Origin of the sequence: Limimaricola sp. G21655-S1 (genome assembly GCF_027213785.1) — a bacterium.
Classification (GTDB): domain Bacteria; phylum Pseudomonadota; class Alphaproteobacteria; order Rhodobacterales; family Rhodobacteraceae; genus Limimaricola.
Genome location: NZ_JAPWGO010000010.1, coordinates 53,970 through 141,720, shown reverse-complemented (window position 1 = coordinate 141,720; position 87,751 = coordinate 53,970). Strand labels below are relative to the sequence as shown.

82 protein-coding genes, 1 tRNA gene and 2 riboswitches are annotated in these 87,751 nt (G+C 69.3%); of the genes, 53 read left to right on the top strand and 30 right to left on the bottom strand.

Translation table 11 applies throughout. The features are described from left to right. On the top strand, positions 1-238 hold a 238-nt coding region (locus tag O4G76_RS11905), incomplete at its 5' end, for a hypothetical protein (RefSeq protein ID WP_269397528.1). An 84-nt stretch (positions 239-322) separates the two neighbouring features. On the opposite strand, the gene msrQ is transcribed toward O4G76_RS11905, so the two are convergent. The 4 genes from msrQ to O4G76_RS11885 form a co-directional block, all read right to left on the bottom strand. Beyond that, complete coding sequence (msrQ, locus tag O4G76_RS11900) at positions 323-952, bottom strand: protein-methionine-sulfoxide reductase heme-binding subunit MsrQ (protein ID WP_269397527.1); 630 nt, start codon at positions 950-952, stop codon at positions 323-325. Beyond that, positions 952-1,851 (bottom strand): protein-methionine-sulfoxide reductase catalytic subunit MsrP, encoded by a 900-nt coding sequence (gene msrP, locus O4G76_RS11895; protein ID WP_269397526.1) that lies wholly within the window; start codon positions 1,849-1,851, stop codon positions 952-954. The genes msrQ and msrP overlap by 1 nt, the downstream gene beginning before the upstream one ends. Positions 1,852-2,052: 201 nt before the next feature. Next, complete coding sequence (clpB, locus tag O4G76_RS11890; protein ID WP_269397525.1) at positions 2,053-4,668, bottom strand: ATP-dependent chaperone ClpB; 2,616 nt, start codon at positions 4,666-4,668, stop codon at positions 2,053-2,055. Positions 4,669-4,840: 172 nt separating this feature from the next. Continuing rightward, positions 4,841-5,203, bottom strand: a complete 363-nt coding sequence (locus O4G76_RS11885; protein ID WP_269397524.1) for a hypothetical protein — start codon at positions 5,201-5,203, stop codon at positions 4,841-4,843. 146 nt (positions 5,204-5,349) lie between these two features. Between O4G76_RS11885 and pyrF the strand changes: the two genes are divergently transcribed. Continuing rightward, on the top strand, positions 5,350-6,081 hold the full coding sequence (gene pyrF / locus O4G76_RS11880; RefSeq protein WP_269397523.1) for an orotidine-5'-phosphate decarboxylase: 732 nt from the start codon (positions 5,350-5,352) through the stop codon (positions 6,079-6,081). A 112-nt stretch (positions 6,082-6,193) separates the two neighbouring features. Beyond that, the gene (locus O4G76_RS11875; RefSeq protein ID WP_085895433.1) at positions 6,194-6,406 is read left to right on the top strand and encodes an orotidine 5'-phosphate decarboxylase; all 213 of its coding nucleotides are present in this window, start codon (positions 6,194-6,196) and stop codon (positions 6,404-6,406) included. A gap of 69 nt (positions 6,407-6,475) precedes the next feature. Here the strand turns inward: O4G76_RS11875 and O4G76_RS11870 are convergent, their stop codons facing one another. Further along, a complete protein-coding gene (locus O4G76_RS11870) occupies positions 6,476-7,717 on the bottom strand; it encodes a D-amino acid dehydrogenase (RefSeq protein WP_269397522.1) in 1,242 nt (413 codons plus the stop codon). A 119-nt stretch (positions 7,718-7,836) separates the two neighbouring features. After that, a riboswitch (glycine riboswitch) is annotated at positions 7,837-7,928 on the bottom strand. 186 nt (positions 7,929-8,114) lie between these two features. Between O4G76_RS11870 and O4G76_RS11865 the strand changes: the two genes are divergently transcribed. Continuing rightward, positions 8,115-8,879 (top strand): aldolase/citrate lyase family protein, encoded by a 765-nt coding sequence (locus tag O4G76_RS11865; RefSeq protein ID WP_269397521.1) that lies wholly within the window; start codon positions 8,115-8,117, stop codon positions 8,877-8,879. Here O4G76_RS11865 and O4G76_RS11860 read toward each other — a convergent pair. Beyond that, positions 8,876-9,313: an NUDIX hydrolase gene (locus O4G76_RS11860; RefSeq protein WP_269397520.1), complete on the bottom strand. Its 438-nt coding sequence runs from the start codon at positions 9,311-9,313 to the stop codon at positions 8,876-8,878. The genes O4G76_RS11865 and O4G76_RS11860 overlap by 4 nt on opposite strands. Here O4G76_RS11860 and O4G76_RS11855 point away from each other — a divergent pair. Next, on the top strand, positions 9,312-10,568 hold the full coding sequence (locus O4G76_RS11855; RefSeq protein ID WP_269397519.1) for a DNA polymerase IV: 1,257 nt from the start codon (positions 9,312-9,314) through the stop codon (positions 10,566-10,568). The two genes, O4G76_RS11860 and O4G76_RS11855, sit on opposite strands and share 2 nt — an antisense overlap. On the opposite strand, the gene O4G76_RS11850 is transcribed toward O4G76_RS11855, so the two are convergent. The 3 genes from O4G76_RS11850 to O4G76_RS11840 all read right to left on the bottom strand — a co-directional run bounded on the left by O4G76_RS11850 (position 10,565) and on the right by O4G76_RS11840 (position 14,240). Next, positions 10,565-11,452: a lytic transglycosylase domain-containing protein gene (locus O4G76_RS11850; protein WP_269397518.1), complete on the bottom strand. Its 888-nt coding sequence runs from the start codon at positions 11,450-11,452 to the stop codon at positions 10,565-10,567. The two genes, O4G76_RS11855 and O4G76_RS11850, sit on opposite strands and share 4 nt — an antisense overlap. 50 nt (positions 11,453-11,502) lie before the next feature. Further along, positions 11,503-13,296: an SLC13 family permease gene (locus O4G76_RS11845; protein ID WP_269397517.1), complete on the bottom strand. Its 1,794-nt coding sequence runs from the start codon at positions 13,294-13,296 to the stop codon at positions 11,503-11,505. 80 nt (positions 13,297-13,376) lie between these two features. Further along, positions 13,377-14,240 (bottom strand): N-formylglutamate amidohydrolase, encoded by an 864-nt coding sequence (locus O4G76_RS11840; RefSeq protein ID WP_269397516.1) that lies wholly within the window; start codon positions 14,238-14,240, stop codon positions 13,377-13,379. A gap of 144 nt (positions 14,241-14,384) precedes the next feature. Here O4G76_RS11840 and O4G76_RS11835 point away from each other — a divergent pair. Both O4G76_RS11835 and ykgO read left to right on the top strand, forming a co-directional pair. Continuing rightward, positions 14,385-14,459: transfer RNA gene (locus O4G76_RS11835), tRNA-Val, on the top strand. 82 nt (positions 14,460-14,541) lie between these two features. Continuing rightward, entirely contained in the window at positions 14,542-14,667 is a 126-nt protein-coding gene (ykgO, locus tag O4G76_RS11830; protein ID WP_008884645.1) for a type B 50S ribosomal protein L36, read from the top strand. Positions 14,668-14,846: 179 nt separating this feature from the next. Here the strand turns inward: ykgO and O4G76_RS11825 are convergent, their stop codons facing one another. The 3 genes from O4G76_RS11825 to O4G76_RS11815 all read right to left on the bottom strand — a co-directional run bounded on the left by O4G76_RS11825 (position 14,847) and on the right by O4G76_RS11815 (position 18,529). Further along, a complete protein-coding gene (locus O4G76_RS11825) occupies positions 14,847-16,508 on the bottom strand; it encodes a peptidoglycan-binding domain-containing protein (RefSeq protein ID WP_269397515.1) in 1,662 nt (553 codons plus the stop codon). Between the two features lie 159 nt (positions 16,509-16,667). After that, a complete protein-coding gene (locus O4G76_RS11820) occupies positions 16,668-17,516 on the bottom strand; it encodes a YdiY family protein (RefSeq protein WP_269397514.1) in 849 nt (282 codons plus the stop codon). Positions 17,517-17,791: 275 nt separating this feature from the next. Next, positions 17,792-18,529, bottom strand: a complete 738-nt coding sequence (locus O4G76_RS11815; protein ID WP_269397513.1) for an SDR family NAD(P)-dependent oxidoreductase — start codon at positions 18,527-18,529, stop codon at positions 17,792-17,794. 177 nt (positions 18,530-18,706) lie between these two features. Between O4G76_RS11815 and O4G76_RS11810 the strand changes: the two genes are divergently transcribed. The 6 genes from O4G76_RS11810 to O4G76_RS11785 all read left to right on the top strand — a co-directional run bounded on the left by O4G76_RS11810 (position 18,707) and on the right by O4G76_RS11785 (position 24,100). Next, positions 18,707-19,705 (top strand): glutathione S-transferase family protein, encoded by a 999-nt coding sequence (locus tag O4G76_RS11810; RefSeq protein WP_269397512.1) that lies wholly within the window; start codon positions 18,707-18,709, stop codon positions 19,703-19,705. Positions 19,706-19,784: 79 nt separating this feature from the next. Beyond that, positions 19,785-20,168 carry a DUF1636 domain-containing protein gene (locus tag O4G76_RS11805; RefSeq protein WP_269397511.1) on the top strand — a complete coding sequence of 128 codons (384 nt, stop codon included), beginning with the start codon at positions 19,785-19,787 and terminating at the stop codon, positions 20,166-20,168. After that, a complete protein-coding gene (locus O4G76_RS11800; protein ID WP_269397510.1) occupies positions 20,165-21,112 on the top strand; it encodes a threonine-phosphate decarboxylase in 948 nt (315 codons plus the stop codon). Before O4G76_RS11805 ends, O4G76_RS11800 begins: the two co-directional genes overlap by 4 nt. Before the next feature lie 20 nt (positions 21,113-21,132). Further along, complete coding sequence (cbiB, locus tag O4G76_RS11795; RefSeq protein ID WP_269397535.1) at positions 21,133-22,014, top strand: adenosylcobinamide-phosphate synthase CbiB; 882 nt, start codon at positions 21,133-21,135, stop codon at positions 22,012-22,014. 64 nt (positions 22,015-22,078) lie between these two features. Beyond that, entirely contained in the window at positions 22,079-23,281 is a 1,203-nt protein-coding gene (locus O4G76_RS11790; RefSeq protein WP_269397509.1) for a lytic murein transglycosylase, read from the top strand. A gap of 81 nt (positions 23,282-23,362) precedes the next feature. Then, on the top strand, positions 23,363-24,100 hold the full coding sequence (locus O4G76_RS11785) for a MauE/DoxX family redox-associated membrane protein (protein ID WP_269397508.1): 738 nt from the start codon (positions 23,363-23,365) through the stop codon (positions 24,098-24,100). A gap of 340 nt (positions 24,101-24,440) precedes the next feature. Here the strand turns inward: O4G76_RS11785 and O4G76_RS11780 are convergent, their stop codons facing one another. Beyond that, on the bottom strand, positions 24,441-27,896 hold the full coding sequence (locus O4G76_RS11780) for a chromosome segregation SMC family protein (protein WP_269397507.1): 3,456 nt from the start codon (positions 27,894-27,896) through the stop codon (positions 24,441-24,443). A 163-nt stretch (positions 27,897-28,059) separates the two neighbouring features. Continuing rightward, a riboswitch (cobalamin riboswitch) is annotated at positions 28,060-28,283 on the top strand. 34 nt (positions 28,284-28,317) lie between these two features. On the opposite strand from O4G76_RS11780, the gene O4G76_RS11775 reads away from it, so the two are divergent. Both O4G76_RS11775 and O4G76_RS11770 read left to right on the top strand, forming a co-directional pair. Further along, a complete protein-coding gene (locus tag O4G76_RS11775) occupies positions 28,318-28,488 on the top strand; it encodes a CbtB domain-containing protein (protein WP_269397506.1) in 171 nt (56 codons plus the stop codon). Between the two features lie 10 nt (positions 28,489-28,498). Next, positions 28,499-29,176 (top strand): CbtA family protein, encoded by a 678-nt coding sequence (locus O4G76_RS11770; RefSeq protein WP_269397505.1) that lies wholly within the window; start codon positions 28,499-28,501, stop codon positions 29,174-29,176. Here the strand turns inward: O4G76_RS11770 and O4G76_RS11765 are convergent. Further along, positions 29,173-29,502, bottom strand: a complete 330-nt coding sequence (locus tag O4G76_RS11765; protein WP_269397504.1) for a DUF1636 family protein — start codon at positions 29,500-29,502, stop codon at positions 29,173-29,175. The genes O4G76_RS11770 and O4G76_RS11765 overlap by 4 nt on opposite strands. Before the next feature lie 45 nt (positions 29,503-29,547). Here O4G76_RS11765 and cobW point away from each other — a divergent pair, with 45 nt between their 5' ends. Further along, positions 29,548-30,603 carry a cobalamin biosynthesis protein CobW gene (gene cobW / locus O4G76_RS11760; protein WP_269397503.1) on the top strand — a complete coding sequence of 352 codons (1,056 nt, stop codon included), beginning with the start codon at positions 29,548-29,550 and terminating at the stop codon, positions 30,601-30,603. 8 nt (positions 30,604-30,611) lie between these two features. Continuing rightward, a complete protein-coding gene (locus O4G76_RS11755) occupies positions 30,612-31,052 on the top strand; it encodes a GNAT family N-acetyltransferase (protein WP_269397502.1) in 441 nt (146 codons plus the stop codon). Positions 31,053-31,054: 2 nt separating this feature from the next. Here O4G76_RS11755 and O4G76_RS11750 read toward each other — a convergent pair whose 3' ends face one another. Continuing rightward, the gene (locus tag O4G76_RS11750) at positions 31,055-31,237 is read right to left on the bottom strand and encodes a hypothetical protein (protein WP_269397501.1); all 183 of its coding nucleotides are present in this window, start codon (positions 31,235-31,237) and stop codon (positions 31,055-31,057) included. Positions 31,238-31,315: 78 nt separating this feature from the next. Between O4G76_RS11750 and cobN the strand changes: the two genes are divergently transcribed. From cobN to cobO, 5 genes are read left to right on the top strand one after another with little or no spacing between them, the layout of a single operon-like run. Next, positions 31,316-35,011, top strand: coding sequence for a cobaltochelatase subunit CobN (gene cobN / locus O4G76_RS11745; protein WP_269397500.1), 3,696 nt, complete (start codon positions 31,316-31,318; stop codon positions 35,009-35,011). Continuing rightward, positions 35,008-35,652, top strand: coding sequence for a nucleotidyltransferase family protein (locus O4G76_RS11740; protein WP_269397499.1), 645 nt, complete (start codon positions 35,008-35,010; stop codon positions 35,650-35,652). The genes cobN and O4G76_RS11740 overlap by 4 nt, the downstream gene beginning before the upstream one ends. Next, positions 35,649-35,999, top strand: a complete 351-nt coding sequence (locus tag O4G76_RS11735) for a CidA/LrgA family protein (protein WP_269397498.1) — start codon at positions 35,649-35,651, stop codon at positions 35,997-35,999. The genes O4G76_RS11740 and O4G76_RS11735 overlap by 4 nt, the downstream gene beginning before the upstream one ends. Then, positions 35,996-36,733 carry an LrgB family protein gene (locus O4G76_RS11730; protein ID WP_269397497.1) on the top strand — a complete coding sequence of 246 codons (738 nt, stop codon included), beginning with the start codon at positions 35,996-35,998 and terminating at the stop codon, positions 36,731-36,733. Before O4G76_RS11735 ends, O4G76_RS11730 begins: the two co-directional genes overlap by 4 nt. 57 nt (positions 36,734-36,790) lie before the next feature. Next, entirely contained in the window at positions 36,791-37,399 is a 609-nt protein-coding gene (cobO, locus tag O4G76_RS11725; RefSeq protein WP_269397496.1) for a cob(I)yrinic acid a,c-diamide adenosyltransferase, read from the top strand. On the opposite strand, the gene O4G76_RS11720 is transcribed toward cobO, so the two are convergent. The 3 genes from O4G76_RS11720 to O4G76_RS11710 all read right to left on the bottom strand — a co-directional run bounded on the left by O4G76_RS11720 (position 37,396) and on the right by O4G76_RS11710 (position 41,646). Further along, positions 37,396-38,781 (bottom strand): HWE histidine kinase domain-containing protein, encoded by a 1,386-nt coding sequence (locus O4G76_RS11720; protein WP_269397495.1) that lies wholly within the window; start codon positions 38,779-38,781, stop codon positions 37,396-37,398. The genes cobO and O4G76_RS11720 overlap by 4 nt on opposite strands. Before the next feature lie 119 nt (positions 38,782-38,900). Further along, positions 38,901-40,526: a thiamine pyrophosphate-binding protein gene (locus O4G76_RS11715; protein ID WP_269397534.1), complete on the bottom strand. Its 1,626-nt coding sequence runs from the start codon at positions 40,524-40,526 to the stop codon at positions 38,901-38,903. A gap of 73 nt (positions 40,527-40,599) precedes the next feature. Then, on the bottom strand, positions 40,600-41,646 hold the full coding sequence (locus tag O4G76_RS11710) for an FAD-binding oxidoreductase (protein WP_269397494.1): 1,047 nt from the start codon (positions 41,644-41,646) through the stop codon (positions 40,600-40,602). Positions 41,647-41,694: 48 nt separating this feature from the next. Between O4G76_RS11710 and mnmD the strand changes: the two genes are divergently transcribed. Both mnmD and O4G76_RS11700 read left to right on the top strand, forming a co-directional pair. Further along, a complete protein-coding gene (gene mnmD, locus O4G76_RS11705) occupies positions 41,695-42,372 on the top strand; it encodes a tRNA (5-methylaminomethyl-2-thiouridine)(34)-methyltransferase MnmD (RefSeq protein ID WP_269397493.1) in 678 nt (225 codons plus the stop codon). Continuing rightward, positions 42,372-43,238 carry a DMT family transporter gene (locus O4G76_RS11700; RefSeq protein WP_269397492.1) on the top strand — a complete coding sequence of 289 codons (867 nt, stop codon included), beginning with the start codon at positions 42,372-42,374 and terminating at the stop codon, positions 43,236-43,238. The genes mnmD and O4G76_RS11700 overlap by 1 nt, the downstream gene beginning before the upstream one ends. 1 nt (position 43,239) lies before the next feature. Here the strand turns inward: O4G76_RS11700 and O4G76_RS11695 are convergent, their stop codons facing one another. Next, positions 43,240-45,351 carry a transglycosylase SLT domain-containing protein gene (locus tag O4G76_RS11695; RefSeq protein WP_269397491.1) on the bottom strand — a complete coding sequence of 704 codons (2,112 nt, stop codon included), beginning with the start codon at positions 45,349-45,351 and terminating at the stop codon, positions 43,240-43,242. Positions 45,352-45,498: 147 nt separating this feature from the next. Here O4G76_RS11695 and dapA point away from each other — a divergent pair, with 147 nt between their 5' ends. The 7 genes from dapA to O4G76_RS11660 all read left to right on the top strand — a co-directional run bounded on the left by dapA (position 45,499) and on the right by O4G76_RS11660 (position 51,673). Then, positions 45,499-46,374: a 4-hydroxy-tetrahydrodipicolinate synthase gene (dapA, locus tag O4G76_RS11690; RefSeq protein WP_269397490.1), complete on the top strand. Its 876-nt coding sequence runs from the start codon at positions 45,499-45,501 to the stop codon at positions 46,372-46,374. Positions 46,375-46,482: 108 nt separating this feature from the next. Next, entirely contained in the window at positions 46,483-46,959 is a 477-nt protein-coding gene (gene smpB / locus O4G76_RS11685; RefSeq protein ID WP_269397489.1) for an SsrA-binding protein SmpB, read from the top strand. Between the two features lie 65 nt (positions 46,960-47,024). Next, on the top strand, positions 47,025-47,906 hold the full coding sequence (gene sseA / locus O4G76_RS11680; RefSeq protein ID WP_269397488.1) for a 3-mercaptopyruvate sulfurtransferase: 882 nt from the start codon (positions 47,025-47,027) through the stop codon (positions 47,904-47,906). Positions 47,907-47,908: 2 nt separating this feature from the next. Continuing rightward, complete coding sequence (locus tag O4G76_RS11675) at positions 47,909-49,093, top strand: amino acid aminotransferase (RefSeq protein ID WP_269397487.1); 1,185 nt, start codon at positions 47,909-47,911, stop codon at positions 49,091-49,093. 204 nt (positions 49,094-49,297) lie between these two features. Continuing rightward, positions 49,298-50,146 carry a hypothetical protein gene (locus O4G76_RS11670; RefSeq protein WP_269397486.1) on the top strand — a complete coding sequence of 283 codons (849 nt, stop codon included), beginning with the start codon at positions 49,298-49,300 and terminating at the stop codon, positions 50,144-50,146. Next, on the top strand, positions 50,143-50,577 hold the full coding sequence (locus tag O4G76_RS11665; protein WP_269397485.1) for a phage holin family protein: 435 nt from the start codon (positions 50,143-50,145) through the stop codon (positions 50,575-50,577). Before O4G76_RS11670 ends, O4G76_RS11665 begins: the two co-directional genes overlap by 4 nt. After that, on the top strand, positions 50,570-51,673 hold the full coding sequence (locus O4G76_RS11660) for a DUF3618 domain-containing protein (RefSeq protein ID WP_269397484.1): 1,104 nt from the start codon (positions 50,570-50,572) through the stop codon (positions 51,671-51,673). Before O4G76_RS11665 ends, O4G76_RS11660 begins: the two co-directional genes overlap by 8 nt. A gap of 124 nt (positions 51,674-51,797) precedes the next feature. Here O4G76_RS11660 and O4G76_RS11655 read toward each other — a convergent pair whose 3' ends face one another. Continuing rightward, entirely contained in the window at positions 51,798-53,177 is a 1,380-nt protein-coding gene (locus O4G76_RS11655) for an ammonium transporter (protein ID WP_269397483.1), read from the bottom strand. A gap of 25 nt (positions 53,178-53,202) precedes the next feature. Beyond that, positions 53,203-53,541, bottom strand: coding sequence for a P-II family nitrogen regulator (locus O4G76_RS11650; protein WP_085895393.1), 339 nt, complete (start codon positions 53,539-53,541; stop codon positions 53,203-53,205). A gap of 245 nt (positions 53,542-53,786) precedes the next feature. On the opposite strand from O4G76_RS11650, the gene O4G76_RS11645 reads away from it, so the two are divergent. Next, entirely contained in the window at positions 53,787-56,111 is a 2,325-nt protein-coding gene (locus tag O4G76_RS11645) for a transglycosylase domain-containing protein (RefSeq protein WP_269397482.1), read from the top strand. 1 nt (position 56,112) lies between these two features. Here O4G76_RS11645 and O4G76_RS11640 read toward each other — a convergent pair whose 3' ends face one another. After that, positions 56,113-56,790 carry a hypothetical protein gene (locus tag O4G76_RS11640; RefSeq protein ID WP_269397481.1) on the bottom strand — a complete coding sequence of 226 codons (678 nt, stop codon included), beginning with the start codon at positions 56,788-56,790 and terminating at the stop codon, positions 56,113-56,115. A gap of 160 nt (positions 56,791-56,950) precedes the next feature. Between O4G76_RS11640 and O4G76_RS11635 the strand changes: the two genes are divergently transcribed. The 6 genes from O4G76_RS11635 (at position 56,951) to O4G76_RS11610 (ending at position 62,836) form a co-directional block, all read left to right on the top strand. After that, a complete protein-coding gene (locus tag O4G76_RS11635) occupies positions 56,951-58,690 on the top strand; it encodes a type I secretion system permease/ATPase (protein ID WP_269397480.1) in 1,740 nt (579 codons plus the stop codon). Continuing rightward, positions 58,687-60,009 carry an HlyD family type I secretion periplasmic adaptor subunit gene (locus O4G76_RS11630; RefSeq protein WP_269397479.1) on the top strand — a complete coding sequence of 441 codons (1,323 nt, stop codon included), beginning with the start codon at positions 58,687-58,689 and terminating at the stop codon, positions 60,007-60,009. Before O4G76_RS11635 ends, O4G76_RS11630 begins: the two co-directional genes overlap by 4 nt. Positions 60,010-60,074: 65 nt before the next feature. Further along, entirely contained in the window at positions 60,075-60,545 is a 471-nt protein-coding gene (locus O4G76_RS11625) for a RidA family protein (protein WP_269397478.1), read from the top strand. After that, positions 60,542-61,318 carry a glycerophosphodiester phosphodiesterase family protein gene (locus O4G76_RS11620; protein ID WP_269397477.1) on the top strand — a complete coding sequence of 259 codons (777 nt, stop codon included), beginning with the start codon at positions 60,542-60,544 and terminating at the stop codon, positions 61,316-61,318. Before O4G76_RS11625 ends, O4G76_RS11620 begins: the two co-directional genes overlap by 4 nt. Before the next feature lie 31 nt (positions 61,319-61,349). Further along, a complete protein-coding gene (locus O4G76_RS11615) occupies positions 61,350-62,552 on the top strand; it encodes a GNAT family N-acetyltransferase (protein WP_269397476.1) in 1,203 nt (400 codons plus the stop codon). Then, positions 62,549-62,836: a 4a-hydroxytetrahydrobiopterin dehydratase gene (locus O4G76_RS11610; RefSeq protein WP_085895386.1), complete on the top strand. Its 288-nt coding sequence runs from the start codon at positions 62,549-62,551 to the stop codon at positions 62,834-62,836. Before O4G76_RS11615 ends, O4G76_RS11610 begins: the two co-directional genes overlap by 4 nt. 134 nt (positions 62,837-62,970) lie before the next feature. Here the strand turns inward: O4G76_RS11610 and O4G76_RS11605 are convergent, their stop codons facing one another. Beyond that, positions 62,971-63,459 carry a peroxiredoxin gene (locus tag O4G76_RS11605; RefSeq protein WP_269397475.1) on the bottom strand — a complete coding sequence of 163 codons (489 nt, stop codon included), beginning with the start codon at positions 63,457-63,459 and terminating at the stop codon, positions 62,971-62,973. Positions 63,460-63,537: 78 nt separating this feature from the next. On the opposite strand from O4G76_RS11605, the gene O4G76_RS11600 reads away from it, so the two are divergent. After that, entirely contained in the window at positions 63,538-64,749 is a 1,212-nt protein-coding gene (locus O4G76_RS11600; RefSeq protein ID WP_269397474.1) for an NAD(P)/FAD-dependent oxidoreductase, read from the top strand. After that, positions 64,746-65,303: a 16S rRNA (guanine(966)-N(2))-methyltransferase RsmD gene (rsmD, locus tag O4G76_RS11595; RefSeq protein ID WP_269397473.1), complete on the top strand. Its 558-nt coding sequence runs from the start codon at positions 64,746-64,748 to the stop codon at positions 65,301-65,303. Before O4G76_RS11600 ends, rsmD begins: the two co-directional genes overlap by 4 nt. On the opposite strand, the gene map is transcribed toward rsmD, so the two are convergent. Then, complete coding sequence (map, locus tag O4G76_RS11590; RefSeq protein ID WP_085895382.1) at positions 65,300-66,127, bottom strand: type I methionyl aminopeptidase; 828 nt, start codon at positions 66,125-66,127, stop codon at positions 65,300-65,302. The two genes, rsmD and map, sit on opposite strands and share 4 nt — an antisense overlap. A 119-nt stretch (positions 66,128-66,246) precedes the next feature. Here map and O4G76_RS11585 point away from each other — a divergent pair, with 119 nt between their 5' ends. Genes O4G76_RS11585 through O4G76_RS11570 form a run of 4 tightly spaced genes read left to right on the top strand, consistent with a single transcriptional unit; the run spans position 66,247 to position 69,566 of the window. Further along, a complete protein-coding gene (locus tag O4G76_RS11585; protein ID WP_269397472.1) occupies positions 66,247-66,981 on the top strand; it encodes a molybdopterin-binding protein in 735 nt (244 codons plus the stop codon). Then, positions 66,978-67,664 carry a GNAT family N-acetyltransferase gene (locus O4G76_RS11580; RefSeq protein WP_269397471.1) on the top strand — a complete coding sequence of 229 codons (687 nt, stop codon included), beginning with the start codon at positions 66,978-66,980 and terminating at the stop codon, positions 67,662-67,664. Before O4G76_RS11585 ends, O4G76_RS11580 begins: the two co-directional genes overlap by 4 nt. Next, positions 67,661-68,578 carry an OmpA family protein gene (locus O4G76_RS11575; RefSeq protein ID WP_269397470.1) on the top strand — a complete coding sequence of 306 codons (918 nt, stop codon included), beginning with the start codon at positions 67,661-67,663 and terminating at the stop codon, positions 68,576-68,578. The genes O4G76_RS11580 and O4G76_RS11575 overlap by 4 nt, the downstream gene beginning before the upstream one ends. Positions 68,579-68,624: 46 nt before the next feature. Next, positions 68,625-69,566, top strand: a complete 942-nt coding sequence (locus tag O4G76_RS11570; RefSeq protein WP_269397469.1) for a cation diffusion facilitator family transporter — start codon at positions 68,625-68,627, stop codon at positions 69,564-69,566. A gap of 61 nt (positions 69,567-69,627) precedes the next feature. Here O4G76_RS11570 and O4G76_RS11565 read toward each other — a convergent pair whose 3' ends face one another. From O4G76_RS11565 to ilvD, 4 genes are all read right to left on the bottom strand, one after another. Then, positions 69,628-70,533: a LysR family transcriptional regulator gene (locus O4G76_RS11565; protein ID WP_085895377.1), complete on the bottom strand. Its 906-nt coding sequence runs from the start codon at positions 70,531-70,533 to the stop codon at positions 69,628-69,630. Positions 70,534-70,654: 121 nt separating this feature from the next. Next, the gene (locus tag O4G76_RS11560; RefSeq protein WP_269397468.1) at positions 70,655-72,670 is read right to left on the bottom strand and encodes an NADPH-dependent 2,4-dienoyl-CoA reductase; all 2,016 of its coding nucleotides are present in this window, start codon (positions 72,668-72,670) and stop codon (positions 70,655-70,657) included. A 77-nt stretch (positions 72,671-72,747) separates the two neighbouring features. After that, positions 72,748-73,377 carry a DUF6478 family protein gene (locus tag O4G76_RS11555; protein WP_269397467.1) on the bottom strand — a complete coding sequence of 210 codons (630 nt, stop codon included), beginning with the start codon at positions 73,375-73,377 and terminating at the stop codon, positions 72,748-72,750. Then, the gene (ilvD, locus tag O4G76_RS11550; protein ID WP_269397466.1) at positions 73,374-75,107 is read right to left on the bottom strand and encodes a dihydroxy-acid dehydratase; all 1,734 of its coding nucleotides are present in this window, start codon (positions 75,105-75,107) and stop codon (positions 73,374-73,376) included. Before ilvD ends, O4G76_RS11555 begins: the two co-directional genes overlap by 4 nt. Before the next feature lie 280 nt (positions 75,108-75,387). On the opposite strand from ilvD, the gene accD reads away from it, so the two are divergent. The 3 genes from accD to O4G76_RS11535 are packed head-to-tail and all read left to right on the top strand — an operon-like array spanning position 75,388 to position 78,175. After that, the gene (accD, locus tag O4G76_RS11545) at positions 75,388-76,380 is read left to right on the top strand and encodes an acetyl-CoA carboxylase, carboxyltransferase subunit beta (RefSeq protein ID WP_269397465.1); all 993 of its coding nucleotides are present in this window, start codon (positions 75,388-75,390) and stop codon (positions 76,378-76,380) included. After that, a complete protein-coding gene (locus O4G76_RS11540; RefSeq protein ID WP_269397464.1) occupies positions 76,377-77,654 on the top strand; it encodes a folylpolyglutamate synthase/dihydrofolate synthase family protein in 1,278 nt (425 codons plus the stop codon). The genes accD and O4G76_RS11540 overlap by 4 nt, the downstream gene beginning before the upstream one ends. Then, positions 77,651-78,175, top strand: coding sequence for a hypothetical protein (locus tag O4G76_RS11535; RefSeq protein ID WP_269397463.1), 525 nt, complete (start codon positions 77,651-77,653; stop codon positions 78,173-78,175). Before O4G76_RS11540 ends, O4G76_RS11535 begins: the two co-directional genes overlap by 4 nt. Positions 78,176-78,426: 251 nt before the next feature. On the opposite strand, the gene zapE is transcribed toward O4G76_RS11535, so the two are convergent. Further along, positions 78,427-79,500: a cell division protein ZapE gene (gene zapE, locus O4G76_RS11530; RefSeq protein WP_269397462.1), complete on the bottom strand. Its 1,074-nt coding sequence runs from the start codon at positions 79,498-79,500 to the stop codon at positions 78,427-78,429. A gap of 66 nt (positions 79,501-79,566) precedes the next feature. On the opposite strand from zapE, the gene O4G76_RS11525 reads away from it, so the two are divergent. Continuing rightward, positions 79,567-80,061, top strand: a complete 495-nt coding sequence (locus tag O4G76_RS11525) for a GNAT family N-acetyltransferase (RefSeq protein WP_269397461.1) — start codon at positions 79,567-79,569, stop codon at positions 80,059-80,061. Positions 80,062-80,160: 99 nt separating this feature from the next. Beyond that, a complete protein-coding gene (locus O4G76_RS11520; RefSeq protein ID WP_269397460.1) occupies positions 80,161-81,399 on the top strand; it encodes an MFS transporter in 1,239 nt (412 codons plus the stop codon). A 28-nt stretch (positions 81,400-81,427) separates the two neighbouring features. Here O4G76_RS11520 and O4G76_RS11515 read toward each other — a convergent pair whose 3' ends face one another. Further along, entirely contained in the window at positions 81,428-82,075 is a 648-nt protein-coding gene (locus O4G76_RS11515) for a YggS family pyridoxal phosphate-dependent enzyme (protein ID WP_269397459.1), read from the bottom strand. Between the two features lie 180 nt (positions 82,076-82,255). Between O4G76_RS11515 and O4G76_RS11510 the strand changes: the two genes are divergently transcribed. From O4G76_RS11510 to holA, 4 genes are all read left to right on the top strand, one after another. Further along, on the top strand, positions 82,256-83,377 hold the full coding sequence (locus O4G76_RS11510) for a porin (protein WP_269397458.1): 1,122 nt from the start codon (positions 82,256-82,258) through the stop codon (positions 83,375-83,377). A gap of 202 nt (positions 83,378-83,579) precedes the next feature. Continuing rightward, positions 83,580-86,138, top strand: coding sequence for a leucine--tRNA ligase (leuS, locus tag O4G76_RS11505; RefSeq protein WP_269397457.1), 2,559 nt, complete (start codon positions 83,580-83,582; stop codon positions 86,136-86,138). Next, the gene (lptE, locus tag O4G76_RS11500) at positions 86,125-86,613 is read left to right on the top strand and encodes an LPS assembly lipoprotein LptE (protein WP_269397456.1); all 489 of its coding nucleotides are present in this window, start codon (positions 86,125-86,127) and stop codon (positions 86,611-86,613) included. The genes leuS and lptE overlap by 14 nt, the downstream gene beginning before the upstream one ends. Further along, positions 86,610-87,632: a DNA polymerase III subunit delta gene (holA, locus tag O4G76_RS11495; protein ID WP_269397455.1), complete on the top strand. Its 1,023-nt coding sequence runs from the start codon at positions 86,610-86,612 to the stop codon at positions 87,630-87,632. The genes lptE and holA overlap by 4 nt, the downstream gene beginning before the upstream one ends. Positions 87,633-87,751: the final 119 nt, after the last annotated feature.

Below are 87,751 nucleotides of genomic sequence, written 5' to 3'. Positions count from 1 at the left end.
CGAACTGAACCAAGCCGCCCGCATATCTCTTCAGATATCTGCGATGTCAAAGAGCGAGAAGAAAACCAAACAACCGCACCCTAACGTCCGGCGCGCCGCCCAGCCCCCTTCGGAATTTCGTGACCGTCAGTGCATCTCTGCGCCGCCGGTGAGGGGCTATTTAGGGAAAGGTTCCGGAGGCCGCAAGCGCAAATCTCAACTTTTCTGTCCCGCTCGCAAAACTGGCATGATGTTGTGAATGGAGCGTCATTTCGGGAGTGTCTGACGGTCTTCAGCCGCCATCATGCGCAATATTCGGCAATTCGACATTGCCGGTCGGCTGTCAGGCCGGGGCGCGCCGTTGCTGAAACAGCGATTTCCAGCGAATCCGAGTCGCCAGCAGTCCGAGGATCAGCCCGAGATAGACCAGCGGTTCGATCTGAAAGCCCTTTGCGAGCCAGATGTAGTGAACCGCGCCCAGAATCGCTATGCCGTAGACCAGCTGGTGCAGCCGCCGCCAATTGCGGCCCAGTCTGCGGATCGACCAGTCATTCGAAGTCAGGGCCAGCGGGATCAGCCCGAGAAAAGCGATCATGCCCACGGTCACGTAGGGCCGCTTCAGGATGTCGGCCCAGACCCGGCCAACACTCTGCACGTCCAGAAGCGCCCAGACCGAGAAATGCGCCAGCACGAAGAAGAAGCACAGCAGCCCGATCGCGCGCCGGAACTTCAGCAGGCTGACGCGGGTGTATTTCATCAAGGGGGTCACGGCGAGGCCGGCGACCAGAAGCTTCAGCGCCGTGTCGCCATACTCCCGCTCGAGCGCGTTGATCGGCTCGACCCCGAGCCGCCCGGTCAGCGCCTGCCAGAACAGGAAACCCGCCCAGATCGCGCCCAATACATAGAGAGGCCACGCCGGGACCCGACGCAGCACGCCGTTGATCCGCTGCGCGGGGGTGAGCGGGCGGGCCATCAGAACTGCGCCTTCAGATCCATGCCCTCGTAGAGGGAGGCGACCTCGTCATAGCCATTATACATCAGCGTGTCCTGCCGCGAAGAGAACAGCCCGCCGCCGATGCGCCGCTCGGTCGCCTGGCTCCAGCGCGGATGGTCGACGGTAGGGTTCACATTGGCATAGAAGCCGTATTCCGAGGGCGCGAGGCTGTTCCAGGTCGTGACGGGCTCTTCTTCCACCAGCGAGATCCGCACGATCGACTTGATCGACTTGAACCCGTATTTCCACGGCACCACGAGCCGGATCGGCGCGCCGTTCTGCTTGGGCATCGGCTGGTCATAAAGCCCGGTCGCCATGATGGTCAGCGGGTGCATCGCCTCGTCGAGCCTGAGCCCCTCCACATAGGGAAAGTCGAGCACGCCGCGGCGCACCCCGGGCATGTTGTCGGGCTGGACCGCCGTCTCGAAGGCGACGTAGCGCGCGTTCGACTGCACGCCGGCGCGGTCGAGGATGTCCTTGAGCTCGATCCCCTGCCACGGCACCACCATCGACCAGGCCTCGACGCAGCGCAGCCGGTAGATACGGTCCTCGACCGCGAGCCCGCCGATCAGCTCGGCGAGAGGATAGGTGCCCGGATTGTCGACAAACCCGTCCACGGTCACCTGCCAGTCCGTGGTGTCAAGCGCCTCGGCATTCTTGGCCGGATCGGCCTTGCCGGTACCGAACTCGTAGTAGTTGTTGTAGGTGGTGATTTCCTCGAAGCTGTTGGGCTCGAGAGCCTCCTGCGCCCCGACTGGCCCGGCAAGACCGCCAAGGCCCAGCGCCCCTGCCCCGGCCATGATCTGACGGCGATTCAGGAACAGGCCGCGCGGTGTCGCGTCGGCGCGGGTCAGGTCGTTGGTCCAGCGATAGGCCATCGGGCTCTCTCCTCGGTCGGGCAGGGTTCGACATAGACACGTTCTAGACCGCGAACATGTTTCGCAGCGTCACGATGGCGTTGAAACACCGGCGAAACCCGTAACCTGGGATGAAAACCGCGTGACCCGGCCGAGAGGCTCCGGCACGCAAAGGCCCCGGCGGATCGCTCCGCCGGGGCCTGCTCACACGGTACGCGCGGATCAGTGCAGCACCGCGCTCTCGGGCTTGGGCCGGTTGCTGCCCGATACCCGGTCTCCGACGATCAGACCGTCGGCACCGGCACTGACCTGCACCTCCTGGCCGTCGCGGATGTCGCCCGCGAGGATCATCTCGGCGAGCTGGTCCTGCAACGCCCGCTGGATCACCCGCTTGAGCGGACGCGCTCCGAAGACCGGGTCATAGCCCTCATCGGCCAGCCACTTCTTCGCGGACTCGTCGAGCGACAGCGTGATGTTGCGGTTCGCCAGACGCTTCTCAAGCCGCTTGAGCTGAATCTCGACGATGCCCGCCATGTCGTCGCGGCCGAGCCGGTCGAAGATGATCGTCTCGTCGAGCCGGTTGAGGAACTCGGGCCGGAAATGCGCCCGCACCGCGTCCATCACATCGCGCTTGGCGCGCCCCGAATCCGCCCCGTCGGGCAGCTGGCTCAGCGCCTGCGCGCCGAGGTTCGAGGTCAACACGATCAGCGTCTGCTTGAAATCGACCGTGCGGCCCTGCCCATCGGTGAGCACGCCATCGTCGAGCACCTGCAACAGCACGTTGAACACGTCCGGATGCGCCTTCTCGACCTCGTCGAACAGGATCACCTGGTAGGGCCTGCGCCGCACCGCCTCGGTCAGCACCCCGCCCTCGTCATAGCCGACATAGCCCGGCGGCGCGCCGATCAGCCGGGCCACCGCGTGCTTTTCCATGAATTCGGACATGTCGATGCGCACCATCGCCTGGTCGTCGTCGAAGAGATACTCGGCCACGGCCTTGGTGAGCTCGGTCTTGCCGACACCGGTCGGTCCGAGGAACAGGAAAGACCCCAAGGGGCGGTGCTCGTCGTTGAGACCGGCCCGCGCGCGGCGCACCGCGTTGGCCACCGCCCGCACGGCGGTGTGCTGGCCGATGACGCGGCGACCGAGCTCCTCCTCCATGCGCAGCAGCTTCTCGCGCTCGCCCTCGAGCATCTTCGAGGTCGGGATGCCGGTCCAGCGCTCCACCACCTCGGCAATCTGCTCGGGACGCACCGCCTCCTCGACCATCAGCGGGTCATCCGATTCCTCGGCCGCCTTCAGCTCCCGCTCGAGCTGCGGGATGACGCCGTAGCTGAGCTCACCCGCCTTGGCGAGGTTGCCTTCGCGCTTGGCGATGTCGAGCTCGGCGCGGGCGCGATCGAGCCGCTCCTTCAGCGTGCGCGACCCTTCGAGCCGATCCCGCTCGGCCTGCCACTTGGCGGTCATCGCATCGGCTTTCTCGGTCAGAGCGCCAAGCTCCTCCTCGATCTTCGCCAGCCGCTCCTTGGAGGCCTCGTCATCCTCGCGGCGCAGCGCCTCGGCCTCGATCTGCATCTGCAGGATCGAGCGGTCGAGCGCGTCGAGCTCCTCGGGCTTGCTGTCCACCTCCATGCGCAGACGGCTCGCCGCCTCGTCGACGAGGTCGATCGCCTTGTCGGGCAGGAAGCGGTCGGTGATGTAGCGGTGCGACAGCTGCGCCGCCGCGACAAGCGCGGAATCGGAGATCCGCACGCCGTGATGCAGCTCGTACTTCTCGCGGATGCCGCGCAGGATCGAGATCGTGTCCTCGACGGTGGGCTCCTCGACCATCAGCGGCTGGAATCGCCGGGCCAGCGCCGCGTCCTTCTCGACATATTTACGATACTCGTCGAGCGTGGTCGCGCCGATGCAGTGCAACTCACCGCGCGCCAGCGCCGGCTTGATCAGGTTCGCCGCATCCATGGCGCCGTCGGATTTGCCCGCGCCCACGAGCGTGTGCATCTCGTCGATGAAGAGGATGATCTCACCGGCGGCAGCCTCGATCTCCTTCAGGACCGCCTTCAGCCGCTCCTCGAATTCGCCGCGATACTTCGCCCCGGCGATCAGCGCGCCCATGTCGAGCGCCATCAGCCGCTTGTTGCGCAGGGATTCGGGCACGTCGCCATCGACGATGCGCAGCGCCAGCCCCTCGGCGATCGCGGTCTTGCCGACGCCCGGCTCGCCGATCAGCACCGGGTTGTTCTTGGTGCGGCGCGACAGCACCTGCATCGAGCGACGGATTTCCTCGTCGCGGCCGATGATCGGGTCGATCTTGCCCTGCTCGGCGGCCTCGGTCAGGTCGCGCGCGTATTTCTTCAGCGCGTCATAGCCTTCCTCGGCATTGGCGCTGTCGGCGGTGCGGCCCTTGCGCACGGCGTTGATCGCGGCATTCAGCGACTGCGCGCTGACCTTGCCGGCGTCGAGCGCCTCCTTGGCCTTGGACTTCACCATGGCGAGCGCCATGAGGATCCGCTCGGCCGGGACGAAGCTGTCGCCTGCCTTCTTCGCGATCTTCTCGGCCTCGTCGAGGACGCGGCCGGTGGTCTGGTCGAGATAGGTCTGCCCGGCATCGCCCGACACCTTGGGCAGCTTGGCCACGGCGGCATCTGCCGCCTCGCGCACCCGGGCCGCATCGCCGCACGCATTGCTGATCAGGTTCGCGGCCAAGCCCTGCTCGTCATCCATGAGCGCCTTCAAGAGGTGCTCCGGCGCGAGGCGCTGGTGGCTTTCGCGCATCGCGATGGTCTGCGCCGCCTGGATGAAGCCGCGCGACCGCTCGGTGAACTTTTCGAGGTTCATCTGTCTCTCCTTGTTGAAGCGCCCGGTCCCGGGCGCCCGCTCCAGCGGCGCGCCCCTGTCGGGCCTCAGGGGGAAAAATGGGAGGGGCGGCGCCGTTGCGCAAGTATCACAGTCGCAAAAAGGGCCATCGGAGCGCGCTCCGATGGCCCTGTTGTCAATGACTTGGGCTCGATCACTCCGATGGCGGGACCGGGTCGAGGCCGCCATCATCATCGACATTGTCGAAATCCGGCTCGCCGGCCTCGTCGCTGTCGGTATCGGCCACGCTCGGACGCACGTTGTCGTCGGGGGTCTGCGGCTCGGCGTCGTCGGTCAGCGCATCGTCGATGATCGCGTCGTCGGGCTCGGCATCGCCGGTTTCACCCACGCGATCGGGGGTCTCGCTCGGCACCTCGAGCGGGGCGGTGTCGAACTCCTCGGCCTCCTCGGCGCGGAACCAGCCGCCCAGCACGAGGAAGATGACGAGGAGGATGAATCCCATCGGGATCATCACGTAGATCAGGGCGCGGCGCGAGCTGCGGGGCTTGTCGGCCATGTCGGTCTCCTTGGCTTGGCCGCCCAAGCGGCCCGTTCCCAAGCGCAACGCGGCTTTGCCCTCGGCGTTCCCGACCCCGCGCTTGACCTGCCCGCCGCGCGCGCGTCAAAAGCGCGCGACCCCCCTCGGACCCCCGGAGCGCCGCCATGACCGACCAAGCCCCCGCCGATGACCGCCTGATCGTCGCCATCGACCGCCCGGACGCGCTGTCCGGACTGCAACTCGCCGAACAACTCGGCGACGCGGTCTCCTTCTACAAGATCGGGCTGGGCATGTTGACGGGTGGCGGCCTCGCGCTGGCGCGCGAGCTCAAGGACGAGCATGGCAAGCGCATCTTCCTCGACATGAAGCTGTTCGACATCGGCGCGACGGTCGAGGCGGCCGTGCGCGGGCTGGCGCAGTTCGATCTCGACTTCCTGACCGTGCATGGCGACCCGCATGTGGTGCGCGCCGCGCGCGAAGGCGCGGGTGGCAAGCAGACCCGGATCCTCGCCGTGACGATCTTGACCTCGCTCGACCGCGACGATCTCGATGCGGGGATGATGCGCGCAGGCACGGTGGCCGAGATGGTGGTCGAGCGCGCCGCCCGCGCGCTCGAGGCCGGTGCCGATGGCGTCATCGCCAGCCCGCAGGAGGCCGCGGCGATCCGCTCGCTGCCCGAAGCGCGCGGCAAGCTCATCGTGACACCCGGCGTACGACCGGTGGGCGCGGCGCTCGGTGATCAGAAGCGGGTGATGACGCCGGCGCAGGCGATCGCGGCGGGAGCCGACCATGTCGTGGTGGGCCGACCGATCTGGCAGGCGGATAACCCCCGCGCCGCCGCGCAGGCGATCCTGCAGGAAATGGTATCCGCGCAGGCACGCACCCCCAACACCTAGGGGATTCAATTTCCTCGAAAAATGAATCGAAGAGTCTTCGCGGCCACAGGGAACCGAAATCGCGTTTTGTCGGTTGACGATCCAGAAAAAGCGAGCAGCGGAGACACTTCGAATGCAGACCATCAGACTCGGCGACGTGCGTTACAACGCCCAGATCGGTGCCTTCGAGGCGCGTGTGGACGTGGACCGCAACGGCACCACCTATCGTTACCCCTGTCAGGTGGCCGGGCCGATCGACATGGATGCCGGTCATGTGCGCGCCGGGCTGACCCGTCACGCGATGCGCATGTCCGACAGCGGCGCCTCGCTCTGGTCGCATCTCTGAACGCACTGCCTCATCGCATGCGAAAAAGGCCCGCCCTTCGGCGGGCCTTTCGAGTCTGCGGCGATACCCTCAGGCCGCCTGCGGCACCGATGCCCCGAATACGCGGGGGGCATCCCCCTCGCCCACCGTTTCGCCCAGCGCCTCGGCGGTCGCCGCCGACAGCGTCCAGCCAAGATGGCCGTGACCGGTGTTGTAGAACACGCGGGGGTGCCGGCCCGCACCAACCTTCGGCATCATGTTCGGCATCATCGGTCGCAGCCCGGCCCAAGGCACGCAATGCTCGGTCGAAACGCCGGGGAACAGCCGCTCGACCCAGTCGACCAGCGGCTTTACCCGATCCGAACGGATGTCGCGGTTGTAACCGTTGAACTCGGCCGTCCCCGCCACGCGGAACCGGTCCTCACCCAGACGCGAGGTGACGATCTTCGCCTTGTCATCGAGCAGCGAGACATAGGGCGCGGCGGCCCGGCTCGCCGCATCGCGCAGGTTCACGGTGATCGAATAGCCCTTTACCGGGTAGATGTTCACCCGGTCGCCAAGCTTCGCGGCGATCGCCCGCGAGCCGACGCCGGCGCAGACCACGACGCCGTCGAAGCACTCGGGCTCGCCGGCAGTGACGGTGACGCCATCATTCCCGGCACGCACATCCGTGATCTCGGTCCCCATCCGGAACCGCACGCCCTGCCCCGCCAGCCAATCGGCGAGACCGGTGGTGAACTTGTGGATGTCGCCGGTGGAGTCGCTTTCGGTGACGAAGCCGCCGGTGAGCGGCCCGGTCAGCTGCGGCACACGTGCGCGCACCTCGTCGGGGCTCAGCTCGTCACGCCGCAGCCCGCCCTGCGCCAGAAGCTTGTTGACCCGCCGTCCATCGGCGAGGTCCTTCTCGGTCTGGTAGAAATGCACGATGGTGGCGGGCGAGAAGTCGAAATCGATCCCCGCCGTCTCGGCCATCTCACGCATCCCGGCCCGCGCCGCGATGGCGAGCTTCGTGGTCGCGATGGTATTGGCCTCGTAGTTGCGGATCTGCCCGAGGAACTCGGCCATCCAGCTCAGCTTGTGCCACGACGGCTTGGGATTCACCGATAGCGGGGCATCGGGCTTCAGCAGCCACTTCGTGCCCTTGAGCACGGTGGCCCAGCGGTTCCAGACCTCGGCGTTCGAAGCCGAAAGCTGGCCACCATTGGCAAAGCTCGTCTCCATCGCGGCATAGCGCTGCCGGTCGAAGACGGTGACCTCGTGGCCCCGTTTCCACAATGAATAGGCGGTGGTGACACCGGTGATCCCGGCGCCCAAGACGGCGTAATGCGGCATATGGCCTGCTCCAGCGCGCCCCTTCCGTCCCTGGTGCCTGAGAGCTTCGTCGCCCCCCGCATCATGCGGATCGCGACTTTCCCCTTCGGCGGGCCTCGCGGCCTCTCTCCGGATGTCATGCGGCCCGACCGGTCCTTTTGCCTGAGAGATCGCGGGGCGCGCGACTGCTCCTTCGGCGGCGGACCGTCCCGCTCTCTCCCGGCAGGACCGTTTCCTATAGGAAACATACGGCAAGCGAGATCGTTCCGCCAGAGCATACCGCACAGAATTCACTCGGGCCGCGCGAAATGCGTGACATTTCCGCCGCCGCGCTTGCAACTGCCCGGATTCACGCCGATCCTCCGAGGCGACAGGGCCGATGGGATCGGCGGCACGCCGCGCAGGGAAGGAGGGCGAGGTGGAGAATCCGAAGAACCAGTTCAAGGCAGCCCTGCGAGAGGGGCGCCAGCAGATCGGCCTGTGGAACATGATCACCGGGCCGCTGGTACCCGAGGCGCTGTCGGGGCTGGGTTACGACTGGGTGGTGATCGACACCGAGCATTCGCCCACCGATGTCTCCGACGTGCTGCCGGCGCTGCAGGCGATGGCGGCCGAGCCCGGCACCTCGGCCGTGGTCCGGCCCGCCTGGAACGACCCGGTCCTGATCAAGCGGCTTCTCGATTTCGGCGCGCAGACGCTGCTCATTCCTTACGTGCAATCGGCCGAGGAGGCGCGCGCGGCCGTCGCCGCCACCCGCTACCCGCCGGTCGGCATGCGCGGCGTCGCCGGGCTGCACCGCGCGACGCGCTATGGCCGGATCGGCGATTACATGGCCCATGCGCATGAAGAGACCTGCGTACTGGTGCAGGTCGAAACCCGAGCCGCGCTCGACCGGCTGGAGGAGATCGCCGGGGTCGAGGGCATCGACGGCGTGTTCATCGGCCCCGCCGATCTCGCGGCCAGCCTCGGCCATCCGGGGCGGCAGGACCACCCGGAGGTCGTCGAGGCGATCATGGGCGCGATCGACCGGCTCGGCGCGATGGGCGTGCCGGCGGGCATCCTGACCCTCGACGACGCCTTCGCGCGCCGCTGCATGGAGCGCGGCACCCGTTTCACCGCCGTCGGCATCGACGCCGCGCTCATGCTGACGGGCGCGCGCGATCTGCTGGCGCGGTTCCGCTAGAGCCCGCGCCAGAGCCTGAGCCGTGCCTGCAAGGCAGGCACCGCGTCGGGCGCGGCCAGGAACGCCTCGGGCGTCATCAGTGACCAGCCCTGCCCCTCGTCACCGAAGACGATCTCCGCCTCGGCCGTGGTCGCCATGCGCAGCACGTAGAACCAGACGAGGCCGGGGCGAGTGGCGCTGTCGAAGCTGCGCCGCCAGAGCATCCTGGCACGGCCCATCTCCAACCCCACCTCCTCGCGCATCTCGCGCGCCAGCGTCGCCTCCGGGCTCTCGATGCCCTCGCGCCCGCCGCCCGGGAAATCCAGCGCGCCGGGAAAGCTGATGTCGGGCCGGTCGTCGCGCCGGATCACCAGCAGGCGATCGCCCAGAAACAGCGCCGCCTTCGCGCCGTCGAAGCTTTCGCCGCCCCATGCGGGACTGTATGATGTTGCCATGCCGTCCCTCTGCCGCGCCTGTCTCACTGCCTTCGACGAGGCGGGCAAACGCTGCCCCGCCTGCCGGTCCCCACGCGTCACATCCCATCCGGAGCTGTTCACGCTGTCCATCGCGCACATGGATTGCGACGCCTTCTTCGCCAGCGTCGAGAAGCGCGACAACCCCGATCTGGTCGATAAGCCGGTGATCGTCGGCGGCGGCAGGCGTGGCGTCGTCTCGACCGCCTGCTATCTTGCCCGGATCAGGGGCGTGAAATCGGCGATGCCGATGTTCCAGGCGCTCAAGCTCTGTCCGGAGGCGGTGGTGGTGAAACCGCGATTCGAGGCCTACTCCGAGGCCTCGCGCGCGATCCGTGCGATGATGGAGGAGCTGACCCCCGCGATCGAGCCGCTCTCGCTCGATGAGGCGTTTCTCGACCTCACCGGGACCGAGCGGCTGCACGGCGCACCGCCCGCTGTGATGCTGGCGCGGCTGACGAAGCGGATGCAGGACGAGCTGGGCCTCACCGGCTCGATCGGCCTGTCGCACAACAAGTTTCTCGCCAAGATGGCCAGCGATTTCGACAAGCCGCGCGGCTTTTCGGTGATCGGCAAGGCGGAAACCCTCGACCTGCTGGCTCCCAAGCCGATCGGCCTGATCTGGGGCGTCGGGCCGCAGGCGCAGGCCAGCCTCGACGCCGTCGGCATCCGCACCTTCGAGGACGTGCTGCGCTGGGAGCTGTCGGATCTGGTGCGACGCTTCGGCGGGCTGGGCGAGCGGATCTACCACCTCGCGCGCGGCGAGGATCGCAGGCGGGTCAGCCCGCACGAGCCGGTCAAGGGCATCTCCAACGAAACCACCTTCGAGGCCGACACCAAGGACCCCGAGATCCTCGACGGGCATATCTGGCGCATGGCCGAAAAGGTGTCGTCGCGCGCCAAGGCGAAGGATCTCGTGGGCCGCGTCGTCACGCTCAAGCTCAAGCGCGCCGATCACACGCTGCTGACCCGCCGCCTCAGCCTGCGCGCACCGACCCAGATCGCCGACACGCTCTACCGCACCGCGCGCGGGCTGTTCGACGGGCGCGGCGAAAGCGGTGCCTACCGGCTCCTGGGCGTCGGGCTGTCGGAGCTGTCACCGGCGGCGACCGCGCCCTCCGAGGCGGATCTGCTCGATCCGGGTCGCGCCGCGCGGGAACGGGCCGAGCGGGCGGCGGATGCGATCCGCGCGCGCTTCGGCGCCGAGGCGATCCTCAAGGGCCGGGCGCTGCGCTAGTTCTTCAGCACCATACAGGAGGCGCCCGCCGCCCGCAGCTTCGCGCAGAGCGCCTCGGCCTGGGCCCGGCTTTCGCGACCGATCTGGGCGACATGGCGCTGCGCCGGCTGGCCCGGCAGCCGCGAGCGGGTGAATGCGACCTGCTCGGAACCGATCACCTCGCCCGCCTGCCGCCGGAGCTGCGCCACCCTTTTCTCCACCGCGCCGCGCCCCGGCGCCGCGGCGAGGATCACGCCCCATGGCAGGATCGGTACCGTGACCCGGAACTGCGCGATGCTGCGCCCCTTGGCCTGTTCCTGACAGGCATCGCGGAACGGCCGCCCCGACGCGAGCGCGAGATCGAGCTTTTCGGGCGGGGCATCGCGCCATTCCAGCGCCGCGTAGCCGGTGATCGCCTGCACATAGGCCTCGGTCTCGTTGGGCAGCCAGTCATTGCCGGCGAGGAATTTCTCGGCCCGGGCCTCGCCCGCGTTATAGGCGACGGCGGCAAGGCCAAGGCTGCCGAAACGATCGGTCAATTCCGCCAGATAGGCGGCCGAGGCGGCCAGCGCCTGAACCGGGTCGAACGGATCGGCCAAGCCGCGCAGCTTCGCGGTGCCGGGCATGAACTGCGCGATGCCCAGCGCCCCCGCCGGGCTCACCGCGCCCGCGTCGAACAGGCTCTCGCGCCACAGCAGCCGCGCGAAGAAGCCCACGTCGAGCGCGTTGCGCTCCGCGAAGGTCTCGATCGCGGCGCAGACATCGGGAATGTAGCTGTCGAGCGCGATGCAGGGGCCGCCCGGCAGGCAGCGTCGTTCGGATGCCTGCACGATCCTTTCCTGCGCCATCAGCGGCGCGGCGGACGAAACGGCCCAGAACACGAGGCAAAACAGGATACGGATCATGCGGCCCAGTCTTGCGGGATTCGCGCGCCGAGAGAAATCAACTTCGCGTCTCAGCCGGGGGTCAGTGGAAATACCAGCGGGATCACCAGCACCGCGGCCGCGCCGACGATCAGGTTCATCGGCACGCCGATTCTCAGGAAATCCGCGAACCGGTAGTCGCCGGCGCCATAGACCAGGGTATTGGTCTGGTAGCCCACCGGCGTGGCGAAGCTGGCCGAGGCCCCCATCATCACCGCGACCACCAGCGGCCGCGGGTCGATTCCCGTCTGCTGGCCCAGCGCCACGGCGATCGGCGTGACCACCACCGCAACGGCGTTGTTGGTCACCGTTTCGGTCAGGATCGAGGTCAGCGCGTAGAGCGCGGCCAAGAGCACGATCGGCGGCAGCTCTTCGAGCCAAGGCGCCAACGTCTCGACGATCAGCGCCACCGTTCCGGTCTCTTCCAGCCCGATGCCGATGATCAGCATGGCGAGAATCAGCACGATGATGCCCGCATCGATCGAGCCCCACGCCTCGTCATTGTCGATGCAGCGGCACAACAGGATCGCCGCCACCGCGCCCAGTGCCAGGAGCGCGATCGGCGCCACCTCGAAGGCCGCGAGACCGACCACCATCAACAGCGCCAGCAGCGCCAGAGGCGCTCGCCGCCGCCTGTAGGCACGGCCCGAGGGGCGGGTGACCGAAACCAGTTCGTTGCCCTGCGCCAACCGGTCGAGCCCCTCGGCCGTGCCTTCGAGCAGCAGCTTGTCGGCGGGGCGAAGCCGGGCCGAGCCCAGATCGGGGCCCGGCACGTGTCCCTGCCGATGCGCGCCGAGCACCCTGAGACCGTAGCGATAGCCGACGGAGAGTTGCGAGACGGTGTCGCGCGGGCTGCCATGGGCCGGCGTCACCATCGCCTCGGCCACGAGCAGATCCTCGTCGCCGACCCGGGCGCCGGTGCCGCGCCTGAGGCCGACCACCACCCCCGGCAGGGCCCGCAGCGTCAGGATCTCGGACGTGGTGGCCATCGCCACGAAGATGTCGCCCGACGCGACCACGTGCTCCTCAAGCCCCGAACGGCGCAGCCGCGCGCCCTCGCGCCGGGCGGTGATCCGGATGCCCGGCCGCGTCAGATCCGCGACCTCCGACAATGGCTTGCCGATGCCCGCATGGCCGTCGAGCAGGCGGATCTCGGTTAGGAACGTCGTCTCCGCCACCCCCGCATCGCCGCGCGCGCGCCGGTCGGGCAAGAGCCAAGGCCCCAGCAGTGCCAGCGCCACGCCGCCCACGGCCGCCACGGCAAGGCCCACCGGCGCGATTTCGAAGATCCGGAACGTCTCGAGCCCGTGCTCGGCCGCGACCCCCGCCACGAGGATGTTGGTCGAACTGCCGATCAGCGTCAGCGTGCCGCCCAGAACCGCCGCATAGGAAAGCGGGATCAGCAGCCGCGTCTCGGCGATACCGAGGCTGCGTGCCAGGCGGATGATGACCGGGATCAGAATCAGTACCACGGGGGTGTTGTTGACGATGCCCGAGGCCAGCAGCGTCGCCCCGAGAAACACCCCCAGCGCCACGACGGGACGGGTCTCGGCCCGGGCGATGACGAGCGCCGCAAGCGCATCGAGAAGCCCTGTGCGGACCAACGCACCGGAGATCACGAACATCGCCGCGATGGTGATCGGTGCCGGGTTCGAGAACACCTCAAGCACCCGGTCGGCCGGGGTCAGCCCCAGCATCACGAATAGGGCCGCGGCGCCGGCGGCCGTGACGTCCGGGGGATAGCGTTCGATCAGGAAGGCCACGAAGAGCAAGGCGAGCGCCAGCAGCGCCACGATGGGCTGAAGCTCCGCGGGTATGAGTGGCAATTCCGATCCTCCGGGGTCCTGGGCCGGGTCATGCCGGTGCCTGCCGGTCAACCGGCACCGCGCGAGGAGGTTCCGCGCCTCTACTCTGCCGCGAGCTGCCCGGAGTCCGTGGCTCCGATCGCCGCGATCTCGGCGATCACCCCCGACAGACGCGCCCGGAACGCCTCGAACCCCGAATGCGGCTCGATTCGCGCCTCGTCCATGTAAAGCGAGCGATCGATCTCGATCTGCACCGCGTGCTGGCGCCGCGAGGGACGGCCATAGGTCTGGGTGACATAGGCGCCGGCGAAGGGCGTGTTGCGCGCCACCCTGAGACCGGCGGCGGTGAAGGCGGCTTCGATCCGCGCCATCACCCGCGGCGCCGCGGCGGCGCCGTAGCGGTCGCCCAGCACCACATGCGGGCGCGGTCGGCCACGTGTGCCCGCCAGTTCGATCGCCTCATGCGGCATCGAGTGGCAATCGATCAGGATCGACTCGCCGAACTGCTCGAGGCTTTCGGCCAGGAGCGACTGCAGGGCGGCGTGGTAGGGGCTCCAGCCGGTATCGAGCCGCTCGCGCGCCTCGTCGAGGCCGATCTTGCCGGAATAGATCGCCCGGCCGCCGGCGACGACGCGGGGAATCACCCCCAGCCCGCTGGCGACGCGCGGGTTGTGCGCGCGTCGCACCACCCCCTCGACCAGCGCCGGGTCGAGCTCGTCGGCGGCGCGATTCAGATCGACCCAGGCGCGCGGCACCCGCGCCGCCAGAAGCGGCGCACCATGCTCCGGCGCCGCCGCGAAAAGCTGGTCGACGAAGGCATCCTCGGAGGAGCGGATCAGCCGCGCATCAAGCCCGGTACGGGCCAGAAGCGACTTGGGATAATCGCGCCCAGAATGGGGCGAGGCGAAGACGACGCAGCTGGTACGCGCCGCCGGTCGGGTCAGGTCGAAGGCGGCCATGCGCATGAACTCCGGGGGTCTCCGACGGAAAGGATAGCTTGGAAACTTCTTCGGCCAAAACCCCTTGAACCCCTCCGCCGTTCCCCGTATAGCACCGCTCACCCGACGACGAACGGTGACCCGCAAGGGTCGCGGGACGTCAGACGGCCAGGGCGGTTAGCTCAGCGGTAGAGCACTTCGTTGACATCGAAGGGGTCACAAGTTCGAACCTTGTACCGCCCACCACGGATTTCACCGGCCCCCAACTTCGGGGGCCGAATTTTGCAACCACGGCGCAATCGCCGCGCCGCGACAAGGAGAGAGCACCATGAAGGTCGCCAACTCGCTTCGTTCGCTCAAGCAGCGCCATCGCGATTGCCGCGTCGTGCGCCGCAAGGGCCGCGTCTACGTCATCAACAAGACGCAGCGCCGCTTCAAGGCCCGTCAGGGCTGAAGCCGGCGATCCGCTCCCGCAGCGGATACAGGGATCAGGGGCCGCCTCCGAAAGGAGGCGGCCCTTTCCTTTTGCCGCATTCGAAGCTCCATCGTAGCGGGGAAAACCCGGCTACGCCGCGAAGCTGAGGGGCCTCGCGGGGGAAGCGCCCCTCCCCTGCAAGAGGGAGGGGCCACGCCTCAGGGATTGACGATATCGGTGACGGAATCGGCCAGCAGCCGCACCACCGTCGCCTCGTCGAGATAGCCCGTCGCCTCGATCTCGCGCGCCCGCTGGTAGCGCCGGATCGCCCGGCGCGTGGCCTCGTCGAAGCTGCCATCCACCTCGCCGGGCTCCAGCCCCTGCGCGTCGAGCCGCTGCTCCACCAGCCGCGCCGTCAGCGCGTTGAGCCCGAGATCGCGCTCGACCTGCTCGGCCGCGGCGCGGGCGTCGCTCTGCGCCACCTTCTGGCGCAGCGCCGCGATCTTCGCCTCGGCCTCCTCCTTGAAGCTGCCCTCGGGATAGGCGCGCTGGTAATCGCGATAGGCCTCGATCGTGTCGGCCTCGCGGGCCCGGTCCCAGGCGGCGCGGTCCTCGGCCTGCGCGGCGCGGCGCTTTTCCTCCTCGATCAATGCCAGCCGGTCGGCCGCCGTCTCGGCAAAGAGCCCGTCCGGATAGCGGTCGAGATAGGCCCTGAGCCCCGGCTCGTCGCCCCGGGCGCCGGTTTCATCCCAGAAGGACCGGTCGGCGCGAGCCGCCTGCTCGCGCTGCCGTTCGGCCTCGGCCTCGAGTTCGGCGGCGCGCCGCGCGGCCTGCGCGTCGATTCGGCTGATCTGTTCCGGCGTCAGATAGGAGGTCTGGGAGAAGCCGTTCTGCTGCTGCCAGTTGCTGATCGCCTGACGGGTACCGGGACCGAAGATGCCGTCGATGCCACGGGTGTTGAAATCGAGCAGGCTCAGGCTGCGCTGGATGTCGCGGCGCTGGTCGCGGCTGAGGCCGATCGCCTCCTCGGCCAGCCGCGCATCGCGATCGGGTTCGGCGATGATCTCGGCGATGGCGGCCTCGGCGGCTTCGGCATTGGCGCCGCGCGGGTAGCGCGCGAGGTAGTCGCGATAGGCCTCGATCGTGCCCAGCGCAACCGTGCCGCGCCACAGGGCCGCCTCGGCCGCGGGATCGGCCTCCGGCGTGGCAGCCGTGGGCGTTTCGGGCCGTTCGGGCATGAAGATGCGGGCGCGCGGCAGGTAACCCTGCGCCTCCAGATCCTCGGCCTCGCGGATCGCGACACTGAGATCGCCGCGCGGCTCGGCCAGCGGGCCTTGCATGAACCGCGCCACCGCGCGGGGACTGCCGGTCAGCACCGTGACACCCTGCGGAATCTCCAGCGCGCCCAGCCCCTCGCCGACCCATGGGTCGAAGGAGTTGGAGCCGTCCGGCTCGACCGCGATCAGCAGCAGCGACCGCCCCGGCGCCTCGGCCAGCGCCCGCAACACCCCCTCGACCGGCAGCGCCGCGGCGCCGGGGTTCAAGAGCCCCGGCCCCTCGGCTTCGGCGGTGAGGAACCAGCTGCGCGCGCCATCCGTGGCGAAGCGACCCGAGAGCGCGACAACCAGCCGGTTCGCCTCCGGCACCCGTTCGAGCCAGTCGCGGGCGATCTCGGCGGTGCTTCCGGCCCGGCCATTGGGCAGCGCGAAGACCTCGAAACCCAAGCCGCGCAGCTCGTCGGCGGCCTCGATGATCTCGGTCCCGCGCGACAGCCGTCCCAGCGTCTCGTAGCGCTCGGTCCCCAGAAGCAGCGCCGCATCCTGCGCCAGCGCCGCGCCGGCCCAGAACATGAGCGCGGTGCTCGTCAACAGATGGCGCATCGGGGATCCTCCTTGTTCGTCCGCGCGGCCAGACTGGCCCGACCGGGCCGCGTCATCAAATAGCAACTTCGTGGTGGTGGGTCGGAAAGTGAGCCCGACACGGAAAAGGGAGACGGGTTTCCCCGCCTCCCTTCCCGGAATGCAACCGATCGAGGGAGATCAGTTGAACGAATAGACGATCGACACGCCGAGGGTGTTGTCGGTGTCATCGTCACCGGGCGCCGGGTCGGTGCGGTACTCGGTGAACAGGTTGGTGCGCATCGCGAGCGCGTTGTTCATCGCGACGGTGACGCCCAGATCGTTGGTGACATAGGTGTCGGCGTCGGAGGCGATCACGTCGGTGTCGTTGGTGATGAACAGGTCCGGCGAGATCCGGTTGAAGTAGTTCGACGACACGGACAGCGCGGCCTCGTCGATCTCTTCGCCCTCGGCGGTCTCGAGGTAGCGGTAGCCCGGACCGGCCTGGATCGACCACTGCACGTCGGGGGTGTTGAACACGCGGTAGCCGACGCCAACGCCGACGAAGGCGTCGGTTTCGAAGGTGTCGTCCTCGTCATAGGCGACGACAGCGGTGCCGAAACCGTAGAAGGTGTCCGAGAAGTCGCGGGTGTAGTCGTAGCCGGCGAGCAGACGGTTCAGGTCGTCCTCTTCCTCTTCGGCGTCGAAGTAGGAGTAGCTCAGCTTGACCTCGTGGCCGTTGACGCCGTCGAAGAAACCGAAGCGGGCGCCGAGGCCGAGGGTGGCGGTGTCGTCGTTGCCGCTGGTGGCGGTGCCGCGGGCCGAGATCGAGCCGGTGAAGCCGAGCTCACGGCCTTCGTTGCCGAAGGTCGGGTTTTCAACTTCGAAGTCGTCTTCGATGTCCTCGTCGAGATCCTCGAGCGTGTCGTCGAGCTGGTTCTCGGTGCTGAAGACCGGGCTGTTGACGTCGTCGAAGTTCTGGGCAGCGGCGGCGGTGCCCATCAGGCCGAGGATGGTCGAGGCCATCAGCAGTTTGTAGGTAGCAGTCATTTCATTGTCCTTTCGGTTCCAGAGGCCGGCCTGTGACCGGGTCCGTTGCGGGTTCCATGGTCGCTGAACGCGGCCTTCGCAAATCCGATCCCCTCCTGCAACCGAAGGCACACGAGAGGGGCATTTTTGCAACACGACATCGTTCCGCCCCCTTCGCTCCGGAATATGAACCGGCCCGACGCAGGGTCAAACACAATTAACGTTACGGAATGCAGCACAGCCTCGGGCGATGTGAGGCTGTTGCAAATTGGCCACTCACAGCCATCCGCATTGGGTCAGCGCTGCCCATAAAGACGGAAATAGGCCCAGTCGGGCAGGAACTGAGCGCTGCGCATCAGCAGGGAGGTGCCATAGGGGAAGTTCATCTTAAACCGGTCCGAGCTCATATGCTCGAACACCTCGCGCGCCGCACGGGCGGGCTCCATGGCGAAGGGAGAGGACGCGTCCGAACGCTCGCCCAGACGGGTGCGCATCGCGCCCGGGTTGACGAGCTGAACCTCGACACCGCTGCCCCTCAGATCGTGATGCAGCGACTCGGCCAGATGCATCACCGCCGCCTTGGAAGCGCCGTAGCCGACCGAACGGGGCAATCCACGGAACCCGCTCAGCGCCCCGGTCAGCACGACGTGGCCGCGCCCCCGCGACAGCATCCCCGGCAGCACGGCGCCGACGATCCGGGCGGGGCCCAGATAGTTGACCGCCGCCATCTCCTCGAGCCGGGCCTCGTCCCAGTCCCGCGCGCTCATCGGCCAGCGGGTTCCCACGAGGCAGGCCACCCCTTCGATCTCGCCCGCATCCGACGCGGCCGCCTGCACCGCCTTGGCATCGGTGACGTCGAGCGGCAGCACCGTGGCACGGCCCGGCAGCGCCGCCGCGAGCGTCTCAAGCCGATCGCGCCCGCGCGCGCTCAAGACAAGTTCCACGCCCGACCGGCTCAGGCAGAAGGCAAGCTCGCGCCCGAGCCCCTCGCTCGCGCCGATCAGCCAATACCGCTTGCCTTGCCAGTCCCGCACCTGCCCTGCCCTCCTATCCTATGATCGCCAAGACAACCGGGCCGCCGCATGGCGGTTCCGGCGGCCTCTGGCCCCGGTTCCGGCCCCACACCGCACATCAGCTGTTCGTGCACGAGGCTGACGCGACGCCACATTCAACCCTAGATGTGGGCGATCCGCAGCAACCGAGGAGCGATCATGGGACGCTTGCAGAACGGCGAATGGCAGGATGTCTGGTACGACACGAAATCGACCGGCGGCAAATTCGAACGCACCACCACCAAGTTCCGCAACTGGATCACGCCCGATGGCCGCCCCGGCCCCACGGGCGAGGGCGGTTTCGAAGCCGAATCCGGCCGTTATCACCTGTATGTCTCCTACGCCTGCCCCTGGGCGCATCGGGCCCTGATCTTCCGCGCCCTGAAGGGGCTCGAGGCGCATATCGACGTCAGCATCGTGCACCCCGAAATGCTGTCGGATGGCTGGGAATTCCGCACCGATTTCGACGGCGCCACCGGCGACCGCCTGTTCGGCCTGCCCTTCCTGCGCGACATCTATCTCCGTGCCGACCCGAAGATCTCCGGTCGGGTCACGGTGCCGGTGTTGTGGGACAAGCAGCGCGACACCATCGTCTCGAACGAGAGCGCCGAGATCATCCGCATGCTGAACGGTGCCTTCGACGAGATCACCGGCAATCGCGACGATTACTGGCCGGAGGCGCTGCGCGACGGCATCGAGGAGGTCAACGAGCGCGTCTATCACACGGTCAATAACGGCGTGTACAAGGCGGGCTTCGCCACCTCGCAGGAGGCCTATGACGAGGCGGTGGGCGAGCTGTTCGGCAGCCTCGACTGGCTCGAGGCGCGGCTGTCCGAGAACCGCTATCTCATGGGGGATCGGATCACCGAGGCCGATTGGCGACTGTTCACCACGCTGATCCGCTTCGACACGGTCTATCACGGGCATTTCAAGTGCAACCGCGTCAAGCTCGTCGAATACCCGAACCTGTGGGGCTACACGCGGGAACTCTACCAATGGCCCGGCGTCGCCCCGACGGTGCATTTCGACCATATCACGCATCACTACCATTACAGCCACGAGACGATTAACCCGCATCGCATCGTGCCGATCGGGCCGGATCTCGACCTGATGGCGCCGCATGGGCGCGACGAGATCGGCGCGCGCGACGCCGCCTGAGCATCGCGCCTTGGCCTCGGACCCTGCAACCGCCCCGTTCCGCTTGTGGACGGGGCGGTTTTCGGTTTGAACCACGGCCATGAGCACGCAAAGCCCCACCACCTGGATCACCATCTGCGACACCTGCAAGCGCGAGGGCTGGGACGAGACCTCCGGCGCGACCGATGGCGAACGCCTCGCCAGCCTCGTCGAGCAGGCGGCCGAGGGCCTGCCGGTGCGCACACGCCGCACCTCCTGCCTGATGGGCTGCCAGCAGGGCTGCAACGTCGCGGTGCAGGCGGCGGGCAAGCTGAACTACACGCTGGGCCGGTTCGAGGTTTCCGAAGAAGCCGCGCGCGGGATCGTCGACTGGGCGGTGCTGCATGGCGAGAGCGCGACGGGCCAGGTGCCCTACAGGACATGGCCGCAGGCGGTGAAGGGGCATTTCGTGACCCGCCACCCGCCGCTGCCGGACACCGAATGAGCGAGGCGACCCTGGCGAGCCGCGATCATGGCGGCGGCCTCGACGCGGCGATCGCTCGGCATGGCGGTACGCGCGAGGGCTGGCTCGACCTCTCGACCGGCATCAACCCGGTGCCCTACCCGGTCGGCGCCCTGCCCTTCGACGCCTGGACCGCGCTGCCGGACCGGGCCGCGCAGGACCGGCTGGTCGCCGCCGCGCGCCGGTTCTGGCGGGTGCCGGAAGGCGCCGCGATCCTTGCCGCGCCCGGGGCCTCGGCGCTGATCGCGCGGCTGCCGCGCCTCGCGCCGACCGGTGCGGTGCGCATCCCGGGTCCCACCTACAACGAGCACGAGGCGGCCTTTGCCGCCGCCGGCTGGAAGATCACCACCCGCTCGGCCAAGGCACAGGTGGCGGTGCACCCCAACAATCCCGACGGCCGGATCTGGCAGGCCTCGGAGATCACCGCCGGTTTCGCCGTGATCGACGAAAGCTTCTGCGACATCCGCCCCGACGCGTCTCTCGTCGCCCTTGCGGGGCGCCCCGGCACGGTGGTGCTCAAGAGCTTCGGCAAGTTCTGGGGTCTCGCCGGGCTGCGCCTCGGCTTCGCCATCGCCGAGCCCGGGCTGATCGAGGCGCTGGCCGAGAGCCTCGGGCCCTGGCCCGTCTCCGGACCGGCGCTGGCCATCGGGGCGCGGGCGCTCGAGGATCAGGGCTGGGCCCGGACGACACGCGAACGGCTGAGGTCGGACGCGGCGCGGCTCGACGCGATGATGACCGCCCGCGGCGCGAGCGTCGCAGGGGGCACCGACCTGTTCCGCCTCTACGAGGTGGAGGACGCGGCGGCCTGGCAGGAACGGCTGGCCCACGGCCATGTCTGGAGCCGGATCTTCCCGTGGTCGGCCACGCATCTGCGGCTCGGCCTGCCCGCCCCCGATCGCTGGGGGCAGATCGAGGCCGCGCTGTGAGCTTCTGGCTGCTGATCGCCATGGCACTCGACGCGGTATTCGGCGAACCCGAGGAGGTCTGGAGCCGGGTGCCGCACCCGGCGGTGCTGATGGGGCGGGTGGTCGGCTGGTTCGATCGCAGCCTCAACACCGGCGGCCCCGCGCGCGGGCGCGGCGCGCTGACCTGCGCGGCGCTGGTGTTCGGCGCCTATTCGCTGGGCGAGGCGCTGGCCGCCCTGCCCGGCCCCTTTGCCGAGATCCTCGTCACGGCGATCCTGCTCGCGCAGCGCAGCCTCGTCGATCACGTTCGCGCCGTGGCCACCGGCCTACGGCAATCGCTCGCCGAGGGGCGCCGCGCGGTTTCGATGATCGTCGGGCGCGACACGGCGGCGATGGACGAGGCGGCCGCCGCCCGCGCTGCGATCGAGAGCGCCGCCGAAAACCTCTCCGACGGCGTTACCGCCCCGGCCTTCTGGTTCCTGATCGGCGGGCTGCCGGGGCTGCTGATCTACAAGATCGTCAACACAGCCGATTCGATGATCGGCTACCGCACGCCGCGCCACGAGGGCTTCGGCTGGGCCTCGGCCCGGCTCGACGACGTGATGAACTGGATCCCCGCGCGCCTGACCGCGCTGCTGATCTGGCTGGTCTCGGGGCGCCCCGGCCCCTGGCGCGAGGTCGCGGCCGATGCCCGGCTGCACCGTTCGCCCAATGCCGGCTGGCCCGAGGCGGCGATGGCGCGCGCACTGGGCGTGGCGCTGTCGGGCCCGCGCGCCTATCACGGCCGGATGCAGGACTTTCCCTGGGTCCATCCGCAAGGCCTGCGCGAGATCGGCGCGGCGGCGGTCGAGGCTGCCTGCGCCATGCTGTGGAAGGCATGGGCGGCGGGACTTTGCGTGGTGATCGTGCTGGCGTGGACGTGAGTTGCCCCCGCCGGTGGCCGCTGTCACGCTCCGCCGCGACCCGCAATTGTCAGGACAAACACCCATGCGTCATACCGCCCGTCTCGCCGCCCCGCTGATCCTCGCGGCCCTGCCCGCCGTCGCGCAGGCCCAGGAGGCCACCGGCCCCAAGCCGCCCTGCGGCGGCGATTTCGGTGCTTGGGTCGAGGGGGTGAAGGCCGAGGCCGCCGCGATGGGCCATGCGCCCGATACGGTGAACACCTTCTTCTCGGGCGTGCGCCCCGACCAGTCGGTGCTGCAGGCCGACCGCGCGCAAGGCGTGTTCCAGCGCGATTTCATCGACTTCTCGCGCCGGCTGATCTCGGAGAACCGCATCGCCAATGGCCGCGCCAACGCCGAGAAATACGATTCGACCTTCGACCGGATCGAGGTCGAATACGGCGTGCCGCGTGGCGTGCTGCTGGCCTTCTGGGCCTTCGAGACCGATTACGGCGCGGTGCAGGGCGACTTCAACACGGTCAACGCGCTGGCGACGCTGGCGCATGACTGCCGCCGCCCGGAACTGTTCCGCCCGCAGCTCCTCGCCGCCGTGGAACTCTACGCGCAGGGCGGCATCGACCCCGCCTCGACCACCGGCGCCTGGGCGGGCGAGATCGGTCAGGTGCAGATGCTGCCCGAGGATATCATCGAGAACGGCATGGATGGCGACGGCGATGGCCGCGTCGATCTCAAGGGCTCGGCCCGCGACGCGCTGCTGTCGGGCGGCAAGATGCTCTCGAGCCTCGGCTGGCGCGCGGGTGAGCCTTGGCTGCAGGAGGTCACCGTACCCGAGAACCTCGACTGGAGCCAGACCGGGCTCGATACGCAGCGGCCCGTCTCGGAGTGGCAGGCGCTCGGCGTTTCGGCGCGCGATGGCGATCTCGGCGCCGCCGATCTGCCGGCCTCGGTGCTGCTGCCGATGGGCAAGGACGGGCCCGCCTTCCTCGCCTACCCGAACTTTCGGGTCTATTTCGAATGGAACCAGAGCCTCGTCTACGTCACCACCGCCGCCTATTTCGCCAACCAGCTCGAGGGCGCACCTGTCTATGACGCGGGCAACCCGGCCCCCGGCCTTTCGGGCGAGCAGATGGTCCGGTTGCAGGAAAAGCTGCAGGCGCGGGGCTACGACGTGGGCGGCGCCGACGGCATTCTGGGCGAGATGACCCGGCAGGCGGTGCAGGCCGAACAGCAGCGGCTGGGCCTGCCGGCCGATGCCTGGCCGACCCCGGCGCTGCTCGAGGCGCTCTGAGACACGAAGGACCGCCCGGGAACCTTCCAGCGCGGGAAGGGCGTTGCGGGGGCAAGTCTCCAACGAAGGGGAGCCCCCGCGATGGCCCAGGCCCAACTCTACCGCATGTCGATGCCCAAGCATCACTGCCCCTTCGGGCAGAAATCCCTGCACCTTCTGAAATCAAAGGGATACGAAGTCGAGGATCACGAACTGACCACGCGTGAGGCAACCGACGCCTTCCTGCGCGAGCACAACGTGAAGACGACGCCTCAAGCCTTCATCGATGGCGAACGCATCGGTGGCTATGACGATCTGCGTGCGCATTTCGACATGAAGCCCGCCAAGCCCGAGGGCACGACCTACCAACCGGTGATCGCGATCTTCGGCATGGGGCTGGCGCTCGCCATCGCGGTGACATGGGTGGCGCTTGGCAGCTTCTTCGCGTGGCAGACCATCGGCTGGTTCATCTCGATCTCGATGTGCCTGCTGGCGCTGCAGAAGCTGCGTGACGTGGAGAGTTTCACCAACGGGTTTCTCAATTACGACCTGCTGGCGCAGCGCTGGGTGCCCTATGCCTATGTCTATCCTTGGGCCGAGGGGATCGCAGGGGTATTGATGACGGCGCTGCTGCTGACCTGGTTCTCGGCGCCGCTGGCGCTGTTCATCGGCACGGTCGGCGCGATCTCGGTGATCAAGGCCGTCTGGATCGACAAGCGCGAGCTGAAGTGCGCCTGCGTCGGCGGCGACAGCAACGTGCCCCTGGGGTTCATCTCGCTCACCGAGAACGTGATGATGGCCGGGATGGGCCTGTGGATGCTGGTCGGGCTGCTGCTCTGAGCCTTTACAATTCCGCAGTCGATGCACATTATATCGGCCATACGGTAGCGATCGGTCGATGATGTCTCATCCCTGATCAGGGCCCCGCAGAGTTGCCGCTCTGCGGGGTTTCTCTTTGCCGGGATTACCTCCCGACCCAGAGACGGACGGCAGTCAGCACCAGCGTTGCCACTGCGACGACCACCATCCACTTACGGTAGCTGGCTTCGGTCAATGCATATCACCTCCCCTCGCCGCGAAGTGTCGCGGCAGGAGGAAGTCTTGCCAAATACGGCGAATTATCTCAAGTGTTCTCGTTTGGTTCTTCAATCACGAGTTGCTTCGTCGCCGAAGCAACCTGTCAGGCGACCATCTGCTCTGCCTTGCGCAGATCCACCGACACGAGCTGGCTCACGCCCTGCTCGCCCATGGTGACTCCGTAGAGCCGGTCCATCCGCGCCATCGTCACCGCGTGGTGGGTGATGATCAGGAAACGGGTGTCGGTGCGGCGGGTCATCTCGTCGAGCAGGTCGCAGAACCGGGTGACGTTGGCGTCGTCGAGCGGCGCGTCGACCTCGTCGAGCACGCAGATCGGTGCCGGGTTGGCGAGGAACACCGCGAAGATCAGCGCCAGCGCGGTCAAGGTCTGTTCGCCGCCCGACAGCAGCGACAGCACCGAGAGCTTCTTGCCCGGCGGCTGGCACAGGATCTCGAGCCCGGCTTCGAGCGGGTCGTCGCTCTCGACCAGGGTCAGCCGCGCCTCGCCGCCGCCGAACAGATGCGTGAACAGCGTGCCGAAGTTCTCGTTGACCTGTGAGAAGGCGGCGAGCAGCCGCTCGCGCCCCTCGCGGTTGAGGCTGCCGATGCCCTGACGCAGCGTGCGGATCGCCTCTTCGAGATCGGCCTTCTCGGCGACGAGGCCGTCATGCTCGGTGCGGATCGCCTCGGCATCCTCCTCGGCGCGCAGGTTGACCGAGCCCAGCGCGTCGCGCTGACGGCGCAGCTGCGCGACCTTGGCCTCGACCTCCTCGGTGGGCGGCGGCGCCAGCGCACCGATCTCCAGCGTTTCGAACAGCGCCTCGGGCGTGGTCTCCAGCGTCTCCTCGATCCGTTCCGCCGCCTGGGTCGCGGCGGCGCGGGCGGCCTCGGCGCGCGCCTCGGAGGCGGCGCGACGCTCGCGTGCCTCGGAGGCGGCGCGCTCGGCGGCGCGTTCGGCGGCCTGCGCATCCGAAAGCGCGCCCTCGGCCGTGCGCAGCGCCTCGGCGGCGGCGTCGCGCCGCGCCTCGGCCTCGGCAATGCCCGCATCCAGCGTGCGCCGCTCGGCAAAGATCGCCTCGGGCCGCTCGCGGGCGCGCTCCAGCTCCGCCTCGGTCTCGCTGCGGCGCGCGGTCAACTCGCCGACCCGGCCCCGCGCGGTCTCGGCGCGCTCGCGCCAGCCTTCGAGCTCGCGCGCCACCGCTTCGGCGCGCCGCGCCCGGGCCTCGCCGTTGCGGCGGATCTCGTCGGCTTCGGAGCGGCGGGTGATCATGGTGATCCGCGCCGCCTCGACCAGTTGGCGGCCCTGTTCCACGGCATCGCGCGCCGCGTCGAGATCATCGAGATCGCGCAGCCCGGCCTCGGCCTCGACCAGCGCCTCGCGTCCGGCGCGGCCCTCGGCCTCGTGCCGGCCCATCGCTTCGCTCGCGGCATCGCGGCGGGTCTGGGCACGGCCCTTCTCGCCCTCGGCGCGGCTGAGCGCGCGCGCGGCCTCGGAAAGCGCCGTCTCGGCCGCGCGGCGGGCGCCGCGGGCGCGGGCATCGACCTCCTTCGCGCGCTCCAGCGCGGCCGCCGCATCGGCATGGCGCTCGGTCAGCTCTTCCAGCTTGGCCTCGATCACCTCCAGCTCGCCGCGAAGCGCCGCGAGCCGGTTCATCTGCTCCAGCCGCAGCGCCGCCGCCGAGGGCGCGTCCTCGGCCCCGGCGCGGTAGCCGTCCCAGCGCCACAGATCGCCCTCGCGGCTGACCAGGCGCTGGCCGGGCTTCAGGCGGCCCTGCAGCGCCGCGCCCCGATCCCGCGCGACCACGCCGACCTGCGCCAGCCGGCGCCCCAACAATCCCGGTGCATGGACGAGGCCCGCCAAAGGCTCGGCGTCCTCGGGCAGCGGCTGTTCGGCGTCGTAACCGGGCAGCTCGGCCCAGCCGGTCGTGCCGCGCGCATCGACCACGGGAGCCTTCAACTCGTCGCCCAGCGCCGCGCCCAGCGCCTTTTCGAAGCCCGGTTCGACCCTCAGCAGGTCGAGAAGCTGCTGGCCCTTGTCGTCGCTGCGCTCGACCAGGCGCGCCAGACCGGCGACCTCGGCGCGCAGCGCCTTGGCCTCGCCCTCGACGCCGGCGCGGGCGGCCCGCGCCTCGGCCTCGTCGGATTGCGCCTGCGCGCGCTCCGTCTCGGCCCGGGCCAGATCGGCCTCGGCGGCCTCGGCCGCGACCTTCGCCTGCGTCTCGGCCTCGACGGCCGCGGCCAGCACGGTTTCGGCCTGTGACGCGGCGGTGCCTGCGGCGTCGAGCTGGGCCTTCGCCTGCGTCGCCGCCTCGGCGCTCTTGGCGATGCGGGTCCGGGCCTCCGCCACCAGACGCTGCGCCGATTGATGCCGCGCCGCGAGCCGGGCGGTGTCCTCGGTGCGCTGGCCTTGGGCGTGCTCTGCCTCGGACAGGATCTCGCCCGCCTCGCGGGCCACCGCCTCGACCTGCGCCAGCCGCGCCTCGTGCCCCTGCCCGGCCTGTGCCAGCTCCGCCGCCTCGGCCTCGAGCGCGCGCATCGTCTCGCCCGCGTCGCGGTCGAGCACGCTTTCGCGCTCCATGTCGCGGTCGAGCTGTTCGATCCGCGCGCCAAGGGCCCGGATCGCCCCCCGCGCCCGCTTTTCCTGATCGAGCAGCCGATCCCGCTCGGCCTCCTGGCGGTTCAGCACGGCAGCGGCGATCGTCGCCTCCTCGCGCAGGGGCGGCAACGCGGCCTCGGCGGCGGCGCGCGCCTCGACCGCGCGGGCAGCGAGCCCGTCGGCCCGGGCCGCGGCCTGCGCCATCTCGCGCAGTTCTTCCTCGGCGGCGCGGCGCATCGTTTCGGAGGCGTTCCAGCGCAGCCACAACAGCAGGCCCTCGGCCGCGCGCAGCGCCGTGCCGATCTCGCGGTAGCGCGCCGCCGTGCGGGCCTGCCGCGCCAGCGTCGCGAGCTGCGCCGCCTGGCTTTCGACCACGTCGTCGACGCGGGACAGGTTCTGCTCGGCCCCGCGCAGCTTCAGCTCGGCCTCGTGGCGGCGCTGGTACAGCCCGGAGATGCCCGCCGCCTCTTCGAGGATACGGCGACGCGCGGTCGGCTTGGCGTTGATCAGCTCGGAGATCTGGCCCTGCCGCACGAGGGCGGGCGATTGCGAGCCGGTCGAGGCGTCGGCGAAGAGCATCTGCACGTCGCGGGCGCGGACTTCCTTGCCGTTGAGCCGGTAGGCCGAGCCGAGATCGCGGGTGATGCGGCGCACGATCTCCAGCGTGTCGGAATCGTTGAAGGCCGCGGGCGCGAGCCGTTCGCCATTGTCGATGGAGAGCGTCACCTCGGCGTGGTTGCGAGCGGGACGGGTCGCGGCGCCAGCGAAGATCACGTCCTCCATGCCGCCGCCGCGCATCGCGGTGGGGCGGTTCTCGCCCATCACCCAGCGCAGCGCCTCCAGCAGGTTCGACTTGCCGCAGCCATTGGGCCCGACCACGCCGGTCAGCCCGTCATCGATCACCAGATCGGTCGGGTCGACGAAGCTCTTGAAGCCGTTCAGCCGCAGCCGGGAGAATCGCATGAAAGCCGCCCTCGTTCGCGCTCGTGGTCGCGCGCCTATGCGGGAAAGGGGGGCGCGAAGTCAACGCGCGCGGCCCTTTGCGCGCGGGGTTCCGCCGCGTTTCGCCCGCAACGGCCGAGCCGTTCGACCAAGGCTTGGCGCTTGACGCGGGGCGGTGCGACAGCGCAGAACGAAGGTGCAAGGTTCCCCGATGCGGCGCGAAGCGCCCGAGGGGAGGAAATCGGGAATGCGGAAGGGGCCGATCCAGTCAGGAGGCCCCCGGCCGCAGCCGCCCCCGCGACTGTAAGCGGTGAGCGCCCCTTCGAAACCACTGGGAGAGATCCCGGGAAGGTGGAGGGATGCCACGACCCGCGAGCCAGGAGACCGGCCCTGCGCGATGAAACCCAGGACCCCGTCGGGTGGACGGGACAGGAGAACTGACATGACGACCAAGACCATCGCCTCCTCGGGCGCGCTTTTCGAGATCGCCACCATCGCCTTCGCCGCCGTGTTCGGCCTCGGGCTGATCTTCGCCGCGGGCTTCAGCCACGCCGGCGGCATGCATGACGTGGCCCATGATTCGCGTCACGCCACCGGCTTTCCCTGCCACTGATCGCACGATCATGCTGAAACAGATCGGGGCCAGCGCATTGTTCGCCGGCCTGGCCGCAGGCGTGTTCGCCGCACTCCTGCAGCTGTGGTTCGTCGTGCCCCTCCTGATGGAAGCCGAGCTCTACGAGTCCGGCGCGCGGGCGCATTTCACGGATGGGCATATCGGCTCGGATGCCGGGGCGCCGCCGCTGGGCGACGCCATGGGGCGCCATATGGGCACGCTCGCCATCAACATCATCGGCTGGATCGGCTTCGGCTTCGTGCTGGCGGCGGGCTTCGCGCTCGCGGCCCGGCGCGGCGTCGAGGTGGATGCGCGGCGCGGGCTGTTGTGGGGGCTCGGCGGATTCGTGGCGCTGTCGCTGGCACCGGCCTTCGGGCTGCCGCCGGAACTGCCGGGCACCTTTGCCGCCGAGATCGGCGAGCGCCAGACCTGGTGGGCCTTCTGCGTGATCGCAACCGCGCTGGGCCTCGCGCTGATGGCCTTCGGTCGCGGCCCCGCCTGGCTCGCTGGCGGGGTGGCGCTCATCGCCGCGCCGCATCTGATCGGCGCGCCGCATCTCGACCGCTACTTCGGCAGCGCCGCACCGGAGCTGGCCGCCATGTTCTCGGCGCGCGCGCTCGGGGTCTCGGCCGCTGCCTGGGCGTTCCTCGGCCTCGCCGCCGGCTGGATCTGGTCGCGCGAGGCCTAGCCCGGGATGCGCCCCACCAGCCGGTGCCTGAGCCCGCCCAGCGGCCGCGCATCGGTGATGTCGCCGCCGGGCGCCTCGGCATAGAGATCGGCAAGAACACGGATCTCGGCCGCTTGCGTGGCCGGGTCCACCCCGGAGAAGAGATAGGCCGTCTTGCCCGCCCCCCGGATCGACAGGGCTACGGGCGAATGGCACAGATTGAGACAATCGACGAGGCGCAGCACGCAGCCCTCGCGCAGACCCTCGGCCACCGCCTCGGCCAGCGCCGCGCCACGTGGCGCCTGCCCCGGCGCAGCGCAGGTCGCGCAGATCGTGATGCAGTCCATTTCCACCCCCGGTGCTTTGGCACCGACCAGTAACGGATGACCCCGATGCCCGCAAAGATCCCCGCCACCGTCGTCACCGGCTTTCTCGGCGCCGGAAAGACCACGCTGATCCGTCACCTGCTCGAGAACGCGCGCGGAAAGCGCATCGCGCTCGTGATCAACGAATTCGGCGATCTCGGCGTCGATGGTGGCATCCTCAAGGGCTGCGGCATCGAGAGCTGCCGCGACGAGGACGTGGTCGAGCTGTCGAATGGCTGCATCTGCTGCACCGTGGCGGACGACTTCATCCCGACCATGGAAAAGCTCCTCGACCGCGACGAGCCGGTCGACCACATCGTGATCGAAACCTCCGGCCTCGCGCTGCCGCAGCCGCTGATCCGCGCCTTCAACTGGCCCGGCATCTCGACCCGAGTGACCGTCGACGGCGTCGTCACCGTGGTCGACGGCAAGGCGGTGGCCGAGGGCCGCTTTGCCCACGACATCGCCGCGATCGACGTCCAGCGCGCCGCCGATGACGGGCTCGACCACGAGACGCCGCTGTCGGAGCTGTTCGAGGACCAGATCGCCGCCGCCGACATGATCGTCGTCAACAAGACCGACCTCCTGGGCGCGGAGGAAGCCGAGGCGCTGGCCGCGAAGCTCAAATCCGAGGCCCGCACCGGCGTGCAGGTGGTGCGCGCGGCGATGGGCGCGCTGCCCGTCGAGGTGCTGCTCGGACAGGGGGCCGCGGCCGAGGCCGACATGGAGGCGCGCCACGAGGTGCATCACCACCATGATCACGACGACGATCACCACGACGCCGCGCACCATCACGGCCATGACGAGTTCGAGAGCTTCGTGGTGACGCGGCCCGAGGTAACCGATCCGAAGGCCTTTGCCGCGCAGGTCGCCGAGGTGATCCGCGCGCATGACATCCTGCGGCTCAAGGGTTTCGTCGCGGTGACGGGCAAGCCGATGCGGCTGACGCTGCAGGCGGTGGGTCCGCGCGTCGACACCCATTTCGACCGTCCCTTCGGTGCCGACCCCCGCGAGACCCGGCTGGTGGTGATCGGCGAGGCGGGGCTCGACCGCGCGGCGATCGAGGCCGCGCTGGCGGCGTGAGCGTCACCGTGAAACGGGCGCGCGCGACCGATCCCGGTCCGCGCGCGCTGGTCGAGGCGAGCCAGGCGCTGATGCGTTCTCTCTACCCGCCCGAGGAAAACCACTTCCTGCCGATCGAGGCGCTCGACGCCGCCGATATCCGCTTCTTCGCGGCCTACGAGGACGACGCGCCGTTGGGCTGCGGCGCGCTTCACGTGAAACCGGGCTATGGCGAGCTGAAATCGATTTTCGTGGCCGAGGCGGCGCGAGGTCGCGGCGTGGGCACCTTGCTCCTCGACCGGCTGGAGCGGACGGCGCGCGACGAGGCGCTGCCGCTCATCCGGCTTGAGACGGGCGACAGGCTGGCCGCCGCCCATCGTCTCTATGCAAGGCACGGCTTCGCCGTGCGGGGCCCGTTCGGCGATTACGCTGAGAACGGGTCGAGCGTCTTCATGGAGAAGCGGCTGTGACCTCAGCCCTTGGGCTCGGGCGCCTTCCCGGCGGCCTTCTTCGCCGCCTCCTTCATGCGCTTGAGCAGGTCGGCCTTGTCGTCGCGCTTGTCATAGGGGGTCTTCTCGGTACCGCGCTCGTTGTGCTCGCGGTGCTTGGGCGCGTTGCGGCCCTGACGAGGCCCGCCCGACTTGCTGTAATCCATCATCCGCTCCTGTAACTGGGGGGTGCCGTTCCCTGCCCCAACGCGCGGGGCTTCGCAAGCGTTCACGAAAGGGCCGCCATGCATCTTCTCGCCGCCACGCCGGGCACCGTCTCCGACGGCACCGAGGCCGTCGATCTCGGCCAGACGCCCGGCGACCTCGTCGTCATCTCCGCCGCCGACACCGAGCTCGCCGCGCTGAGCGCGGCGCGGGCCTCGATGCCCGACGCGCCCGATCTGCGGCTGGCGAGCCTGATGCATCTGCAGCACCCGATGTCGGTGGACCTGCATCTCGACGACTGCGCGACGAGATCGCGCCTCGTCGTGGCGCGCGTGCTGGGCGGCGCAGGCTACTGGAAATACGGGCTGGTGCAATACGCGGCCCGGCTGGCCGAGGCGGGCGTGCCCTTCGCCGCCCTGCCCGGCGACGACAAGCCGGACCCGGAGCTGCGCGAACTGTCGACCGTCAAGCCTGCGGATTACGACGCGCTGTGGTCCTACCTCGTCGAGGGCGGCCCCGAGAATGCGACCGCATTCCTCGCCCATGCGAAGCACATGCTCGACGGCACCGAGCCGCCACAGGCCGCCCGCCCGCTGCTGCGCGCCGGTCTCTACTGGCCCGGCCTCGGCATCGCCGATCTCGACCGGCTGCGCGAGGCCTGGGCCGTAGATGCCCCGGTCGTGCCGGTCGTATTCTACCGGGCGCTGCTGCAAGGCGCGCAGCTGGCGCCGATCGACCGGCTGGTGCGGGCCCTGCTGCGGGCCGGGCTGAACCCGATGCCGGTCTTCGTGGCATCCCTCAAGGACCCGGTCTCGCGCGACACGCTGACCGGGCTGATGGAGGCCGCGCCGCCCTCGGTGATCCTCAACGCCACCTCTTTCGCGACCGGAGGCGCGAGCGCGGGCGACGCCTCGGCCCCCAACCCGCTCGCCACCCCGGCGGCCAACGAGGCCCCGGTGTTCCAGATCGTGCTCTCGGCCAGCAGCGAGGAGGTCTGGGAAGAAGGGCTGACCGGTCTCTCGGCGCGCGACATCGCGATGAACGTGGCACTGCCGGAGGTAGACGGACGGATCCTGAGCCGCGCCATCGGCTTCAAGGGCGAGGCCTTCTTCGACGAGGCGACCCAATGCCGCGTCGCCACCTACCAGCCCCGCGCGGACCGGATCACTTTCGTGGCCGCGCTGGCAGCAGCCTGGGCAAGGCTGCGCGCCACGCCCGCCTGCGATCGCAAGGTGGCGCTGGTGCTGGCCAACTACCCCAACAAGGACGGACGGCTGGCCAACGGCGTCGGTCTCGACACCCCCGCCGCCACGGTGCATGCGCTGCGGCTGATGCAGGGGGCAGGTTATGCGGTCGAGGACACGCCCGAGGACGCGCAGGCGCTGATGGACCGGCTGATGGCGGGCCCGACCAACTGGCTGACGGACCGCGCGACGCGCGACGGCGGCGAGGTGCTGCCGCTCGAAGAGTACGAGCGCCATTTCGCGGAACTCCCCTGGGCTGCAAAGCAGCAGATCCTCGACCGTTGGGGGCCGCCGGGCGACGATCCTTTCATCTCTCCCCAAATACGCAATTCCGACGGCGGGCCCGGGCGCGGCTTCGCCCTGTCGCTGCACCGGTTCGGCAATGCGGTGGTCGGGCTGCAGCCCGCGCGGGGCTACAACATCGACCCGACCGAGACCTACCACTCGCCCGATCTCGTCCCGCCCCACCACTACCTCGCCTTCCATTTCTGGCTGCGCCATCACTGGGGCGCGGACGCGGTGGTGCATATGGGCAAGCACGGCAATCTCGAATGGCTGCCGGGCAAGGCGGTGGCGCTGTCGGAGACCTGCTGGCCCGAGATCGCGCTCGGCGCGACCCCGCACCTCTACCCGTTCATCGTCAACGATCCCGGCGAGGGCACGCAGGCCAAGCGGCGCGCGCAGGCGGTGGTGATCGATCACCTGACCCCGCCTCTGACCCGCGCCGAAAACTACGGTCCCTTGCGCGATCTCGAAGCGCTGGTGGACGAATATTACGAGGCCGCGGGCGTCGATCCGCGCCGCATCACCCATCTGCGCCGCGAGATTCTGAGCCTCGCCGAGACCACCGGCTTGGCCTCGGATGCCGGGTTCTCGGGACAGGCCGACACCGATCTCGCCAAGCTCGACGCGTGGCTGTGCGAGCTGAAGGAGGCGCAGATCCGCGACGGGCTGCACGTGTTCGGGCAAAGCCCCGAGGGACGGCAGGAACGCGACCTCGCCATCGCCTTGGCAAGGGTACCGCGCGGCACGGGCGCGGCCTCGATCCTGCGCGCGTTGGCCGATGATCTATGCTTGGGCTTCGACCCGCTCGACTGCGACATGACGGCGAGCTGGACCGGCCCGCGCCCCGACGCGCTCTCGGGCGAGGGCAAGTGGCGCAGCGCGGGCGACACGGTGGAGCGGCTGGAGGAGCTGTGCCAGCGCCTGCTCGACGGCAGGGCCCCTGCCCCCGGCCCCGCCTCCGCCGCCGTGCTGGGAGAGATCGAGACGAAGCTCCGCCCCGCCATCGCCGCCTGCGGCCCGGCCGAGGGTGCGGGCCTGCTCACCGGTCTCGATGGCCGCGCCGTGGCGCCCGGCCCGTCGGGCGCCCCGACGCGCGGGCGACCCGACGTGCTGCCGACGGGGCGCAACTTCTTCTCCGTCGACGCGCGCGCAGTTCCGACGCCCACGGCTTGGGCGCTGGGCTGGAAATCGGCGAACCTCCTGATCGAAAAACACCTGCAGGACCATGGCGACTGGCCGCGCAGCATGCTGGTCACCGCATGGGGCACCGCCAACATGCGCACGGGCGGCGACGACATCGCGCAGGCGCTGGCCCTGATGGGCGTGAAGCCGATATGGGACAGCGCCAATCGCCGCGTCACCGGCTTCGAGGTGCTGCCCGAGGGGGTGCTGGGACGGCCCCGCGTCGACGTGACCTTGCGCATCTCGGGCTTCTTCCGCGACGCCTTCCCGCAGCTGGTGGCCCTGGTCGACAGCGCAGCCCGCGCCGTGCAGGCGCTCGACGAGCCCGAGGAGACCAACCCGGCGGCAGCGAGGGTGCGCGCGGGCGGGTCCGCCGCACGGGTCTATGGATCGAAGCCCGGCGCTTACGGGGCCGGCCTTCAGGCCCTGATCGACGAGCGGATCTGGTCTGAGCGCGCCGATCTCGGCGCCGCCTATCTCGATTGGGGCGGCTATGCCTATGGCGCGGGACAGGAGGGCACGGCCGACCGCGACGGGTTCGCCGCAAGGCTCGGACAGGTCGAGGCCATCGTGCAGAACCAGGACAACCGCGAGCACGACATCCTCGATTCGGACGATTACTACCAGTTCGAGGGCGGCGCGGCGGCGGCCGTCGCGAGCCTTCAGGGCCGCGAGCGTCCGATCTATCACAATGACCATTCGCGTCCCGAGCGCCCGGTCATCCGCAGCCTCGACGAAGAGATCGCCCGCGTCGTGCGAAGCCGCGTGGTGAACCCGAAATGGATCGATGGCGTGAAGCGCCACGGCTACAAGGGTGCCTTCGAAATCGCGGCGACGGTCGACTACCTCTTCGCCTTCGCCGCCACCACGCGGGCGGTGAAGAACCACCATTTCGACCTCGTGGAGGAGGCGGTGCTGGCCGACGAGGACACGCGCGACTTCGTCGCCGAGCACAACCCGCCAGCGCTCAGGGAGATCGCCGAGCGGCTGCAGGAGGCGATCGACCGCGGGCTGTGGCAGCCGCGCTCGAACTCGGCCCGCGCCCGGATCGAGGCGCTGCGGTGAGCGAGGCGCTTCGGGAACGACTGGTCGAGATCATCCGCGCCACGCCGGAGCTCATGGCCGCATTCCGTGCGGCGCGCGCGCTCGACCTGCCCGATTGGTGGATCGTCTCTGGCGCGCTCTACGGCGCGGTGTGGAACGCGCTCACCGGGCGGCCGGCGCTGCATGGGGTCAAGGATATCGACCTGTTCTATTTCGACCCCGACACGAGCTGGGCGGCCGAGGACCGCGTGATCCGCCGCACCGCGCCGTTTTTCGCCCCCGCGCCGCCGGTCGAGATCCGCAACCAGGCACGGGTGCCGCTGTGGTACCGCGAACGCTTCGGCCATGCCTGCCCGGATTACGCGTCGAGCCGCGAAGGGATCGACCACTTCGCGACGCGCACGCATTGCGTCGGCATGCGGCTGCGCCCCGATGACGGCTTCGACATCTATGCGCCCCATGGCCTCGAAGACGTCTTCGCGATGCGGGTCGTGCCGAACCCGATCCTGCCGAACCGCGCGACGCACGAGGCCAAGGCGACACGGCAGAAGGCATGCTGGCCCGAGCTGACGATCGAGCCATGGCCGGAGACCCCGCAAGCTCGACATCCCGCATCCCCGCTCCAGACCGAGAGCCGCCCAAGCCGCCCGGAGGCCACATGATCGTCAATCTCGTCGTCCTGCTTGCCTGCCAACTCGCGGGCGAGATCGCGGCAAGGGGCCTCGGCCTGCCCGTGCCCGGCCCGGTGATCGGCATGGCGCTGCTCTTCGCGGCGCTGATCCTGCGCCCCGCTCTGGCCGAGCGGATCGCCCCGACGACCTCGGCGCTGCTCGCGCATTTGTCGCTGCTGTTCGTGCCGGCCGGTGTCGGCGTGGTCGGGCATCTCGACACGCTGGGCCGCGACGGCGTGGCGCTGATCGCGGCGCTACTGCTCTCGACCGTCGCGGCGATCCTCGCAGGCGTCTACGTGTTCCTCGCCGTGGCGCGGCTCAGCGGGGCCTCGGAATGACCCCTGCCGATCCCACCGAAATCTGGACCTATCTGCGCCAGGACCCGCTGTTGTGGCTGACCGCGACGCTGGTGGCCTATGGCTTGGGCGATCTGGCGTTCCGCCGCGCCGGGCGCAGGCCGCTGGTGAACCCGGTGCTGGTCGCAGTGGCGCTTCTGGCGCTGCTGCTGCGTGTCACCGGCACGCCCTATCAGAGCTATTTCGAGGGCGCGCAGTTCGTGCATTTCATGCTCGGCCCCGCAACCGTCGCGCTGGCCGTGCCCCTTTATGCCAATCTCAGGCTCATCCGCTCGGCCTTCTGGCCGATGCTGGCAGCACTGGCGGCGGGTTCGGTCACCGCGCTGGTCACGGCGGTGGCCATCGGCGCGGCCTTCGGGCTCAGGGGCGAGACGCTGCTTTCGCTGGCGCCGAAATCGGTGACGGCACCCGTGGCGCTCGGCGTGTCCGAGACGATCGGCGGCGCGCCGAACCTGACGGCGGTGCTGGTGATCATCACCGGCATCACCGGTGCCGTCGTCGCGACGCCGCTCTTGAACCTGTTCCGGATCCGCGACTGGCGCGCGCGCGGCCTCGCCGTGGGCGTGGCGGCGCATGGCATCGGCACCGCGCGGGCGTTCCAGGTCAACGAGACGGCGGGCGCCTTCGCGGGCATAGGCATGGGGCTGAACGCGCTGCTGACGGCGTTGATCGCGCCGCTGCTCGCGCCCTGGCTGGTCGCCTGGCTGACCGGCTGACGGGTTGCGGAGCGACCGGCTCTGGCGCAGTCTGTCGCCCCGAAGAGGAGCCATGTGATGACCGACGACACCGACCGCCACGCGATGAAGATGGCCAAGAAGAAGGCCGCGCGCGACAAGATCATGGCCACCAAGACCGACGAGAAGGGCCTGATCATCGTCCATACCGGCAAGGGCAAGGGCAAGTCTTCGGCCGCCTTCGGGATGATCTTCCGCTGCATCGCGCACGAGATGCAATGCGCCGTGGTGCAGTTCATCAAGGGCGGCATGTCCACCGGCGAGCGCGACCTGATCCTCGAGCGCTTCTCGGATGTCTGCCAGTTCCACACCATGGGCGAGGGCTTCACCTGGGAGACGCAGGACCGCACCCGCGACACCGAGATGGCGCAGGCGGCCTGGGAAAAGGCCAAGGAGCTGATCCGCGACCCGGAAAACCGCATGGTGCTGCTCGACGAGATCAACATCGCGCTGCGCTACGAATATCTCGACATCAAGGAGGTCGTGACCTTCCTGCGCGAGGAAAAGCCGCGCATGACCCATGTCGTGCTCACCGGGCGCAACGCGCATGAGGACCTGATCGAGGCCGCGGACCTGGTGACCGAGATGGAACTGGTGAAGCACCCGTTCCGCTCGGGCATCAAGGCGCAGATCGGCGTCGAGTTCTAGCGCGCCACGGAGCGGCGTTCGATCAGCCGCTTCAGCTCGGCCACCACCCGGTCCTCGCTCACCGGCTTGGACAGAACCTGGGCCTCGGGGAACTCCTGCTTGAGCTCCTCGCCATCGACATTGCCGGTGACGAACAGCAGCGGCACCCCCAGGCCCGCGAGATCGCGCGCCAGTGGCAGGCTCGATTCCGAGCCGAGCCGGACGTCGAGCACCGCCGCATCGGGCCGGCTCGACACCGCCTTTTGCGCCTCGTCAAGCCGGGTATAGGGCCCCTCGACCAGCGCCCCCTGTTCGCCCAGCGCCATTTCGAGCGAGATCGCGATCAGGAACTCGTCCTCGACCACCATCACCCGGCGACCGTCGAGCTGTCCTTCGCCATGGGTCGCCCGTTCGCTCTCGGCGACGTCGTGGCCCACCGGCAATTCGATGACGCAGACCACGCCCGTCTCGGCGAAATCGATCCGCACCTCGCCTTCCTCGGCGCGCAGGATCGAGCGCAGCAGGGTCGAACCGAACCCCCTTTGCGCCGGCGGCGAGACGCGCGGCCCGCCGGTTTCGCGCCAGACGACCTGTGCCCGCCCCGGTGCGAGCCGCGAGACATTGACCGACACCCGCCCCTCGCCGGTGCTGAGCGCGCCGTACTTGATCGCGTTGGTGGTCAGCTCATAGAGCGCCAGCGACAGGCTCTCGGCGATCTTCGGCGCCAGCGTCGCGTCGGTGGCGCCGCTGACCGAAAAACGATCCGGCTCGGGCGCGAAGGGCGAAACGGCGCTGTTGATCACGTCCCAGATCCTGAGCGCGCTTTCCGACAGCTGCACCGTCAGCGCGTGGCTGCGCGACAGCGCCTCCATCCGGCCCAGCAGGCTGCGTTCGAGATCGGCCACGCTGCTCGCGCGCCGCGCCGACATCCGCACCATGCCCTGCAGCACCGACAGCATGTTGCGGGTGCGGTGGTTCAGCTCGGAGGTAACGAGACGCAGCCGCTCCTCGGCTTCCTTGCTCTCGGTGATGTCGAGGACATGGCCGATGATCCGCTCGTGCCCGTTATGCGGATCGACCACGTGGCGGCCATGGGCGGCGATCCAGCGCAGCTTGCCGTCGGCGCGCAGGATCCGGCAGTCGAAGGACCAGTTGCGCTTTTCGGCCAGCGCCGTGCCATAGGCCTCGTCGACCCGGGCCCGGTCTTCCTCCACCACATGGGACAGGAAATCCTCGTAGCTCCAAGACGGAAGCTGCTTGTCGTAGCCGAAGATCTGATCGTGACGCAGGCTGCGCCAGGCCTTGCCGGTCGTCACGTCGAGATCCCAGACACCGATTTCGCCCACGGCCAGCACCAGCCGCAGATGATCAGCGCCAGCTGTCAGATCCGTTACGTCTTCCATTCCCGCTGTCGGTCTCTCGCTACTCATCATTCCGACCTATATGTCGGGGTATTGCAATTGAACCGCAAGTTGTTGGTGGTTCGCATTTCGTGCGCCGCCGTACCAAGCCCGAATCAGCTTCAATCCAGCACCTGCCCGGTCGAGAGCGCCGCCGGATCGACCCGCAGCTCGATCACCGCCGGACGCCTGCTCTCGCGCGCCCGCTCGAAGGCCGCCGGGAAATCGGCGTCCCGCTCCACCACTTCGCCATGCCCGCCATAGGCCCGCGCGAACTCCGCGAAATCGGGATTGGCCAGCGCCGTGCCGGAGACGCGGCCGGGGAAATGCCGCTCCTGATGCATGCGGATGGTGCCATAGCGGCCGTTGTTGACGACGATCACGACCGGCGCCGCGCCATGCTGCAGCGCCGTCGACATCTCGTTCAGCGTCATCTGGAAGCAGCCATCGCCCGCGAGGCAGACCACCGCGCGCCCCGGATGCGCCAGCGCCGCCGCGATCGCCGCCGGAAAGCCGTATCCCATCGAGCCCGACGTCGGTGCGAGCTGGGTCCGGAATCCCTTGAACCGGAAATAGCGGTGCAGCCAGCCCGCGTAGTTGCCGGCACCGTTGGTCAGGATCGCGTCCTCGGGCAGGTTCTCCGAAAGCCAGCCGATGACCCGTTCCAGCTTCACCGCGCCGGGGGTCTCCTTCGGCGCGAGCCAGCCCTCGTAATCCGCGCGCGCGTTCCGGGTCCAGCCGGACCAGTCGGCGCCGCAGGGATCGAGCGCGGCCAGCGCCGAGATCATCGCGGGCGCCGGGGCCACGGCCGCCAGACCCGGCCGCCAGACCCGGCCGATCTCGTCCGGATCGGAGTGGACATGGATCAGCGTCTTGTCGTCGCCCGCGGGGCTGAGCAGCGTATAGCCCTGCGTCTCGATATCCCCCAGTCGCGTACCGATCGCGAGAATGGCGTCGGCCGTGCGGACGCGCTCGGCGAGCCTCGGATTCACCCCGACATTCAGATCCCCGGCATAGTGGGAATGGCGGTTGTCCATGTAGTCCTGCCGCCGGAACCCCGCCGCCACGGGCAGGCCCTGGTTTTCGGCGAAGCGGGCCAGATCGGCGGCGGCGGCCTGCGACCAATGCGGCCCGCCCACCACCACGAGCGGGCGTTCGGCCCGGGCCAGTCGCGCCATGATCCGCCCCGCCGCCCCCGAGAGATCGGGCGCCAGCCGCTCCGGCGCGGGTCCGAGATCCGGTGTCTCCGCATGTCCCGAGAGCACGTCCTCGGGCAGCGCCAGCACCACCGGGCCGGGGCGGCCCGACATCGCAACTTCGAAGGCGCGACCGACATATTCGGGAATGCGCGCGGTGTCGTCGATCTCGGCCACCCATTTGGCGAGGCCGCCGAACATGGCGCGGTAATCCACCTCCTGGAACGCCTCGCGGTCGCGGTCGCTCCGCGCGATCTGCCCCACGAAGAGCACCATCGGCGTGCTGTCCTGCCGCGCCACATGCACCCCGGCAGAGGCGTTGGTGGCGCCGGGGCCGCGCGTGACGAAGGCGACGCCGGGCCGGCCAGTCAGTTTGCCATGCGCCTCGGCCATCATCGCCGCCCCGCCCTCGTGGCGGCAGACCACGTTGGCGATGGCGCCGTCATGCAGCCCGTCGAGCACGGCGAGAAAGCTTTCGCCCGGCACCGAGAACACCCGCTCGACCCCCAGCCTCGAAAGCTGCTCCACCAGAATCCGTCCGCCGTGCCGCATCATCGCCTCCCCCGTTGCGGGGCCGAACATGACCGCCCCGAGGCTGGCGGGCAAGGTGGCGCGGATCGGTCGGTCAGAGGCTCGCCTCGGGGCGGAAGCCCTCGGGAATGCGGTCGGTGCCTTCCAGCACCAGATCGGCCAGGACCTCGCCCACCAGCGGCGCGAGGCCGAAGCCGATCTTGAACCCGCCATTGGCGATGAAGGCGTTCTCGCGAAACGGATGCGGGCCCAGCATCGGCGCGCGGGAGCGGGTCCGCGGCCGGACCCCGGCCCAGCGCTCCACCACCTCGGCCTCGGCCAGCGCCGGGCAGAGCCCGCGCGCCCGCGCCACCAGCGCGTCGAGCTGCGCATCGGTGGCGGCGCCGTCGTCGTAGTCGCGCTCCGAGGTCGAGCCGATCCCTACCGTGCCATCGGCATGCGGCACCGCGTGCAGCCCGTCGGCAAAGATCTGCGGCGCGTCGCTCGCATCGAAACCACGCGGCCGCAACAGCGCCGCCTGCCCCTTCACGCCGGTCCCCGCCGCCTTGCCCGCCAGTGCCGATATCTCCTCGAGTCCGGCAACGCCGGTGGCCCAGATCACCGGCCCCTCGGGCAGACCGTCGCGCGTGATCTCGCCGCCCAGCACCTCGAGCGCGCGCGCCAGCGCCAGCGTCGCATGGCGCGGATGCAGCCGCGCGGTGAGCGTGTCATGCACCAGCCGCCCCGAGGGGCTGGCGGGCGTCCAGTCGCCCCCCGGCGCCGCGATCACGCGCCATTCCGCTCGGCCCTGCCACAGATCATCGGCGCCGCGCGCCCGCTCCTCGGCCCGCGCCACCGCCGCCGCATCGGCCAGCGGTTGCAGCCGACCGGTGCGGGCATAACCGGGATCGGCGCCGGACAGCCGGGCGATGTCGGCCCAGTAATCCTCGGCCATCAGGAGCGCCTCCAGCTGGAACGCCTTCTTCTCGTTCCATTGCTCCGGCACATGCGGGGCCAGCGCGCCGACGATGCCACCGGAGGCGCCCGCCGCCGGGCCGTGGGGATCGATCACCCGTACATGCGCGCCGCGCCGGGCGCAGGCCACCGCGACCGCGAGCCCCCAGGCCCCGGCGCCCATCACCGTCAGATCCACGCTTGCCATCGCCAACCGCCCCCGTCATCACGAGGCCGCAACCTAGGGCAGACGCGCATGAACGACCAGCGGGCGGAGATCGACTGGCGGGACGACCGGGTGCCGGTCTCGACCCGTTTCGACGATCCCTATTTCTCGATCCATGACGGGCTCGCCGAGACCCGCCACGTCTTTCTGGCGGGCAATGGCCTGCCGGAGCGCTTCGGCGGCGATTTCCGGATCATGGAGACCGGCTTCGGCACCGGGCTCAACTTCCTCACCGCATGGGAGGCGTGGGAGATGGCGGGCGGGCGCGGCACGCTGCGTTTCACCAGCTTCGAGGCCTTTCCGATGTCGCCCGCCGACACCGCCCGGGCCCTGACCGCCTTCCCGGCCCTCGAGGCGCGCGCCGATCGGCTCGTCGCGGCGCTGGAGAGCGGACCGGGTCCGCATCGCTTCGGGGAGGCGGTCACGCTCGAAATCGACGTGGGCGACGCGCGCGAGACGCTGCCGCGACACGAGGGCCGCGCCGATGCCTGGTTTCTCGACGGCTTCGCCCCCGCCAAGAACCCCGAGCTTTGGGGCGAGGCGCTCCTGGCCGAGGTGGCGTCGCATACCGCCCCGGGCGGCACGCTGGCCAGCTATACCGCCGCGGGCCATGTGCGCCGGGCGCTGGCGGCGGCCGGGCTCGAGGTCGAGCGGGCGCCGGGCTACGGGCGCAAGCGCCACATGACCATCGCCAGAAAGCCCGCCTGATGCGCAACGACAACCGCCTCGGCATCCTGCTGATGACGATCACCACCTTCGTCTTCGCGATGCAGGACGGGATCTCGCGCTATCTGGCTGAGCATTACAGCGTCTTCATGGTGGTGATGATCCGCTACTGGTTCTTCGCCGCCTTCGTCATCGCCATCGCGCGGCGGCAGAAGGGCTCGATCCGCGCTGCCGCGAGCACGTCGCAGCCGCTCCTGCAGATCGGGCGCGGGCTGCTGCTTGCGGGCGAAATCTGCGTCATGGTGATCGGTTTCGTGCATCTCGGTCTGGTCGAGAGCCACGCGATCTTCGCGGTCTACCCGCTGCTGATCGCGGCGCTGTCGGGGCCGGTGCTGGGCGAAAGCGTCGGCTGGCGGCGCTGGGCCGCCATCGGCATCGGTTTCGTCGGCGTGCTGGTGATCCTGCAGCCCGGTCTCGGGGTCTTCGCGCCGGCGGCCCTGTTCCCGCTGGTGGCGGCGGTGATGTTCGCGCTCTACGGGCTGCTCACCCGCTACGTCGCGCGGCGCGACGCGGCGGCGACGAGCTTTTTCTGGACCGGCGTGACCGGGGCCGTGCTGATGACCGTCATCGGCCTGCCCAGCTGGGAGCCGATGCAGGGCTGGGACTGGGCCGTGATGGCGCTTTTGTGCGTGACCGGCGCGGGCGGGCATTTCCTGCTGATCAAGACCTACGAGGTGGCCGAGGCCGGCGCGGTGCAGCCCTTCGCCTATCTGCAGTTGCCCTTCGCGGCGTCGCTGGGGCTCTTGGCCTTTGGCGAGACGCTTGCGCCCAACGTGGCGTTGGGCGCCGCGATCGTGGTGGGCGCGGGCGTGTTCACGCTGATCCGCACCCACCGCAAGGCGGCCTAGATCACTCCACCGGGCGCTGCGGCGGCCGCATGCCGCCGATCGACATTGGCGCGAGGATCGACAGCGACATCGACGAGGCGCGCCCTTCCGGCGTGACCTCGACGGCGGGCGGCACCGGCGCGGGTTCGGTCGCGGCGATAACCGTGTCGGCGTCGCGCGCCTGCGGCCGCACGAAGGGCGGCTTGCCGTTCAGGATGTCCGTGAAGTTCACCGGTCCGGTCTCGCCGGTCAGCCGCGCCCGGTAGACCGGGATCGATTCGCTCACCCGCATCACGTAGTTGCGGGTCTCGGTGAAGGGGATGTGCTCGATCCAGTCGACGACGTCGGCCTGCCCGATCCGCGGATCGCCGCGCTCGGCCATCCATGTGCGCGGTCGCGAGGCACCGGCATTGTAGCCGGCAGAGATCATCACCGGGCTCTGGCCGAAGGTCTCCTCGAGATAGGCGAGGTAGCGCGAGCCGAGCTTGGCGTTGTAGCGCCAGTCTGTGGTCAGCTTGGAGCGCGAATAGGGCAGGCCGAGCCAGCCCGCGACCTCTTCGGCGGTGGCGGGCATCAGCTGCATCAGCCCCAGCGCGCCCACCGGGCTGCCGACGCCGATGTTGAACTCGCTCTCGCGGCGGGCGATCGACATCGCCAGCTCGGGTGCCACCGGCAGCTCGGTCTCGGCGAGGGCGTGCAGCGGGAAATAGATCTCGGGGATGACGATCTGCCTGTAGGCCGCGGCCTTGCCCAGCGTCAGCGCCAGATGCGTCTCGTCGCGCTCCATCAGCATCCGCCCGAGCTGCGCGATGCCCTCGCGGTCGAGCGAGCGGCCCAGTTCCACGACGAAGCGCAGCGCGTCGCCATACTGCCCGGCGTCGAGCAGGAAGGCCACGGCCTGGGTGCGGTCATCCTTGAGGAACGCGCCCTGGCGCCAGTCGGCCACCGGCTCGTGACCGGTGAGCGCCGGATCGAGCGACAGGCCGAGCTTTTCGGCGGCCAGCAGCCCATAGAAGGCGGTCTGGTGCAGCGCCGCGCGCGCATAATCGAGAGCCGCCTGGTCATAGGCACCCCGGGCCTCGCGCGCCCGGCCCTGCCAGTAGCCGGCCCGAGCCAGCGAGATCGGGCTTTCGACGTCGCTCTCGAGGTGCTGGAAATGCTCCAGCGCCTTGGCGGGATCGTCGAGATAGGTCAGCGCGATATAGCCCGAAAGCCATTCGAGATCGGCGTAGAAGCTGCCCTCGGTGAGGAAGTGCTGGCTGGCGAGCTTGTAGGCCCGCTCGGCCTCGCCCTGCCGCATCAGCCAGCGCGCCAGCGTCGCGCGCCACGAGGCCCAGCGGAACGGATCGCCGAGCGCCTCCTCGCTGCCGGTATGGCGCTCGATGATCTCCAGCGCCTCGGTGTAGTCGCCCTTGTCCGCGAATCGGTTGAACCGGGCATTGGCGATGCCGGGCGTGTCGCGCAGCCGCTCGGGCACCCGGCCCAGCATCTGCGCCGCGCTGCGGTCGCGAATCAGCGCCACGCGCGCCTCGGCGACGCGTCGTTCATCGGCGGACAGCGTGTCGAACAGCCGCTGCGCATCGGTGATGCGCCAGCGCCAGAGCATCGCATCGACCCGGTCGGCGTGATGCGGCGCGAGGATGTCGCCGAAGGCCTCGACCATCGCGGCATGACCGGTACCGTCGAGCCCCAGCGTCAGCCAGCTCTCGACCAGCATCTCGCGCGCGGCATCCACCTTGCCTTGGGCCATCAGCGCCTCGGCCAGGCGCACGGCCCCCTCGCCGGTTTCGGGCGCGTTGTCGCCGAACCAGGCGATCACCTGTTCGGGCGGCAGGCCCTTGGGCATGTCGCGCTCGCCCTCGGCGCGGATCTGCTCGAGCCGCGGCCAGTCGGGATGCGCCGCGACGAAGGCGACGTAATCCTCCCAGGCGCCCTGCCCGGCCTGCAGTCGTTCCCAGGTCACAAGATCGAGCGCCACATCGCCCAGCGGCGCCGCCAGCGCCCGGGCCTGGGTCCAGTCGCGACGCTCGGCCGCATCGAGCGCGGCCTCGATATCGGCCTTGGCCGGCAGCGCGGGGGCCCAGAACGCCAGAACGGTGGCGAGGGCGGTGGAGAATCGGATGGGTGTCGTCATGCGTGGCTGCTCCGGGATTTCCGTGTCTCTCGGCATGGACCGTCAACCTAAGGGTACCGGGTTAAGGCGCAACTCACAAACTTGGCAAGCCGCGGAAAGCCGTCTAGGGTCCGCGCGATTTTACCCCCCGGACTCAGGACGCCTCACATGTTCAAGGGATCGCTCCCGGCCCTCGTCACACCCTTCGCAGATGGCCAGGTGGACCTCGAGACGCTGAAGAAACTGGTCGAATGGCACATCGCGGAGGGCAGCAACGGCCTCGTACCCGTCGGCACCACCGGCGAGAGCCCGACCCTGACCCATGAGGAGCACGACCTCGTCGTCGAGACCGTGGTCAAGACCGCCGCTGGCCGAATCCCCGTGATCGCCGGCGCCGGCTCGAACAACACGACCGAAACCGTGCGGCTGGTCGAGGCGGCCAAGGCCGCGGGCGCCGATGCCGCCCTCGTGGTCACGCCCTATTACAACAAGCCGACGCAACGCGGGCTGGTGGCGCATTTCATGGCCGCCGCCGAGTGCGGCCTGCCGATCGTCATCTACAACATCCCCGGCCGCTCGGTTGTCGACATGACGCCCACCACCATGGGCGAACTGGCCCGCCACCCGATGATCATCGGCGTCAAGGACGCGACCGGCGATCTGAGCCGGGTGCCGAAGCAACGGATCCATTGCGGCGCCGATTTCCTGCAGCTCTCGGGCGAGGACGCGACCGCGCTGGGCTTCAACGCCCATGGCGGCCGGGGCTGCATCTCGGTCACCGCCAACGTCGCGCCGCGGCTCTGCGCCGAGTTCCAGGATGCGACGCTCCGGGGCCGCTACGACACCGCGCTCGACCTCTTGGACCGGCTGATGCCGCTGCACGAGGCGATCTTCATGGAGCCGGGCGTGGCGGGCGCGAAATACGCGATGAGCGTGCTCGGCTTGTGCCGCGACGAGGTGCGCTCGCCGCTGACCACGCCGCTCGAAGGCACGCGTCTGGCGATCAAGGACGCGCTGCGCCATGCCGGGCTGATCGGGCACTGAACCGAACCGGCCCCGCGGGGGGCTGGCCGGGCGCCATGCGTAATTGAAGAAAGATGAACCGGAGGGGCGGTGCTGGACTTGCGCGCCCCGCATCCCTAGATCGGGCGCATGGCCAAGAAAGAGCAGAACAAGAACTACAAGGTGATCGCCGAGAACCGGCGGGCCCGCTACGACTACGCGATCGAGAGCGATCTCGAATGCGGGATCATGCTGATGGGGTCCGAGGTCAAGAGCCTGCGCACCGGCCAGTCCAACATCGCCGAGAGCTATGCCGCCGTCGAGGATGGCGAACTGTGGCTCACCAACGCCTATATCGCGCCCTATGACGCGGGCCGCACCTTCGGCCACGAGGAACGGCGCAAGCGCAAGCTCCTGGTCAAGCAGAAGGAGCTGGTGCGGCTGTGGAACGCCACCCAGCGCGAGGGCATGACCATCGTGCCGCTGGTGATGTATTTCAACGATCGCGGGCTGGTGAAGTTGAAGATCGCCATCGCCAAGGGCAAGAAGCTGCATGACAAGCGCGCCACCGAGGCCAAGCGCGACTGGGGTCGCCAGAAGCAACGGCTGCTGCGCGAAGGGGCCTGAGCGGCTTGCACCCGGCGGGCCGGGGGGCTACTGCTCCGCCCGAGCGCCCCGACCCGAGGTAACGCATGCCCGAGACCGCCGACGATCCCCGCACGCTCGTCTCCACCCGCTGGCTGGCCGAGCGGCTGAAGGACCCGGACCTGCGGATTCTCGACGCGTCGTGGTATCTGCCCGACACCGGGCGCGATGGCCGCGCCGAATACCGCCAGGCGCATATCCCCGGCGCCCGTTTCTTCGACATCGACGACATCTCGGACCACCGCAGCGGCCTGCCCCACATGGCGCCGCCGCCCGAGAAATTCGTCTCGAAGCTGCGCGCCATGGGCGTGGGCGACGGCCACCGGATCGTGGTCTATGACGGCGCCGGGCTGTTCTCGGCGGCGCGGGTGCGCTGGCTGTTCAGGCTGATGGGCAAGGAAGAGGTGGCGGTGCTCGATGGCGGGCTGCCGAAATGGCGCGCCGAGGGCCGGCCGCTTACCGCCGAGGCCACGCCGCTGCGCGACCGGCACCTGACGGTGAATCCGCGCCGCGACATGGTGGTCGACGCCACCGAGGTGGCCCGTGCCGTGAAGCTCGGCAGCCATGTCATCGTCGACGCCCGTGCCTCGGCCCGGTTCGAGGGCAGCGCGCCCGAGCCCCGCGCCGGGCTGCGCGCGGGTCACATCCCCGGGTCGCGCAACCTGTTCTTCCGCGAATTGCTGCGCCCCGACGGCACCATGAAGGACGAGGCGGGCATCCGCGCCGCGTTCGCGCAGGCGGGCGTCGATCTCGACCGCCCGGTGATCACCAGTTGCGGCTCCGGCGTGACGGCGGCGGTGCTGTCGCTGGCGCTCGAGCGCATCGGCAAGACCGACCACCAGCTCTATGATGGCTCCTGGTCCGAATGGGGCATGTACCCCGACCTGCCGGTGGAAACCGGCCCCGCCAAAGACAACCTCGAAGGATAGACATGTTCGAGCACCTGACCGACCAGCCGGCCGACAAGATCCTGGCGCTGATGAGCGCCTACAAGGCCGATCCGCGCGACGACAAGATCGATCTCGGCGTCGGCGTCTACAAGGACGCCGAGGGCCGCACCCCCATCATGCGCGCGGTCAAGACCGCCGAGGCGCGGCTGCTCGAGACCCAGGAGACCAAGAGCTATACCGCGCTCGCGGGCGATCCGGCCTTCGCCGACGCGATGATCGAACTGGTGCTCGGCGACACGCTGCCGCGCGACCGCGTCGCCGCCGTGGCGACCCCGGGCGGCACCGGCGCGGTGCGTCAGGCCTTCGAGATGATCGGCATGGCCGCGCCCGAAGCCACGATCTGGGTTTCCGATCCGACTTGGCCGAACCACCTGTCGATCCTCAAGCATCTCGATGCCAAGACCCGCAACTACCGCTATTTCGACAGCGAGACCCGCTCGGTCGACATGGCCGGCATGATGGCCGATCTGGCCGAGGCGCAGCCCGGCGACGTGGTGCTGCTGCATGGCTGCTGCCACAACCCGACCGGCGCCAATCCCAGCCCCGAGCAGTGGGACGAGATCGTGGCGACGCTCAAGGCGCGCCACCTCGTGCCGATGATCGACCTCGCCTATCAGGGCTTCGGCGACGGTCTCGACGCCGACGCGGCGGCCACCCGGCTGATCGCGGGCGCGCTCGACGAGGTGATCATCGCCGCGAGCTGCTCGAAGAACTTCGGCATCTACCGCGAGCGTACCGGCATCCTGATGGCGATCGGCCGCGACGTGCCGCAGACCCGGAAGGCGCAAGGCACGCTGGCCTATCTGAACCGGCAGAACTATTCCTTCCCGCCCGATCACGGCGCGCGGGTGGTCACCACGATCCTCACCGATGCCGAGCTGCGCGCCGACTGGCAGGCCGAGCTCGAGGAGGTGCGCACCGGCATGCTGCGGCTGCGCGAGGCGCTCGCCTCCGAGCTCAAGCGCCTGTCGAACTCGGATCGCTTCGACTTTCTGGCCCAGCATCGCGGCATGTTCTCGCGTCTCGGCGCCGCGCCCGAGCAGGTGGCGCGGCTGCGCGACGATCACGGCATCTACATGGTCGGCGACAGCCGCATGAACATCGCCGGTCTCAACGACCGCACCATCCCGGTGCTCGCGCAGGCGATCATCGACGTCGGCGTCTGAGGCGCCACCGCTTCTCTGTACGTTACCGGACGCCGCCCCTCGGGGCGGCGTTTCGCGTTTCCGCCCTGCGTGGCAGGGGAATGGCGGAATCCGCCACTTCCTCACGAATCCGCGAAACTTTTGATCCCGCCCGGTGGTTCTGCCAGCGAAACGGGTCCGAGGCCACGCTTCGGAACCCGCTCAAGCAAACCCAAGGAGGTCGACATGGCCAACACTGGCGAGACGATGGACCAGAAGGCGAAACGGGCGGCCGCCGACGCCAAGAGCGGCGCGGCCGAATTCGCCGATACCGCCCGCGAGCGGGCGCGCGAGATGGCCGATGAAGCCAAGACCCGCGCCTATGATTACGGGCGCGAATACAAGAACGAAGCCGCGAACGAGACGTCGAAGATCGCGGCGGCGCTGCGCAAGGCCGCCGACGACCTGCATGATGGCTCGCCGCAGGAGCGCGTCTTCGCCAAGCTCGCCGATACCGTGGCCGATACCGCCGACGGCATCCGCGACATGGAACTCGACGAGATGGCCTATGCGGTCAATGATTTCGCGCGCCGCAACCAAGCCGCATTTCTCGGTGGCGCGGCGCTGCTCGGCTTCGTCGCGGCCCGCTTCATGAAGGCGTCGGCCCGGCATGACGATCACCGCATCGGCAGCTACGGCGCGAGCGGCGACTATGGCCGGGATGACCGCTATTCGCCCGATGTGACGCCCAATGATTACGATGATGACGATCGGGTCTCGCGCCCGGTGCCGACCTCGTCGCCCACCACCAGCGCCGCGCCGCGTCCCGCGCCCACCGGCACCACGCAGAGCACGGCGCGTCCGGCTGCGACGGGCACCGCCGGCACGACCGGAACCGCCAGCACCGGCGCCACGACCGGCACCGCCGGGACCTCGTCCTCGACCGGCTCGACGGGTCCGACCGGGTCCACCGCGTCGAAGGGTTCCAGCGCTACCGGATCCACCGGCTCGGTCGGCGGCATCGACAAGCCCGATGAAAAGCCCGAGATCCCCGGCGCGCCGCAGCCTGGTACAACGGGAGCGGTAAAGAAATGACCCAAACAGATCCGCACCACGACACCCCCGGGACCGTGCACCGGGTCGAGAGCAAGAGCACCGCGTCGCTGCTGTCGGAGGCGCTGAACCATGTGAGCGGCCTCGTGCGCAAGGAGGTCGATCTGGCCCGCGCCGAGATGTCGCGCGCGGTGAGCCGTGCCGGCATGGGAATCGGCCTCATCGTCGCCGCGGTGATCCTGAGCCTGACCGCGTTGAACGTGCTGGCCGCCGCCTTCGTGGCCTGGCTGGCCGAAACCGGCCTCGGCGCGGGTTGGTCCTCGCTGATCGTCGGCGGCGTGATCCTCGTGATCGCCGCGATCCTCGTGAAGGTGGGCATCAACCGTGTGAAAGCCGTGACCAACGCACCAAAGCGCAGCGCCGAGAGCATCCGCCGCGATGCCGCTGCCGTCAAAGGAGCCATCAATGACTGACCAGACCCGTTCCCCCGAAGAGATCGAGCGCGAGATCGAGACCGAGCGCTCGGAATTGCAGCGCACGATCGACGACCTGCAGGAGCGCCTGTCGCTCGACGGGATCCTGCGCTCCGTGACCGACAGCGTGACCGACAACGCCTCCGATATCGGCCGGACCATCTCGACCACCGTGCAGCGCAACCCGGTGCCGATCGCGCTGGTGGGCGCGGGCCTCGCATGGCTCGCGGTCTCCAATGCCCGCGGCAGCCATGAGGACGAGCGCTATGCCGGCGAGGTCGATTATCGCGGCCAGCGCGACTATGCCCGCTCCGGCCGCCTCGGCGCCGATCCCTACCTGTCGCGCAAATACGGCACCGACAAGATGGACGAGCCGCGCGGCCCTGTGCACGCGACGCCCGAGGATCACGGCGATTCGCCGTGGCACGAGCCCCGCTCGCGCGGCGGCGCCCTGCGCGATCGCGTCAGCGGCGCGATGGGCGGCGCCAAGGGCCGGATCGGCAAGTATCGCGAGCGCGCCCGCGCCCGTGGTGCCTCGATGGGCGCCTCGGCCCGCAGCCTGCGCGAGCGCATCGCCGACGGCACGCATGGCATGTCCGAAGAGGGCAAGAAGCGCGTGATCGCGGCGCGCACCCGGGCCTACGAGGCGCAGGTGAAGGCCGAGTACTACGCCCGTCAGGGACGCGACCGCGCCGCCAGTCTCTACGACCAGCAGCCGCTCCTCGGCGGTCTTCTGGCGATGGCGGCGGGTGCCGCCGTGGCAGCGATGCTGCCGCGCACCCAGCGCGAGGACGAGGCCTTCGGCGCCTATCGTGACGACCTGATGGACGAGGCCTATCGCGTCTACGAAGAAGAGCGGGCGCGCCTGACCGACGTGGCGAAGGCCACCGCCGAGGATGCGCGCCAGCAGGCCGAAGGTCTGGCCCGTACCGTGCAGGAGGACCTCAAGGACGCCGCGACCGACGTGCAGGGCCGGGCCCGCGAGGCGGCCGAGCACGTGGCCGATACCGCGAAGTCCGAAGCCCAGAAGAAGGATGTGGGCGCCAGCGCCCAGGCCGAGGCGGAGAAGGCCCGCCAGAAGGCCGGCGGCCACTGAGCGCGGCCTCCCTCCAAGACGTGAAAAGGCGCCCCGCGGGGCGCCTTTTCCTTTGGCTTCTCCTTGCAGGCGGCCCGGACGCCGAGGCGTCCGGGCCCTGTCCACCTCGGGCCCCCGGGGGAGGTCAGCTCGGGGTGAAGTCGGGATAGGCCTCCATGCCCAGCTCGGCCATGTCGAGCCCGGTGACCTCGGCCTCTTCGCCGACCCGGATGCCCATGACGGCCTTGAGCACCATCCAGACCACGAGGCTGACCACGAAGGTGAAGACACCGACGATGACGATCGGGACGATCTGGCCCGCCAGGGTGGCGTCGGGGTTGGTGAACAGCACCGCGATGGTGCCCCAGATGCCGCAGAACAGGTGCACCGGGATCGCGCCGACCACGTCGTCGATCTTCATGCGGTCGAGCATCGGCACCGCGAAGACCACGATCACGCCGCCCACCGCGCCGATCAGCGTCGCCGCGCCGAGCGTGGGGGTCAGCGGTTCGGCGGTGATCGAGACGAGGCCCGCCAGCGCGCCGTTCAGCACCATGGTGATGTCGGGCTTCTTGTAGAGCAGCTGCGTGAAGACCAGCGCGGCCACCGCACCGCCCGCCGCGGCGGCGTTGGTGTTGGCGAAGATCCGGCCGATATCGGCCACGTCGCCCACCGTGCCCATCGCCAGCTGCGAGGCGCCGTTGAAGCCGAACCAGCCCATCCACAGGATGAAGGTGCCGAGCGTCGCCAGCGCCAGGTTCGAGCCCGGCAGCGGGATCACGCGGCCATCCTTGAACTTGCCCGCCCGGGCGCCCAGCACCAGCGCGCCGGCCAGAGCCGCCCAGCCACCGACCGAGTGCACCACGGTCGAGCCGGCGAAGTCGAGGAAGCCCCACTGGCTGTCGAGGAAGCCGCCGCCCCATTTCCAGCTCGCCTGGATCGGGTAGATCAGGCCGGTCAGCACGATGGTGAAGATCAGGAAGGGCCAGAGCTTGATACGCTCGGCCAGGGTGCCCGAGACGATCGAGGCGGTGGTCGCCGCGAACATCAGCTGGAAGAAGAAATCGCCCGAGGTCGCGGCATAGCCGTAGTCGTCGGCCGCGTCACGGCCGATGCCGACCGCTTCCATCACCGCGACGCCGAAGGCGCCGAGATAGCCGCCGGTCTCATCCGAGCCGATCGACCAGTTGCCCAGCGGATACATCAGGTTGTAGCCGATCAGGTAGTACATGATCCCGGCGAGCGAGAAGAGCGCGACGTTCTTCATGCACTGCATGGCGACGTTCTTGGAGCGCACCAGGCCGGCTTCGAGCATGGCGAAGCCCGCCGCCATCCAGAACACGAGGAAGCCGCCGATCAGGAACAGCAACGTGTTGAGGATGAAGGCGGTGTCGGTCGCGGCGGCGATGCCCGCCTCGATCGCGGCGGGTTCGGCGGCCTCGGCCGCCTCCTGTGCGAAGGCCGGGCCGGCCATCAGGCAGGCAAGCGGCGCAAGCCCGCGAAGCGGGGTTTTCCAGTTGGTCATTCCTTGGTCTCCTGGGAGGGTCGGCTCAGAGCGCGTCGTCGTTGATTTCGCCGGTGCGCACGCGCAGCGCGCTCTCGACGTCCAGCACGAAGATCTTGCCATCGCCGATCTTGTCGGTACGGGCGGTCCTGGCGATGGTCGCCACCACCTGCTCGGCCAGCCCCTCGGGGACCACGATCTCGAGCTTGACCTTCGGCACGAAATTCACGGCGTATTCTGCGCCGCGATAGATCTCGGTGTGACCGGACTGGGAGCCGAAGCCCTTGATCTCGGTCACCATCATGCCGCGCACGCCCTGCGAGGTCAGCGCCTCGCGCACCTCCTCGAGCTTGAACGGCTTGATCGTTGCGATGATGAGTTTCACGTCGGTCCCCTTGTGGCGTCTCGGTTCGACTGCCCTCAACAGCCCCGCATCTTGCCTTGGGGGCAAGCTTCGGCGCGGCTGTTAAATGCCCCGCACCGGGCAGGATGCACAATTTTTGCACAATGGCGGATAACTGCTCGATTCGTGGGCGGCATAAAAAAGCCGACATCGCAAAACCGGGCTGCTCAACATTCCGCTGCGATGCGGCTATGGTGGCGCCAATCATAACGGACAGGCATCGGCAGATGAGCGCGAGCAACGGCAGGAAACCGCCCCTAACTGCGGAGCGGCGCTACGGCGCGGGCGGCGGCAAGGGTGGTGGCAAGGGAAGCGGCGGCGGCAACAGGCCCGGCGCGGCAAAGCCCGCAACGCCCGCCGCCAAGACACGCCGTCGCGCCGCCAAGCCCGCCAAGGCGAGGCCGCGCGGCCCGCTGGGCTGGCTCTCGGCGCTGGTGTCGGGGCTCGTACGCTTCGTGATGCGGGTGATCTGGGGCATCGGTTGGCGCGTCGCCGTGGCGCTGAGCCTCGTGGTGGGTCTCGGCGTCGCCTATTACGCGGCGCAACTGCCCCCGGTCACCAACCTCGTCGATGGCCGCGCCCGCGGATCGGTGACGCTGCTGGACCGCGATGGCGCGACCTTCGCCTGGCGCGGCGACCAGTTCGGCGGCATGGTTACCGCCGACACCATCAGCCAGCATCTGCGCAACGCCGTGGTCGCGACCGAGGATCGCCGCTTCTGGTGGCATCCGGGCATCGACCCGCAGGGCATCGCCTCGGCGGTCCGCATCAACCTCTCCGAAGGGCGCGGCCCGCTCTCGGGCAATGGTGGCTCGACCATCACCCAGCAGACCGCGAAGCTCTTGTGCCTCGGCAAGCCCTTCGACCCGGAGGTCTGGAAGAACGAGAGCGAATACGAGGCCGACTGCCGTCGCACCACGCTGTGGCGCAAAGTGCAGGAGGCGGTCTACGCGATGGCGATGGAGGCGCGCTATACCAAGGAGGAGATCCTGACGATCTACCTCAACCGCGCCTATCTCGGCGCCGGCACGCGCGGCTTCGAAGCCGCCTCGCAGCGCTATTTCGGCAAGCCCGCCGCGCAGGTGAACCCGGCCGAGGCGGCGATGCTGGCGGGGCTTCTGAAGGCGCCCACCACCTACGCCCCCACCAACAATCTCGGCCGCAGTCAGAGCCGCGCCAACGTCATCGTCGGGCTGATGCAGGAGCAGGGCTATCTCACAGCCGCCGAGGCCGAGGCGGCCCGCGCCAACCCCGCCACGCTCTCGGCCACCGCGCAGCAGGATCAGGGCGGTTATTTCGCGGACTGGGTGATGGATACCGGGCCCGAATTCTTCACCCGCGACACCACCGAGGACGTGGTGATCCGCACCACGCTCGACCCGCGCATCCAGACCGCCGCCGAAAAGGCGCTGCTGCAGGTGTTCGAGGAACGGGTCAGCCCCGGCTCCGAGGCGCAGGCCGCGATCGTGGTGATGAGCGCCGACGGCGCGGTACGAGCCATGGTCGGCGGCCGCAACGTCAGCGCCTCGGGCGCCTTCAACCGCGCCACGCAGGCGCTGCGCCAGACCGGTTCGTCCTTCAAGCCGTTCATCTACGCCGCCGCGCTCGATCTCGGGATGCAGCCCTACGATCTGGTGGATGACAGCCCGTTGACCATGAACATCCCCGGATCGGGGTCGTGGTCGCCCGAGAACTACGACCGCAAATATGACGGCATGGTCACCCTGACCGAGGCCCTGGCCGAGAGCCGCAACATCCCGGCCGTGAAGGTTTCCGAGCAGGCCGGCCGCGAGAACGTGCGCACGGTGGCCTCGATGTTCGGCATCGACAGCGACCTCGCCGCCGGACCGGCGCTGGCGCTGGGCGTGTCGGAGAGCACGCTTCTCGAGATGACCGGAGCCTATGCGGGCATCCTCAACGGCGGCTCGTCGGTGACGCCCTACGGCCTCGTGGAACTGCGGCTCAAGGGCGACGACACGCCTTTAATGGGCACTGGCGGTGGCATCGGCGAACGGGTGATCAGCCAGGACGCCGCCGAAAAGCTCACCTGGATGATGAGCCGCGTCGTGGCCGAGGGCACCGGGTCCCGCGCCCAGATCGACGGGTGGGAGATCGCGGGCAAGACCGGCACCACCCAAGGCGCGCGTGACGCCTGGTTCGTGGGTTTCGCGGGCGATTACGTCGCCGGCGTCTGGATGGGCTATGACGACAACCGACCGCTTTCGGGCGTCACCGGCGGCGGCCTGCCCGCCACGATCTGGCGCGAGACCATGGTCCGCGTGCTCGAGGGCCAGCCGGTGAAACCGCTGCCGATGCGGGTGCCCGAACTCAGCCAGGCCACCGGCGCCATCGCCGATAGCGGCAATGTCTCGCCCTCGAACGGGCAGGCCAGCGATCCCGAGACAGATCGGCTGCTGAGGGAAATGCTCGGCACGCCCGAGGGCCAGCAGCAGCCTCAACCACAGCCGCAGCCGACGGGCGAGGCCTCCGGTAGCCGCGAGCGGATGATTCTCGACGTGCTGACCAACATTCTCGGCGCGGCCACGAACTAGATCAGTTCGGCTCCCCCGCGCCGATGGCGCGGGCCGATGTGCCGCCCCTGGCATCCGGCCCGCCTTCGTCCTCTTCCCCGTTTTCCTCGGGCGACGCCTTGTCCTCATCGGAGGGCGGGGCACCGGCTTCGGGGGCGGTCGCGCCCCCTGCCGGTCCGGGCAAGGCTGTGACGGCCGGCACTTCAACCTTGGGCAACTCGATCCGCGGCAGTTCGACCACGGGCAGCACCACGCGGGGTGGCGGCAACCCGTCGCCCCCGCCCTCGGCCTCCGCCTCGATCTCCGCGCCCGTTTCAGCGGTTTGCTGCGCCTCCTGCGCCTCGGCCGTGCAGCGCTCGTAGCGGAAGGCATAGCCGTCCCAAAGCATGATCAGGCCGTCATCCTCTGCCGCGCGCATCAGCAGCGCCCGCTCACTCCATCGGGTATCGCCTGCGCTGCACTCCATCGTGTAGAGGGTGGCATCCATGTCGACCACATCGACCGGGCGCGTCATCCGGCACTCGCTGTCGATCCCTTCGAACAGACCGTCAGCGATCCGCAGCGCTCCGCCTTCCTCGCCTATCTTGGTGCAATCGGCATCCCGGCTGAGCCGGTAGGTGCCGTCATAGGGCGCGGCTGCCGCACCGCCGGCCAAGAGCGTCGCCAGTGCCAAGCCACCGATCCAGCGGCTGTTTTTCATGAAGTCATCGGACATGGAGTGAAAGCTAGCGGCAAGAATCCGCAGGTCCAGAAGTCGTTGCAAGACAATCGCTGCAGCCTTGATCGCAACATGCTACCCAGCTTGCCGCGTTTGCTCTACTAAGGGTGACGTAGCGGACCTACGGGGAAATGAGGCCGAGATGACACATGATGCAGGCGCCGTGGGCGCCGCAGAACTCCGCGCTGCGCGCAACCAGAGCCTATGGCTGTTCTGGGCCGTGGCGATCTTCAGCCTGATCGTCAACGTGCTGATGTTGACCGGTCCGCTCTACATGCTCAACGTCTATGACCGGGTATTGGGTTCCCGCTCGGTCGCGACCTTGGTGGCATTGTCGGTGCTGGTGGTGTTCCTCTACGCGATGATGGGGCTTCTGGACATGGTGCGCGGCCGGGTGATGAACCGGATCGCGGCGCGATTCCAGGCCCGGCTCGACCAGCGCGTCTTTTCCGCGGCGTTGCGCGCCAGTTCCGGTCAGAAAGCCCGCGCCGAGGCCGCCACCGCCCAGCGCGATCTGGAATCGATCCAGCGCTTGATCGCGTCGCCGGCCTTGATGGCCAGCTTCGATCTGCCATTCGCGCCGCTGTTCTTCCTCGGCATCTTCATCTTCCATCCGATTCTGGGCTTCCTCGGTCTGGCAGGCGCAGCGGTGCTGATCGTGATGGCGCTCGCCAACCAGCTGATGACCCGCAAGCAGTTGGAGGAGGCCAACGCCACCTCCTTCCGTTCCGAACAGCTCGGCACCCAGATCCGTCAGGACAGCGACATGGTGCAGGCGCTGGGCATGCGCGGCGCCGCTTTCGGGCGCTGGAACGAGGCGCGTTCGCGCTCACTGACCGCCTCGATCGACGCCACCGATACCGGTGGTGGCTTCTCCGCCGTGATCAAGGCGTTCCGGCTTTTGCTGCAATCCGCGATGCTGGGCCTCGGCGCCTATCTGGTGCTGCAGGGCGAGATGACCCCCGGCGCCATGATCGCGGGTTCGATCCTGCTCGGTCGCGCGCTGGCGCCGATCGAGATGATCGTCAACCAGTGGCCCTCGTTCCAGCGCGCCCGCGAGGGCTGGCACCGGCTCGCCGTGCTGCTGGGTGAGGTTCGTCCCGAAGAGCCTCGCACCACCCTGCCTCGCCCCCGAGCCCGCATCTCCTGCGAGCAGGTCACCGTGCTGCCGCCCGGCGAGAGCCAGGCCGCGTTGCGGATGGTGAGCTTCGTCGTGGAGCCGGGTCAGGCGGTCGGCGTGATCGGCCCGTCCGGTGCCGGCAAATCGACGCTGGCGCGCGCCGTGACCGGCCTGTGGCGCCCCGCTGCCGGAAAGATCCGCCTCGATGGCGCCAGCCTCGACCAGTACGACCCCGACGTTCTGGGCAGCTATGTGGGCTACCTGCCGCAGCAGGTCACCCTGTTCGACGGCACCATCAAGGAAAACATCGCGCGGATGTCGCGCACCCCGGATGACGCGGAGGTGGTGCGCGCCGCCAAGGCCGCGGCCGCGCACGAAATGATCCTCAAGCTGCCGGATGGCTACGACACCCCTGTCTCCTCCAAGGGCGGCCGCCTCTCCGGCGGCCAGATCCAGCGTATCGGTCTGGCCCGCGCGCTCTATGGCGACCCGGTCTTCCTGGTGCTCGACGAGCCGAACTCCAACCTCGACAACGCTGGCAGCACCGCGCTGAACCAGGCGATCCGCGACGCCAAGGAGGCCGGGAAATGCGTGCTGATCATGGCGCACCGTCCCGCCGCGATCGCCGAATGCGATCTGATCCTGATGATCGAGGGTGGCGGCCGGCGGGCCTTTGGCCCCAAGGATGAGGTGTTGCGCGAAATGGTGCAGAATCATCGTGAAATCGCTGCCTCCGGCGGCAAGGGCGGAGGCGTCTCGTGAACCGCAAACCCCTTTCTCCCGCGGGCGGCCCGTCGGCCTGGTCGGCGGCACGGCCCTTGATCGTGGGCTTTCTCGCCCTCGCCGTGCTGCTCGGCGGCTTCGGCACTTGGGCCGCGATGAGCCAGATCTCCGGGGCCGTGGTGGCGTCGGGCCGGGTCGAGGTCGATCAGAACCGGCAGGTCGTGCAGCATCCCGATGGCGGCGTGGTCGAGGAGATCCTCGTCGACGAGGGCGACGAAGTGGAGGCGGGCGACCTGCTGATCCGGCTCGACCCCGAGGAGATCCGCAGCGAACTGGCCGTTGTCGAAGGCCAATTGCTCGAAGTGCTGGCCCGCCGGGCCCGGCTCGAGGCCGAGCGCGACAACACCCAGGAGCTGAACTTCGACCCTCTGCTTCTGGAGACCGACAACGAGGTCGCGCCCGAACTGATGGAGGGTCAGCGTCGGCTGATCGAGGCGCAACTCGAAAGCGAGCAGCAGCAGGCCGACCAGCTGGCCCGCCAGCGCGAGCAGATCGCCGACCAGATCGTCGGGCTCGAATCCCAGCAGACCGCCGTGGCCAAGCAGCTCGAGATCGTCGAGAAGGAGCTGGCGGACCAGCAATCCCTGCTCGATCGCGGCCTAGCCCAGGCCCAGCGGGTGCTGGCGCTGCAGCGCGAGCAGGCCAACCTGCTCGGACGCGAAGGCGAGCTGAAGGCCTCGACGGCGCAGGCCGGTGGGCGCATCGCCGAGATCGAGATCGAGATCCTGAAGCTGGCCTCGACCCGGCGACAGGAGGCGATCAGCCAGCTGCGCGATCTGCAGTTCAACGAGATCGAACTGTCGAACCGCCGCCGCGCGCTGCTCACCCAGCTCGACCGCCTCGACATCCGCGCCCCGGTCGGGGGCATCGTCTACGGCCTCACGGTCTTCACCCCCCGATCGGTGATCCGCGCCGCCGAGCCGATCATGTACATCGTGCCGCAGGACCGGCCGCTGGTCATCGCCACTCAGGTGCAGCCCACCGATATCGACCAGCTGTTTCTGGGCCAGGATGTCAGCCTGCGCCTGCCCGCCTTCGACCAGCGCCGCACCCCGGAGCTGACCGGCGAGGTGGTGCAGATCTCGGCCGACGCCTTCCAGGACGAGGGTCAGGCCATCTCCTACTACCGCGCCGAGATCCGGTTGCCGGAGGGCGAGATGGACAAGCTGCCCCAGGACATGACCCTGATCCCCGGCATGCCGGTCGAGGCCTTCATCCGGACCAGCGACCGCACGCCATTGGCCTATCTGGTCAAGCCGCTGGCCGATTACTTCGCCCGCGCCTTCCGCGAGGGCTGAGCCGACGTTGCCCTTGGGTCCGGCGCGAGCTAGCTTGCGCCGGACCAAACACCCGGAGGGACATCATGGGCATCGCCGCGAACATCGACACGAAACTGGCCGAGATGGGGCTCGCGCTTCCCGAGGCGCCGAAGCCCGCGGCCAATTACGAGCCCTTCGTGATCCATGACGGGCTGCTGCATGTGTCGGGCCAGATTTCGGCCGGACCGGACGGGCTCATCACCGGCCGCCTCGGCGACAACATGACCACCGAAGAGGGCGCCAAGGCCGCCCGCGCCTGCGCGCTGAGCCTGCTGGCCCAGGCCCGCGCCGCCTGCGACGGCGATCTCGACCGCGTCGCGCGTCTGGTGAAGCTGACCGGCTTCGTCGCCTGCACCCCCGATTTCACCGAGCAGCCCAAGGTGATCAACGGCGCCTCCGACCTGATGGCCGAGCTCTTGGGCGAGGCCGGCCGCCATGCCCGCGCCGCCGTCGGCGTGGCCGCGCTGCCGCTCGGCGTCGCGGTCGAGGTCGAAGCCGTCTTCGCCCTCGCATGAGCCGCACCGCCCCGGCGCTGCCGCAGGGCTTTCTCGACCGGCCCATCGCGCATCGCGCCTTTCACGGCGCGGGGCGCCCCGAGAACTCGGCGAGCGCGATCCGCGCCGCGATCGAGGCGGGCTATGGCATCGAGATCGACGTGCGCGCCTCGCATGACGGCGCGGCCATGGTGATCCACGATGCCGCGCTCGACCGGCTGACCCGCGAACGCGGGCTGGTCGCGTCGCGCGATGCCGCGGCGCTGCAGGCGCTCCAGCTGATCGGCAGCGCCGACACCATCCCCACCCTCGAACAGGTGCTCGACCTCATTGCCGGCCAAGTGCCGCTGCTGATCGAGATCAAGGATCACGACTACACGCTCGGCCCCAATGTCGGCGTGGTCGAACCTGCCGTGGCCCGGGCGCTCGAAGGCTATGCGGGCCCCGTCGCGGTGATGTCGTTCAACCCGCACGCGGTGTCCGAGATGGCCCGCCTCGCCCCCGACCTGCCGCGCGGGCTCGTCACCTGCGCCTTCGAGCCCGAGGACTGGCCCGACCTGCCGGCGCGTACCGCCGCGCGGCTGCGCGAGATCCCCGATTACGACAATCTCGGCGCCAGCTTCATCAGCCACGAGGTGCGCGATCTCGACCGGCCGCGCGTCGCCGAACTGCAGGCGCAGGGTGCGAAGATCCTGTGCTGGACGACCCGCTCCCCCGAGGAGGAGGCCGCGGCGCGGCGCATTGCCGACAACGTGACCTTCGAGGGCTACCTTCCGGGGCCCGCCACCGCTTGACCCGACGCCCCGGGGGGCCAACTCTGCGGCCATGAGCCAGACAGACACGGACCCCGAGGCGGTGGTCGAGATCACCGCCCATGCGCGCCTGCGCGACATCGCCGCCGCCGAATGGGATGGCTGTGCCTGCCCCGAGGCGGCGACGGGCCGTCCGCGCGATCCCTTCACCACGCATCGCTTTCTCTCGGCGCTCGAGGAGAGCGGCTCGGTCGGACCCGGCACCGGCTGGCAGCCGCATTACATCACCGCCCGGCGCGGCGGCGAGCTGATCGGCTGCGCGCCGCTCTACGCCAAGGGCCACAGCCAAGGCGAATACGTGTTCGACCACGCCTGGGCCGACGCCTATGAGCGCGCGGGCGGCGATTACTATCCGAAGCTCCAGATCGCGGTGCCCTTCACCCCGGTGACGGGGCGGCGTTTCCTTACCAAGCCGGGCTTCGAGGCCGAAGGCATGGCGGCGCTGCTGCAAGGCGCGGTGCAGCTCGCGGCCAACAACAACCTGTCGTCGCTGCATGCCACATTCTGCACCGAGGCCGAGGCCATGGCCGGCGAACAGATGGGGCTGATGCGCCGCACCGGACAGCAGTTCCACTGGATCGACGAGGGCTATGGCGATTTCGCGTGCTTTCTGGCGGCGCTCTCCTCGCGCAAGCGCAAGACCATCCGCAAGGAGCGGGAGGGCGCAATGGCGGCGGGTCTGCGGATCGAGCACCTGACCGGCGCGGATCTGAAACCGCATCACTGGGACGCGGTCTGGGCCTTTTATCAGGACACCGGGCGGCGCAAATGGGGCTCGCCCTACCTCAGCCGCGCCTTCTTCGAGATCGCGCACGAGACCCTGCGCGACGACATGCTGCTGATCCTCGCCTCCGACGGCGACCGGCCGGTGGCCGGCGCGCTGAACCTGATCGGGCGCGACACGCTGTTCGGTCGCTACTGGGGCGCGCTCGAACACCATCCCTTCCTGCATTTCGAGCTGTGCTACTATCAGGCCATCGACTGGGCGCTGGCGCATGGCCTGCCCCGGGTCGAGGCCGGCGCGCAGGGCGAGCACAAGCTGGCGCGCGGCTATCTGCCGGTGGCGACGCATTCGCTGCACTGGATCGCCGATGCGGGGTTTCGCGACGCGGTGGCGCGCTACCTCGAGGCCGAACGCGCGGCGGTGGATGAGGAGATCGAGGTGCTGACGGGCTACGGCCCGTTCCGGCGCACCCGGATGGAGGATCAGGAATGACCGAGACGCTCGACGAGGCGGGTCGCAAGACGCTGAAGGCCGCGGGCTGGACCCCGGAACCGGATCGCGACGCGGTCACCAAGACCTTTCGCTTCAAGAACTTCGTCGAGGCCTTCGGCTTCATGACCCGGGCCGCGCTCTGGGCCGAGAAGCTGAACCACCATCCCGAGTGGAGCAACGTCTACCGGACCGTGACCGTCACGCTCACCACCCATGACGCGGGCGGGCTGACCGAACTCGACGCCAAGCTCGCTTCCAAGATGGACAAGCTGGCGGAGGGCTGAGCGGCCCCCACATGCGCAGCGTAAGCGAGCCGCCGTTTCGGGCGGCCCCGCGCCTCGGCCAGCCGACCCGAGGCGCGGGCTGCCGGACGCGTATCGAAGAAGCGCAAGGAAAGAAGGCCTTTTCCCATTAGGGATCAGAGCGCCTCGACCATGCTCTCGCCACCCGAGATGTCGCAGGTGCCGGTACCCTCCTCGGGGTGCCAGACCTTGACCACCCCATCCTCGGCCATCAGGGCGAACCGCTTGCAGCGGCGGATGAAGCCGCGATCGGGGTTGGAGAACTCCATGCCAATCGCCGAGACCCAGTCGCAGCCCGGATCGCCCAGCAAGGTGATCCCCGCCGCCGTGGCACCGGTGGCCTCGCCCCAGGCCTTCATCACGAAGGGATCGTTGACGGAGATGCACAGCACCTCGTCGATCCCCTTGGCCCTCAGCGCCTCCATCGAGCGGATGAAGCTCGGCACATGCGCGGTCGAGCAGGTCCCCGTAAAGGCGCCGGGCAGGCCGAAGATCACGACGCGGCGACCCTTCAGGATCTCGTCCAGCCTCACCTTCTCCGGGCCATCCGGACCCATCCGCAGCAGATCCGCCCCCGGCAGCCTGTCTCCCAGCCCGATCGTCATGCCTCTCTCCCTTTCGCGATTGCGGTCAGGTCCCAGCGATATAGGTTGCCGCAGGTCAGCGGAAGAAGGAGCGCGCCCATGTCCCATTTCGTCGTGATCGGGGCCGGACAGGCCGGTGCCGCCCTCGTGGGCAAGCTGCGCGCCGAGGGCTTCGATGGCCGCATCACGCTGGTCGGCGCCGAGACCGCGCCGCCCTACCAGCGGCCGCCGCTCTCCAAGGCCTATCTGCTCGGCGAGATGCAGAAGGAGCGGCTCTTCCTGCGTCCCGAAAGCTGGTACGGCGAACACGGCGTCGATCTGCGGCTGGGGGCGACGGCGACGGTGCTCGACACCACCGCCCGCAGCGTGACGCTCTCGGATGGCGAAACGCTCGCCTATGACCGGCTGGCGCTGTGTACCGGGGCGCATCCCCGCCGCCTGCCCGCCGCGATCGGCGGCGATCTCGCGGGCGTCTTCACCATGCGCGATCTCGCCGATGCCGACAGGCTGGCGCCGGAACTGGTCGAGGGGCGCCGCCTGCTCGTCGTCGGCGGTGGTTATATCGGGCTCGAAGCGGCGGCGGTGGCCGCCAAGCGCGGGCTCGAGGTCACGGTGATCGAGCAGGCCGAGCGGATCCTGCAGCGCGTGGCGGCGCCCGAGACCGCCGGATATTTCCGCGACCTGCATCGCCGCCACGGCGTCGAGATCCGCGAGAGCTGCGGTCTCGAGACGCTTCTGGGCAAGACGCGCGTGACCGGCGCCCGGCTCACCGACGGGACCGAGATCGCCTGCGACTTTGCCGTCATCGGCGTCGGCGTGGCGCCGGGCACGTCCCTGGCCGAGCCTGCGGGCCTCGCGGTCGAGAACGGCATTCGCTGCGACATCCATTGCCGGACCTCGGACGAACATGTCTGGGCCGCCGGCGACTGCGCCTCGCTGCTCTGGGGCGACATGCGCATCCGGCTGGAAAGCGTCGGCAACGCCATCGACATGGCCGAGACGGCGGCGCTGAACATGCTGGGGCGCGGCGTCGAATACCGGCCCCGCCCCTGGTTCTGGTCGGACCAGTTCGACGTGAAGCTGCAGATCGCCGGGCTCAACGCCGGCTGGGACGCGGTTCATGTCCGGCCCGGCGAAAGCCCCGCGCAATGCTCGCACTGGTATTATCGGGGTGATCGGCTCATCGCTGTGGACGCGATGAACGACAGCCGCGCCTACATGGTCGGCAAGCGGCTGATCGAGGCGGGCAAGTCGCCCGACCCGGCGCGGGCCACCGACCCGGCTGTCGAGCTGAAGGCGCTGTTGAAATGAGGATCATCGCCGGCAGCCATCGCGGCACCGCCCTCGCCGCGCTCGGCAAGGGCGATGCGGGCGCGCATCTGCGCCCCACCGCCGACCGGGTGCGCGAAAGCCTGTTCAACGCGCTGATGGGCGGCCGCTACGGCGATCCGATCACCGGGGCCCGCGTGCTCGATCTCTTTGCCGGCACCGGCGCGCTGGGGCTGGAGGCGTTGTCGCGCGGCGCGTCCCACGTCACCTTCGTCGATGACGGGCGCGTCTCGGGGCGGCTGATCCGCGAGAACGTCGCCAAGCTGCGCGTCGCGGACCGGGTGACGCATCTGAAATGCGATGCCACCCGCCTGCCCCCCACCGATACCCCGGCGGGGCTCGTCTTTCTCGATCCTCCCTATGGCAAGGGCCTCGGCGCGCGCGCCCTCGCTGCGGCCCTCTCGGGCGGCTGGATCGATGCCGGCGCGCTGATCGTGTGGGAGGAAAGCGCGCCGCAGCCCGCGCCCGAGGGGTTCGCCCCCCTCGATACGCGCCGCTACGGCGACACCCATGTCACGCTGCTGGAGCGGCTCTAGATATCCCAGGTGGGATGAAACCGGTCGGCCGGCGACAGGGTGAAGATCTCGTTGCCCTGCGCGGTGATGCCGATCGAATGCTCGAACTGCGCCGAAAGCGACTTGTCGCGGGTGACGGCGGTCCAGTCGTCGCCCAGCACCTTGGTCTCGGGGCGGCCCAGATTGACCATCGGCTCGATGGTGAAGAACATGCCCTCCTCGAGCACCGGCCCGGTGCCGGGGCGGCCGTAATGCAGCACGTTGGGCGGCGCGTGGAACACCCGGCCCAGCCCGTGGCCGCAGAAATCGCGCACCACCGACATGCGATTCTCCTCGACATAGGACTGGATCGCATGGCCGATATCGCCGAAGGTGTTGCCCGGCTTCGCGGCCTCGATGCCGCGCATCAGAGCGTCATGGGTAACCTGAATCAGCCGCTCGGCCTTGCGCCCGAGCTTGCCCGCCACGTACATCCGGCTGGTATCGCCGTACCAGCCATCGACGATGACGGTGACATCGACATTGAGGATGTCGCCGTCCTTGAGCTTCTTGTCGCCGGGAATTCCGTGGCAGACCACGTGGTTGACCGAGATGCAGCTGGCGTGCTGGTAGCCCTTGTAGCCGATCGTCGCGCTTTCGGCACCGGCCTGCTTGATCAGGTCGGTGATGAGACGGTCGATCTCAGAGGTGCGCTGGCCCACGACGACATGCTCGGCGATGTCGTCGAGGATCGAGGCGGCAAGCCGCCCGGCCCGGTTCATCCCCGCGAAATCCGCGAGATCATGGATGCGGATGCCGTCGCGCGTGAGGCGGCCCTTGCGTTCGTCAGCGGCGGTCTCGTCCAATGTGTCACCTCTTTCCCTTTGCCCTTGAAATAGGCCCTATGGCCGGGGGAATCCACCCGCTCGCGTGGAAATGGCCCCGCCCCTGCCCTATACCTTGAGGCAACAGACGGAGCCCGCCAATGACCGAACGGACCAGCAACCCCACCGCCGCCATGCTCGTCATCGGCGACGAGATCCTTTCGGGGCGGACCCGCGACAGCAACATGAACCATCTCGCGCGCGAACTGACGCTGCGCGGCATCGACCTGCGCGAGGCGCGGGTGATCTCTGACGACCACGACGCCATCGTCGCGGCGGTGCGCGAGTTGTCGGCCGCGCATGACCACCTGTTCACCTCGGGCGGCATCGGCCCGACCCATGACGACATCACCGCCGAGGCGGTGGCCGCGGCGATGCAGACGCCGATCGGCGTGCGCGACGACGCCCGCGCGATCCTCGCCGCGCATTACGAGGCCCGTGGGGTCGAACTGAACGCCGCCCGGCTGCGCATGGCGCGCATTCCCGACGGCGCCACGCTGATCGACAACCCGGTCAGCGCCGCGCCGGGATTCTCGCTGCGCAACGTTCATGTCATGGCGGGCGTGCCGCGCATCTTCGAGGCGATGCTGGCCGGGATCCTGCCGACGATTCCCGGCGGCCGTCCGGTGCTGTCGCAATCCCTGCGCGTCGAGCGCGGCGAGGGCGACGTGGCCGAGCCGCTCTCCGAGCTTGCCCGCGCGCATCCGACGCTGGCCATCGGCTCCTACCCGTTCACCGAGAACGGGGTCTCCGGCACCAATGTCGTGATCCGGGGCGGCGACGGCGCCGAGATCGAGGCGGCACTGGTGCAGCTCTCCGGCTGGCTCGAAGCGTGACGCCGCAGGCGGGCTTCGCGACGCTCGCCGCAACATGGCCCGCCGCGGCCACGCGCGATCTCGGGCCGATGCGGCTGCGCGACGGCGCGGGCGGCGGCAGCCGGGTTTCGGCCACGACGCCGGAAGGGCCCTGGCAACCCGCCGACGTCATTGCCGCCGAGACGGCGATGCGCGCGGCCGGTCGCGCGCCGCTCTTCATGCTGCGCCAAGGCGAGGACGATCTCGACGCGGTGCTGGACGCGCGCGGATACGGGATCGTCGATCCGACCCTGATCCTTGCCGCGCCACTGGACATGCTCGAGACAGGCAGCCCCCGCGCCGTCTGGCCGCCGCGCCCCGAGCAACTCGCGATCTGGGAGGCTGGCGGCATCGGCCCGTCGCGCATCGCCGTGATGCAACGGGTGGCGGCGCCCAAGACGGTGCTGTGGGCCGCGCAGGCCTGCGCCTTTGTCGCCTGCCATGAACGCCACGCGATGCTGCACGCGCTCGAGGTCGCGGCACCGGCGCGGCGGCGTGGCGCGGGACGGGCGCTGATGGCGATGGCGGCGGGCTGGGCCCGCGCCGCCGGCGCGCAGAGCCTCTGCCTCGCGGTGACCCGTGCCAACGCCCCCGCCCGTGCCCTCTATGCCGGTCTCGGCTATGCGGAACTGACCGGCTATCACTACCGTCGCGCCGCCGCATGAGGCGGATGCTGCCACTGGCCCTGCTCTGGCCCGGCCTCGCCTTGGCGCAGCCGCCGGAACTGCCGCTTCCCGACGGCGCGGTCCGAACGGCCGGGATCCTGCGCGAGGCCGATGCCTATGCCCTGCCAACCGGTCCCGCCCGCGACGGGCCGCCCCCTGCCATGCAGTTGCAGGGAGACGTGCGGATAGAGGCGTGGCGCATCGCGGATGCTCCCGATCCGGCTCGAATCATCGCGCCGATCCGCGCGGCGCTGGAGCGCGCGGGCTTCGAGATCCTGCTCGACTGCGCGGCGGAGGACTGCGGCGGCTTCGATTTCCGCTATGGGACCGAGGTGCTGCCGCCGCCGGAGATGCATGTCGACCTCGGCGCGTTCCGGGCCCTCTCGGCCCGGCGCGACGAGCCCGCAGGCGCGGTCGCCGTGAGCGCGCTGGCGAGCCGCGCCGGCCCCTCCGCATTCCTGCAACTCGCCACGGTCACGCCCGGTGGCGAGGCCATGCCCGTCACCGCTCCGGCCGCCACGCGCCCGGACATTCCGGCGCCCGATGGCTTGCCCGGCGCACTTATGCGCGACGGGCACGTCGTGCTGGACGGCATCGACTTCGCCCCCGGCAGCGCCGAGCTGCGCGTGGCCGAAATCCCGGCGCTCGACGCCCTGGCCGCGTGGCTTGCCGCCGATCCGTCGCGCCGCCTCGTGCTGGTGGGCCATACCGACATGACCGGTCCGCTCGACGCCAATATCGCGCTGTCGCGGCGACGGGCCGAGGCGGTGCGGCGCAGACTCACCGAGGCCGGCATCGCGCCCGCCCGGCTCGATGCCCACGGGGCGGGCTGGCTCGCCCCGCGCGCGCCCAACACCACGGCGGAGGGCCGCGCCGCCAATCGCCGGGTCGAGGCGGTGGTCCCGGGGGGTTGAATTCGCGGCGCAACGGTCTTCCATGGATCATGGTTGGAGGACAGGCATGCCCGGACATTCGCACCAGCATCATGGCGGTCACGGCCACCATCACCACCATATCGACCCGGAGGCCGGCGACTGGCGGGTCGGCGGCGCGATCGCGGTCAACCTCGCGCTGACGCTGGCGCAGATCGTGGGCGGTCTCGTATCCGGCAGCCTCGCGCTGATCGCCGACGCGCTGCACAACCTCTCGGACGCGGTCTCGCTCGGCATCGCCCTTGCGGCCCGCCGCATCGCCCGGCGTCCCGCGGATGCGGAGATGACCTTCGGCTATGGCCGGGCCGAGGTGGTGGCGGCGCTGGTCAACTACACCACGCTCATCCTGATCGGGCTCTATCTCGGCTACGAGGCGATCGCGCGCATCTTCGCCCCCGAGCCGGTCATCGGCTGGATCATGATCTGGGTCGCCGGGCTGGCGCTGGTTGTCGATCTCGTCACCGCCGCCCTGACCTACGCGATGTCCAGGGACAGCGTGAACATCCGCGCCGCCTTCGCGCACAACCTCGCCGATGCGCTGGGCTCGGTCGCGGTGATCGTGGCGGGCGTCGCGGTGCTGGTCTTCGGCTGGGTCTGGGTCGATCCGGCGGTGACGCTGGCGATCGCCGGCTACATCCTGTGGATGTCGCTGGGGCAGATCGGCGGCGTGATCCGCATCCTGATGCTCGGCGCGCCGCCTGATCTCGACACGGCGGCCGTGCTCGACCACCTGCGCGGCATCGACGGCGTCGCCTCGGTCCACCACGTGCATCTGTGGCAGATGCAGGAGAACACGCCCGCGCTCGATGCGCATGTCGCGGTGCCGCAAGGGCGCTGGGGCGAAGCCGACGCGATCAAGGCGCGGGTGAAGCGCGCCCTGGGGGAACGCTACGGCATCGGCCATGTGACGCTGGAGATGGAATGCGCGGCGCATGCCTGCGATGGCGCCTGCGCGATCGGCCACGGATGAAAAAATGCGACCCCCGAAGGGGTCGCAAGGTCGAAAGCGGGATGCAGGTCCGCTTTCGGGGCTACCAGGTGTCGGGACCCTTCTCGGCGAAGGCCTCGACCAGGAAATCGATGAAGGCGCGGACCTTGGGCTGGGTGAAGCGACCCGGCGGGTAGACCGCGTAGATGCCCTGCGTCTCGGTCGGCAGGTCCGGGATCGCCTCTTCCACGAGACCCTTTCGCAGCGCGTCCGCGTAGAGGAAGGACGGCAGATAGGCGATGCCGAGCCCGCCAATGCAGGCATTGAGCAGCGATTGCCCGTCATTGACGGTGAGCCAGCCCGCAGTGCGCACCTGCCGCTTTTCCCCGGAGGGGGCGGTGAGCTTCCACACCGCGCCATTGGCGGCGTTCGAGTAATGGAGCAGCTTGTGCTCGTTCAGGTCGTCGATCCGCGCGGGGCGGCCATATCGCTCGAAATAGGCGGGGGAGGCGATCATCTTCTTGGAGGTCTCGGTAAGCTTGCGGGCGCGCAGCGTGCTGTCCTCCAGCTCGCCGATCCGCACCGCCATGTCGAAACCCTCGGAGATCAGCTCCACGAAGCGGTTGTTGAGAACCATGTTGACGGTGATGTCGGGAAATTCCTGAAGGAAATCGCCGAGCACCGGGCTCAGGTGATTGACCCCGAAATCGGTGGCCACCGAGATCCGCAGCAGGCCCGAGGGCGCGGATTGCATCGAGGTGACCAGCGCGTCGGCCTCGCCCGCGTCGTTGAGCACACGCCGGGCGCGGTCGTAATAGGCCAGGCCGATCTCGGTCGGAGAGACGCGTCGCGTGGTGCGGTTCAAGAGCCGCGCGCCCAGCCGCGCCTCGAGCGAGGAGACATGCTTGGACACCGCGGACTTGGAGATGCCCATCTTGCGTGCCGCATCGGTGAACCCGCCTTGGTCCACCACGGTGGCGAAGGCCTCCATCTCGGTCAGCCTGTCCATGGCCGTTCTCCACGCTGTTCGTTTCGGTCGGCCTCATGGATGAGGGAGGATTCGGGCATGAATTGGTCCGCGCCCTGACAATATAGCGGTTTGGGCGCGACCGATGCGCAGGCGGAAACAGCTAGAGCGTGGCGGCGAGCCGCGTGCCCTGATCGATCGCGCGCTTGGCATCGAGCTCGGCCGCGACATCCGCGCCGCCGATCAGATGCGCCTCCACCCCACTGTCGCGCAGGGCTTCGGCCAGCCTCCGCTCGCTCTCCTGACCCGCGCAGAGCACGATGGTGTCGGCCTCGATCAGCCGCGGCCCCTCGGGGGTGGTGACATGCAGCCCCTGCGCATCGATCCGCTCGTAGCTCACGCCGCCCAGCATCTCGACGGCGCGCATCTGCAGGCCCGCGCGATGCACCCAGCCGGTGGTCTTGCCGAGCCGCTTGCCCAGCTTCTCGGCCTTGCGCTGCAGCAGCGTCACCTTGCGGATCGCCGGGTCGGGGCGCGGCCCCTCGGGGGCGAGGCCGCCGCGCGCGACCGAGGGATCGGCCACGCCCCATTCGGCGCGCCAGGCGGGCGGGTCGATGGTGGTGCTGTGCCCGGTCACCAGATACTCGGCCACGTCGAAGCCGATGCCGCCCGCGCCGACCACGGCGACTCGCGGCCCCGCCTGCACCCGCCCCGACAGCAGGTCGACATAGGAGATCACCTTGTCCCTCTCCTGCCCGGGGATGCCCGGATCACGCGGTCGCACGCCGGTGGCGACGATCACCGCGTCGAAGTCAGCCAGTTCCTCGGCACTCGGCGCGTGGCCGAGGCGCAGATCGACCGCGCTGGCGGCCACTTCCGTCTCGAACCAGTCGATCAGGCCGCGGAACTCCTCCTTGCCGGGTATCGCGGCGGCGTAATGCAGCTGGCCGCCGATCCGCTCCGCCCTGTCGAACAGCGTCACCGCGTGCCCCCGCTCGGTCGCGGCCAGCGCCGCCGAGAGGCCCGCCGGCCCGGCGCCGACCACCGCGATGCGGCGCGGGGTCGTGACCGGCTCCAGCACCAGCTCGGTCTCGTGGCAGGCGCGCGGATTGACGAGGCAGGACGACAGCTTGCCCGAGAAGGTGTGATCGAGACAGGCCTGATTGCAGGCGATGCAGGGCGCGATGCGCGCGGCATCGCCCCGCGCCGCCTTGGCGACGAAATCCGGATCGGCGAGGAAGGGGCGCGCCATGGAAATCATGTCGGCCTGGCTCTCGGCGAGAATCGTCTCGGCCACCTCGGGCGTGTTGATCCGGTTCGAGGCGATGACCGGCACCGCGACCTCCGCGCGCAGCTTCGCGGTCAGATGCGCGAAGGCGGCGCGCGGCACGGAGGTCACGATGGTTGGCACCCGCGCCTCGTGCCAGCCGATGCCGGTGTTGAGCACGTCGGCACCCGCCTCGATCACGGCATCGGCCAGAGCCACGATCTCGGACCAGTCCTGCCCCTCCGGCACCAGATCGATCAGCGAGATGCGGTAAATCAGCAGTTTTTCGGGGCCCAGCGCGGCGCGGACCCGGCGCACCACCTCGACCGGCAGGCGCATCCGGTTCTCGAGACTGCCGCCCCAGCGATCCTCGCGGCGATTGGTGCGCGGCGCGAGGAACTGGTTGAGGAAATAGCCCTCCGAGCCCATCACCTCGACCCCGTCATAGCCCGCCTCGACCGAGCGGGCGGCGGCGGTGGCTATGTCGGCGATCTGCTTCTCGATCCCCGCCTCGTCGAGCGCGTTGGGGGTAAAGGCGCTGATCGGGGCCCGGATCGCCGACGGCGCGACGCAGTGCTTGGAATAGGCATAACGGCCCGCATGCAGGATCTGCATGGCGATGCGCCCCCCCGCCTCGTGAACCGCACCGGTGACCCGGGCGTGGTTCGCGATGTCCTCTTCGCTAAAGAGCCCGGCCGCGCCGGGATAGACGCCGCCCTCGCGGTTGGGCGCCATGCCGCCCGTCACCATCAGCCCCGCGCCACCACGGGCGCGGGCCGCGTAGAAGGCCGCGACTCGGTCCCAGTCGCCGGTCTCCTCGAGCCCGGTATGCATGGAGCCCATCATCACCCGGTTGGGCAGGCGGAGCGGCCCGAGGTCGATCGGCGATAGCAGCGTCGGATATGCGGACATGTCGGGCCTCCCTGGTGGCCGGAGATTGGCGGCGCTTGACGCGCGCGTCACCATCGACGCGGCGTCAACCTCGCGGCTCAGAGCCCGGCGCGGGGCCTGCGCGCCACCACCAGATCGCGGATCTCGATCCGCGTCGGCAGCGGTGCCTCGAAAATCAGGTCGATCCAGCCCGTATCCACCCGCTCGGGCTCGATCCCGAGCGGCCAGAGATCGAACTCGGTGCCGCTCACTCCGTCCCGAGGTAAATCGCGTAGCAGCGTTTCGCTGTTGGGCCCCTGCTTCAGGTTGAGACGGGCATAGGCGCGCGGCATGTCCCGCGCTGTCCATGCGAGGTCGAGGCCCAGCAGATGGCGCCGCTCCAGCCCCGCCAGTGTGCCCTTGGGCAGGGCAATAGCAAGGCTGAGGAAACCGCCGTCGAAGCCGTCGAGACCAAGCTGCAGCGGATGCATCGCGCCGGTATCGTCCGTGCCGCGATCAAGCCAGACCTCTCCCTGCGCCGCATCGTGGAACAGCCGCACATTGCAACCGAGGTCGGTGGCGTTCGCGACCGGGTCGGTCGAACCCACCGCCCCGCCCCACGGCCCGGGCCGCCAGGCCCAATCCGCGCCGGGCTGGCGCAAAGGCGAGGCCGCCCGCGCCGCCGCCCCGAAGGGTGTGCGGATCGGACGGCCAGCTCCGGCCCGCCAAGGCAGGCCGAACCGTCTCACTGGTCCATGTAGACGTGGCTTTCGCCCTGCGCGCCGGGATGCGTCACCGCACCCTTGCGGGCCGAACCCACGAGCTGCGCGTATTTCCACAGTGCGCCGGCGGTGTAGTCGTTGGTGCGCGGGCCTTTCCACGCGCCCTTGCGCTCGGCCAGCTCGGCATCCGACAGGTCGACCGAGATCTCGCCCTTGATCGCGTCGATGGTGATCACGTCGCCGGTCCTGACCAGCGCGATCGGACCGCCATGCGCGGCCTCGGGGCCGACATGACCGACGCAGAAGCCGCGGGTCGCGCCCGAGAAGCGGCCATCGGTGATCAGCGCCACCTTCTTGCCCATGCCCTGCCCCGAGAGCGCGGCAGTGGTCGAGAGCATCTCGCGCATGCCGGGGCCGCCCGCCGGGCCCTCGTTGCGGATCACGATCACGTCGCCCTCGGCGTATTCGCGCTTGCGCACCGCCTCGAAGGCCTCTTCCTCGCATTCGAAGACGCGGGCCGGGCCGGTGAAGACCTGATCCTCTTTGGCCATGCCCGCGACCTTCACGATGGCGCCATCGGGCGCGAGGTTGCCCTTGAGGCCGACGACGCCGCCGGTCGGCGTGATCGGGCTGGCGACGGTGTGGATCACCCGGCCATCGGCCTCGCGGTCGATGCGGTCGAGTTCCTCGCCGAGAGAGCGCCCCGAGGCGGTGATGCAATCCTCGTGCAGCAGCCCCGACTTGCGCAGCTCCTTCATCACCACCGGCACGCCGCCCGCCTCGTGCAGGTCCTTGGCGACGTATTCGCCGCCCGGCCGCAGGTTCACGAAATAGGGCGTGTCGCGGAAGATGTCGCAGATGTCGAGCAGGTCGAAATCGATCCCCGCCTCATGCGCGATGGCCGGCAGGTGCAGGCCAGCATTGGTCGAACCGCCGGTGCAGGCCACCACGCGCGCCGCGTTCTCGAGGCTCTGGCGGGTGACGATGTCGCGGGCGCGGATGTTCTTCTCGATCAGGTTCATGACGGCCTGGCCGGAGAAATCGCCATACTGGTCGCGGCTCTCGTAAGGCGCGGGCGCGCCAGAGGAGTTCAGCAGCGCGAGGCCCACGGCCTCGGAGACGCAGGCCATGGTGTTGGCGGTGTATTGCCCGCCGCAGGCCCCGGCCGAGGGGCAGGCCACGCGCTCGAGGATCGCCAGCTCCGCGTCCGACATGTTGCCGGCGGCGTGCTGGCCCACCGCCTCGAACACGTCCTGCACGACGACATCCTTGCCGTTGAGCTTGCCCGGCAGGATCGAACCGCCATAGATGAACACCGACGGGACGTTCAGCCGCACCATCGCCATCATCATCCCCGGCAGCGACTTGTCGCAGCCCGCGAGGCCCACCAGCGCGTCGTAGCAATGGCCGCGCATGGTCAGCTCGACCGTGTCGGCGATCGCGTCGCGCGAGGCGAGCGAGGAGCGCATGCCCTCGTGGCCCATCGCGATGCCGTCGGTGACGGTGATGGTGGTGAACTCGCGCGGCGTGCCGCCGCCCTTCTTCACGCCCATCTTCACCGACTGCGCCTGCCGGTTCAGCGCGATGTTGCAGGGCGCGGCCTCGTTCCAGCAGGTGGCGACGCCGACCCAGGGCTGGTGGATCTCTTCTTCCGAGATGCCCATGGCATAGAAGTAGCTCCGGTGCGGGGCGCGCTCGGGCCCTTCGGTCACGTGGCGGCTGGGCAGTTTCGTCTTGTCGAAACGGGCGTTGGTCATGGGGCTGTCCCTTCCCGGAGTTGGCTGGTGGCAAGGGATAGACAGGCCCCGCCGCAACGGCAAGCCGCGATGACCCTCCCCGAGGCGGCAAGGCGGCACAATCCGCGCATTTTCCACCCGAAACCCGCAACGAAGGCCCCAGCGGCCCGCGCTTTCGGGACAGATCCGCAAACCCCCTCCCGGGCCAAGCCCTGCTTCGGTAACGCGGCAGCGGGCCGAATTGCATTCCGACGTCGCGGGGCGTATCTCCGTCTCGACCCGACGCGCCCGGAGCTGCAAGATGAACTGGATTTCCAACTACGTCCGTCCGCGGATCAACTCGATCTTCTCGCGCCGCGAGGTGCCCGAGAACCTGTGGACCAAGTGCGACGAGTGCGGGACGATGCTGTTCCACCGCGAGTTGGCGGACAATCTCAACGTCTGCACCAACTGCGAACACCATATGGCGATCACGCCACGCGACCGGTTCAAGGCGCTGTTCGACGGCGGCGTCTTCACGGAGGTGAAGGTGCCCGAGCCGATCGCCGATCCGCTCAACTTCCGCGACCAGAAGAAATATGTCGACCGGATCAAGGAAGCCCGCCGCAAGACCTCCGAGAAGGAGGCGATGCTGGTGGCCGAGGGCGAGATCGGCCGCACCAAGATCGTCGCTGCCGGTCAGGACTTCTCCTTCATGGCGGGGTCGATGGGCATGTATGTCGGCAACGCGATCATCGCGGCGGCCGAACGCGCGGTGAAGCTGAAATGCCCGCTGGTGCTCTTCTCCGCCGCCGGCGGCGCGCGCATGCAGGAGGGAATTCTCAGCCTGATGCAGATGCCGCGCACCACGGTCGCGGTGGAGATGCTCAAGGAAGCCGGGCTGCCCTATATCGTGGTGCTGACGCACCCGACCACCGGCGGCGTCACCGCCTCCTACGCGATGCTGGGCGACGTGCAGATCGCCGAGCCGAACGCGCTGATCTGCTTTGCAGGTCCGCGCGTGATCGAGCAGACGATCCGCGAGAAGCTGCCCGAGGGATTCCAGCGCGCCGAGTACCTGCTCGACCACGGCATGCTGGACCGGGTGACGGCGCGCGGCAAGCTGCGCGAGGAGCTGATCGGCATCACCCGGATGCTGATGGGGCTGGAGCCCGCCGTGATGGGCGATCTGCCCGCCCCGGCCACGCCGGAACCGGCGGCGGCCAAGGATGCCGAGGCGGCGCAGGACAAGCCGGTCGAAACCCCGGCCGCAAAGCCCGCCCCCGTCAAGAAGGCGGAGACGTCGAAGAAATGAGCGCCGCGCCCGGATCCGACGCAATCCTCGCGCGGATGATGACGCTGCACCCCAAGGTCATCGACCTGACGCTCGACCGGGTGTGGCGGCTGCTGGCGGCGCTGGACCATCCCGAGCGGCGGCTGCCCCCGGTGATCCATCTCGCCGGGACCAACGGCAAGGGCTCGACCCAGGCGATGATCCGCGCCGGGCTCGAGGCGTCGGGCGACCGCGTCCACGCCTATACCTCGCCGCATCTGGCGCGGTTTCACGAACGGATCCGACTCGCGGGCGAGCTGATCTCCGAGCCGGCGCTGACCGATCTGCTGGACCGCACCCACGCGGCGAACGGCCCCGACCCGATCACCTATTTCGAGATCACCACGGCGGCGGCGCTCCTGGCCTTTGCCGAGAACCCGGCTGAGTGGACGCTGCTCGAGACCGGCCTCGGCGGCCGCCTCGACGCGACCAACGTGGTCGAGCGTCCGGCGCTCACCGTCATCACCCCCGTCGATCTAGACCACCAGCAATATCTGGGCGAAACGCTCGAAGAGATCGCGGGCGAGAAGGCCGGCATCCTCAAGCGCGGCGTGCCCTGCGTGGTGGCCCCGCAGCACGAGGCCGCGCTCGAGGTGATCGAGGCCAAGGCCGCGCGGCTCGGCGTGCCGCTTCTGGCGCATGGCCAGCACTGGCATGTCACGACCGAGCGCGGCCGCCTGATCTACCAGGACGAGCGCGGGCTTCTGGACCTGCCGCTGCCCACCCTGCGCGGTCCGCATCAGCTGGTGAACGCAGGCACCGCCATCGCGGCGCTGCGGGCGCTGGGCCGCGACGAGGCTGTCTGCGAGGCCGCGACCCGCGCCCAGTGGCCCGCCCGGATGCAGAAGCTGGGCCGCGGCCCGCTGGTGGATCTCGCCGGGACGGCCGAGCTGTGGCTCGATGGCGGCCACAACCCGGCGGCGGGCACGATGCTGGCACGGACGCTGCGCGACCTGCCCGAGCGCGCGACGCATCTCGTCTGCGGCATGCTCAACACCAAGGATATCGCGGGCTATCTGCGCCCCTTGGCCGAGGTGGCGCAAAGCCTTCAGGCGGTCTCGATCCCCGGGGAGGTCAACACCATTCCCGCCGCCGAGACCGCCGCCGCCGCCCGCATGGCGGGTTTCGCACAGGTGGCAGAGGCCGATGACGTGGCCGCGGCGATCCGCGCCATCACCGCGCGGGAACCGGGCGCGCGCATCCTGATCTGCGGCTCGCTCTACCTGGCGGGCCACGTGTTGCGCGACAACGGATGAAGCTTTGGCCAGCGCTTCTCGCGGCGCTGGCCGCCGGACCCGCGCAGGGGGTGGAGCTGCATTTCTGCTGGCGCGGTGCCTCGGGCTACAGCATGACCGGCACCATGCGCTTTCCGGACGCCCTGTTGCAGGCAGCGCGCGTCATCGAATCCGATCTAACCCATTTCGAGATCACCGGCTGGCAAGGCGGCGTGCGAATCGGCGGCTGGAGCCTCGACGCGCTCACGCCCGAGACCACTTGGCTGCTGAGCTTCGACCCCCGCGACATGCGCTTTCCGATGCCGGGGATCGGCGTGTTCCAGGCCTGGAACGCCGATGGCGGCGTCGCGAATTGCGGCGATCCGGGCTTCGGCTTCAATGCCGGCAATGCAGGGCAGGATATCTGCGTCGACAACCGATTCGTGTCCGAATCGACGATTCCATGGTGGACGCCGCTCATCGCCTCAACCGCGCCGGTCTCGCCCGACTGCGACGCGCCGATGGTGCTGTCTATGCGCCAGCGAGAGCCAGCTTTGCCATGAATACAGGCAATTGCGCCCAAGGATGGCACAGCGAACCTGCCGATTTGCGCCAATATGCGAGCCGCGATCATCATCCCGCAAAAAGTTAACGACGTTACGAAACTACGCCCTTCGGTTGACCCGCCCCGGTCAATTCAGGATTTTGAATGCAGGGGAACGAACCGAAGATCTCGGCAGGAAAGATCGAGACTTTGGCAGGTTTACGGGCAGTGAGGAAGGGGGTCAGGGGAAACGGCCCCCTTCATACTGCATCAGACGCGCCCCCAATCCTCGCCCTGCATTTCTTCGAGCCGGCTCGCGGTGCGTTCGAATTCGAAGCTGCCCTCGCCCTCGACATAGAGATAGGCGGGCGCCGCCGCTGCCGAGGCCACGAGCCGGGTCTTCGCCTCGTAGAGCGCGTCGATCAGCGTCACGAATCGCTTCGCCTCGTTGAAGTTCGAGCGCGACAGCCGAGGGACGCCGTCGATCATCAGCATCTTCACCGCTTCGGCGAGCGCGAGGTAGTCGGCCGCGCCGAGAGGCCGGCCGCACAGCTCGTGAAATCCCGCCCGCGCGATGCCGTTGCGGTATTCCGGCACGGTCACCTCGCGCCCTGACACGCGCAGGACGAGCGGCTCGCCCCCCGGCGCGCCCGCCAGATCCGCCCAGATCGCGTCGAGCTTCGCGCGCGCGCTCGAATCATTGGGCATGATCCAGCTTTCCGAGCCCTTGAGCCGCCCCTGCCGATGATCGACGGGGCTTTCCAGTTCCAGCACCTCCATCCGCTTCTTCAACTTGTCGATGAACGGCAGGAACAGCTGGCGGTTCAGCCCGTCCTTGTAGAGGTCGTCCGGCACCCGGTTCGAGGTGGTGACGATGGTGACGCCCTGCTCGAACAGCTTCTCGAACAGTCGACCGACGATCATCGCATCGGTGATGTCGGTGATCTGCATCTCGTCGAAGGCGAGGAACCGCAGCTCGCCCGCCAGCCCCTCGGCCACCGGCGCGATGGCGTCGTCGACGCCCTGCGCGCGGGCCTTGTTCATGTCGGCGTGGACCCGCTGCATGAAGGCGTGGAAGTGCCAGCGCGCCTTGGGCAGGTCGATCTCCTCGTAGAGCAGGTCCATCAGCATCGACTTGCCGCGCCCGACCCCGCCCCAGAGGTACAGCCCCTTCACCGGCTCCGGGGGTTTGGGCTTTCGGAACCAGCCGCCGCGCTGCGGCTCGGGCTGGCGCGCGAGGTCGCGGGCCACGCGGTCGAGCGCGGGCAGCACGGCTTCTTGCGCCGGGTCGGGTTTCAGCGCGCCCTGCTCGATGCGGGCGCGGTAGGCGTCTTCGATGCTCATGGGATGGCGACATAGCTGCCGCCCGGCGCATTGCAAAGCGGCGCCGCGCGCGCGAGGGTCGCGGCCATGGAGATCCGCCCCGCCCGACCCAGCGACGCGCCCGAACTGGCCGACCTGCACGTGACCTGCTGGGCCGAAACCTATCCCGGGCTGCTGCCCGCGGAAGAGATCGCGCGCTTCGACCGCGACTTTCGGCTGCGGCAATGGCATGGGCAGATCGCCCGAGGCGGCAGCCGCATCGTGATCGCGCCGGGGGCGGGCTTCGCGCAGATCGGCCCGCAGCGCGAGGCGGCGCTCGCGGCGCGCGGCTATCCAGACGAGCTTCATGCCCTCTACATCACCCGCGCCGCGCAGGGCCGGGGCCTCGGTCGCGCACTCCTTGCCGCGGCACTCGGCCCCGCGCCGGGGCGGCTATCCGCGCTGGTGTTGGGCGGCAATGACCGCGCCAGCCGATTCTACGAGGCCACGGGCGCGCGACTGGCCGAGCGCCGGCCCGAGCGGATCGGGGCCGCGGAGATCACCGACCTGCTCTATTTGTGGGACGCCGCCCCCCGCCCCTGATCTTGGGCAACTTTGTTCCCCAAATACGCAAAACCCGGCGCTGCCGCCCGCGAAACGCCAGAGATTGACACCGCGGCGTCGGCGGCGCCTAGATCGCGCATGACACGTCAGCCGCTCTTCTCCCCCGTCCTGATCGCCGGTTGCATCATCGTGATGGCGGGCTTCGCCATCCGTGCGAGCTTCGGCGTGTTTCAGATCCCCATCGCCGAGGAGTTCGGCTGGCCGCGGGCCGAGTTTTCGCTCGCCATCGCGATCCAGAACCTTGCCTGGGGAATCGGCCAGCCGCTCTTCGCGGCGATGGCCGAGAAGGTCGGCGACCGCAAGGCGATCGTGCTGGGCGCTCTGGCCTATGCCGCCGGCCTGATCCTGTCGGCGGGCGCGACCCTGCCGATCCAGCACCAGCTTCTGGAGATCCTGGTGGGCTTCGGTATCGCCGGCACCGGCTTCGGGGTGATCCTCGCCGTGGTGGGCCGCGCCGCATCGGACGAGAATCGCTCGATGGCGCTCGCGGTGGCGACGGCGGCGGGATCGGCGGGGCAGGTATTCGGGGCGCCGATGGCCGAGATCCTGCTGGGCTACATGACCTGGCAATCGGTCTTCCTCGTCTTCGCCGGGCTGATTCTCGCCAGCTTGCTGACCCTGCCGATGATGCGCTCTCCCGCCCCCGCCTCTACGGCGGAGCTGCAGGAGAGCATGGCCCGCGTGCTGGGCCGCGCCGCGCGGGACCCTTCCTATGCGTTGATCTTCATCGGCTTCTTCTCCTGCGGCTACCAGCTGGCCTTCATCACCGCGCATTTCCCGGCCTTCGTGACCGAGATCTGCGCGCCGATCGCTGCCGGCGGCGTGCTGGCCTCGCTGGGCATCACCACGACCGCGGGCCTCGGCGCGGTGGCGATCTCGCTGATCGGGCTGGCCAACATCGCGGGCACCATCGCGGCGGGCTGGGCCGGCAAGCGCTACAGCCGCAAGTACCTGCTGGCCGGGATCTATACCGGTCGGACGCTGGCGGCGGCGTGGTTCATCCTGACGCCGATGACGCCGGCGACGGTGCTGATCTTCTCGGGCGTGATGGGCAGCCTGTGGCTCGCCACGGTGCCGCTCACCTCCGGCCTCGTCGCGCATCTCTACGGGCTGCGCTACATGGGCACGCTCTACGGCATCGTGTTCTTCAGCCACCAGCTGGGCAGCTTCTTGGGCGTCTGGCTCGGCGGGCGGATGTACGACATCTACGGCAATTACGAGGCGGTGTGGTGGGTCGGCGTCGGCGTCGGAGCGCTCTCGGCGATCGTGCACCTGCCGATCCGCGAGGCCCGGGCCCCGATCGCCGCCCCCGCCTAAACCCGGGCAGAGCCCGCCCTGGTCGCCCCTAGTCGCGCGCGCCGAAGATCGCCGAGCCCACCCGCACATGGGTGGCGCCCCTCGCGATCGCGGCCTCGAAGTCGCCGCTCATCCCCATCGACAGCCCTGCGAGACCGTTGCGCGCGGCCATCTCGCGCAGCATGTCGAAATGCGGCGCGGGGTCCTCCTCGGCGGGCGGAATGCACATCAGCCCGACCACCGGCAGGTCGAGGTCGCGGCAGCGTGCCACGAACCCGTCGGTCTCGGCGGGCAGCACCCCGGCCTTCTGCGGCTCCTCGCCGGTGTTGACCTGCACGAAGAGCTGGGGACAGCGGCCCAATTCCTGCGCGAGCCGTGCCAGCGTCTCGGCGAGCCGGGGCCGGTCGAGCGAGTGGATCGCATGGGCGATCTCCATCGCGGCGCGCGCCTTGTTGGTCTGCAGCGGGCCGATGATGTGCAGCTCGGTTCCCGGAAAGCGCGGCGCCAGCGCCCCCCAGCGCGACTGTGCCTCCTGCACCCGGTTCTCGCCGAAGACCCTCTGCCCGGCCTCGAGCACCGGCAGCACCCGCGACTCGGGCTGCATCTTGGAGACCGCGACGAGGGTGACGTCAGCGGGGTCACGACCGGCCGCGCGGGCCGCCTCGGCGATGCTTCGACGGATCCGGTCGAGCGACATGGGCATCTCCTGCTTGGTTCCGAGAGGTGGTCTGACATGTGTGTGACCCCGTTGCATCAATTTTCGGGCAGCACCGGGAGGGGGGGCCAAACTCCTTGAGTGTGAAGGGTCTGGTGCGCAATGAAACCTCCAATGCTGGCTCGACTGGCATTCTCGGGAATGCAAACACGAGGGAAATCCATGAAACGCATCCTGCTCGCCTCGGCCTCGATCGTGGCCTTTGCCGGCGCCGCCGCCGCTGAAATCAGCTTCAACGGTGAAGCCGCTCTCGGCTACAACGACACCGACGCAATCTCCGAAGCCGACGAAGATCAGGGCTTCTACTGGGATGCCGAGCTCGGCATCACCTTCACCCAGGAGCTCGACAACGGCCTCGTCGCCGCCGCGACCGTCACCTCCGACGTCGTCGACAACCAGCTCGAAGGCGACATCTTCGCCGAAGGCTACGTGCTGTCGCTGACCTCCGAGACCGCCGGCCTGTTCTTCGGCGACACCGACATGGCTGCCAACCTGCGCTGGGACGGCGTTTCGGAAATGGCCCAGGACGGCTTCTCCGAGACCGACGGCGAGACCGTGCTGCGCGGTGACTTCATGGCCTATGGCCTCGACATCTCGATGTCGGGTCTGGTTGACGACACCTTCGACGGCAACGTCACCCCGGAAGACGACTCCATCGACCAGTACTCGATCGGCGTCGCCGGCACCTTCGGTGCGTTCGAGATGAGCGCTGCCTATCAGGCGGAAGAGTTCGACTATTCCCCGGCTCTCGATCTCGAGCCCCCCTTCGACGGTGAGCCCGACGAGATCGACAACGGCGACTTCAACCCGAACGAGATCTTCGGCATCTCGGTCGGCACCGCCTTCGCCGGCGCCGATGTCGACGTGGCCTATGCCCGTGACATGACCACCGACGAAGACTCGGCCGGCATCGAGGTCGCTTTCCCGATCGGCCCCGTCACGCTCGGCGCCTTCTACGTGGCCGAGTCGGCTCAGGATGACGGCTACGGCGTCGCCGTGGACTACGTCTCGGGCGCCCTCACCGTCTCGACCGCTTGGGAAGAAGTCGACGGCGACGAAGACTGGGCGATCGAAGCTGGCTACGACCTGGGCCAGGGCCTGAACTTCTACGCCGGCGTCTCTGACGCGGGTGACGACTACTACGTCGCCGGTACCTACGAGCTGGCCGAAGGCGCCCAGCTGCTCGTCTCCTACGGCGAAGACGACAACGACGACTCCGAGGACGAGATCGGCGATCCCGAGTACCAGGAAGGCACGACCGTCGAGGTCTCCTTCGAGTTCTGATCCGACCGGATCACATTCTCAGGCAAGGGCGGCTCCATCGGAGCCGCCCTTCGCTTTTGCGGGGGCCGCATTCTGCGGGAGCAATCGGGAGCTCGTGGGAGTGGCACGTCCGCGCGATGTGCAGTATCACCGCCAGCGGGCCGGAACGCCCCCTTGCAGACCCGCACCCAAGACGTGCCAGACCATCCGAGGGACACCCAACATGTCGCGCTACACCGCCGCCGAGATCGAAGCCAAATGGCAGGCCGCCTGGGACGAGGCCGGCCTCTTCACCGCGCGGCGCGACGAGAGCCGTCCGAAATACTACGTGCTCGAGATGTTCCCCTACCCCTCGGGGCGGATCCACATGGGCCATGTGCGCAACTACACGATGGGCGACGTGATCGCGCGCCACAAGGTGGCGACGGGCCACAACGTGCTGCACCCGATGGGCTGGGATGCCTTCGGCATGCCCGCCGAGAACGCCGCCATGGCCTCGGGCGGGCACCCGAAGGAATGGACCTACAACAATATCGCCGACATGCGCGCGCAGATGAAGCCGCTGGGTCTGTCGATCGACTGGAGCCGCGAATTCGCGACCTGCGACCCGGAATATTACGGCCAGCAGCAGGCGCTGTTCATCGACATGCTCGAAAAAGGCCTCGTCTACCGCAAGAACGCGGTGGTGAACTGGGACCCGGTCGACATGACCGTTCTGGCGAACGAGCAGGTGATCGACGGCAAGGGCTGGCGCTCGGGCGCCGAGGTCGAGCGGCGCGAGCTGACCCAGTGGTTCTTCAAGATCTCCGAATATTCCGACGAGCTGCTGGCGGCGCTGGACGGGCTCGACGACTGGCCCGCCAAGGTCAAGCTGATGCAGGCCAACTGGATCGGCCGCTCGCGCGGCCTCGAGATGGCCTTCGGCCTGACCGAGCCCACGCATGGCCATGACCGGATCGAGGTCTACACCACCCGCCCCGACACGCTTCTGGGCGCGAGCTTCATCGGCATCTCGCCCGACCACCCGCTGGCGCGGGCGCTGGAGCGCGACCGCGAGGACGTGGCGACCTTCTGTGCCGAGGCGCGCAAGGGCGGCACCACCGAGGAGGCGCTGGAGACCGGCGAGAAGCTGGGCTTCGACACCGGGCTCATGGCGCGGCACCCGTTCGATCAGGGCCGCGAGCTTCCCGTGTGGATCGCCAATTTCGTGCTGATGGATTACGGCACCGGCGCGATCTTCGGCTGCCCCGGCCACGACCAGCGCGACCTCGACTTCGCGCGCAAATACGACCTGCCGGTGATCTCGACCTTCGCCCCGGTCAAGGATGACGGACAGGCGCTGGCCGAGGATGGTGGCCCGGCCTTCGTGCCGCCCAAGACCGAGCCGGTGATCTACATCAAGGGTTTCGCCGGCGAGACCGAGCAGACCGGCGAGCAGGCGATCGACGCGGCCATCGCGTTTTGCGAAGAGCACGGCGTCGGCCGCGGCGTGACGCGCTTCCGCCTGCGCGACTGGGGCCTGAGCCGCCAGCGTTACTGGGGTTGCCCGATTCCGATCGTGCATTGCGCCGATTGCGGCGCGGTGCCCGAGAAGAAGGAGAACCTGCCGGTCCGCCTGCCCGACGACGTGAGCTTCGACGTGCCGGGCAACCCGCTCGATCGCCATGCCACGTGGCGCGACGTCCCCTGCCCGCGCTGCGGCAAGGATGCGCGCCGCGAGACCGACACGATGGACACCTTTGTGGACAGCTCGTGGTACTACGCCCGCTTCACCAGCCCGCGCGCCGGGACGCCGACCGATCTGGCCGAGGCCGAGTACTGGATGAATGTCGATCAGTATATCGGCGGCATCGAGCACGCGATCCTGCACCTGCTCTATTCGCGCTTCTTCGCACGGGCGATGCATGTGACGGGGCACCTGCCGGAAAAGGCGATCGAGCCGTTCAACGCGCTCTTTACCCAAGGCATGGTCACGCACGAGATCTACCAGACCCGCGACGCCAATGGCCGACCGGTCTACCACCTGCCCGAGACGGTCGAGAACGGCGCGCTGAAGGCGACCGGCGAGAAGGTCGAGATCATCCCCTCGGCCAAGATGTCGAAGTCGAAGAAGAACGTGGTGGACCCGGATGCGATCCTCGCGCAGTACGGCGCCGATACCGCGCGCTGGTTCGTGCTGTCCGACAGCCCGCCCGAGCGCGATGTCGAATGGACCGCCGCCGGCGCCGAGGCCGCGCACAAGCACCTCGCCCGGGTCTGGCGCATCGCCGACGAGATCGCGGAGGCGGGCGATGGAGATGCGGCGCAGGACGAGGACCTCATGCGCCAGCTGCACCGCACGATCCGCGACGTGACGCTGGGGCTCGAGAGCTTCGGCTTCAACGCCGCCATCGCCAAGCTCTACGCCTTCACCTCGGTGCTGTCGAAATCCACCGCCTCGGCCGAGGCCCGGCGCGGCGCGGCCCGGGTGCTGGCGCAGCTGATGTCGCCGATGACCCCGCATCTCTCGGAAGAGATCTGGGCCCGGCTCGGCGGCGAAGGCTTCGTGGCGCGGGCCCCCTGGCCGGTGGCGGAGGAGCGCTTTCTCGTCGAGGACAGCGTGACCCTGCCGATCCAGATCAACGGCAAGCGCCGCTCCGAGATCACCGTGCCCAAGGCGATGCCCAAGGACGAGATCGAGGCGCTGGTGCTGGCCGACGAGGCGGTGGCGAAGGCGCTCGACGGGTCCGCGCCGAAGAAGCTGATCGTGGTGCCCGGCCGGATCGTCAATGTGGTTCTCTGAGCCCGGCCGCCGCACCCTGCTGCTGGGGGCGCTGGCGCTCGGCGGCTGCGGCTTCGCCCCGGCCTACGGGCCGGGCAACGACGCCGCGCGGCTGCGTGGCAAGGTCGCGGTCGAGGCGCCGGCGAGCTTTCCGGGCTACCTGCTGCGTGCCCGGCTGCTGGACCGGCTCGGCGCGCCGGTCGAGCCGCTCTACGAGCTCGATGTCGAGACCTCCGAAGAGGTCGAGCAGGCCGCGATCAGCGCCGATGGCGCGGTGCTGCGCTACCGGTTGCTGGGACGCGCGAGCTACGCGCTGCGCCCGGTCGCGGGTGGCCCGGCCTTGGCCGAGGGCGCGGTCGAGGAGTTCGCGGGTTACTCCGCCACTCTCGGCACCGTCGCCTCCGACGCGGCCGAGCGCGATGCGCGCGAGCGGCTGTCGGTGCTGCTCGCCGACCAGATCGTGACCCGGCTGCTGGTCCTCCCGGCGCTGCCATGAAGCTCTCGGCGCGCGACGCTGCGGCCTTCTTCCGCAAGCCCGACCCCAAGGTCGCTGCCGCGCTGATCTGGGGCGAGGACGCGATGCGCGTGGCGCAGCGCCGGGCCGAGGTTATCGCCGGTCTCGCCGGGCCCGATGCCGAGGCCGAGATGCGGCTGACCCGCCTGCCCGCCGCCGATCTGCGCCGCGAGGGCGCGCTCCTGATCGACGCGGTGAAGGCGCAAGGCTTCTTTCCCGGCCCGCGCGTGGTCTTCGTCGAAGGCGCGACGGACGGACTCTCGGGCCTGTTCGACGCGGCGCTGAAGGACTGGCGCCCCGGAGACGCGCAGATCATCGCCACCGCCGGGCAGCTGCCGTCGAAATCGGCGCTGCGCAAGCTGTTCGAGGCGCAGCCCATCGCCGTCTCGATCGGGATCTACGACGATCCGCCGGGCGCGGAGGAGATCGCCGCGATGCTCGGGGCGGCCGGTGTGTCAGACCCCGATTCCGACGGGCGGGCGCTGCTCGCGGAACTGTCGCGCGCACTCGATCCCGGCGCCTTCCGGCAAACGGTGGAAAAGCTCGGCCTCTACAAGCATGGCGACGCCACGCCGACCACGGCCGCCGACATCGCCGCCGTCGCACCCCGCTCCACCGAGGCCGAGACCGACGCCCTGCTCGCGGTGGTGGCCGAGGGACGGGCGCAGCAGATCGCGGCCTTGCTGCGCCGCCTCTACGCGCAGGGCACCACGCCGGTGTCGCTATGCATCATGGCGCTCCGGCATTTCCGGCAGCTGCACGCCGTGGCCAGCGATCCGGGCGGGCCGGGCCAGGGAATCGCGCGGCTCAGGCCGCCGGTCTGGGGGCCACGCCGCGACGCGATGACCCGTCAGGCCTCGGGCTGGGGCCGTGATCGGCTGGAGCGGGCGGTAAGCCTGCTGATCGAGACCGACCTGCAGCTGCGCTCGGCAAGCCGGGCGCCGGCGCAGGCGCTGGTCGAGCGGGCGCTGATCCGGCTGGCGATGATGGCGCGGCGCTGATCCCGATTTCGGGCCCTGATCGGAATCAATTCCCCGCTGCGCAGGCGAATGCCGCTTCGACAGGCCCGCCGTTCGGCAGCGAAGGCGGGTACCCCAAACGAAAAACGGCGGACCCGAAG

Coding starts and splice junctions, on each gene's coding strand:
- msrQ (WP_269397527.1), bottom strand. CDS start 952: ATGGCCCGCCCGCTCACCCCCGCGCAGCGGATCAACGGCGTGCTGCGT.
- msrP (WP_269397526.1), bottom strand. CDS start 1,851: ATGGCCTATCGCTGGACCAACGACCTGACCCGCGCCGACGCGACACCG.
- clpB (WP_269397525.1), bottom strand. CDS start 4,668: ATGAACCTCGAAAAGTTCACCGAGCGGTCGCGCGGCTTCATCCAGGCG.
- O4G76_RS11885 (WP_269397524.1), bottom strand. CDS start 5,203: ATGGCCGACAAGCCCCGCAGCTCGCGCCGCGCCCTGATCTACGTGATG.
- pyrF (WP_269397523.1), top strand. CDS start 5,350: ATGACCGACCAAGCCCCCGCCGATGACCGCCTGATCGTCGCCATCGAC.
- O4G76_RS11875 (WP_085895433.1), top strand. CDS start 6,194: ATGCAGACCATCAGACTCGGCGACGTGCGTTACAACGCCCAGATCGGT.
- O4G76_RS11870 (WP_269397522.1), bottom strand. CDS start 7,717: ATGCCGCATTACGCCGTCTTGGGCGCCGGGATCACCGGTGTCACCACC.
- O4G76_RS11855 (WP_269397519.1), top strand. CDS start 9,312: ATGCCGTCCCTCTGCCGCGCCTGTCTCACTGCCTTCGACGAGGCGGGC.
- O4G76_RS11860 (WP_269397520.1), bottom strand. CDS start 9,313: ATGGCAACATCATACAGTCCCGCATGGGGCGGCGAAAGCTTCGACGGC.
- O4G76_RS11850 (WP_269397518.1), bottom strand. CDS start 11,452: ATGATCCGTATCCTGTTTTGCCTCGTGTTCTGGGCCGTTTCGTCCGCC.
- O4G76_RS11840 (WP_269397516.1), bottom strand. CDS start 14,240: ATGCGCATGGCCGCCTTCGACCTGACCCGACCGGCGGCGCGTACCAGC.
- ykgO (WP_008884645.1), top strand. CDS start 14,542: ATGAAGGTCGCCAACTCGCTTCGTTCGCTCAAGCAGCGCCATCGCGAT.
- O4G76_RS11825 (WP_269397515.1), bottom strand. CDS start 16,508: ATGCGCCATCTGTTGACGAGCACCGCGCTCATGTTCTGGGCCGGCGCG.
- O4G76_RS11820 (WP_269397514.1), bottom strand. CDS start 17,516: ATGACTGCTACCTACAAACTGCTGATGGCCTCGACCATCCTCGGCCTG.
- O4G76_RS11810 (WP_269397512.1), top strand. CDS start 18,707: ATGGGACGCTTGCAGAACGGCGAATGGCAGGATGTCTGGTACGACACG.
- O4G76_RS11805 (WP_269397511.1), top strand. CDS start 19,785: ATGAGCACGCAAAGCCCCACCACCTGGATCACCATCTGCGACACCTGC.
- O4G76_RS11800 (WP_269397510.1), top strand. CDS start 20,165: ATGAGCGAGGCGACCCTGGCGAGCCGCGATCATGGCGGCGGCCTCGAC.
- cbiB (WP_269397535.1), top strand. CDS start 21,133: ATGGCACTCGACGCGGTATTCGGCGAACCCGAGGAGGTCTGGAGCCGG.
- O4G76_RS11790 (WP_269397509.1), top strand. CDS start 22,079: ATGCGTCATACCGCCCGTCTCGCCGCCCCGCTGATCCTCGCGGCCCTG.
- O4G76_RS11785 (WP_269397508.1), top strand. CDS start 23,363: ATGGCCCAGGCCCAACTCTACCGCATGTCGATGCCCAAGCATCACTGC.
- O4G76_RS11780 (WP_269397507.1), bottom strand. CDS start 27,896: ATGCGATTCTCCCGGCTGCGGCTGAACGGCTTCAAGAGCTTCGTCGAC.
- O4G76_RS11775 (WP_269397506.1), top strand. CDS start 28,318: ATGACGACCAAGACCATCGCCTCCTCGGGCGCGCTTTTCGAGATCGCC.
- O4G76_RS11770 (WP_269397505.1), top strand. CDS start 28,499: ATGCTGAAACAGATCGGGGCCAGCGCATTGTTCGCCGGCCTGGCCGCA.
- O4G76_RS11765 (WP_269397504.1), bottom strand. CDS start 29,502: ATGGACTGCATCACGATCTGCGCGACCTGCGCTGCGCCGGGGCAGGCG.
- cobW (WP_269397503.1), top strand. CDS start 29,548: ATGCCCGCAAAGATCCCCGCCACCGTCGTCACCGGCTTTCTCGGCGCC.
- O4G76_RS11750 (WP_269397501.1), bottom strand. CDS start 31,237: ATGGATTACAGCAAGTCGGGCGGGCCTCGTCAGGGCCGCAACGCGCCC.
- cobN (WP_269397500.1), top strand. CDS start 31,316: ATGCATCTTCTCGCCGCCACGCCGGGCACCGTCTCCGACGGCACCGAG.
- O4G76_RS11735 (WP_269397498.1), top strand. CDS start 35,649: ATGATCGTCAATCTCGTCGTCCTGCTTGCCTGCCAACTCGCGGGCGAG.
- O4G76_RS11730 (WP_269397497.1), top strand. CDS start 35,996: ATGACCCCTGCCGATCCCACCGAAATCTGGACCTATCTGCGCCAGGAC.
- cobO (WP_269397496.1), top strand. CDS start 36,791: ATGACCGACGACACCGACCGCCACGCGATGAAGATGGCCAAGAAGAAG.
- O4G76_RS11720 (WP_269397495.1), bottom strand. CDS start 38,781: ATGGAAGACGTAACGGATCTGACAGCTGGCGCTGATCATCTGCGGCTG.
- O4G76_RS11715 (WP_269397534.1), bottom strand. CDS start 40,526: ATGCGGCACGGCGGACGGATTCTGGTGGAGCAGCTTTCGAGGCTGGGG.
- O4G76_RS11710 (WP_269397494.1), bottom strand. CDS start 41,646: ATGGCAAGCGTGGATCTGACGGTGATGGGCGCCGGGGCCTGGGGGCTC.
- mnmD (WP_269397493.1), top strand. CDS start 41,695: ATGAACGACCAGCGGGCGGAGATCGACTGGCGGGACGACCGGGTGCCG.
- O4G76_RS11700 (WP_269397492.1), top strand. CDS start 42,372: ATGCGCAACGACAACCGCCTCGGCATCCTGCTGATGACGATCACCACC.
- O4G76_RS11695 (WP_269397491.1), bottom strand. CDS start 45,351: ATGACGACACCCATCCGATTCTCCACCGCCCTCGCCACCGTTCTGGCG.
- dapA (WP_269397490.1), top strand. CDS start 45,499: ATGTTCAAGGGATCGCTCCCGGCCCTCGTCACACCCTTCGCAGATGGC.
- smpB (WP_269397489.1), top strand. CDS start 46,483: ATGGCCAAGAAAGAGCAGAACAAGAACTACAAGGTGATCGCCGAGAAC.
- sseA (WP_269397488.1), top strand. CDS start 47,025: ATGCCCGAGACCGCCGACGATCCCCGCACGCTCGTCTCCACCCGCTGG.
- O4G76_RS11675 (WP_269397487.1), top strand. CDS start 47,909: ATGTTCGAGCACCTGACCGACCAGCCGGCCGACAAGATCCTGGCGCTG.
- O4G76_RS11670 (WP_269397486.1), top strand. CDS start 49,298: ATGGCCAACACTGGCGAGACGATGGACCAGAAGGCGAAACGGGCGGCC.
- O4G76_RS11665 (WP_269397485.1), top strand. CDS start 50,143: ATGACCCAAACAGATCCGCACCACGACACCCCCGGGACCGTGCACCGG.
- O4G76_RS11660 (WP_269397484.1), top strand. CDS start 50,570: ATGACTGACCAGACCCGTTCCCCCGAAGAGATCGAGCGCGAGATCGAG.
- O4G76_RS11655 (WP_269397483.1), bottom strand. CDS start 53,177: ATGACCAACTGGAAAACCCCGCTTCGCGGGCTTGCGCCGCTTGCCTGC.
- O4G76_RS11645 (WP_269397482.1), top strand. CDS start 53,787: ATGAGCGCGAGCAACGGCAGGAAACCGCCCCTAACTGCGGAGCGGCGC.
- O4G76_RS11640 (WP_269397481.1), bottom strand. CDS start 56,790: ATGAAAAACAGCCGCTGGATCGGTGGCTTGGCACTGGCGACGCTCTTG.
- O4G76_RS11635 (WP_269397480.1), top strand. CDS start 56,951: ATGACACATGATGCAGGCGCCGTGGGCGCCGCAGAACTCCGCGCTGCG.
- O4G76_RS11625 (WP_269397478.1), top strand. CDS start 60,075: ATGGGCATCGCCGCGAACATCGACACGAAACTGGCCGAGATGGGGCTC.
- O4G76_RS11620 (WP_269397477.1), top strand. CDS start 60,542: ATGAGCCGCACCGCCCCGGCGCTGCCGCAGGGCTTTCTCGACCGGCCC.
- O4G76_RS11615 (WP_269397476.1), top strand. CDS start 61,350: ATGAGCCAGACAGACACGGACCCCGAGGCGGTGGTCGAGATCACCGCC.
- O4G76_RS11610 (WP_085895386.1), top strand. CDS start 62,549: ATGACCGAGACGCTCGACGAGGCGGGTCGCAAGACGCTGAAGGCCGCG.
- O4G76_RS11605 (WP_269397475.1), bottom strand. CDS start 63,459: ATGACGATCGGGCTGGGAGACAGGCTGCCGGGGGCGGATCTGCTGCGG.
- O4G76_RS11600 (WP_269397474.1), top strand. CDS start 63,538: ATGTCCCATTTCGTCGTGATCGGGGCCGGACAGGCCGGTGCCGCCCTC.
- rsmD (WP_269397473.1), top strand. CDS start 64,746: ATGAGGATCATCGCCGGCAGCCATCGCGGCACCGCCCTCGCCGCGCTC.
- O4G76_RS11585 (WP_269397472.1), top strand. CDS start 66,247: ATGACCGAACGGACCAGCAACCCCACCGCCGCCATGCTCGTCATCGGC.
- O4G76_RS11575 (WP_269397470.1), top strand. CDS start 67,661: ATGAGGCGGATGCTGCCACTGGCCCTGCTCTGGCCCGGCCTCGCCTTG.
- O4G76_RS11570 (WP_269397469.1), top strand. CDS start 68,625: ATGCCCGGACATTCGCACCAGCATCATGGCGGTCACGGCCACCATCAC.
- O4G76_RS11565 (WP_085895377.1), bottom strand. CDS start 70,533: ATGGACAGGCTGACCGAGATGGAGGCCTTCGCCACCGTGGTGGACCAA.
- O4G76_RS11560 (WP_269397468.1), bottom strand. CDS start 72,670: ATGTCCGCATATCCGACGCTGCTATCGCCGATCGACCTCGGGCCGCTC.
- ilvD (WP_269397466.1), bottom strand. CDS start 75,107: ATGACCAACGCCCGTTTCGACAAGACGAAACTGCCCAGCCGCCACGTG.
- accD (WP_269397465.1), top strand. CDS start 75,388: ATGAACTGGATTTCCAACTACGTCCGTCCGCGGATCAACTCGATCTTC.
- O4G76_RS11540 (WP_269397464.1), top strand. CDS start 76,377: ATGAGCGCCGCGCCCGGATCCGACGCAATCCTCGCGCGGATGATGACG.
- O4G76_RS11535 (WP_269397463.1), top strand. CDS start 77,651: ATGAAGCTTTGGCCAGCGCTTCTCGCGGCGCTGGCCGCCGGACCCGCG.
- zapE (WP_269397462.1), bottom strand. CDS start 79,500: ATGAGCATCGAAGACGCCTACCGCGCCCGCATCGAGCAGGGCGCGCTG.
- O4G76_RS11525 (WP_269397461.1), top strand. CDS start 79,567: ATGGAGATCCGCCCCGCCCGACCCAGCGACGCGCCCGAACTGGCCGAC.
- O4G76_RS11520 (WP_269397460.1), top strand. CDS start 80,161: ATGACACGTCAGCCGCTCTTCTCCCCCGTCCTGATCGCCGGTTGCATC.
- O4G76_RS11515 (WP_269397459.1), bottom strand. CDS start 82,075: ATGTCGCTCGACCGGATCCGTCGAAGCATCGCCGAGGCGGCCCGCGCG.
- O4G76_RS11510 (WP_269397458.1), top strand. CDS start 82,256: ATGAAACGCATCCTGCTCGCCTCGGCCTCGATCGTGGCCTTTGCCGGC.
- leuS (WP_269397457.1), top strand. CDS start 83,580: ATGTCGCGCTACACCGCCGCCGAGATCGAAGCCAAATGGCAGGCCGCC.
- lptE (WP_269397456.1), top strand. CDS start 86,125: ATGTGGTTCTCTGAGCCCGGCCGCCGCACCCTGCTGCTGGGGGCGCTG.
- holA (WP_269397455.1), top strand. CDS start 86,610: ATGAAGCTCTCGGCGCGCGACGCTGCGGCCTTCTTCCGCAAGCCCGAC.